A 113,136-nucleotide genomic window follows, 5' to 3' on the forward strand; every position below is an offset into this window, starting at 1 on the left:
AGCGGATTCACGTTTGAATTCAGGACTAAAATTTCTTCGTTTCATTGGTGCACCTGTATTGTTCTGAGGTGAGCATATCACCTCTGTTCAGGTGGCCAAATTCAGTAAACCACTTCATACTCAATTATCCGGCGATAAGGATCAGGTAGTTACCAAATCCTATACCTTCACACCTGCTGATGTAGTTGCCCGTGTAATGACAATGGCTGCACTTCTTCCTGTCTATCAGGGGGATTACGGCGTAGGTGCTAACACTACTGGTATACCACAGTACGCACCAGTCACACCAACGGGTAACAGCTTTATCAAAGTACCGTCAACACAACAGGGTAATCCTGCTGGGGCCGACATGATGGGCATAGGGCTTGTTGATGGTTCGAGCGTTGCTGAATTTGCGATGACAAAAACAGGCACACTAAGTCTATTCGCAAAAAACGCTACTACGGCATGGACTCGTATCTACACGGCTACACAGATGGACGCACGTTATGTTCCTCTCACGCGAACCGTCAACGGTAAAGCACTAACGGCAGACATTACATTAACCAGTACTGATACAGGTTCTGTACCCGTAGAGCGTACCGTAAATGGTCATGAGCTATCCGACGATGTAGTACTGACAAGTTCAGATACAGGAAGCGTACCGGACACCAGAACGATTAACGGGCAAGTACTCAGCCATGATGTAGTACTTTCTAAAGATGATATTGGTCTTGGTTCCGTTACCGACGATGCACAGTTAGCGATCAGTAATAACCTTTCTGACCTTGCTGATAATGAAATTGCTCGTACTAATCTGAATGTGTATTCGAAAGAACAAATAGATAGCGATATTGATGAGGTTAATAATTCAATTAATACATTAACTACTCATGTTAATACAGATTTTGTTCCTAAAACAATTACAGTAAACGGTCATGCATTATCATCCAATGTGACAGTAACTAAAGCCGATGTTGGTTTAGGTAACGTTACTAATGACGCACAGCTAAAGATCGCAAGTAATCTTGCAGACCTTAATAATATTGTCACTTCCCGTACTAATCTCGGTTTAGGTTCCCTTGCAGTACAGAACGCTAACGCTGTCGCAATCACAGGCGGCCAGGCGACGTTATCGACCTTAACCCTTTCTACTGCATTACCCCTAACGAGTGGCGGCACTGGTGCGGCTACAGCAGCGGCGGCAAGAGCAAATCTTGGACTAGGCACTGCTGCGACTGCAAATGTTGGCACATCTGGCGGTACAGTACCTTTGCTTAACGCTACCAATACATGGGATGGTGCTCAAACTTTCACAAATACAATTCAGGGCAATGTCTCGGGGACCGCAAGTAACGTTACTGGAATTGTATCGATAGACAATGGCGGTACTGGCGGTGCAGATATACAATCTGCACGAACTAATTTAGGACTAGGTGAAACACAATTAGTTAGTTTTGGACGCGTTACTACCAATGTACTAAGTGATAGTACTGCTTCTGGTGGGCAGCTAGTTTCAAATCTTTCTAACACATCGGGTCAACTAAGAGGTCAAGGTCGGTTTTATTTTGAAGCGTATGCAAATGATCGATCTGCCTCTGTTTTGCATACTTCAGGTACTGATGGTTCGAACAAATACTGGCAGTTCTTTAATGACGGTTCAACAAATTTCCCTGGCGATATTTACACCAGTAACATTAATATATCAAACGCAATAACATCGGGTGGAACCGTACAGAGTTATAACTTCGTTTCGAAGCGGTCAGCGGGTGATTTCATTCGTCATGATAGTACAGGGAAAGGGGGTAGTTATATTCTCAGTACAGATGATGGGATAAATCAGTGGTATTTGGGCCGCGGATCGAATGGCCTGGATGATGTAACCTGGTCATCATATATTTACGGGACAGCTGTCCAATTAAAAACAGATCGTTTCGTTTCTAACAAATTTATGAGTGCTCCGGCATTTACACCGACTTCGGATGCACGAATTAAAACTGAACGAGTGGTAATGGAACATGCACTAAGTAAATTAATAAAATTGCAGGGATATGAATCATATACACTTACTTTCGATGCTAATAATACCTTTGTCACAGGAGGATTACTTGCACAGGATGTTCAGAAGGTTATGCCCAGCGTAGTACGTGATGGCGGTGGTACGGGGATGGATGCAGAAGGTAATATAGTAGATAATCTTCTTACATTAGATTATAACGCTCTTTCCGCATTATTCGTAGAGGCCATTAAAGAGCTTAACTTAAATATGCAGGTTCAACAATCACAAATTGATGATCTTAAAGTATTGGTACAATCACTAATCGATAATAAATAAATATAAAAGGGTGACAGGACGTTGCCCGATTAAACTTATATAAGGATATAAAAACTATGGCTATGGATATTTTTTCTGGTGCTAATATTACTGTAGAGGTAGGTTCTGCGGGTTCTACCGTTGCTACTGATTTTGCAGAAGTACCAGAGGTGAATACCTTCACTACTTCTGGTTTTGAAAGTACTGTAATTAGTGTTAAAACATTTAACTCAGCATATGACCGTAAACTATTGGGTACTAAATCTATCCCTGATATTTCACTTGCGGTTAACTATCTTGCAGATAACACAGTACACCAAAAATTAGAACAACTGGCAGATGATCAAAAACGTTGCCAAATCAAACTAAGTTATTTTGAAGATGCTACTAAAGAGAATGGCTTCTATGTGATTTATACATGCTTTGTCTCAAGTACTACCATCGGTGGTGACAAAGACGAAGTAGTGACTAAGACATTTACAATTGCTGTAGATGGGGCTGCTATCGATTCAGGTCTAATCACTACTGATACTGGTGAATAAAAAATAAATAAAGGGAAGGTATTGTACTTTCCCTTTTTTATTGGAGAAACAAATGAACTTAAACCAGCTTATGAAGAAACTACAGCCAGTACTACAACCATACGAAATAGCCGGTGAAACTATCTATATTCATCGTCCAAATGGTAGAGACTTTGCAAAATGTACTGATGTCGCACAAACACTAATCCTATGTGCGAAAGATGAAAATGGTGATCCTATCTTTTCAGACGAAGATATTGATGGACGCATTAATGTAAACAGTATTGATTTTGTCATTCAAAATGAAATCTATGCAGCAATTATCAAACTTGTAAATGATTCAAATCCTACGGATGAAGTAGAAAAAAAGTAAGAGGTGATATCGAATTAAAGTACTTTTGTAAGATGGTTAACAAAAGAGGCTTATCACCAGAAGAGTACTTTAGCTTAGATCCTGAAGTACTCAATATGCTAATGATCTACGATACTTTTATTGAACCGTCCGGTATTCAGATCGAAATGATGAAACATGCGTACCAGTGTTATTACACTACTATCAGTAATGGTAACTTAACACCAGCAGCAAGAAAAAGTATAAAAATAGCTGATTTCGATTTTCTGGATGTACTCGGTGACAGTACTAAAACTACTGCTGAAAAAGAACAGGAACGGAAAGAGAAATCAAAAGATAAACAATCCAGTGATATTAAATCAATAGGAGAGTTAATTAAGACTCAAGTTTTAGGGAAGAAACAGAATGGCAAAGAATAATGTAATCCGTGTAGAAATTGACGGTGATTCCGGTGGCTTACAGCGTGCTTTACAGCAAGGTACTGAAGCAGTAGAAGAATTTGGTGGTAAGGCTGGCGGTGTAGTTGAAGAGTTCACAGGCCGCTTTAGTGGGATGGCTGGCGGGTTCAGTACTGCTATGACTGGCCTTGCAGGTGCTGCGGCTATTGGTATTGGTGGACTTGCTGCACTGGTACAGTCTTCACGTGAGTATGTTCGCGAGATGAATGAAATCAGTAAAAGTACAGGTCTATCAGTAGTACAGCTACAACAGCTATCATCGGCGTTTAGTGGTCTTGGTCTTGAAATGGATAAGTTTGGAGACTTTAACAAGGATACTTTAGATAAACTCGGTGATGCCTTTCGTGCTGGCGGTGGCGTGTCTGATGATTTAAAAGAGTTTGGCCTGAATCTACAGGACTATAACAAGTACTTGAAACAAACTGATGGCGGTATGAAAGCCGTTATTCATACGTTTTATGCTATGCGTGACGCGGGTAAATCTCAGGGTGAAATTGTCAACGTAATGGAAACATTAGCAAGTGATTCATCTCATATGATTAGTACTTTACAGCAGTTCAATAATGAAGCAGATGCAACTGCATATATCCAGCAACAGAATGCCGATGTTACTAATGAGGCAGCCGAAAAGTACGCCGAATTTGATAAGAATCTAACTAAGCTAACCACTAATATCAAAGGTACTATCGCCGATGGTCTTTCACCTTTAGTTGATGCAATGAACGGTGTATATGATGCCGCCAATCAAAAGCCACATGAGGCGGGATTATTTGAGGATCTTAACCAACGTATAAAGGAATCCAAAGGTAGTCTACAGGATATGTTAGATATCTGGGAGAAGCTACGCATGGCGGGGGCGTTAAACTATCAAGGTGCAGCCCTTCATACTGGCTCTATGGATAACGGCAAGGGGAACCAGTACGCCGACGCTAAAAAGAATCTTGAAGGTCTGGTGAACAACTTTCAGAATGATATTGCTACAGTGACAGCCCCTAAAGGTGGTTGGGTAGATCAGGGCAAACAGCGTGAAGATGCACAGAAGAAAGCCGATCAGCTACGTAAGCAAGCAGAACAAGCCCAAAAGCAGGCCGATGCAAAACGCCTACAGGCTCAACGTAATTTAGAAACTGCTCTTGCTCAGGTTGGGGAAGATGGTTTTAAAATACGCCTACAGCAGTTTGACAGACAGCAAAAGGCACTTCTTAAAACGATTGCTGATTCAGCTAAGGTACTCGGTATTAATCCTGATGAAATGCTAAAGAATGCTAATACTTCCGGTGCTAAACAACGTACTGATCTAATTAATTCTATGGTTGGCTATTCAGATCCAAATCAAGGTCTTAAAGATACTAATTCTCTAATTGGTTCTGGATTGCTAAATGATCAGCAGAAGGTGTACTTATCACAACAGCAAAATCAGCGTATCAATGGTGGTAATCCATTTGCTTATGATGATACGGATCAACGCTTGAATGATAATCAGGACGCGATGAATGCTGAATTAGCACAGAATGATTTACTGTTGAAAGGTCATGAAGACTACGAAAAGCGTAAGGCTCAGATAACAGCAAAGTACAATGCTCAGGCCATTGATATCAGTAACCAGAACGCACAGCAACAGCTCACAATCTTCTCAGATACTGCACAAAACCTTAGTGGGGCGATGGTGGCTGCATTTGGTGAATCGTCGGGTGCAGCCGAAGCGGCATTCATGGTTTCACGTGGGATCACGATAGCTCAGACAGTACTAAGCATTCAATCCGCACTTGCACAGGCACTTGCTACGCCGTGGCCTCAAAACCTTGCGAACTATGCACAGGTAGCCTCTCTTGGATTGAGCATTATCAGTACTGCAAAAGGTGCTGATGCGGGGCAGTTCCACGGTGGCGTAGATGAGCTACCAGCCGGGTATGATAATAAATCATTCGTACTGAAAGCCGGTGAGCGTGTCGTACAGCCAGAAGCCAACAAGAAACTGACTAAATTCCTTGATACTCAGGACAAAGGCGGTAGTACTGCTGGTGACATCACCGTTAACGCTCCCTTAATCATTCAGGGTGACGTTGCAGGTGATGACAAGAAATTCAATGAGATGTTGAAGAAACACGCCAACAGCGTGACACAGGCAGTAAGAAGCAGTCAGAGACGTAATACTTAAAATCTATCTTCTCAAGGGCTTTTAGTCTCATTTTCAAACTTAGATGAAAGAGCAATAAGAGAGTTATAAAGATTGTTGTACTCACTTCGTAGAATTTTAACTTTATTATTAGGTAGTGGTTTAATAAATGTCAATTCCAAAGAAAGTGTTCTTAATCGTGTGAGGGAATGATAACTTTTTACTACAGAGTTTAATTCATCTTTTGGCAAGAACGATAACTTATCTAATTGTGAATAATAAACTTCATCGTGAAGATTAGTCGCGACGAATGTCATTTTATCAACTGCTTCTTTGTCATCTTCAGGAAGAGGAATACAAATATCTACTGTACCAAGAGCATAAGATTCATCGCCACCTGTTGACAGAGCTAAGAGGTTATTATTGATCTCACTCAGAAATATAACTCTCAGTTTAAAGGTCTGATCAGAGCTATCTCGTATTTTGTCATAAGCGTTGCAACCTAATTGGGCGATGAACAATAGCATTGCCATTATTACAGATGCAGCCTGCCAGTTTAAATTGCAAAAAAATCTAACTACGGGTGGTTTAATATAAATACGATAATAAGATCTTAGAGGTATCAAAATGGCATCCTTTTCAAATCAAATAAAAATAACAAACTTCCAGATTAAAAGTACTGAACCTGTCTATTCAAATCAGACATGGACGGGCCAACGTATCATGAGAAGTACGGGTATTCAATACTATGAGATTCAGTTTCAGTTAAGTTTCAATCCTGTCAGTGTTGGCGAGGTTCAAAACTTCCTTGCTCAGTACTCACAGGGTAAGCCTTTTACTTTTTCTCTTGGATTGTTGAGTACGTACAGAGGCACACAAACGGGATCGTTAACCAGTACTGCACTTGTTAACAAAGGCAACAGGGTAATCAATACCAGTAATAATTCTCTAGCGGTAGGTGAATGGATTCAATTTACTAACCACAATAAAATCTATCGCATTATAGAACGCACCAGTACATCAATTACTATTTTTCCTGTCTTACAAAATACAGTACAGGCAAGCGAGATTATTAAATATAACAATCTGATGATCGAAGCAGTACTGGACCCTGATAATGAATATACATTACCAGTCGGTAACATAATGAATATAACATTTAAGGCAACGGAGAATATTACATAATGAATGATGCAGTTTTTACTAATGCCAATCTATTGAAGTACTGGAAGTTAGTTAAAGGTACGACGAAAACACGATTAACATTAATGGATGTAATGAGCTTGGGTGTACAGGTAACTTGCTTTGATGTACTGCCAAAAGGCACAAATGGATTTCACTGGACTGATTCACTTATAGATATCAATTTGGATGGTTATCAATATATTAGTTTCCCCGATATTATCAGTGGTTCACATCCTTCCTATTCAGAACAAAAGGGCATCACGAATGATGCTATCAACTTCAAAGTAAGTAATGTGATTCAATCAGTACGTGCTCTTGCATTAGGTGGATTTCTTAAAGATGCTCAGATGAATATCAAATTAGTAATCTTGAATCCATATGACAGTACTGTAATCGATTCAATGCTTATGTTCTCAGGATTCATTGATTACGTTCAGGCAGTAGCAGACCCAAATCAGAAAACTAACGAAATGACGATATACGTTAACAGTGTATATAAAAAGCTAGACCGGCAGCCAGCCTTAATTGCTGCTAACTCAGTATATCAATCTTACTACAAAGGTGATGAGTACTTTAGTCTGTTAGGGCAAGTTAATCAAAATCAAAACTGGAAATACAAATAATGAAAAACCTACACAATGAAATTATGAATGTCATTCAGTACGCCATTGATAACCCGTATCGATTCGGTGATAACGATTGCAATATTATTGTATTACGTATTATTGATTTAATTAATGGTACAACGCAATTAGCAAATCGTGAATATACAAGCGTACAGGAAGGTATAGCAGGTCTAAAGGCTGAAGGATGGAATCATACAGGGGAGATAGTTGAACAGTACTGTAACCCCGTACAGGTCGTTATAGACGGTGATATATGGCTAGATCCTGATAACCCTTTAATTATGGCAGTGGTTGTATCAGGTCGAGTACTTGGAGTGAATGAAAACCATGATGGTTTTGAACTTCATCCGAAACCAACGAAGGGAACATTTTATAGAGTAAGGAAACACAATGGGTAAGAGTTTAGGGGGCTTCTTTGGAGCTATCATAACTGCGGTAATTGTCGCGGCAGCCGTTTACTTTACTGGCGGTACAGCACTGGCTGCTATCGGTTGGGGTGCTGCTGCGGGAGCTGCTTCACTGGTGGCTACATCAATGTTGGGGCAAATAGGCGTAAGTGGTTATGGGGATGTGTCGGACTCACTAAGCCGTAGTACTTCTCCGACGACGGGATTACCTGTTATCTATGGTGGTGAGTTACCGCATAAAAACGGGGTATCAGGCGGTTCATACGTACTGACAGGTTCAATTGTGTCATGGTACAACGTACCGAATAGTGATTCTCAATATCTCTTTTCAGAACAGGCTGTAGCATATGCGGGTACTGAAAAGAATATTCTCCAGATTTATATCGATAACGAACCAGTCTTAGCCGTACCAGTTACACAAGATGGCATAGTACCGAAAGCCAGTATTGCGGCAAAGTATCAGGAATTTCTGCAATTAGAAGTACGCTTTGGTGGTGATTATACCAGTACTAAAACGTTAGCTACTGGATATGCAGGGCCAAAATGGACTGATAAATTTCTTGGTAAAGGCATTGTTAGTATCAGTACGGTTATCAAGAAAACACAGAAATCATTAGAAAATAACATTCTCGTTAATGATCAGTTTGCTTTGACCGTTGAAATGAAAGGGCAACGTATTTTTGATTTGGTGGATGGCAGTATTAAAGCAAGTAGTAATCCACCGTCAATTATTTATGATTACTTAACAAATATGACGTATGGGATGGGTATTGATCCCGCATTAGTTAATCTTGATACCTTCAAAGAAACGGCAGCCTATTGTGATGCTTTCGAGTACTACGCGAATGGTGCTATCAGTTATCAATCAAGCTATAAAGAAAACATAGAAAATATCTGTCAATCATTTGGCGGTATTATGTATGTTCACGCCGGACAGATTTGTATTACGACAGACCGTAAAACAGTGTCAGTAGCGTCATTTAATGAATCTAACATGGTCGGTGCGGTACAGATTTCAACCAGTGGCGGGACTGACTACTTCAATGTGGTTGATTGCAAATTCACTAACCCTGAATCAATGTACACCACGGATGTAGTACGTATACCTTCAGATATCACCGTTGATGAAGCCGTTCGGCAAGACGGGCAGGTAATCGCACTCAGTCGTGATTACAGTTGGTCATATGATCCTGATGTCATCGCTAAGATGGCAAACATTGATGTACTCAAGGCAAAGTATGCTTTACGTACTATCAGCTTTACCACGTCCGAAGGATGGGATCTCAAGGTATGGGATGCTATCAATGTCAGTAATGCCGAATTGAATATCTCAGATAAATTTAAAGTACTGAACAAGGACATAGCCACCGATCAAGAGAACGTAGGCTATGTAACGCTAACCTGTGTGGAAGCCCCTGACCAGATGTATGACGGTGTAGATCCGGGCATATGGTCGCCGGGTGGTGTGATTAACTTCCCTGAACTTACTGTTAAGGCACCAACGAATCTACAGGCAGTACGTAAGGGCAACACTACCAGCGGTTCTATCATTGATTTGACCTGGACGGCTTCAGAAGATCCGTACCTACGGGGCTATTATGTTTACTACAAACTTCACAGTGCCAGTACATGGACATATGCGGGGCAAACGGGCGTACAGAAACTTGATTATGAATTGTTCGGATTGTCTGACACTGCAAGCTATGACTTTGGGGTAGAGGCGTATAACAATCTTGGTCTTGTTTCACAGCGTGTAACCCTTAACGGGATAGTACCGACTTATAACTTTGCTTTACCTTCCGTAACTGGCGTAGTACTGGCAAATCGTACTGAATCAGCTTTAGTGACCGATGCACCTGATTTTAATATTGCATGGGATTCACAGAAGAACTTAATCGTTAATGGTCGCTCATTTTCTGATTACTTTAAGTACTACATCATTAAAATCTATAACGGTACAACCCTTGTAGATACTTTCTATACGCAAAGTAATAGTTTCAATTTCGCTCTTGCGATGAATCGTTTAAAAGTACGTAAACCAACTATTGGTATTATCGCACAGGGATTTAATGATGGAACGTATTCACAGGAAGTGAAAATTACAGTAGAAAACAAACAATGTGGATTAGTACAAGGCGTATCATTCACTGGTGGTTTTGGTAATTTATTTGCTTCATGGACACAATCAACTGAACGTGATTATGCTGGTGCTGTTATCAGTATTGTTAACGGGAATACCAGCCGATTGTTTACCAGTTATGCACCTGAATTCGATTCAGTACCAAACATCGTTGATGGTGAATATAAGGTTAAGATGGGATTCTTTGATGTATTCGGCACGGACAATATTCAGTACTGTCCAGAGCAGACGATTAGTATTAACAGCAAATACCAGTTCACTGAAGAGGATGCAGATGCGATAAACGGTATTCTTGATCTCGATGACCGACTAACAGAGACGTTAGAAAACTCCGTCAATGAATCGAACGAGTACACCAATACCCGTGTTGATACATTGAAAAACACCGTAGACGGGAACACGGCAAGTATCGGTACGCTTACACAGACAGTAGCAACTAACAACACAGCACAATCACAGGCCGTCACACAGCTACGTAGTGATGTGAACGGGCAGATAGCTACCGTTAACCAACAGATGAGCACAAAGGCAACTGCAAGCACAGTAAACAGCCAGTACTCTCTATCCGTAAATGCCAATGGTACAGTTGCAGGCATCCGGCTAGTTGCTTCTCAGGGAACAAGTAACAACAGTGCTATCTATTTTGCTGCGGATAAATTTATCGTTAGTGGAAGCAGTGCGGCGACCGTGGGCGGTACTGCACCGTTTGCTATCGTGAATGGTACTACTTATCTGAAAACCGCAATGATTCAGGCGGCGAGTATCGGTACTGGTTATATTGCTGATGCCGCGATTACAAACGCGAAGATAGCTAACTTAAGCGTGAATACGGCTAAAATCGCTGATGCAACCATTACTACGGCGAAGATAGCCAGTACTATTCAATCAACTAACTATGTTGCTAACTCTACAGGCTGGCAAATCAATAAAGCCGGAACCATTTTGATTAATGGTAGTGGCGGTACTGGTCGTATGGTTATCAGTAATAACATCATTCAAATCTATGATAATAATAATGTGTTACGTGTACGTATGGGCTTGTGGTAATAAACAATAAGGGGATAACTTCCCCTATAACTTAAAGGATTTAAAATGGCACAAGGATTACAATGCTGGAATAGTGCAGGGGTATTAGTAGTAGATCTCGGTGATTATAATATGCGGTACATGGGTACTTACTCAATTACTGCTACTACTGCATCAAGTTATACTGTTACCGTACCCGGAATGAAAACAACAGGGTGGATTGCCTATTACGCACCATCTACGGATGTTTTTAATGAGTGGTCTGTTATTTGTAATAATGGTTCAATGACTATCATTTATCTACCAACGGGATCACCGTTTGCTGGTACGTATAGTTTCAACGTATATAAGTGGACGGTGTAATATGTCAGGTTTTGAAGTTTATAATTCTGCGGGTGCTCTGACGATTGACAGTACTAACAAGTCAATTCTCACAGGTGCTGTTAAGGCAATGGGTACACTGACTGATCAGGGGTACTACACTGGCTTTACGTGTGCTTTTGGTAATGGTGGTGCTCTTGGTTTCTTGCCACTTGCAACTATCGTGAACAGGAACACTACGCAGTACTGGTTTCAGATACAGAAAGATGGTGGCTGGTGTTTTCCCGGTGCTGAGTTGTTTCAGCCGGGGATAGGGCGATTTATGACGAGTACGCACACTGCAACGCCTACGTCTGGTTATCTCGATGTGTTTAATGCTTCTGGTACTTTGATATGGTCTGCTGCATCGGCGGCTACCATGCCCCGTATACAAGGTTTCTTAACTGTACCTGCTGCTACGGATTTGAGTACTGCAATCACAGTAACAAGCCCTGTTGCTAATCCCTGGTTTTGCTGGTCACAATGTCCGGGTAACTTAAGTGATGACGGGGAAACAATCGGTTATTCGGGAATAGTTATTCGACGTAATAGCAGTACTTTATTCAGCTTGCAGTACGTTTCAAAGAACCAGAAAACATATCGTCAGGCAATGGGTAACAATGGCTTTCAAATCGCTTTAGCTACTTTCACCGGATATTAACAATAAATATCATTATAAGAATAATAATAAGCGAGACAATATGGACATCGGTACAATCTTAGCTCTTATTATTTCTGGTTGTGTTCTGCTATACACAATATTCCGCGACAATACAAAAGATACTGATGGACTACTTACACGTGTTTCAGAACTTGAAACGAAACAGGCAGTACAGGAAAGTAGTATGGTGCGTATCGAAGCTGATCAGAATAAGATGCGTGATGCTTTAACTAAACTTGAAAACCAGATTCATGATCTGGATGTGAAAATTGAAAAAATCATTACCATTCTTGAACAGAAACAATAAGAAGAAAGGCGATAGTACATAATGCTATCGCCTTTTTGTTATTTGTTGGTTAGTACTGCAATCATTGCATCAACACGATTAGGTGTTTGTTTATACCATAATGAATCTTTGGCCTGTCTGATGGCTTCAGGATAATCTTTGATTTTAAGGGCTGCTAACATCTTTTTGAATTTATGTACCCCGCTTAAACCTAACTGGAACATCATAATAACCATGAAGTCACGCCAGTCTGATGGAAGCCATATATCTAAAGTATCAAGGTTATGCTGTGCGATCATAATGTCATGATCCAGTAGTTCATCTGCTTCAGCTTCAGTAATGCCATTTGGGTATGACTCACCATGTGTTAGTAATCTTCCATATCCAATAGTTGGGAAGCCCAAACTATCTTTATATGTCCAAAATTTGCCATCTTTGAAAGTGCCTATTTTGGTTTGATAAGCGATAGTACCTTCATATTCTTTTAATCTGTCTTTTAAATTACTCATTAATAAATACCTATAATAAATCTATATAGGGATATTTATTGTGAGAATTAATAAAGCATGGGAGATGTTCGATACTGATATGTGGAATATGTCAGAAGTCACTGATGGGGATTACGTTTCATTCATCTACATTATTCAGTTTCCAGATACTGGCGAGTACTATTTCGGTAAGAAGCAAATCTATAAAAAAGTACGCGACATAAAGTACTTAATGTCTACTTCAGTTGAATCGAACTGGCCTGATTATACGGGTAGTAGTAAGTGCGTTAATGAAATGATTGATGCCGGAATGCCATACACTAAAAAGATTTTGTACTGTGTTAAATCTGACGCAGAAGCAACGATTTTAGAAACAGCATTGATTAGCTATTTTGGTTTACATCCCGACTGTTTGAATAAAGCAATTATGTGTAAAGCACGATTACCAAAGAACCGTCTAGATTTATTTAAAGTACTGCAAGATCTAATTGATATGTTGAGTGTGAGGTAAATACATGACAAGAATAACGGGTATAGATAACGCCACGAACTATATACAAACAACAGGAACGAAGTTAGGTAAACAGTTCCAAGATGAAATCATTAAGCGTTCAAGAGTATTATCTATGAAAGTACAGGCAGATATGAACAATGCCGTAGACAAAGGTGCAGTACCTTTCACTCAACGATCAATTCTATTCTTTTATAAAAAACGGGGTAGTGGGGTTACAGCTACAATCATGGTCAAAGATGTTCAGGCACAGTACTTATATGGTGTATTGGCTGAACAAAAAGCCATTGATAAATTTGTACCGACTTCAAAAGCAAGACTAACGAAGCAGGGTAACATTAGTGGTCTGAAAAAGAATTTATCAAGTGGGCGATACAAGATTGTCAAAGGTAAGAACGGAAAAGAACGATTAATAGATACTACTCAAAAGAAAAAACAAAAGCGTGTAATCGGTCTACGGGAAAGCAAACGCCGTAAACTAATTTATGATTTCTATCAGGAAGTGAATGATGGTGTGATTTTAGTAATGAGTGGTATACAAGGAACATTCAAGGTAACAAGATGAATTTTGATGAACATTATGGTGAACTAACCAGTGAAATTAAACTTGATGGTAATACACCAGAGGCTAATAGTAAGCCTATTCATAAATGCTTTCTTGGTAATAAGTTCAAGAAGATACTAAAGAGTAAACAGATTAATATCGAGCATTTTATGAATGTTTGCTATGAGAAAAAACAAAATATAACGGACGATTCAGTACTTACATGGTCACTACAAGGTGACCAGATGGATGTGTACGTAATCGAACATAAAAAACTATTCGTTAAGGGAAAACACTTTTGGGTGTATTGCGTGGGGATCATTGAATGATTGGAATGATAATTGATTTAATCAAAACTGGAGTAGGTTTCTTCCAGAAGAAAGAACAAAGTAAGCAAGAGCTGGACGCACAGAACAGCCATGAACAGAACCAGATCACACTTGAAGAAACGCGTAAGGGCTTCACTTGGCGACAGGGCTTAGGATGGGTACTGACGTTCATCATTCTATGGAACTATGTCATTGTGCCAGTACTGGCCCTGTGTGGTGTAGTACTCCCCATTGTTCCACTTGATGAGATATGGAAAGTACTGATAATATTGATTGGTGGGAGTTAAATACTTAAGAAGATTTTTATGATAATTAAACCGAAGGCTGAGCTGCATCATATTGAAAGAAGTCTGTATCCAAGTACAATATTTCATTTTACAGACGAAATTGACTCACTCCAAAATATTTTAAGTTCAGGGTATTTTAGAGCATCTTATGCTAAAGAGGTTATTATTGGCCCAAAATCCCGACGTCGATTTGGCATCCCGATGGTTTCTTTTTGCGATATAAGGTTATCACATTTGTATGAACACACTCGTAAGTATGGATACTTTGGGCTAGGTTTAAAAAAACGTTGGGCTATTGAGAAGGGTCTAAATCCAGTAAGCTATTTGAATAGTAATTGTACTATGTTTACATATTTTAACGAACAGCTTAAAGGTATGAGTAGAGAGCTAAGAGAAATTGATTTATATGATGATCATAAAGTAGCAAAATTAAGGTATAGAAATTTCTTGAATGTTATGCGATACATGAAAAATTACGAAGGGGAACTTGAAAGAAAAGGAGAGGTGACTAAAAATTATAGGTTTGCTAATGAAAATGAATGGCGATATGTTCCCGATATCAAAGAAAAAATAATTCCAGCAAAAGTAATTGATGATGTTGATATTGAATGGAAAATTAAAGCTAATGAAAAATTGTGGAAATCAGATAGTTCACGCCTTTATTTCTCCTTGAAAGATATTAATTATTTGTTAGTGCCTAGCGAAAGTGCAGTGGCAGAGTTAATTGATTATCTAGGTGAGATTATTGAAGGGGATGATTTTACATATTTGATATCAAAGATATTCATTTCCAAACATATTTTTAGCGATCTCTGATTTTATGCTGATTTTTATAAATACCTGCATATTAACGTATGCGGGTATTTTTTATGGCAAGAATTACAAAAAAGGAATCAGGATTACACATACAGGTGATGGATCTAGTCTACTCAGATAAACAACTGACTCAAGATGATAAAGAATTCATCTTCAATAACTACAAAGGTGACGGTATCGGTGCTACCGGTGCTTTCTTCACTCCCGAAATGCTAGCGTGGGATTTCATTCTTGATGCTGGGTGTAGTGGTGACTGTATCGAACTATGTGCCGGGATTGGTCGCCTTAGCTACTACCAGTACTTAAGGAATAAGCCAACGCATATTACATGTGTTGAACTGAATCCAGAGTACGTAATGATTGGGAAGAAGGTACTTCCAGAAGCTGAATGGATATGTGGTGACGCTCTTCAGTACTCACCAGATCGATTCTATCGTGTTGCCTATGGCAATCCACCATTCGGTAAGATCAACACGTCAGAGGCGTATACAGGCCGTTATAAGGGCAGTGAATTTGAGTACAAGGTGATTGAACATGCCAGTACATTTTCATCCTATGGCGTATGGATAGTACCGCAAGGTTCAGCAGGGTTTCAGTACAGCGGCGTACATTGCTATGAGCGTAGAGAGTCACAGAAGTACAAAAAATTTGTTGATAGTACTGGATGGTCGTTTGAACCGGGTTGTGGGGTTGATACGTCGATTTACCGTGACGAATGGAATGGTACGAACGTCGTGTGTGAGGTGGTTACGGTTGATTATGACGGTGCAAATATTTGATAATTAGTATTATTTTCTCAAGAAAAAGAAACTCTAAAAAAAGGAAAACTAGATTTTTCACGAATTTTTGAATGTTCCCATTGATTGAGATATGCGTCCTTTCGTTTTTAGCACAGGTTAGAGAGCCGAAGGTAATAGTAATGGGGGCTCCCGGAAGACGTATTCTGAGTACAGCAACCCTTATGCCAACTTCTCTGTCGTGGTGCTCACGGGACTGTCGTCAGAGGAATTCACCTTCTTCAATAAAGCGTAGATGGCATTTGCAAAACTTGCATACGGTCACTGCCCAATTTCAATGACATATCAATAACTCATCCAAATAAATCTGCGCGGTGGCTAAGCGCTTTCATACGGACGTCACAAAACTGACAACCTGTCGTCATGCTCGTCCGTGATGGTATGTTGTTTGAATGTTAACTAAGGTCGGTAAAAAATTTTGGATACGCAGCGGGGGCGGTTACACTGCCAGCGCTGATTATTTGGTTAAAGGACTTAATGGATTGTGAGCAAATTCAAAATTCTGGCATTAGGGGCTTTAATTGCCTCATCTTTTCCGGCAGCCCATGCCGAAGGCCCGTGGTCACTCGGTGCGGCCGTTCTGGTCACCCCAAACCCCTATAAAGGCGATCAGGACCGTGTTTACCCGGTACCGATGATTGGTTATGAAGGGGAAGACTTCTATCTGCGCGGTTTTAACGCGGGCTACTACCTGTGGAATGACAAAACCGACAAACTCTCTGCGGTTATCTACTACGACCCGCTGCACTTCAGACCGAAAGACAGTAACTATCGTAACCTGCGCGCGCTGGATAGTCGTAAAGCGACGATGATGGCCGGTCTGTCCTACGTACATAATACCGAATACGGTTTTCTGCGTACCGTACTGGCCGGGGACGTGCTGGATAACAGCAACGGGATCAACTGGGATACCGCATGGCTGTACCGCTACAACGCCGATCGCCTGACGCTTACGCCGGGCATCGGTGTGCAGTGGAGCAGCGAAAACCAGAACGAGTATTACTATGGCGTCAGTAAGAAGGAATCCAGCCGTAGCGGCGTAAGCTCTTACGACCCGGGTAACGGCTGGTCGCCGTACGTCGAGCTGTCGGTGAACTATAAGCTGACCGACGACTGGAACGTGTTCGGTATGGGCCGCTATATCCGTCTGTCTGACGAAGTTAACGACAGCCCGATTATCGACAGGCAGTGGACCGGCGTATTGCTGACCGGAATAACCTACAGTTTTTGATGGTGCAATTTGTGCATCATACCGGGGCGCTTGCGCCCCGTTTGCATTATGGTGGGGCAACCGCATTAAGGAGGCGTCATGACAAAGCAAATTCAATTCTCACACGCTCAGGCACTACCCGCTATCGGGCAGGGCACGTGGTATATGGGCGAAAGCTCGGAAAAGCGTGCGGCTGAAGTCCGCGCACTGCAAACGGGCATTGACCTGGGCCTGCGGCTTATCGACACGGCGGAGATGTATGCTGATGGCGGCGCCGAGCTTGTGGTGGGCGAAGCCATCGCTAATCGTCGCGACGAGGTTTTTCTGGTATCAAAAGTCTATCCCTGGAACGCGGGTGGACAGCGGGCGATTGCAGCTTGCGAGGCAAGCCTTAAACGCCTGAAGACTGACTTCCTCGATCTCTATCTGCTCCACTGGCGCGGCGATATTCCGTTTGCAGAAACCATAGCCGTAATGGAAACGCTGAAGCAGCAGGGCAAAATTCGCCGCTGGGGCGTTTCAAATCTGGACGCTGACGATATGCAGGAATTGCTGAGCATTGAGGGCGGGGAGGAGTGCGCGACTAATCAGCTGCTCTATCATCTGGCTTCACGCGGTATCGAGCATGATTTACTGCCGTGGTGTCAGCAGCACGCAATTCCGGTTATGGCCTATTGCCCGCTGGCTCAGGCTGGACGCCTGCGTAACGGCTTATTTAATCACCCTCAGCTCAACGAGCTGGCGGCGGAGAAGGGCGTGAGTGTGGCACAGCTATTGTTAGCCTGGGTGATTAGCCATCAAGGTGTCATGGCGATTCCGAAAGCGGGTAGCGTGAGTCACGTGCAGGAAAATGCCGCGGCGCTGGCCGTTGAGCTTAGCAAAGATGACATAGCCGTGATGGAAAAGGCGTTCCCGGCGCCTGGCCGTAAAACGCCTTTAGAGATGGTTTAGCTCTTTTTCGTGACGCGTAAAGTTGCCGCCAGACGCGAAGGTTTGTCGGCAGACGCTTTTTGTGACGTTGTCACACATGCAGTCTCCACGCAAACAAAGGTCTTATAACCTTCATCAGGCATATCGCCCATGGACGCAGACAGCGCAGGGCCTGGATTCCAGCCAACCACGTCGCTTTGATGGTGATGAATCACTTCGATGGTGCGCTTCAGGCTACCGTCGTGGATCACGCTGCAATCGTCAGCCGCAGCATAGAGGCGATCGGTACGGTCAGGGAAGGTCTGGACGCCGTCGGTTAGCTCACCCTTCGCACCATCCAGCACTTTATCGATATAAGGTTTGCCAAGGCCGCTGACTTTCACATCAGCGATATCGCCGACGGTGAAATAGGTGTGCAGTGCGGCGGTCGTTTCGAACTCGCCGTGTGCTTCCAGCTCCATCTCGCAGGTTTTGCCCAGCTTGAAGCGCGCATACAGCGTGAAGTCGTGTGGCCACAGCTTGCGGCTCTCTTCGCTGTTTTGCAGCTCAAAGGTCAGCGACACGCCGCTTTCATCTTCGTTATGGGCGCTCAGCGTCCACGGCAGGTTTCGAGCAAAGCCGTGAGCAGGCAGATCTTTCTGAGCGGCCGGGCCAAACCACGGCCAGCAAATCGGCACGCCGCCGCGCAGGGCCTTACCGTGTTTAAACGGGGTAATATCGCTCAGCCACAGCACTTCTTCTTCGCCAGCAGGTTGCCAGGAGAGCAGGTGTGCTCCCTGCAAAGCCACGGATGCGCGAACCTGTGGATGGTCGACAACAATCACGTCCAGCTCGTCCTGCTTGCGAAGGGAGAGAACCGGTGTGATTTGTTCAATAACCGGAAGGGCAAAAATTTTAGTAATCATTGACTCAACCTATATATCGAAAGCGAAAAAAAAGGCGACCGTGATGGTCGCCCTTATGGAATCAACTGCTCATCTCAATTATTTAGAGATGTGGGCAATCAGGTCCAGTACTTTGTTTGAGTAGCCAGTTTCGTTGTCGTACCAGGAAACCAGTTTCACGAAGTTGTCGTTCAGTGCGATACCAGCTTTAGCATCGAACACGGAAGTACAGATTTCGCCGTTGAAATCAGTGGATACAACGTCGTCTTCGGTATAACCCAGAACGCCTTTCATTGGGCCTTCAGAAGCCGCTTTGATTGCTTTCTTGATTTCTTCGTAAGACGCGCCTTTTTCCAGACGAACGGTCAGGTCAACAACAGACACGTTTGGAGTAGGAACGCGGAACGCCATACCAGTGATTTTACCGTTCAGCTCTGGCAGTACAACGCCTACAGCTTTAGCAGCACCGGTAGAAGAAGGGATGATGTTCTGAGCCGCGCCACGGCCGCCACGCCAGTCTTTGTGAGACGGGCCATCAACAGTTTTCTGCGTTGCGGTAGTTGCGTGAACGGTGGTCATCAGGCCTTCAACGATACCGAAGTTGTCGTTGATAACTTTAGCCAGTGGAGCCAGGCAGTTAGTGGTGCAAGATGCGTTAGAAACGATGTCCTGACCTTCGTATTTATCGAAGTTAGCGCCTTTAACGAACATTGGCGTTTTGTCTTTAGAAGGACCAGTCAGAACAACTTTCTTAGCGCCAGCAGTGATGTGCTTACGAGCAGTTTCGTCAGTCAGGAACAGACCAGTTGCTTCTGCAACAACGTCAACGTTGACTTCGTTCCACTTCAGGTTAGCCGGGTCACGCTCTGCGGTAACACGGATAGTTTTGCCGTTAACAACCAGGTGGCCGTCTTTCACTTCTACAGTACCGTTGAAACGACCGTGAGTGGAGTCGTACTTCAGCATGTAAGCCATGTAGTCTGCGTCTAACAGGTCGTTGATTGCAACGATTTCGATGTCAGAACGTTCCTGAGCAGCACGGAAAACAATACGGCCGATACGGCCAAAACCGTTGATACCTACTTTGATAGTCATATATTCCACCAGCTATTTGTTAGTGAATAAAAGGTTGGCTGTAAAATTACAAAAACCTTACGCAGCGTCAAGCGGAATCGTGTCAATCATTGCGACAAATCAATCCTGACAGCAGCAATTGTACGATAATTCCACTCCACATTTCCCTTTGAGCTGATAAGCACGTGGGGGCGGTTTGATCAATTTTAAAGGACACCAGGAACAAAAGTGTGACTGCGATCACATCTGGTGCCGGGCCATAAATTCAGGGCTAAGTTTAGATCAAAAAACCGCGCGATGTTGTTAATTTTTTGTTAGAATCAGGATGTTATCAGTAACAGCACCCACCGCACGAGACGTACGCATATGGCTAACCACTTACCTCCTGATTCAGCAAAAGAAAATCTTAATGAGATGCAGTTCTACGTCACTCAGAAACACGGTACTGAACCCCCGTTTTCCGGGAGGCTGCTGCACAATAAGCGCAATGGCGTCTATCATTGCCTGGTCTGCGATGTCCCGCTGTTCATGTCAGAGTCCAAATATGACTCGGGCTGCGGCTGGCCAAGCTTCTATGAACCAGTGAGCGATACGGCCATCAGCTATATCAAAGATTTTTCCCACGGTATGGAGCGCATCGAGATTCGCTGCGGCAGCTGTGAAGCACACCTGGGCCACGTTTTCCCTGATGGTCCGCAGCCTGCGGGCGAGCGTTACTGCGTAAATTCCGCTTCTTTGAGCTTTACTGATGATGAAAACGGTGAGCAAACGAAAGGTTGAAAAATCGATTCAGCAAATTATTCCACAGGAAATGTAAGCAATGATGAATCTGGACGAAATGTTGGCCACAATGACCCCGGAAGTTTATCAGCGGCTGATGACCGCCGTTGAAACGGGCAAATGGCCGGACGGCGTGGCGCTGACGCCGGAGCAAAAAGAGAACAGCATGCAGCTGGTGATGCTGTGGCAGACTCGCCATAACAGCGAACCGCAGCATATGACGATCGGCACCGATGGCAATATCGTAACGAAAAGCAAGCAGCAGCTGAAGGCGGATTTCGGCATTGAGCCTGCGCCAATTGTGACGGTAAAGCTGTAGCGTTGCGCTAGTGGAAAACGCCCGCGCTTTTCCACCCAACGTTTGACCCCTCTCCCGAACGAGAGAGGGGAGAAATTGTCCTCAGTGTTTCGTCTTGATCCCCAGCGTTTCAGCAAGCTGCTTCGCCAGCTGGTTGTTATCGTCTGCACCGTATTCCCAGAACATCGCGCCGCCTAACCCTTTACTCTTGATGTACTCGCCTTTGATAGCCACCGACTTCGGATTCTCATAGGAGATGGCAAACAGATCTTTGCCATCGGCAGACTTCATCGTCAGGTAGGGGACTTTTGCGTCGTCATCCCAGCGTTCGGTAAACCTTTTCTGCGGATCGTTGAGCAATTTACTGACGATATCGTTGTACTTAAAGTAGCTGTCCTTAGTGAGATCCAGCCCGAATGAAGAGAAGACGGCTCTTTCTGGCGCGCCGAAGTAAGGCTGGGTGACCGGATGTTTCGCCGCATCTGCTTTATCCCAGTCGATGCCAGGCTCAGTCGCTCGTTTAGGTACGCGACCATAGAAGCCAATGCCCAGGTTCATCTGCGATGGCTTCAGACCCGCCGCCAGGTAATTATTGACGACGAAGTCCGCGCTGTATTTATCCGCCGCAGCGACGGTCGGCCAGGTTTTGGAATCATACAGATTGGCGTTGAAATACTGTGTGCCGTACGCCATGTCGTAGGTCATCAGGTTGATGTAGTCCAGCGCGGGTGCAATGGCTTTGACGTCGACCCACTCTTTCGGGCTTTGTACGTTTGCCCCGACCGCAATGGTCAGCAGCTTCTCTTTGCCCAACGCCTGACGCAGCTCGTTGAGCAGGGCGGTGAAGTTATCCCGGTCAGCTTTTGTCGCATCCACCAGTCCCCATGCGCCGTTAATCGGGTATTCCCAGTCAAGGTCGATACCATCAAGGCCATACTGCTGAATAACGTCCTGTGCCGATTTGATAAACACCGCACGGCTCTCAGGGCTTGCGGCCGTACCGGAGAAACCACGCGCGCCCCAGCCGCCGACGGAAAGCAAAACCTTCAGCTGTGGATTCTGTTGACGAAGCTGCGGCACTTTTTGCAGATCGGACATGACTTTGGGCGATAGCCAAATCTGATGGAGTTTAGCGGCGTCTTTTAAGGCGGCGTTAGTTTCGCCTTTTTCGTCGTTATAGATCAGGCCAAACGAATAGTTAAGATGCGTAATCTGGCGGACATCAAGCTTGTCGATGTCGCCCCCTGGGCCTGCGGTGACGTCGCCACCGCCGTTAAAATACCCGACGGACAGATAGTTTTCTGCCAGCGCAGAACTGGACCAGACGAGTTGCATCACTGCCAGCAGCGGCAGCAATCTGCGGGTAAATTTCATAGTTAAACCTCTTTGACGGACAATACTGGAAAACCTGCCCGCGCCCGACCGGGCGAATGAGCAGGTTGAAAATCAGCTTAAGCGCTGAATAAGTAAGCAGGTTTATTATGAGAGCGCTCTCATTGGAGGACCAGAAATTTAAATCCAAAATGAGAGCAATGTCGAAAAGTCGTTGGGCGCGAAAGCGCCCTGAGGCTTAGTGGCAGAAGAAGTCGGAGAGGGTGACCAGCGTAGCGCCGGCGGCAGACATCTCCTGGAAGGCGTACAGGCTGTCCTGGGGCGAAACATTAACCCCACGGCAGCCGTCAGTAATCACCGTAACCTCGTAACCAAGATCCAGCGCGTCCAGCACGGTAAATTTGACGCAGTAGTCCGTTGCCAGACCAAGCACAATCAGCGAGGCAATATCGCGTTCACGCAGCCAGCTATCCAGGTCTGTCTTCTGGCGGCGACCATTGTCAAAAAAGGCGCTGTAGCTGTCGATAAGTGGATTTTCACCTTTGTGAAAGAGGGCGTCGATACCGTCCTGATTCAGCAGCGGGTGCAGGGCAGCACCTTCACTGTTCTGGATACAGTGATCGGGCCACCATGTTTGCGGATAACCGTTCAGTTCACCCTGGGTGTAGGGTTCGGTGCCGTGTACGCTGGCAAAGCTGCCATGTTTTTCCGGGTGCCAGTCCTGCGACGCCACGATAATTTCACCGCGTGCTTTGCTATACCCAATCATGGCGTTTGCTACGTCAATTGCACTGTCTCCATCAGGTACGGCAAGTGCGCCGCCGGCGCAGAAATCATTCTGCAAATCTACCAGTAACAGTGCGCGCTTTTTCATTCGTTTTCCTTACTCGTCCGGCGTCAGCTCGCCACGCAGATTGGATGACATTGCTTTACGGATGGCCTGCACATCAAGCCCCTGGCTCAGCAGGTAGTGTAACTTGGTCAACGTGGCTTCCACCGTCATATCATAGCCGCCGATCACGCCCGCCTGGGCCAGCGCATTCCCTGTGGCATACCCGCCCATATTCACTTTGCCGGACATGCACTGGGTAAGGTTAACCACCACGATACCCCGTGAGCAAGCCTCCTGAAGCTCTTTCAGAAACGCGCCGTGCTGTGGGGCATTGCCGACGCCGTAAGAGCGAAGTATCAGCGCTTTCACCGGCTGGCGCAGGAAATTACCGACAACGTCAGCAGAAATACCCGGGTAAATTGTTACCACCCCAATTGGCTGCGGCGTAATCGGGTGGACGATAAGCTCACCTTCACCGTGCGGAGCCGCTGGGGTATTGAGCCGGCGAATATGGATACCCGCCTCAAGCAGCGGAGCCAGGTTAGGCGAGGCGAAGGCATCGAAGCCGTCCGCATGCGCTTTAGTCGTACGATTCCCGCGGTAGAGGCGGTTGTTGAAGAACAGCGTCACTTCGTTTATTGGGAAGTTGGCCGCGATGTACAGGGAATTAAGCAGATTGATTTGTCCGTCAGAACGCAGCTCCGCCAGGGGAATTTGAGAACCCGTGACGATGACGGGTTTGCTGAGATTTTCCAGCATGAATGACAGCGCGGAGGCGGTGAACGCCATGGTGTCCGTGCCGTGCAGGATCACAAAACCATCGTACTCGTCGTAATGGGCTTTTATATCATCGGCGATGTGCTGCCAGTCTTCCGGCGTCATATCCGAAGAGTCCATCAGCGGCTGGTACTCGTGGATGGTGAAGTCAGGCATCTCCTGACGATGGAACTCTGGCATCAGTGCCAGCTGGCGTTGCAGGTGACCGGAAACCGGAATGTAGCCGTGTTCGGAGCGCTGCATACCGATGGTACCGCCGGTATAGGCAACGTAGATGGATTTCTTTTGCATGAGTGGACTCAGGGCTTTGACGTTATGGGGCGCAGTATAAGGGGCTGGCGGGAAAAAATCAGCCCGGCGATTGCCGGGCTTCCGTTTTGATTTACCTTACATCTCCGCAGGTGAGGCAGAAGGCGTAACGGTTTTGCGGATCGTTCATGGTGCCGAACTTATCGTTCTGCGCTTTCACCGCCAGCGCGGCATCTGCCAGCGGGGCAGGCAGATAAGCCTGAATCGCCTCCGGCAGCATGGCGCGGACTGAGCCGCTCATGCTGTTAAACACCATATCCACGAAGCTCGGATCGTCCTGCCAGAAGTCCAGGTGCCAGCTTTTCAGCTTCGCAAGCTCAGCCGCTTTGGCAACCGCGTCGTCGAAGTCACCCAGGCTGTCCACCAGGCCGTTGGCTTTCGCATCCTGACCGGTCCAGACGTGGCCCTGGGCAATCTGATCGATCTGCTCCGGGGTTTTCTGACGGGAAGCGGCAACCAGGCCGATAAAGCGCTTATAGCCGTTCTCAATAGTCAGCTGCATCATTTGCCCGACTTCAGGCGGCAGGGCTTTGGTGACGGCAACGTCCGCCAGCGGCGAAGTGGAGACGCCATCCGTATGGACGCCAATGCTATCAAGGGAGTGCTCAACGGTGTTGATGACGCCAAAGATACCGATTGAACCGGTCAGCGTGCTTGGGCTTGCCACAATGTAGTTTGCAGGCGTCGAGATCCAGTAGCCGCCGGAGGCCGCCATGCCCCCCATCGACACAACGACGGGTTTACCCGCTTCACGTGCCGCCGCAAGCTCTTCGCGGATCACCTCAGAGGCGGATACGCTGCCGCCTGGGCTGTTCACGCGCAGGACGATGGCTTTCACTTTCGGATCCAGCCGCGCCTCACGAATTTGCATCGCCGTGGTGTCGCCGCCGACTTGTCCCGGCGTTTCTTCACCGTCCATGATGGCACCGTTAGCGAAGATCACCGCGATGGAGCCGCCCTGGTCAGGCGCTTTCTTCACCTGATAGTCGTACATGCTGGTGTAGCTGAAGTCTTTGTTCTCTTTGCTCCAGCCGAACTGCTTGATCAGCGCTTTATCAACGGTAGCGCTGGACGCCAGCTCATCAACCAGTTTGTTTTCCAGGGCGTATTTTGCCGTATCGCCACCCAGCTTGCTCAGGTTATCCAGCAGGCCTTGCGCCCCCGGGAACACCTGTTGAGCGGTGAGCTGGCGGTTTGCCGCGATGGTGCCGATATAGTTCTGCCACAGTTCGCCAATCCAGCGGCTGTCCGCTTCACGGGCGGCAGGGGACATATCGTCACGAATATAAGGCTCAACGGCGGATTTATAAGTCCCGACGCGGAAGATATGCGTGGAAACTTTCAGCGTATCCAGCAGGGATTTGTAATAGAGCGAGTTAGTAGCAAACCCGTGCAGATCGACCATACCCTGCGGCGAAAGCCAGATTTTATTGGCGAAGCTCGCGAGATAATACTGTCCCTGGCTGTAGCTATCGCCCGTGGCGTAGATAGGTTTACCGCTGTCACGGAATTCACGCAGCGCTTTGCCGATATACTGCATGGAAGGCTGGTCGGCTCCGGCGAACTCTTTGAGATCCAGCACGATGCCGGTGATATTACGGTCGTTTTTCGCCTGGCGAATCACATCAACGATATCAAACAGGGAGTTTTCCTGCAGGCGGTCAGAGTTTGCGCCAAGCAGCTGACGGCCAATAACGCCGAGTTTATTACTGACCGAAGGTTTGTCTACGACAACGCCAGTGATATCCAGCAGCAGCGCGCCGCGGGAAGGCTCAGCAGAGCTGCTGCTGACCTGAAGCCAGATCCCCACGCCAACCAGCACCAGCAGGATCAGGAACATATTGAGAATGAATTCTCGAATAAAATTGAGCAGACGCCAGGTCCACTTAAAGAAGCCGGCAATAATTCGCCCTATGGTACGCATGTCATCTCCGTAACCGTCAAAATCCAGTATGTTGCGCTAAATCGCAACCAAAGTGATCGCTATCCTAAATAGCCGTCAGGGAAAAGTCAGCAGGAATTCGGCCCGACGCTGTAACAAAAGACATGAGCGTGTTAATTTTGTGAACGAAAATCATTACAGGGGTTACCTAATGGATGCACTCGAACTACTGTTAAATCGTCGCAGCGCCTCGCGCCTCAGCGAGCCAGCCCCGGCGGGTGAAACGCTGGAAAACATTTTCCGCGCCGGTATGCGTGCGCCCGATCACGGCACGTTACAGCCGTGGCGCTTCATCGTGATTGAAGGCGAGGGCCGCGAACGGTTCAGCAAAGTGCTGGAAGCCGCCGCCGTTGCCGAAGAGATGGACGAGAAAGGTATTGAGAAAGCGCGCACCGCGCCGTTTCGTGCGCCAATGATTATCGCTGTGGTCGCTCATTGCGATGACGAACACAAAGTTCCGGTTTGGGAGCAGGTAGTTTCAGCAGGCTGTGCCGTGATGGCAATGCAGATGGCCGCAGTGGCCCAGGGCTTTAATGGCATCTGGCGCACGGGGCTGTGGACGGAAAGCGAAGCTGTTCGCCATGCGCTTCAGTGCCGCGAGCAGGACGAGGTTGTCGGTTTCCTTTACCTGGGCACGCCGCAGCTAAAAGCGTCCACCTCAATTTCCATTCCTGATACCACACCGTTCGTGCGGCATTTCTGAACAAATAGCGCAAAGCTGTCTGGATTGTGAGCGAAAGCAGCGCAATTCAGACACCCACACTTACTACTCCTGCATTTGAGCGCTAACATAGAGCGATTGCCAATGACAGGAGTAGTCCATGAGTGAGCAAACCGTTCGTTTAACGCAGTACAGCCACGGAGCCGGCTGCGGCTGTAAGATTTCCCCAAAAGTCCTGCAAACCATACTGCAATCGGAGCAGGCGAAGTTTGTCGACCCGAATCTGCTGGTGGGGAATGAAACCAGCGACGACGCGGCGGTTTACGATCTGGGCAACGGCACCTGCGTCATCAGTACCACCGACTTCTTCATGCCCATTGTTGATGACCCGTTTGATTTCGGGCGCATCGCTGCAACCAATGCCATCAGCGATATCTACGCCATGGGCGGCAAACCGATTATGGCGATTGCCATTCTGGGCTGGCCAGTCAACACGCTGGCGCCAGAAATTGCCCGTAAAGTTATCGAAGGTGGACGCTTTGTCTGCCAGCAGGCGGGGATTTCCCTGGCGGGTGGTCACTCCATCGACGCACCAGAACCTATTTTTGGCCTTGCTGTTACCGGCATCGTGCCGACAGAGCGCGTGAAGAAAAACAGCTCGGCGCAAGTCGGCTGCAAACTCTATCTCACCAAGCCGCTGGGCATTGGCGTGCTGACCACCGCCGAGAAAAAATCCCTGCTCAAACCCGAACATTATGGCCTTGCCGCCGAAGTGATGTGCCAGCTCAACAAGCCCGGCGCGGAGTTTGCCGACATTGAAGGCGTGACCGCCATGACGGACGTGACCGGCTTCGGCCTGCTGGGCCACCTCAGCGAAATGTGCCAGGGCGCTGGCGTTCAGGCAGAAGTATGGTTCGATCATGTGCCAAAACTGCCGGATGTCGAAGAGTACATCGCCAAAGGCTGCGTGCCGGGCGGCACCGGACGCAACTTTGCCAGCTACGGTCATCTGATGGGCGAAATGTCCGACGCGTATCGCGATCTGCTTTGCGATCCCCAGACCTCCGGCGGGCTGCTGCTGGCCGTTCGTGCAGATGCGGAACAGGCCGTTGCCGCAGTGGCAGAAAAAAATGGCATCAAGCTCACTGCGATTGGCGAGCTGAAAACCGCCCGCGCAGGACGACCGATGATCGAGATCCTGTAATCTCATGCGGCTGTTTATTGCGGAAAAACCGAGCCTGGCACGTGCGATTGCGGACGTGCTGCCCAAACCCCATCGTCGCGGTGACGGCTTTATCGAATGCGGCAACGGACAGGTGGTTACCTGGTGTATCGGGCACCTGCTGGAGCAGGCGCAGCCGGATGCCTACGACGGGCGCTATGCGCGCTGGAACCTTGCCGATTTGCCCATCGTGCCGGAAAAGTGGCAGCTCCAGCCCCGCCCCTCGGTCACCAAACAGCTCAACGCGATTCGTAAACTGCTGGAGCAGGCCACTGAAGTGGTTCACGCAGGTGACCCGGATCGCGAAGGGCAGCTGCTGGTGGACGAAGTGCTGGATTATCTCCAGCTGGCGCCTGAAAAGCGTCAGCAGGTACAGCGCTGCCTGATTAACGACCTCAACCCGCAGGCCGTGGAGCGCGCCATTTCCCGCCTGCGCGCTAACAGTGAATTCATCCCGCTTTGCGTCTCCGCGCTGGCCCGCGCCCGCGCAGACTGGCTTTACGGCATCAATATGACCCGCGCTTATACCATCCTTGGGCGCAATGCGGGCTACCAGGGGGTCCTTTCCGTGGGGCGTGTGCAGACGCCTGTGCTGGGAATGGTGGTGCGCCGCGATGAAGAGATTGAAAACTTCGTCCCGAAGGACTTCTTCGAGGTCAAAGCCCACATTGTTACCCCGGCAGAGGAACGTTTTGTGGCGACCTGGATCCCCAGTGAATCCTGCGAGCCTTACCAGGACGAAGAGGGGCGGCTGCTGCATCGCCCGCTTGCCGAACACGTCGTTAACCGCATTGGCGGGCAGCCCGCCATCGTTACGGCCTATAACGACAAGCGTGAATCAGAAGTCGCGCCGCTGCCGTTTTCCCTCTCCAGCCTGCAAATTGAAGCGGCGAAGCGCTTTGGCCTGAGCGCGCAGAACGTGCTTGATATTTGCCAGAAGCTGTACGAAACCCACAAGCTGATTACCTATCCGCGTTCCGACTGCCGCTATCTGCCGGAAGAGCACTACGCCGGGCGACACTCGGTACTGAATGCCATCAGCGTTCATCAGCCGGATTTGCTGCCGCAGCCCGCGGTTGATACAGACATCCGCAACCGCTGCTGGGATGATAAAAAAGTCGACGCCCACCATGCCATTATTCCGACGGCGCGCAGCTCTCATGTCTCATTGTCGGAAAACGAAAGTAAAGTTTATAACCTGGTTGCCCGACAATACTTAATGCAGTTCTGTGCCGATGCGGTGTTTCGTAAATGCACCATTGACCTGGACATCGCGGGCGGTAAATTCAACGCCAAAGCGAGATTCCTGGCCGAGGCGGGCTGGCGGACGCTGCTGGGTAACAAAGAGCGCGACGAAGAAAACGATGGCACACCGCTGCCGGTGGTGGCCAAAGGTGACGAGCTGCTGTGCGAAAAGGGCGAGGTCATAGAGCGACAAACCCAGCCGCCGCGGCATTTCACCGATGCGACGCTGCTTTCTGCGATGACGGGGATTGCCCGTTTTGTGCAGGATAAAGATCTCAAAAAGATCCTGCGCGCCACGGACGGTCTGGGAACGGAAGCGACGCGAGCGGGGATTATCGAACTGCTGTTCAAGCGCACCTTCCTGGTGAAGAAAGGACGCTATATTATCTCTACCCCTCCGGGACGCGCGCTGATCCACTCCCTGCCGGAGCTGGCGGCAAGACCGGACATGACCGCCCACTGGGAATCCACGCTGACGCAAATCAGCGAAAAGCAGTGCCGTTATCAGGACTTCATGCAGCCGCTGGTGAATACGCTCTATGAGCTTATCCATCAGGCCCGAACGACGCCGGTTCGTCATGCTTTCAAGGGCATCAAAGCACCGGAAGACAATAAAAAGCCCCGCAAAAGTGCGGCAAAAAAAGAGGGAAGTGAAGATGCAAACAAAAAGCCTGCTCGTCGGCGCCGTAGCGCTGGTGGTGAGTCTGCCGGGGATGGCGCAGCGTCTTGACAGGCAGCTGGATATCAACGTGCCGCCGGAAGTTTTCAGTAATCAGACTCAGCGGGCGCAGCCTTGCAACCAGTGCTGTATCTATCAGGATCAGAACTATTCCGAAGGTGCGGTGGTGAAGGCAGATGGCGGCGTGCTGCTGCAGTGCCAGCGTGATGAAAAAACGCTAAGTACCAACCCGTTGGTCTGGCGTCGCGTTAAGCCATGAGGCTTGTTGAATCATGATAAAAAAATCCCCGTGGGTGGCACCGCTCAAAAAGCTGCCTGCGAGCCTGCGTCCGATTGTGACCATGCAGGAAAAGCATTTTGGTGCCGTGCTTAATCCAACCCGCTGGTGGGGACGCTACCCTTATCTCTTCTGGCTGATTGCGCTGTTCGTGGGGTTTCTGGAGCGCAAGCGGGCGAAAATCGATGCGGTCACCCGCTCGCTGGTGATGACCCGAGTTTCACAGCTGTGCTGCTGCGAGTTCTGTATTGATGCCAACAGCCTGCGGCTGGCGGAGCGCAGCGGATCGATGGATAAAGTGCTGGCGGTGGCAAACTGGCCGCAGGAGACGTTGTTTAGCGAGCGCGAGCGTGCTGCGCTGGCCTATGCGGACGCCATGACCGCCACGCCTCCCATCGTCGATGACGAGCTTAAGGCCACGCTAAAAACGCACTTCGACGAAAAGACGATTACCGAGCTGACGGCTTTGATTGCTTTTCAGAATCTCTCCGCACGGTTTAACGCGGCGCTGGATATCCCGGCGCAGGGACTGTGCGTGCCGAAGAGCGGGAAGAAGCCCAGTGTTTGACAGCTATCTACACCCGCGAATAAAACCCGCGCTTAACCACCTGGTGGGCGTGCTGGATAAACCCGCGGTCACCCCTGATGGTCTGACACTGTTCGGTTTTGCCATTGGCGTGCTGGCGCTGCCGTTTCTGGCCCTTCAGTGGTATGGCGCAGCGCTGGTTGCCATCCTGCTCAATCGCTTGTTTGACGGTCTGGACGGGGCGCTGGCCAGAAGACGAGGGCTGACGGATGCGGGAGGCTTCCTGGATATCGCGTTAGATTTCTTGTTCTACGCGCTGGTGCCGTTCGGCTTTATTCTCGCCGATCCTGCACAGAACGCCGTGGCGGGGGGCTGGCTGCTATTTGCTTTTATCGGCACCGGCAGCAGCTTCCTTGCTTTTGCCGCGGTTGCGCAAAAGCACAAACTGGATAACCCCGGCTACGCGCACAAGTCGTTCTATTATCTGGGCGGGCTAACCGAAGGGACAGAAACCATCGCGCTGTTTGTGCTGGCGTGTCTGCTGCCCGATGCGTTTGTCTGGCTGGCGTGGATATTCGGTGGGTTGTGCTGGATGACTACGCTGACGAGGGTATGGAGCGGGTATCAGACGCTGAAAAAAGCTGCCGGCCAGGCAGGGACAGCGGGGAGAGAACCCAGACCAGAGTATTTTAATTACCGTCTCCTCCTGGAAAGGAAGACAACCAGAAGAGAAAGGAACCTTAAGCGTGATAAATAAATTTTCTGTGAAATCGTTTCTGGCAATCTGCGTCGTGGCTGTCAGCCTGACAGGCTGTGACAAGGAGGGAACAATGGAGCAAAAAGTCGCCTTTATTAATATGGAAGAAGTCTTAACGCAATCGCCAATTGGCCAGCAGGAAATTGATCATAATGCGAAGGTGAAAACGGTATTGCTGCAGGCGGAAAACCAGGCAAAAGAGACGTATCAGGCAATGCCTGAAGAGCAGCAGCAGAAGAGTCGTGCAGCGGACGCAACCATTCTGAATCGCCAGTGGGTGGCGGAACAAAATCATGCGCGCGCTGAGAGCCTGAAAGCAATAACGACCGTGGTGGAAACGTATCGTAAAAGCCATAATATTGCTCTGGTGGTGGACAGCCGCAGCCTGATTGCCGCTGACAAAGAGAATGACATCAGCAAAGACATTATCAGCCAGCTAAAAGACGTGAAGGTGGATTACGGCAAGCTGCCTGAAATCAGCGTTAAACAAGCGGTGGAAGCAGCTAAGTAGTTTGGCAGGGGATAAGCGTAAGCGCCATCCACCATTGACGGGCATGTTGTCGTAAGACGCTCAGCCTTACTGAAGCCGCTTCTTTCAGCAATCTTAAGCCCCTGCATAACAGGGGCTTAGTGCATTACTCAAGACCTATTCAGGCTTGCGATCTCCACGTTCTACAGGATTTTTCGGGTTCGCACTCCACTCGTACCAGCCACCGTCGTATACCCCGACGTTTTTCCAGCCCATCGCTCTTGCGTACATAAAGGTTTCAGAGGCGCGCCAGCCCGTGCCGCAATAAAATGCAACCTGCTGATCCGGCGTGATATGCCAGTTTTTCCACATTGCCGCTATGTCATCAGCGGCACGCATGGTGCCGTCCGGATTATGGAAATCTTCCATATGGGTTGAGTCTGAACCTGCGTGACCCCAGCGAGCGCCTGCGATTTCACCTTTAGGCTTAATATAGCTGTAGCCGCTGGTGGTGCCGATAAATTCGGGCCAGGAGCGAATACTCACCAGCGAGGCGTCTTTGCGATGCAGCAGCGCTCGGGCCTGAACTGTATTCAGCATCAGCTGCGGCTGCCCCGGAATGGTCGCGCCGAAATCAGGTGCAGGCTGCACTTTTCCGGGTAAACCGCGCTCAACGGGCAGGCCGGAATCGCTCCAGGTCTGCCAGCCACCGTCCAGAATGCGCACATCCTTCACGCCGGCGTACAGCATGATTTGCGCCACGCGTGCTGCCGCGTAAACGTCACGGCCGTAGAGCACCACAGTGGTGTCGTGGCGGATACCGTGTTTTGCCAGCATGGCTTTCAGCTGTGCGTCGGAAACCTTGTTCCACAGCGGTTCGCTCTCCACCTCATTGGTGTCGATATAGTCTGCGCCAGGAATATGGCTCAGCAGATATTTTTTCGGTGCGCCCCAGCCGGCTTCAATCACTTTCCACTCACCGGCAGGTGCGGCGGTAACAGGTTTCTTCTGCTGAAGATCGTGGATCCACTGGGGATAAACGAGCTGTTCAAAATGGGCCATTCTTTGCAGCCGCGCTGCGTTTTGCAGGCCGTCCGTCAGCAGGGCAACGTGGCTGAAACCGAGCTTTTCCAGGCGAGATTTCACGGCCTGCGTATCTTCTTTACTGCCGTAAAGCGCGATCACACCGGAATCGGTGAGCTGATGCTGCTTTGCCCACTCGCTTATCTGCTCGTCGCTCATCAGGGTGAGCCAGGAGGCCGAGAGATTGAGCGCCGCAGGTTCATGGCCGCCCGTACCGTTTAAGGTCTGCGGCCAGCCGTTATAAAACGCGCTCGGACGGGTATCGATTAATGTCCCTTTTTGCGCCTGTAGCTGAGCAAAATTCATAGGCTGAGTCTGGGTCGCGGCAAAGGTGGAACAGGACAGCCCGGCAAGCAGCAGGGCGGTGGTTAGCTGAGAAACACGTTTCATCTAATAACCTGAAGAATAATCAAAGAGCCGGGATTGTGCGCCTGGAAGACGCTGAGTTCTTTGCGTTATCTCATAGAGTGATAATTTTGCCACCCGGAGGAATATCCTGCGCATCGTGCGTGACCAGTACGACAGGCAGCGCTTGCCCGGCAATATTGTCGCTGATGAACTGGCGAAACTGGGCGCGTAAATCCCGATCGAGACGGGAAAAAGGTTCATCGAGCAGCAGGGCTTCCGGGCGGGCGAGCAGGGCTCGCAGCACGCTTACCCGCGCTCGTTCACCTCCAGAAAGCGTGGCGGGATCCCGGCTGGCGTATCCCGCAAGGCCAGCGCTTTCCAGCGCCTGTTCGGCAAGCTGTCTGCCTTTAAGATCTTTCGGGATCGCCATCTGCAAATTTTGACCGACGCTAAGATGCGGAAACAGCAGTGCATCCTGGAACAGAATGCCGATGCGCCTGCGTTCAACAGGCAGCGTGTCGCGACGGCTATCGTTCAGCCACAGCTCGCCGCTCGCGGTAAACGAAGGGGGCAGTGCCCCGATCATCCAGTTCAGGAAGGTTGATTTACCCACGCCCGACGGCCCCATCAGCGTCACAATCTCGCCGGGGGCGACATCAAAGCTGAGACTGTCCAGCAGCGGACGCGAGCCGTAAAAAAGAGAACAATCACGAACGCTGAGCATTAGCGTAATCCTTGTCGGTAATGGCCCACCAGGCGGGCTGCCTGAAGCGTAAGAATAAACATCCCGGCAGGCAGGATTATCTGCAACAGCGCCTGTATCGCCAGCTGCTGCGGATCGCCTCCGCTGCTGAGCGCGACGGCTTCGGTGGTCACGGTAGCGAAACGTCCCGCTCCGGCGTAAAGCGTGGGCAGATACTGCGCGATGCTGACGGAGAAGCCAACCGCTAACGCCCCGAGCAGCGGGCGCAGCAGGAGTGGCACCTTGAGCAGCCAGAGCACTTTCCAGCTCGACCAGCCCAACGTGCGCGCGGTGACTGAATGGCGAGGATCAAGCTGTAGCCACGCTGGTCGCAGAACCAATAACGTGTAGGGGATCACCCACAGCAGATGGCTCCAGACCAATGCCTGCCACGTTGCTTCCTGCGAAATATGCAGCAGCAGCTGATACTGCCCGGCGGCTAGCGGCAAAGCGGGGAGCACCAGCGGCAGTAAAAGCAGCACGTCAAAGCGGCGTGAACAGCCTTCCAGCCAGAGTAAAACGCAAAACGTGGCCAGCACGCAGCTTGCCAGCGCCAGCCAAAGCGCCGTCCACAGCGTGTCATAACGGGCTGTCTGCCAGCCTGCAAAGCTGAAAGTATCCGGTAATAATGCCGGATAAAACCAGCTTTCCGCCAGCGACCAACCGATCAAAATAGCCATTGCGGCGATGCCGATGCCGAAGAGGATGACCGTCAGCGTTGTGGAAAAAGCCCGAATATCATATCCAGAGCGATGGCCGGAAAACGTAGCCAGATGGCGGCGCAAACCGCGCCAGAGCAGCCTGCCGGTGATGCTAAACCCTGCCAGTAGCACGAGCAGCATGAGTGAAACCGCCATGCCCATGGCCTGCTGCTGCGGATCGTAGTCGCTCATCCAGAGCCATGCCAGCACGGCGAGCGTAGGGGGATTGCCCGGCCCGAGAATTATCGACACGTCCACCACCGACAGGCTGTAGGCTATGACGGCAACTAACGCCCAGCCCAGACGGGGCAGAAGCTGCGGCACCACGACAAGGAGTCGGCTATGCAGAGGCCCGTAGCCGAGAGACCGGCAGACGACGAGCTGCTGTTCAAGTTCGCTCTGGCTGAGCTGCGTGCCGGCAAACCACAGTAAAAACCAGGCTTCTTTCAGCGCCAGCATCAGGCCCAGCCCCACGCCAACGTTGTCGACAGGGAAGGCGAGATGAAGCAGGCGCGCCAGCCAGCCGTGTTCGCTGAACAGGAACAGCAGACCGCTGGCGAATGCAACGTGGGGAAAGGCGAGCAGCAGCGGCAGGCGACGGACGTAGCCCTGCCAGCGTGGCCCCGGCCATAATCCACAGACAACCGTTAACGTCAGAATTAGCGCGCCGCTGACGCTTATCACGACGGAGACGAGCGTGGCGAGCATCGCCTCGGGGAACTGATTATCCTGTAAAGCATGCAGCCAGACCCCTCTGTTCGCCAGCGGGGCGGCCATAAACGCTAAGCCGGGCAGCATGGGCAAAAACACCAGGCCCGCCGCCAGCGCTGCCAGCCCCTGAGAGAGGGAGATCTTTGGCTTCATCGGGAACCGTAGCGGGTAAGCCAGGCCTTTTCGATGGCCGCAACCCAGGCGGCATGCGGTTCCGCCAGGAACGGCACCGGCTCGAGGCTATCAGGCACATGTTCAGCCAGCTGGTGATTTAGCGGCGCGGGCAGTAATTTAGCGTCGAGGATTGTCGGGTCGCCCCAGACGGCAGGATCGGCCTTACGGATCTGCGCCGCAGGTGACATCAGGAAGTTGGCAACAACCATGGCTGCCGCTTTAGATTTTGCATTCGCGGGAATCGCCACGAAATGCACATTGCCGAGCATGCCCCGTTCAAAACCAAAGGAGCGAGCCGTGGTGGGCAGCTGATGGCGGGCAATCAGATTGTCCACATGAGCGGGGTTAAAAGTGACGGACAGCAACAGCTCGCTGTCTGCCAGCATGCGGTCCATTCTGGCAGACGTCGGCGGAAAAGCTTTTCCAGCGCGCCACAGATACGGGTGCAGCCGGTCGAGGTAACGCCACAGCGGGGCGGTAACTTTATCGAACGTCGCCGGGTCTGGCGGCTGGCGCAGAGCCTGGGGATCGTCAGTGAGGACAATCAGCAGCTGTTCGATAAAGGCGGTGCCGGTAAAGTCCGGCGGGCGAGGGTAGCTGACCTTGCCGGGATGCTCTTTCGCAAAAGTAAGCAGCGCTTCGGCGCTACGTGGAAAAGAAGCGCTGCGCTGCTTGTCGCCGATCAGCATCAGCTGAGCGCTGCCCCACGGCGCTTCAGCGCCGTCAACGGGTTGCGAAAAATCTTCCCTGACGGGCTTTTGCACATCGACGTAGCGCCAGTTTGGCAATGTTTCTGCCCAGTCCTCGGCGAGCAGTCCGGCGCGCTTAAGCGCGTGGAAGTTTTCACCGTTCACCCAGAGCAAATCGACAGAGCCAGACGTTTTTCTTCCGGCTGCGCTCTCGCTCTGAATGCGTTTTACCGCTTCAGCAGCGTCCGCCAGACGCACCATCTTTAACGTTATGCCGTAATGCTCTTTTACCTGCACGCCTGCCCAGTCCAGATAGCTATTTACCGCCGGGTCGCCACCCCAGGCGTTGAAATAAACCGTCTGGCCGTTTGCCTGCTGGCGGAGATCGTTCCAGTTCGCAGGCTGCGCGAAAACGTTAGCGCTCAGCGTAATAAGGGAAAGAAACAGAGAGCATAAACGCATAGAGATATCCTCAGTTTTAAACGGGGTGGCGCTGGTACATCCCCATCCGACGGGAATCGGTAATACGAAAATCAGCGGCAGGAAGATGAGGAGCAGCGCGACGAAAAGCAAATGATGCATTCCCGTCCCGCTCCTTGCTCAGGGAGTTAAAGCTTGAACTGGGCCCAGACCGGCGCATGGTCAGACGGTTTTTCCATGCTGCGAATATCGTAATCGATGCCGGTTGCCACGCAGCGTTCCGCCAGCGGCTGGCTGGCCAGCAGCAGATCGATACGCAGGCCGCGGTTGTCGTCAAAGCCTTTCGAGCGATAGTCGAACCAGGAGAATTTGTCCTGAGTTTCCGGGTTGGCGTGGCGGAAGGTATCCACCAGGCCCCAGCTGATCAGGCGGTCCATCCACTCGCGCTCTTCCGGCAGGAAGGAGCACTTGCCGGTGCGCAGCCAGCGCTTACGGTTATCTTCACCGATGCCGATATCCAGATCCGTCGGGCTGATGTTAACGTCACCCATGATCAGCACAGGATTGTCTTTGTTCAGTTCATTGGTGAGGTAGTCCTGTAGATCCTGGTAGAACTTCGCTTTTGCCGGGAATTTGGTCGGATGGTCGCGGCTTTCACCCTGCGGGAAGTAACCGTTGATCACCGTCAGGTTGCCGAGCGGGGAAGGAATTTCCGCCATGATAATGCGGCGCTGGGCCTCTTCATCATCGCCAGGGAAGCCGCGGCGCACGGCAACGGGCGTCTCTTTGGTCAACAGCGCCACGCCGTAATGGCCCTTCTGACCGTGATAAAAGACGTTGTATCCCAGCTTCGCGACCTCTTCCAGCGGGAACATATCATCATGAACTTTCGTTTCCTGCAGGCCGATGACGTCCGGCTGATGCTGTTCGACGATTGCCGCAAGCTGATGTGGACGGGCACGCAGGCCATTGATATTAAAAGAGACAAATTTCATAAATAGCAGCCAGGATAGCAAGTTAAGGTTGCTGGATGGTAGCAGAAGATCGCTGTGAATGCTGCGCTGTGTACCCGCATATTGCCGGATGGCGCTAACGCTTATTCGACCTACAAGAGAGGGGGGATAAGCGCAGCGTCATTACCGGGCAACATCTGCACCAAAATGACCCGTCTCGCCCCGAACTGGTGCACAAACGGCGAGCAAATCCCGCCAGCGATCACAATTCCAGCATTATATTTTACACTTGCATAATATTTCTTGTTTTCCTACGGCAAAGCCGCCCCGCTCGTAAAACTATGCACTTAATATTCATATAAACTGCATAAATTAATGTTGTAACTCCTTGATTTTCCTTTCTGGCGCTCTCGTTATGCAGTTTTATCGCTGGCTGGCACGAACGGTGCAATCTACATTCACAGTGCAAACACCCAATCATTTAACATTTAATTTACTAATTCTTTACCAGAAGAGGTCGCTATGTCGCAATCAATTACCCGCCAGAACTTCGACGAATGGATGATGCCCGTTTACGCCCCTGCGGCTTTTATTCCGGTGCGCGGTGAAGGTTCGACTTTGTGGGATCAGCAGGGTAAGGATTACCTCGATTTTGCGGGCGGGATTGCGGTTAACGCGCTGGGGCACGCCAACCCGGACCTGTGTGCGGCCCTCGTTGCCCAGGCCGAAAAGTTCTGGCATACCGGCAACGGCTATACCAACGAGCCGATTTTGCGTCTGGCAAAGCAGCTTATCGACGCGACTTTCGCCGACAAAGTATTCTTCTGTAATTCGGGGGCGGAAGCCAACGAGGCGGCACTCAAGCTGGCCCGCAAATATGCTCACGATAATTTTGGTCCGCAAAAGAGCGGCATCGTCGCGTTCAAAAACGCCTTCCATGGCCGAACCCTGTTTACCGTTTCCGCAGGCGGACAGCCCGCCTATTCAAAAGACTTTGCGCCGCTGCCGGCGGATATCAGCCACGCCGTTTATAACGACCTGCAGTCCGCCAGCGAGCTTATCGACGAAAACACCTGCGCGGTGATCGTTGAGCCAATGCAGGGCGAGGGCGGCGTGGTGCCTGCGGACCCAACGTTCCTGCAGGGCCTGCGCGAACTTTGCGACCGCCATAACGCCGTGCTGATTTTCGACGAGGTGCAGACCGGCGTCGGGCGTACCGGCTCCCTGTACGCCTATATGCACTACGGCATCACGCCGGACGTACTCTCTACCGCAAAAGCGCTGGGCGGCGGCTTCCCGATTGGCGCGATGCTGACCACTGATAAATTCTCGCAGGTGATGGTTGTCGGCACCCACGGGACGACCTATGGCGGCAACCCGCTGGCGGGCGCGGTCGCGGGACGCGTGATGGAGATTATCAATACTCCACAAGTGCTGGACGGCGTGAAGCAGCGTCACGAGTGGTTTGTCGAGCGCCTTAACAAGATCAATCAGAAGCATCAGCTGTTCAGCGAAGTCCGCGGGCTGGGTCTGCTAATTGGCTGCGTGCTGCAACAGGAACACGCGGGCAAAGCTAAACTTATTCTACAGGCCGCCGTTCAGGAAGGGCTGATGATCCTGATAGCGGGTGCCAACGTGGTGCGCTTCGCCCCGTCGCTGATTATCAGCGAGGCGGATGTGCGCAAAGGACTCGACCGCTTTGAGCGCGCCTGTGAACGCTTCACTGCGGGAGAAACATCATGATGGTCATCCGTCCTGTTGAGCGCGGCGATCTGTCCGGGCTGATGGCGCTGGCGGGGAAAACGGGGGGCGGGCTGACCTCGCTGCCCGTCGATGAAAAAACGCTGTCAGAGCGCATTGAACGCTCCATTAATACCTGGCAGGGCGGCCTGTCGAAGGGTGACAAGGGCTACGTTTTTGTCCTTGAGGAGACGGCCAGCCGCAGAGTGGTGGGCATCTGCGCCATCGAAGTGGCGGTGGGGTTGAACGACCCCTGGTATAACTATCGCTTCGGCACGCTGGTCCACGCCTCGAAAGAGCTGAATATCTATAACGCGCTGCCGACGCTGTTCCTGAGCAACGACCACACCGGCAGCAGCGAGCTGTGCACGCTTTTCCTCGATGCCGACTGGCGCAAAGAGGGCAACGGCTACCTGCTGTCAAAATCCCGCTTTCTGTTTATGGCGGCCTTCCGCGAACGCTTCAACGACAAGGTTGTGGCGGAGATGCGCGGCGTCATTGATGAACACGGCCATTCGCCGTTCTGGGAAAGCCTGGGCAACCGCTTTTTCTCGATGGAGTTCAGCCGCGCGGACTACCTGTGCGGCACCGGGCAAAAAGCATTTATCGCCGAGCTGATGCCAAAGCACCCTATCTATACGGATTTCCTCTCGCCTGAAGCGCAGGCGGTGATTGGCGAGGTGCATCCGCAGACCGCTCCCGCCCGCGCTGTGCTGGAGGCGGAAGGTTTCCGCTACCGTAATTACGTCGATATTTTCGACGGCGGCCCGACGCTTGAGTGCGACATCGACCGCGTGCGGGCCATCCGCAAGAGCCGCATGGCGGAGGTGGTCATCGGCCAGCCCGCCACGGACGATCTGCCCGTCTGCCTGGTGGCCAACGAAAACTATCACAACTTCCGCGCGATGCTGATTAAAGCCAATCCGAAAGGTGACCGGCTGATCATCGACGCCGCCACGGCGGAAGCCCTGAACTGCTCTACCGGCGACAAGGTTCGCCTGGTACGCCTGTGCCCCGAGGAGAAAAAAGTATGACCCAGTGGATCAATGGACAATGGACCCCCGGCCACGGTGAGGCAATGCAAAAACATAATCCGGTTAACGGCGAGCTGCTCTGGGAGGGCGTCTCCGCCAGCGGCGAACAGGTTGCGAAGGCCTGCGCAGCGGCGCGTGCAGCATTCCCTGCGTGGGCTAAAAAACCTTTCGCCGAGCGACAGGCGATAGTTGAGCAATTCGCCCGCCTGCTGGAAGAAAACAAAAACGAGCTGACCACGACCATCGCACAGGAAACGGGGAAACCGCGCTGGGAAGCGGCAACGGAAGCGACGGCGATGATCAATAAAATCGCCATCTCTGTTAAGGCTTACCACACGCGGACCGGCGAAACGCACACGCCAATGGCCGATGGGGCGGCAACGCTGCGCCATCGCCCGCACGGCGTGCTGGCGGTATTCGGGCCGTATAACCTGCCGGGGCATCTGCCTAACGGGCATATCGTGCCGGGGCTGCTGGCTGGCAACACGCTAATCTTCAAGCCCAGCGAACTGACGCCGCGCATTGGCGAGCTGGTCATGAAGCTGTGGGAACAGGCTGGCGTGCCGGAGGGCGTACTAAACCTGGTGCAGGGTGGACGTGAAACCGGACAGGCGCTGGCGCAGCAGGGCGATCTCGATGGGCTGCTGTTTACCGGCAGCGCCAGTACCGGCTACCAGCTGCATCGTCAGTTTGCGGGGCAGCCCGAAAAAATCCTCGCCCTTGAGATGGGGGGCAACAACCCGCTGATCGTTGAAAATCCGGAAGATCTCGACGGCGCGGTGCACGTGGCAATTCAGTCTGCATTTATTACGGCCGGGCAACGTTGTACCTGCGCCCGCCGCCTGCTGGTGAAGAAGGGCGCACAGGGCGACAAATTTATAGCGCGGCTGGTTGAGGTGGCTTCCCGTATCCAGCCGGGTGAGTGGGATGCAATGCCGCAGCCGTTTATCGGCGGTCTGATTTCGGCGCAGGCGGCCGAACGCGTGCTGAGCGCCTGGCAGGAACATCTGGCGCGCGGCGGCAAACCGCTGCTGGAGCCGAAGCTGGTGAAGGCGGGGAGCTCACTGCTGACGCCGGGCATCGTTGAATTATCCGACGTGCGGGACGTGCCGGACGAAGAGGTCTTCGGGCCGCTGCTGGCGGTTTACCGCTATGACAGCTTCGACGACGCTATCCGCATGGCGAATAACACCCGCTTCGGGCTGGCAAGCGGGCTGATTTCCCCAGACCGTGAGCAGTTCGATCGGCTGCTGCTGGAAGCACGTGCGGGTATTGTTAACTGGAACAAACCGCTGACCGGTGCGGCCAGTACCGCCCCGTTCGGCGGCGTGGGGGCTTCCGGCAACCATCGCGCCAGCGCCTGGTACGCGGCAGATTACTGCGCGTGGCCGATGGCGACGCTGGAAAGCCCGGCGTTCCCGCTGCCGGAATCATTAAGCCCCGGGCTGGATTTCAGCCGTAAGGAGCAGCCATGAAGGCCCACGAAGCCAACTTTGACGGCCTGGTGGGCCTGACCCACCACTATGCCGGACTGTCGTTCGGGAACGAGGCCTCGACGAAACACCAGTTCCGCGTATCCAACCCGAAGCTGGCGGCGAAGCAGGGGCTGCTGAAGATGAAGGCACTGGCGGATGCGGGCTTCCCGCAGGGCGTTATTCCGCCGCAGGAGCGTCCAAACGTGCCCGTATTGCGCCAGCTGGGCTTTACCGGAACCGACGCGCAGATTGTTGAGCGGGTGGCTAAGCAGGCTCCCCAGCTGCTTTCCGCCGCCAGTTCCGCCTCGTCGATGTGGGTGGCAAACGCCGCTACAGTCTCGCCGTCTGCCGACAGCCTGGACGGTAAGGTGCATCTGACGGTCGCTAACCTGAACAATAAATTTCACCGGGCAAGCGAAGCGCCGACCACCGAAAGCCTGCTGCACGCCATTTTCCGCGATGAGCGCCACTTTGCGGTCCACGGCGCGCTGCCGCAGGTTGGTATGTTCGGCGACGAGGGGGCGGCGAACCATAACCGCCTCGGCGGGGATTACGGCGATCCGTCCGTCCAGCTGTTTGTCTACGGGCGGGAAGAGGCGAAGGCCGGACTGATCCCGGCCCGCTACCCCGCCCGGCAAACGCTGGAGGCAAGCCAGGCTATAGCCCGCCTGAACCAGGTGGATGCGAAGCTGGTGGTTTATGCCCAGCAAAACCCGGCGGTGATCGACCAGGGCGTCTTTCATAATGACGTGATTGCGGTATCGAACCGCCAGGTGCTGTTCTGCCATGAGCAGGCTTTTTTACACCAGCAGGTGCTTTACGCCACGTTGCGTCAGAAAGTGCCGGGCTTTACGGCGCTGGAGGTCCCGGCCAGCCGGGTATCGGTGGCGGATGCCGTGTCGACCTATCTGTTTAACAGCCAGCTGCTGAGTCGCGACGACGGTAGCATGCTGCTGGTGCTGCCGGAAGAGGCGCGTCAGCATGAGGGCGTGTGGGGCTATCTGAACGAGCTGCTGAACGCCGATAACCCCATCGGCGAGCTGAAAGTTTTCGACCTGCGTGAAAGCATGGCGAACGGCGGCGGCCCGGCGTGCCTGCGCCTGCGGGTCGTCCTTACCGCCGAAGAGCAGGGCGCGGTGAATCCGGCGGTGATGATGAACGACAGGCTGTTCGTCACGCTGAACGGCTGGGTGGACCGCTGGTATCGCGACCGTCTTACCCAGGCTGATTTGGCCGACCCGCTGCTGCTGCGCGAGGGCCGGGAAGCGCTGGACGAGCTGACGCGAATTCTGGACTTGGGGTCGGTTTACCCTTTCCAGATATAAAACAGATAATTTAGCCGGATGACGCAACCGATTTTCCACCTGCCGTGACCAGTGCCCAGGTTGGATAACAGGCAGCGTCATCCGTTGTTTTGGTTTCAATAGCTTACCCTGAGCCGTACTCTCCGGTAGGCTTATTCCCTCATTCGTAAATAACACTACTAAAATCAGGCATATCAGCTTACTGTTTTAAACCTATAATTTACTGAGTGGACAGTTTACCCAACCCATTCGGCCATTCAGGAGGCACAATGCTGGATTTTCTGGCGCAGACCCTGGCAGGGAAAGCGCCATCGCAAACGGAAGGAAAGAATGACCATTTAAGCTGGCAGTGGTGCGATGAGGGGATCCTGACGCTCACGCCGCTGCAGCCGGTGGAGAAAGCGCTGGTTATCTCAGCCGGCGTTCACGGGAACGAAACGGCGCCGGTGGAGATCCTGGCGCAGCTGGTGGACGATCTCGTGGCGGGCAGGCTGGCCCTCCAGTGGCGGCTGCTGGTGATCTTCGGCAATCCTGCGGCGCTGCGCGCAAATAAACGCTATATGCACAGCGATATGAACCGTATGTTCGGTGGGCGCTGGCAGCAGTTCCCGGAAAGCATTGAAACGCAGCGGGCCGGTCGGCTTGAGCATGCGCTGGAGCTGTTCTGGTCACAGGGGGATGAAACCATCCTCTGGCATCTGGATATGCACACGGCAATCCGCAGCTCTTACCACCCTCGTTTTGGTGTGCTCCCGACGCGTCCGCTACCCTATGATGAAGCCTATCTCTCCTGGCTTGGCTGCGCAGGCCTGCAGGCGCTGGTATTTCATAAAGCGCCAGGCGGCACCTTCACCCATTTCAGCAGCGAGCACTTTACGGCGCTGAGCTGCACGCTGGAATTAGGCAAGGCGCAGCCGTTCGGCGAAAACGATCTTAACCAGTTTGCCGTCACGAAAGATGCGCTGACGGCGCTGCTGATTGGCGGTGAAGTCCCGGTTGCCGAGGCGGAGCCCCTTCGTTATGAAGTGGCCCAGCAGATAACCAGGCTCTCTGAATCCTTTGTGTTGCATATGGGGGCACAGACACAGAACTTTACCGCTTTTCCGAAAGACACGCTGCTGGCGGAAGATGGCAACACGCGCTATGTCGTGAAAGAGGATAAAGAGTTTGTTTTATTCCCTAACCCAGATGTTGCGCTCGGGCTGCGGGCGGGATTAATGCTCAAAGAAATATAAAAAGGATGGCTCTCAGGCATGAGAGCCATTAATTTTCTTCCGTTCGACAGAAGGATGCAGATAATTCTTAACCTGCTGCTTTCTTCAGCGCTGCATTTACTATACACTCTCTCCATAATCTCTTGAAAATCAGCCTGTTGTTATATTTTGTCATCATTATCCCCACCTTAATTCTTATTTTCTCCATAATTGATGCATTATTGTTTTTTATCCTTGCAATGCTTTACTCCGGCACTCTACTGCTTGACGATTGACCCCGTAAACTCAATCTCGTCAACACGGCAACCCAGTCGTGAAAAGAACCAAATTAAATGAGAAGGATAATATTATGCGTAAATTAACAGCTCTCTTTGTTGCTTCAACTCTGGCTCTGGGCGCAGCGAACCTGGCGCACGCCGCAGACACCACTTCGACTACCGCGGCAAAAACTGATGCGCCGATGATGCATCACAAAGGTATGCGCGGTGGTCATCACGATATGATGTTTAAAAATCTGAACCTGACCGACGCGCAGAAGCAGCAGGTGCGCGATATCATGAAAGCCCAGCGCGGTAAGATGGAGCGTCCTTCATTAGAAGAACGTCGCGCGGCACACAGCATTATCGCAAGCGATAGCTTCGATAAGGCGAAGGCTGAGGCGCAGATTGATAAAATGGCCGCGCAGAACAAGGCCCGCATGCTGGCTCACATGGAAACTCAGAATAAGATCTACAACATTCTGACCCCTGAGCAGAAAAAGCAATTTAATGCCAATTTTGAGAAGCGTCTGACAGAACGTCATGCGCATGAAGGTAAAATGCCAACCGATCACGAATAACTGATCGACTGACTTAAGACCGCCGGTCTTGTCCACGAGAGCGTTATCGCTGTGGGCAGGACCGGCGGTTTTCTTTTTTATACTTCCAGCCTTCTTCCCCTCTCTCCTCCCGATATCGCTGCCGCACGGCAGGATTTTGTCGCAAGACATAAAAAAAGCTGGCCTGTCTTCCTGCAGAGAATATATCTTTTTCCCCGGCGCAGAATTAACGTTAAATCAATATTTTCGTTTTGCTAAGGAACCCGCTATGCCGTCATTTTATGCTCCGTGTGTGATGCTCCCGCAGGGCTGGGGACACAATGTGCGTATTTCCGTCAACGAGCAGGGGGTGGTAACCCATATCGAAGCCGGGGCCAGCGCGGAAAATGCCACCCTGCTGCCTGGTGTCGTTATCCCCGGCATGGCAAACCTTCATTCCCATGCTTTCCAGCGGGCAATGGCGGGGCTTGCGGAAGTAGCTGGTCATCCGCAGGACAGCTTCTGGACCTGGCGGGAGCTGATGTATCGCATGGTGGAAAAACTGTCCCCGGAGCAGATGGGGGCAATCGCCACCCGGCTGTACATTGACCTGCTGAAAGGTGGATACACCCAGGTTGCGGAATTTCACTATCTGCATCATGACGTTAATGGCAAACACTATCCGGCAGGCGATTTGATGCTACAGCAACTGGTGGTTGCTGCCGATAAGAGTGGTATCGGCCAGACGCTGCTGCCGGTGCTCTACAGCTACGCGGGATTTGGGGCGCAGCCGGCCCAGAGCGGGCAAAAACGCTTTATTCAGGATGTGGACAGGTATCTGCGTCAGCAGCAGGCGCTGGCGAAAGCGCTGCAAAACTATCCTCTCATCAATCAGGGGTTGTGCTTCCACTCGCTGCGGGCGGTAAAGCAGGAGCAGATGGAAGATGTGCTGGAGGCCAGCGGCTTCCGACTGCCGGTGCATATCCACATTGCCGAGCAGGAAAAAGAGGTGGAAGACTGTCTGGCATGGAGCGGGGAGCGCCCGGTCAACTGGCTGTATAACCGTTTTGCGGTTGATGACCGCTGGTGTCTGATTCACGCCACCCACCTGGCGGCGGACGAGGTGACGCAAATTGTTGAAAGTCGGGCGGTCGCGGGGCTTTGCCCGACAACCGAGGCTAATCTCGGCGACGGGATATTCCCGGCCAGCGATTTTATTGCCCAGGGCGGACACTGGGGAATTGGCTCGGACAGCCACGTGTCGGTTAGCGCTCAGGAAGAGCTGCGCTGGCTGGAATACGGTCAGCGTCTGCGGGACCGCCGACGTAACCGCATTGTTTTACCCGAACTGCCGCAGGTAGGCGAGGTGCTCTGGCGTCAGGCAGCCGCGGGCGGTGCGCAGGCCTGCGGCGTGGCACTGGGTGCGATTGCCCCCGGCTACCGGGCCGACTGGCTGGTGCTGGATCAGGATAGCTGGCTTGCAAATATTGAAGATTACACCGTGCTAAACCGCTGGTTATTCGGCGGCACAAGAGAACACATTAAAGACGTGTGGGTCGCTGGAAGGCAGGTGATAACTGACAGGCAGCACCCACTCGATGAACAGAGCAGTAGCCAATTTGCGCAGGTGATGCGCAGCCTTCAGGAGTAGTGATGGAATTTTTCGATATCCGAAAACTGCCGGTCAGCCTATGGCGCAACGGCGCCGGCGAAACCCGTGAGATCTGCTGCTTTCCCCCGGCCACCCGCGATTTTAACTGGCGTGCCAGTATCGCTTCGATTGCCAGCAGCGGCGAGTTTTCGGCTTTTCCGCAGGTCGACAGGGTCATCACCCTGCTTGAGGGAGGCGAAGTCGTCCTTGAGGGGGGAACGGCCTTTCGCCATACGCTCAGGAAGCACCAGCCGTTTGCCTTTGCGGGTGAGCAGACGGTCAGGGCGGAGCTGACGCACGGCATGTCGATGGATTTCAACGTCATGACGCGCCGCGATCGCTGCCGGGCGAAGGTGCGCGTGGCTGACAGAACCTTTACAACCTTCGCGACGCGCGGCGGTATTGTCTATGTGCTTAGCGGGCAGTGGCAGCTGGGAGATAAGCTGCTCTCGCCCGATCAGGGGGCATGGTGGCAGGAAGGTGGCCACACGCTGCGGCTGCTGAAATCAGAAGGGGAGCTATTGTTCAGTGAGATTACCTACCTCTGATTCCCCCATTGTCCATCCGTAGCCCGGCACATTCTGAGGGCTACTCACACCTTTCGCAGACCCATCCTTGCATTGGCCTTTCAGTAGCTAAAATGTGCCGTGCCGCAATGATTTATCCTTGCTCCATGTAAGGTTATGGGCGATCCCGCTCACTGTTCGATAAAAATTCCCTATGACCTACTGGCGGTGGTTTTGGTTTATTAGTTAACTTGTCTATACAAGCCTATACGTTAACCCGAACGAAGCCACAGGAAGTTATTATGTCGATGCAAAAGAAGCGCTGTACCCTCACGCCCGGCCACGTCTCGCTTGCCGCCCTGCGCGATATTTATCACGGCAACGTCACGCTCGAACTGGATAAGCAGGCCATCAGCGCCATTGAGCAGGCCAGACAAACGGTAGAAGACATTGTTCATCATGGCGATGTTGTTTACGGCATCAATACCGGCTTTGGCAAGCTGGCGCAAACCACCATCGCTAATGACCATCTGGCTGAGCTGCAAAGAAACCTGGTGCTTTCCCACAGCGTGGGGCTTGGCGAACCGCTGGCGGACGATGTGGTGCGCCTGGTCGTGGCCAGCAAAATTATCAGCCTGGCCCGCGGTCACTCAGGGGTCCGGCTCCAGGTGATCGACACTCTTCTGACGTTATTTAACGCGGGCGTCATGCCGGTCATCCCTGAAAAAGGCTCCGTAGGGGCATCCGGCGATCTGGCTCCGCTGGCGCATCTTTCGCTGATGCTGCTGGGGGAGGGTAATGTGCGGGTTAACGGGGAAGAGATCCCCGCGCCACAGGGGCTAAAACTCGCAGGCGTGGAGCCGCTGGTGCTGGGGCCGAAAGAGGGCCTTGCGCTGCTCAACGGCACCCAGGTCTCCACGGCGCTTGCGCTGCGCGGTTTGTTTGAAGGAGAGAAGGTCTTTGCCGCAGGCCTGGTCGCCGGAGCGCTGTCCCTGGAGGCTATCAAAGGTTCGGTGAAGCCGTTTGATGCACGTATTCATGAGGCGCGCGGGCAAACGGGGCAGATCGACGTGGCGTCGGCGGTTCGTTCGCTGCTCGAAGGCAGTGAAATCGTCGATTCCCACCAGCAGTGCGGGCGCGTACAGGATCCGTATTCTATTCGCTGTGTGCCACAGGTGATGGGCGCATGCCTTGATAACCTGCGCCACGCCGCGCGCGTTTTACAAATTGAGGCGAATGCCGCCTCCGATAACCCGCTGGTGTTCAGCGAGACGGGTGAAGTCATCTCCGGCGGCAATTTCCACGCCGAACCGGTGGCGTTTGCTGCGGACATTCTTGCCCTGGCCATTGCCGAAATCGGTGCTATCTCCGAGCGTCGCCTTGCCCTGATGCTGGATACCGGGCTTTCCGGTCTGCCACCGTTCCTGGTCAAGGAGGGCGGTATCAACTCCGGCTTTATGATAGCGCAGGTCACGGCGGCCGCACTCGCTTCTGAAAACAAATCTCTCGCCCATCCTGGCAGTGTGGACAGCCTGCCGACCTCTGCTAATCAGGAGGATCACGTGTCGATGGCGACATACGCAGCACGCCGCCTGGGGGCAATGTGCTTTAACACCGCCGCGGTGGTGGGCATTGAGGCGATGGCGGCGGCTCAGGGTATGGAGTTCTCTCGACCCTTACGCAGCTCACCGCTGATGGAAAAGGTGTTTGGCGATATTCGTGAACGAGTGGCCTTCCTCGATAAAGATCGCCTGCTGGCACCGGATATTGAGCAGATGCGCCTGTGGGGCTGTAGCGACAGCTGGCCTGAGGCCATCGTTAACCTTCTGCCTTCTGGTCCGCGGTCATCGTTCAACTCATAACCGCGACGAAGCGGTGGGGTAGCCCAGCTCCACCACTTCGTAGTCGCCGCTCATCACCAGCTTGCACAAAATCTTGTAGCCGTCGTTATCGAAGCCTTTTGGCGGGGCGGCCAGGGTTTTGGCTTCGCTTAAGGCTTCCACCGATCCCAGATAGAACCAGCTATCGATGATGTGGTATTGCGTCAGGCCTTCACCGCTCTCTTTCAGTCCGACCGGGCCGCGCCAGGGCCAGCAGACTACGCGGACTCGCTCCAGCGCCGCCAGAAAGCGGGCGTGGTGCGTGTCGACCGTTTCCCGGCCGCAGCAGGCTCCCGCGCAGCGTTTTAGCCCGGCACGGAAGCAGGCCCGCCCGGCACTTAGCGCTTCAAGCCCCAGTAAGCCGTAACAGAGCTGGTGCTCATCTGCGAGCGTTTGCAGTGTCTGGAGTGCTGCACGACGGTTAGCGTACAGGCCGTACAGATCCGTTTGCTTTGAAAAATCGACATCCCGCGCGTAAACCACCTGCGGCCTGACGCCGGTAAACTGTAGCGAACAGAGCTGGCGGTTGCGGCGCAGGCGCTTATTGAACAGCGGCTGCTGCTCTTTGATCATCTGGGCTTCAAGCAGCAGCGCCCCCAGCTCTCCCGCCGTGCGGGTGAAGGTGATACGCCTGGCCTGACGCAGCAGGGCGGCTTCGTCCGGCGTCCGAAAATGGGACATCACACGGGTGCGGATATTAACGCTTTTACCGATATAGAGCGGCATGACGTCGCTCTCACCGTGAAAGACATACACGCCAGGCTGCTTCGGCAGGAAGTCGAGCCAGGGGCGCAAATGTTCGGGATACTCATAGACCGCCGCCGCTTCAAACTGCAGCCGCGGGGCGCTGATACGTCTGACCACACTTCACTCCTGATACTGTTTACCCGTACAGTGTAGCAGCCAGGCGGCGTGCAAAAAAGCGGCGATTTATCCGTAACGTCTGGTGGCCAGCCAACAGACCAGCGAGCCGCCTGCCACCATGAGCACACCTTGCCAGAAAGACCAGCCGGGATGCAGACCCAGCCAAAGGCTCGCGATAAACGCGGAAAGCACGGGAGTAAAGTAGGAGGCGGTAGCCAACAGCGTCATGTTTCCACGCTGAATGCCGTGATTCCAGGCCGAATAGGCAACGGCGGTTGAGATGCCCATAAACAGCAGCTGAAGCGTAGCCGGAAGGGTGAAATCAAGCGCTGCTTCGCTGACGAAGGCATACTTTACCCACAGCACCAACGCCGTCGCGCAGAAGAACAGCGTGACGCCGCTTTTCCCTTCGCTCCAGCGGCGGGTCAGGTTGCAGTACAGCGCCCAGATCAGCGCGGCGGCGAAGGCCAGCCCATAGGCAACGGGGTTATCGAGAATGTTGTGCCACATCTCAACGGGCGACCAGCTGCCGTCACCCTTCATTACCTGAATAATCCCCACCAGAGAGAGGGCAAGGCCGGGCCACAGCCACGGGCTTGCCCGCTGCTGGTTGATGAAGAGCGCGAATACGATGGTCAGGCTGGGCCACAGGTAGTTGATCATCCCCAGCTCCAGAGACTGACTGCGGCTGTGGGCAAGCCCGATGGCGAGCGCGAGGAATATTTCATAGCTGACGAACAGCGCGCCGCCAGTCCACAGGTAGCGCGGTGGTATTCCACGTAATGTTGGCAGGCCGCGGGCAACGCACAGGCAAAGCGCGCTGACGGTGTAAATCAGCGCGGCGCCGCCGACCGGGCCAAAATGTTCGGAGATGCTGCGCAGCAGACCCACGGAGGCGCTCCACAGAATAATTGCTGTAAGGCCAAAGGCGGTGGCGCGCTGTGCTGAACTGTCCATGCGATCTCAAAGGGGAAAATCTTGTCGGATGGCGCTGCGCTTATCCGATCTACAAAGGGCTGCAAAAGAGCTGCCGGATGACGCTGCGCTAATCCGATCTACAAAAAATACTGCCGGATAAGCGTTAGCGTCATCCACCGTTTTATTTTTTCCAGAAATCATCAAAAACGGTGATTGGCGGACGGCGTTTGTGCTCGGTGCGGGTGTACCAGCCTTCAATGATGCTGCTGATGGCGCTGTCCAGCTTTTTGCCTTCCAGATAATCATCAATGTTTTCGTAGGTCACCCCCAGCGCGACTTCATCCGGCAGGGAGGGGCGATTGTCTTCCAGGTCCGCGGTTGGGGCCTTCAGATAAAGATGTTCAGGACAGCCAAGGGTTTTCAGCAACAGTTTGCCCTGGCGTTTATTGAGACGGAAAAGCGGGTTGATGTCCGTGCCACCATCGCCGTATTTGGTGAAGAATCCGGTGACGGCTTCTGCCGCATGGTCTGTCCCGACCACTACACCTTTCGTCATGCCGGCGATGCTGTACTGGGCCTTCATGCGTTCGCGAGCCTTTTCGTTACCGCGAATGAAATCGCTCAGCTCAATACCAGCTTCGCGCAGGGCTTCTTCACTGGCAAGCACCGCGGATTTGATATTCACCGTCAGCACCTGGTCCGGCTGAATAAAGCCGATGGCATCCTGACAGTCCTGTTCGTCGAACTGTACGCCAAAGGGCAGGCGCACGGCGATGAACTGATAAGCATCGTCGCTCGTTTCTTCCCGCAACTCGCTGATTGCCGTCTGGCAGAGTTTGCCCGCAAGCGTGGAGTCCTGACCGCCGCTGATCCCCAATACCAGGGATTTAATGAACGGGTAAGTTTTCAGATACGCTTTCAGAAAATCGACGCTGACGCGGATTTCGTGGTGCGGGTCAACCTGTGGTTTTACACCTAACGCCTGAATAATCTCTTGTTGCAGAGCCATTTAACCCCCTCCGGATACGGTTCACCTGCAATGCGCAGGCCGCCAAAAAACAGATCTGTTAAAACTAACCCTTTGTGGGTGAAACGACAAGACTCCGGCCCTTAGCCGCCTCATTAACTGGCGTGATTTAGAGCGATTGCGCGCTTAACGTACTGATATAGCCATTTGTCCTAATTTTGATTCTTTTCAGCTAACGAGTTGAAAAATGTTCCTTTATATTCCAGGCTTAGTCTTACACGCGCAAGCAATACGCTGATAATAGAGGACATAAAATGAACAAGAACTTAGCAGGAATTTTAAGTGCAGCGGCTGTAATGACAATGCTGGCAGGTTGTACCGCTTACGATCGTACGAAAGATCAGGTTGCTACTCCGGTCGTAAAAGATGTTAAGAAAGGCATGAGCCGTGAACAGGTTCAGCAGATTGCCGGTAAACCTTCATCAGAAGTCACAATGATCCACGCTCGCGGGACTTGCCAGACCTACATCCTGGGTCAGCGCGATGGTAAAACTGAAACCTACTTCGTCGCGCTGGATGATACTGGACACGTGATTAACTCCGGTTATCAGACCTGTGCGGAATACGATACTGACCCACAGGCAGCTAAGTAATAATTGTCTTTGAGAAAACCGCCTGTCTCAGGCGGTTTTTTTGTTTCTGCGGTTTCGTTATTTTCCGGTCGTTTAAGTAAAGAAGTGTCTTTAATCGGATTATATGCAAATGGGGCTTGCTTAATATTTCGCATCATGCGTTAATAGCCTCCTCGGTTTGTTCATCAGACCTTATGTAAAGCATTTTAGTAAAGCAGTTCTCAGTTCAAGCGTTATCCTTAGATACCTCTTCTCCGTGAGTCTCTCCTAAAGTCCCATAAGTCATCCTGAATCTCAGACCACGTGGCTACATTGTAGCGAAATAATTTTTTGAGGAAGTATCTATGTCTACCCAACTGACTGGTTTAGTAAAATGGTTTAACGCTGATAAAGGCTTCGGCTTTATCACTCCTGACAACGGCGGCAAGGACGTGTTCGTTCACTTCTCTGCTATCCAGAGCGACAGCTTCAAGACGCTCGAAGAAGGTCAGCAAGTGAAATTCAGCGTGGAAGACGGTGCTAAAGGCCCGTCAGCAGCGAACGTTATCGCGCTGTAATTTCCGCCATTATTCGCCGTTTAGCGAATAAAAAAGCGTTGCCGTGTTGCGTTACGATAGCGAAGATGGGCTAGCCCGGAGCAGTTAACGTACACGAAAAGAAAAGCCTGAATACGATGATTATCGTGCTCGGGCTTTTTTTATTTCTTCAATTTAAGCCGACGCTGAAAATACGCCATAGCCATGACGGCTATGGCGTTAATTATTACGCAGGAATATGCGCAACTTTATTACTGCGAGTCCAGATACGGTGTCCGGCAAGTAATTTCAGGAATTCATCCATGAAATTACCGCTGGCGTCGTCCGCTTCAACGATGCCTTCTTCACCCTGATCGTCAATATTCAGTTTTGCCTTAAATTTGCGGGCATCGCCGAGCAGACCGATAACTTTCAGGTGCTTATACGCCTCGAGCAGGTAGTAGGCCGCTTCACCGTCATTGAGGATGCTGCTCAGATCGCCTTCCGGGACAATCACGGCGTCCACGGTGACGGACGGTGAACCCGCAAACGTGGCGGAGATCGGCACGACAGAACCGTCATCGGCGGTGATTTGTCCCATGCGTGAGAAGAGCAGTTTGGCATGAACCCCCTGAGCTTTGAGGCCTTTCACCACGGCCAGTACATCCGCAGCTTTGGCGTTTTCGCTCAGCAGCACGGCAACCACACGACCTTTAATATTGCCCGAGGGTACGGCATAAAGGCTGAGGCTTGGATCCTTCTTCAGTCCGTTGACGTCTTTAGGCGGGGCGACGTGCATCTGCTCTTTCGAAAGTTCAATGCCCAGGTTCTCTGCCACCGGCTGCGCGAGGGAGATGTCGATGTGCGTCAGGTGGTCCAGCACGCGCTCGCGAATATATGGACGCGCCACTTTCGACAGTTCAAAACTGAACGCGCCGATAATGTGCTGCTGCTCAACCGGCGTCTGGCTTTGCCAGAACAGGCGAGGGTGGGAGTAATATTCGCCAAACGACGGGCTGCGTTCGCGAATTTTGTGCCCCTCCACGCGCGCCTGATAGCTTTCAAAACCACCGCGTTTTGGCCCCGGTGGCGTTTCGCGCGGCCAGTTATCATTGATAGAGTTCGGCTCGTAGTTTGCCGGATTGCTGTCGATATCCATGCGGTGCATGCCGTCGCGCTGGAAGTTATGGTACGGGCAAACCGGGCGGTTAATCGGGATCTCATGGAAGTTCGGTCCGCCCAGGCGGCTGATCTGCGTATCCGTATAGGAGAACAGTCGCCCCTGAAGCAGCGGATCGTTACTGAAATCCAGTCCAGGAACGATATGGCCCGGGTGGAAGGCGGCCTGTTCGTTCTCGGCGAAGAAGTTGTCTGGATTACGGTTGAGCGTCATTTTACCGACCAGCTGCACCGGCACCAGCTCCTCCGGGATCAGCTTGGTAGGGTCCAGAAGGTCGAAATCATACTTGAATTCATCCTCTTCCGGGATCAGCTGCAGGCCCAGCTCATATTCCGGGAAGTCTCCCGCTTCGATGGACTCCCATAAATCGCGACGGTGGAAGTCCGGGTCACGCCCGGTAAGCTTCTGGGATTCATCCCACAGCAGCGAGGCTTTGCCCGCGACGGGCTTCCAGTGGAAGCGTACGAAGGTGGCTTTGCCCTCGGCGTTGATCATGCGGAAAGTATGTATGCCGAAACCTTCCATTGTGCGGTAGCTTCGTGGCAGGCCGCGGTCGGACATTGCCCAGATCACGTTGTGCAGCGTTTCCGGCTGCAGGGAAACATAGTCCCAGAAGGTGTCGTGCGCGCTGCCACCCTGCGGAATCGCCCAGTGTGGCTCAGGTTTGACCGCGTGCACAAAGTCAGGGAACTTGTGGGCATCCTGAATAAAGAACACCGGCGTGTTGTTGCCCACTAAATCGAAGATCCCTTCTTCGGTATAGAATTTTGTCGCGAAACCGCGAATATCCCTCACCGTGTCCGCTGAGCCTGCGCCACCCTGTACCGTTGAAAAGCGCACGAACACCGGCGTGATTTTGTCCGGGTCGGAGAGGAAATCTGCTTTCGTCACGTCGCCCAGATTTTTGTAGGGCTGGAAGAAGCCGTGGGCGGCAGATCCACGGGCATGCACGATACGCTCGGGGATACGTTCATGGTCGAAGTGGGTTATTTTTTCCCGCAGGATGAAGTCTTCCAGCAGCGTAGGCCCACGCGTTCCTGCCCGCAGGGAGTTCTGATCGTCGGCTATTCGTACGCCCTGGTTGGTGGTCAGGGGGACGTTTTCGCCATTTTTTCGATGAGGGTCAAGGGATTTCAGTTTTTCGTTAGAGGTATCCGGGCTTTTAAAACTGCCGGGCGCGGTAGGCTGCGCGCCAGGTGCGGTAGGCTCCTGGTCAGGCTGGTGGCTACCATCTGCCGGGGCCAGAGAATCCATGCCGGGCTTAGACTCATCGGCGTCGTGAATCGGTGCGTTATGACTTAAAGGTTTTTTATCGTGCGTCGACATTGAACTCGTCTCCTGTTTTCATTGCTGAAGAACCGGGTTGTTATAAGAAGAAAACCCCTCTAACTATAGAACAACGCACTGACTCTGCTTTCCCGGCTCCGGTTGTGGACTGTACAGGTGAGGTATTTCTTCACGCGACGAAAGGGGGGAGGATCCGCTATCATAGTGACGTTACTCATTAATCCTGCTTCGAATGCCATTGCTTATGAAACCACTGCGTCAACAGAACAACCGTCCCGTCATCACCTATAAGCCGCGAGTTGAACCCGCGCCGCCATCCCATGCCTGGCGGGTTGATGGGTTTAATGATGTCTGGCTGCTGAACAACAAATACGTGGCTTTTGTGCTGGTGGGCGATGCGTTTCGTCAGTCTCCGGCGTTCACGCTGCCGGATGCCGCGCAGCGTTGGGCGACTCAGATTCGTCAGGAAAATGAAATTTCCTGAGCGAGTGAAAGCCCGGCTAAGTCGCTTAACCGGGAGATTTTTCAGATTTCACTTACTCACGATCAGGCTTCTGCTGCCAGCAACCGTTTGTTCTTTCAGAGCCGATAAATTCCAGTCAATGCCAAGTCCGGGCTTATCTGACGGTACGGCTCGTCCCGCTTCAACTTTCATCGTGCTGTCGGTCAGGCTGTCCAGCTGCGGGATATATTCCAGCCAGCGGGCGTTCGGCACGGCGGCACAAAGCGAGACGTGCAGCTCCATCAGGAAGTGAGGACAGACGGCAACGTTGAAACTCTCTGCCAGATGCGCCGTTTTTAGCCACGGCGTAATGCCGCCGATTCGGGCAACATCCACCTGAACGACCGAACAGGCATTCTGCTGTAAATATTCGCGGAACTGCCCGATGCTGTAGATGCTTTCGCCCACGGCTATCGGAATGGTGGTCTGCTGATTGAGTCTGACATGCCCCTGAATATCGTCGGCGGGCAGCGGTTCTTCGAACCAGCCGATGTCTAGTTCTTCGTAATGCCGCGCACGCCGTATGGCGTCATCGACCTGGAAGGCCTGGTTTGCATCGGTGAAAATTTCGAACCCATCCCCCATGGTGTCCCGCACCGCACGGAGGCGGGCAACATCTTCCCGTACCGGACGACCCACTTTGACTTTGACGGCGCCAAAGCCGTTTTCACGGCTCTCAATCGCATTGTCGACCAGCTCTTCCGGGGAGAGATTCAGCCAGCCGCCTTCAGTGTTATAAAGTGGGATGCTGCGCTGAGCGCCACCCGCCGCCAGCCACAGCGGCAGGCCAGTACGTTTACAGCGTAAATCCCACAGGGCGGTATCTATCGCGGCCAGCGCCAGAGACGTTATGGCTCCGACTGCCGTCGCGTGCGTCATAAACAGCAGCTCACGCCAGATTTGCTCAATACAATTGGCTTCTTTGCCAATCAACGCCGGTGCAAGGGTTTTCTCCAGCAGCGAGAGGACCGCCGGGCCGCCTGTGCCGATGGTGTAGCTGTAGCCCAATCCTTCTGCGCCTTCGGAGTCAATAATGCGTACGAAAGGCGTTTCCTGGCAGACAAATGACTGGATGGCATCTTCGCGGACGGTTTTCGGCGCGAGCGCAACCATGAAAATCTCAACGCTGGTGATGACGGCCATTATTTCACTCCCTCTGCGCTGTATGTGCGCTGCTGTTGAATACCCAGTCCCTCAATCCCCAGACGCATAGTCTGGCCTGGACGTAAATAAACCGGTGGCTTTTGTCCCATGCCCACACCGGGTGGGGTGCCAGTTGAGATGATGTCACCTGGATGCAGGCTCATAAACTGTGAGATGTAGGAGACCAGGTAGCTCACGCTATAGATCATGGTGCTGGTCGAGCCGGACTGATAGCGATGACCGTCGACTTCCAGCCACATTGAGAGCTGCTGCGGGTCGGCTACTTCGTCGCGGGTCACCAGCCACGGGCCAATCGGGCCGAAGGTGTCGCAGCTTTTGCCTTTCACCCACTGACCCTGGCGCTCAATCTGAAACTCTCGTTCGGACAGGTCATTAACAACGCAGTAGCCTGCTACGTAGTCCAGCGCTTCATCTTCACTGACGTATTTCGCCGTTTTTCCAATCACCACGCCGAGCTCCACTTCCCAGTCGGTCTTTTGCGAGCCGCGTGGGATCTCCACGTCGTCGTCAGGGCCGACAATGGCGTGGGGCGATTTCATAAAGATGATGGGTTCCGGCGGCACGACGGCGTTAGTTTCAGCGGCGTGGTCAGAGTAATTCAGACCCACACAGATAAATTTCCGGCTTCCGCCCACGCAGGGCCCGAGCCGGGGATTGCCAGCTACGACAGAGAGAGCGTCCTCAGGCAGTGCGGCAAGTTTGGTGAGCAGTTCTGGCGTCAACGTTTTTGCATCCAGGTCATCAATATGCTGTGACAGGTCGCGAATTTTGCCGGTTGAATCCAGCAGGCCGGGGCGTTCGTTCCCCGGTTGACCATAGCGAAGTAAGCGCATTTCAGTGATTCCTTGTTGTCATTCAGGCAGACCAGCCGCCGTCGATGTGGTGCACCTGACCGGTCGTGAAGGTGGCGGTAATCAGGTAATGAACCAGCCCGGCGATCTCTTCCGGCTGTCCGATGCGGCCCATTGGCTGGCGGGAGATGAACGCCGCTCGCGCCGTTTCATAATCTCCCGTATCCCGAAGACGCTGGTGCAGGGAGGGCGTTTCCACCGTGCCTGGGCAGATGGCGTTACAGCGGATACCCTGGGTGATGTAGTCCGCGGCCACTGATTTTGTCAGGCCGATGACCGCCGCTTTGCTGACGCTGTAGGCGCAGCGGTTAGGTACGGCTTTCAGACTGGAGGCGATGGAGGACATATTAATGATGCAGCCGTCCTGCTGCGCGAGCATGCCCGGCAGCACGGCGCGGATCAGGTGATACTGCGCCATCACGTTGAGCTGCCAGGCAAAATTCATCTCGTCGCTCTCGGTATGCAGCACATCCCCGCTGTGGACAATCCCGGCACAGTTGAACAGCACATCGATGACGGGGTGGCGCTCAACGAGTGCGCTGATAGCTTCTGGTTGCAGAACGTTGAGCACTTCGGTTTGGATGCCGGGGATGTCAGAAAGCTCATGGAGCTTCCCTTCGTCTATATCTGTCGCGATGACCTGGAAGCCGGCTTCCGCAAGTCGTCTGGCGGTCGCATAGCCGATGCCCTGGGCTGCGGCGGTGATTAATACGGTCGTCTTTTTTTCACTTTCCATCGCTCGTTCCTCGTTAAGTGACGCTCTGGATGTTAATTCACTGTAAACAAATCTGACTTTAATTCAAATATGAATTTATAATTTATATATGATGATCACGTTTTGTCTGTTGCAGGCAAAGCGGGCAGCGAATGGATTAAGTGGTAATATTCAGAGGGTTGAACTTCCTGCGATGACTGATGAGGGATGTATGGCGCAAAACAAGCTGGATCCGGAGCTTCAGGAGGAGCGCTATCGCGCACCGGCCCTGGATAAGGGATTGGATATTCTGGAAAAACTGGCAGAAATTGAGGAGGGCGTTTCCCAGGCAGAGCTGGCCGCCGCGCTCGAACGTAAGCCAAATGAAATTTATCGTATGCTCGATCGCCTGGTCCGCAGAGGCTATGTGGTGCGCACCAGCGTCGATCAATACCAGCTGTCGCTGAAGCTCTTTGAGCTGGCACACCGCCACTCGCCAATGCGTCGTCTGGCCTCCCAGTCGCTACCCCATCTGCGGGAGTTTTCCCGTAGGGCGCAGCAGGGCTGTCATATCGTTATTTACGAACGGGGAGCGTTAACCTCGATTGCGCAGGTAGATGCTCCCGGCTACTGGGGGCTTGGTATCCGCGTTGGGGCCCGTATCGGGCTGCTGGACACCGGTTCCGGCCACGTCGTGCTGGCATTCGCTTCCCCCGAAGAGCAGCGCTATATGATTCAGGAGAGCGGCGAGCTGGCGGGTGAGCCAGATGAAAAGCTGCGTAACCACCTGCTGCAGGTGCGTGAGCAGGGTTATGAAATTATGCCCAGCCAGCAGGTTGAAGGCGTCTACAACATCGCGGTGCCGCTTCTGGTCAGCGGTGAGAACGCGATTGCCGCGCTTGCCTGCCCGTGGGTTAAGCACCTGGACCACATGAATTCTCCCTCCCCTGAGAGCGTCGTCGAACTGCTTACGGCCACTGCCCGGCACATCCGCAGCGGCATCCCCACCCGATAAATCATTTGTCTTCTGGCGGCCATCCCCAGGTCGCCCCCTCTGTTTTTCCTTTTTTGCGAGCCAGGTCTCTGTTCATTGCTGATGGAGAGGGGATTGCGTGATCTTCATATATAAATTAAACATTCATTTTTGAATGATCTCTTTTCTGTGGTTACATTCCGATCACATTAAACAAACAATTCATTATCTGTCCGCAGAGGGGGAGCATCCGGTGCAGCACTATCGATTAAGTGACGTGCACAGCGCATGTCAGCACGAGCTGGAAAGCCATGGTGTACCAGCAAACTATGCCGCCGCGATGGCGGATGCTCTGGTGTTTGGTGAAGCGACAGGTTCCGCAACCCACGGTCTGTCTCTGCTGACGCCCTATCTGGAGGCGATTGCCAGTGGTGGAATGGCGCTGGAAGGTCACTATGAAGTGCTGAGCGATTTTCACGCCTGTCAGGTCTGGGACGGGCGAAAGCTACCGGGGGCGTGGCTGATGAAGCAGGCTATCGCCTGCGGCATGCAGCGAGCTGCCGCCTACGGGGTGTCGGTGGTAGCGGTTAAAAATAGCCACCATACAGGCTGCCTGGCGGCTTATCTGGAAATGGCGACTTCGAAGGGCTATGTCGCGTCGATAGCGTTAACCGATCCGGCGCACAGCAGCGTCGCCCCATGGGGAGGAACAACCCCTGTAATGACTTCTAATCCTGTTGCATTTGGCGCGCCGGGTGAGGCGACGCCGATCTGGATTGATATGGCGACCTCGAGTGTGACTAACGGCGCCGTACAGCACAGGCTCAACGCCGGGGAGAACTTTAGTTCTGAAGTGTTGCTGGACGGGCATGGTAAAGCCACGGACAACCCCGCGGTGATTAACGATCGGCCTCCGGGGTCAATTTTACCTTTAGGTGGCAAGAGCCACGGCCACAAAGGTTATGCACTGAGCGTCATGGTTGAAATCCTGGCGGGCTGTCTGAGCGGGGGGGGACGAGCAGACCCCCCTTCAGGATGGGGCGCTTCTTTTACGGTCACGCTGTACGCACCGGGTCTTATTTGCGGCGAAAAAGTCTGGAATACACAGCTCAATGCGCTGATTCGCCAGTGCCATGGTGCTGCTCCAGCTCACCCATATTCTTCCGTTCGATTGCCGGGCGAACGGAGCTGGCACAGCTTACAGCATGCGCGTCAGCATGGCCTATGGCTTAACCCGGCGCAGTTTGTCTGGCTGAACAACGCACCTGATCCGCACAACAATACATCGCAGAAACACAATCCTTAACCATAAAAACATTCATCCATAAACACCGGGAGAAGGCTATGCAGCATGCACACACACCAGGACTGAGAAAAGCAGTCACTGCGTCGGTGGTGGGAACGGTTATCGAGTGGTTTGATTACGCACTCTATGGCGCCGCCGCCGGGCTTATTATCAATAAAATATTTTTCCCCGATCTCTCTGCTTTCGCCGGGACGCTTGCCGCATTTGCCACTTTTGCCGTCGGCTTTTTTGTCCGTCCGCTGGGGGGACTTATCATTTCTCATATCGGCGATCGCTACGGTCGAAAACCGGCGTTGGTCTTCTCCATTGCGTTGATGGGGTTTGGCACGGTGGCAATAGGCCTGCTGCCGGACTACCGGCAAATCGGCATTTATGCGCCTTTATTGCTGGTGCTGATGCGTATGGCGCAGGGGTTTGGTGCCGGGGCGGAGTACGCAGGCGCCCTGACGCTGCTGTATGAGTATGCTCCTAAGCGCTTAAGAGGTTTCTATACGGCCCTGCTCCAGTCGGCTACGGTAGTGGGGATTATCCTGGCAAGCGTCGCGTTCTGGGGCGTTTCACAGATGTCGGAAGAGGCGATGACCAGCTGGGGCTGGCGAGTCCCGTTCCTTAGCTCTGCCGTGCTGTTTGTGATTGCGCTGTATATCCGCCGCCATTTAGATGAAACACCGGAATATATAGAAGCCATGAAGCATGCGGCACAGGAGAAGAAAGAGAATCATATCCCGCTGCGCGTGGTGCTGACAAAGTACCCGAAGTCGTTGATATGGGGTTTTCTGGCGATGACCGGGCACAATGCCAATGTTTATATTCTTAGCGCATTTAGCATCAGCTATATGACCAACACACTGCATCTTTCACGTTCAACCGCGCTGACCGCAGTCTTTATCTCTGCATTGTTCGGCGTCTTCAGCGCGCCCTTTATGGGATGGATGGCAGATAAATTTAGTCCGGCAAAAATATATATCGGCGCGGCGCTGTTCACGGCGGTGTTCGCCTGGCCACTGTTTATGTTTATCGATACCGGCAATCTCTTTTTGATTACCCTTGGCATGTCGATAGGCTTCCTGGTGAGCTACGGCGGGATGGCAGGGCCGCAGGGGGTATTGCTGGCCAATCTGTTCCCGACCCGCTATCGCTTCTCGGGGATCAGCGTTTCCCGCGAGCTGAATGGCATGCTGGTGGCCGGGCCGACGCCGCTTATCTGTACGCTGCTGGTTAATCTTGCCGACGGAAAACCTGTATATGTTTCGATGTATCTGGCAGTGTGCTGTTTGCTGACCGCGTTTGCGGTGATGAAACTTTATATGGCAGCAGGGCAGCCAATAAATACTTCGTTAGCGAAGCCGACTGTATCTGACTGATAAGCAAAAAAAAGGCCGCAAATTCTGCGGCCTTAGATTGCTGACAAAGAAGGAAAAAGCGTGGTTTTTCCTTCTTTGTGGTAAGCAGGCGAAAATCAATGAATTGATTTTCCTTGTTATTTATTCGATGAGATCTTTGCGAAACGCATTTGCTTTAGGTTTGTCATCAGTCTGAGGCCGCAAATTCGGCGGCCTTCTATTTTTTACGGAGACTCAGCGGTGAGCGAGTTCAATCTCTTCTTCGCTGTTGAGGATCTCTTTATCGGTCTGCTTCATTAACTGGCTGGTGATTGTCCCGGCAGTCATTGAACCGCTGACGTTCAGCGCGGTACGGCCCATATCGATCAGGGGTTCAACGGAGATCAGCAGGGCAACCAGCGTCACCGGCAAGCCCATTGCTGGCAGCACAATCAGTGCGGCGAAGGTCGCACCGCCGCCCACGCCGGCCACGCCTGCGGAGCTGATGGTCACGATACCGACCAGTGTTGCGATCCACATTGGGTCCAGCGGGTTAATACCCACCGTTGGGGCAACCATCACCGCCAGCATTGCCGGGTAAAGACCTGCACAGCCGTTCTGACCGATAGTCGCGCCGAAAGAGGCTGAGAAGCTGGCGATTGACTCGGGCACACCCAGACGACGAGTTTGCGCTTCCACGTTCAGCGGAATACTTGCCGCGCTGGACCGGCTGGTAAAGGCAAAGGTCAGCACCGGCCAGACTTTACGGAAGTATTTCAGCGGGCTGACGCCATTAAAGGCCAGCAGCACGGCGTGGATCCCAAACATAATCGCAAGGCCCAGATACGACGCGACCACGAAGCTGCCCAGTTTGATGATGTCCTGCAGGTTAGAGCTGGCGACCACTTTGGTCATCAGCGCCAGTACGCCGTAAGGCGTCAGCTGCATAACAAGACGAACCAGTTTCATCACCCAGCTTTGCAGCACGTCGATAGCTGCCAGCACGCGTTCGCCCTTCGGCGCATCGTCTTTCAGCAGCTTCAGCGCAGCCACACCCAGGAATGCAGCGAAGATAACGACGCTGATGATGGACGTTGGGTTGGCACCGGTCAGGTCAGCAAACGGGTTTTTCGGCACGAAGGAGAGGATCAGCTGCGGTACAGACAGATCGGCGACTTTCCCCACGTAGGTCGACTGGATAGCGCTCAGGCGAGCGGTTTCCGCCGTCCCCTGCACCAGACCTTCAGCGGTCAGGCCGAAGAGATTGGTCACCAGAACGCCTACCAGTGCCGCAATGAGCGTGGTGAACAGCAGGGTGCCAATGGTCAGGAAGCTGATTTTACCCAGCGATGAGGCGTTATGCAGTTTGGCTACCGCGCTCAGAATGGAAACAAACACCAGCGGCATGACGATCATCTGCAGCAGCTGCACATAGCCGTTGCCGACGACGTTAAACCACTGGATGGAATCTTTCAGTACCTGGCTGTCTGCGCCATAAATGGTATGCAGCGCAATACCAAACACCACGCCGACCACGAGGCCAACCAGTACTTTTTTCGCCAGACTCCACTGTTTATGACGCGTTTGCGCCAGCAACAGCAGCAGAATAACGAACACGATAACGTTCGCTATAAGTGGAAAATTCATCCCCGTATCTCCTGAAATTATTGTAGGCAGATGGGACTGGCCCATCTTTATGCTGTAAATCGTATCAGATGTGAAACGGGTCACTTATATTCAAAAGGAATTGATTATTACTAAATGGATAGTTTCGTGCATTTATTGTTCTGCGTGGTGATTTAAGAAGCTATTAAAGGTCATTTGCAACGAATTTATCATCTGCGAAGACCAGCGCACTGCGCTGTTGTCGGGCAAACTTTGCGGCATCCACACGGCAAAACCAAACAGCGCCATGCACAGAAAACGTTCCAGCTGGTTGCCTTTTTGCGGCCTGATGACCGGGAAGCGAAAACGCCAGCGGCATGGCCAGAGCAAAGGCACGCCGGCAGGGGTCAGCATGTCGGCCAGGATATGGCTCAGATACCCCAGCACCATACCCTGTAGTGCATCTGCAGGAATGACCCAGTTTTCCGGCACTTTCAGATAGAACAGCGCCAGCCCTGCAAACACGGCAAACAGGCTATGGGTAAAACCCCGGTGACCGCAGGCCCGGGCGATAGGTTTTGAGATCCACGTCAGACGCTGGCCAAGAAACGACTTCGGATGGTCAATATCCGGTAGCAGGCAAGTCAGAATAGCTGAGGGGACAATATGCCACCAGTCGCCCTGAGCCAGCACAGGGGTGAGCTCGGCGTTTTTTGCAAATACTGCGCTGGCTATAGAAAAAAGCAGGTGGCCTTCCGCCGTCATGATAATACCCGGGAGAACTGTCAATTCATCCAGTATAGGGTTTTTATACAGTTGGCGGAAGAGGTGACGCTGTAACATTTTATCACTGCCATGAATACATAATGCGATGTGATTAGCGTGCCAGCCATCCCCCATCGACAGCAATCGTGTAGCCATTGATATAATCTGAGGCGCGTGAGGCCAGGAAGACGGTTGCACCCTGCAAATCTTCTGGCGTTCCCCATCGACCAGCCGGGATCCTGGCAAGAATCTCTTTGTTTCTGGCCTCGTCTTCCCGCAGTTGCTGCGTGTTGTTGGTAGCCATATAGCCAGGCGCGATGGCGTTGACGTTGATGTTGTGCGCTGCCCATTCATTGGCCAGCAGGCGCGTCACGCCCAGCACGGCGCTTTTCGATGCCGTATAAGACGGCACCCGAATCCCGCCCTGAAAAGAGAGCATGGAGGCGATATTGATGATTTTGCCGCCACCCTGCTGTTTGATGAACTGCTTCGCAATGGCCTGGGAGAGGAAAAACAGCGACTTAATATTAAGGTTCATCACGTCGTCCCAGTCCTTTTCACTAAACTCCAGCGCGTCGGCCCGACGGATAGTTCCTGCGTTGTTCACCAGCACGTCGATTTTGCCCATTTTCGCCACGGCCTGCGCGACGACATCGGGAATCACCGATGGCTGGCTCAGGTCAGCCTGAACAGCAGCAAAGCGACGTCCCAATGCGGCCACCTTTTCCGCCGTTTCCTGTGGGGTTTTGCGACCCACGCCAATAATGTCGCAGCCGGCCTCGGCAAGTCCGAGCGCCATGCCCTGGCCAAGCCCTGTGTCACATCCGGTGACCAGAGCAACCTTCCCCTGCAGATTAAAAGCGTCAAGAATCATAATTACCCCGATAAAGTTCAGGCGCACACCGGCGCGTGTCTAAACAGGATAGGTAGGGGGACGCAGAAACACAAATAAATATGAAATGGCGTTTCAAAAATATGACGTGTGCGACATTGCCAAAGGGCGGCCTTCGCCGCCCCGGCTATTTTACCCGCGCAGATGCGACGCGGTAAGGTCAACTAAGGTGTTCAGCTTCACGTCGGCCAGGCACCAGCGTGGGTTGGCCCGATTTTCTTCGGCTGGCACAACTATCGACCTCATACGCGCCGCTTTGGTGGCAATCATGCCATTAACGGAGTCTTCCAGGGTGACGCAGCACAGCGGGTCGATACCCAGCTTTGCCGCTGCATCAAGATAAACCTGAGGGTGAGGTTTGCTGAACGCCAGGTGCTCGGCTGAGGCAATGGCATCAAACTGCTCGCGTAAAGCAAACATTTCAAGCACGCGCTCCAGCATATGTAGCGGGGAAGCGGAGGCCAGCCCAACCTTCAGCCCCTGAGCCTTGCAAAGCGCTATGGCTTTGCGCACGCCGGGCAGCAACGGCTGACGCTCTTCGACCAGACTAATAGCACGCGCAATGACGCGCTGGGTCACGTCTTCTCGTGAAGGGCCATTCCACGGCTGTTGGGCAAACCATAAATCAACAACCAGGTCGATACGCAGGCCAAGCGTATCGGGTAATTCGTTACGGCGGGTGATATCCACCCCAAGGCTCGCCATGACTTCTAATTCAGCCTCATCCCACAATGGTTCAGAATCGATCAGTAAACCATCCATATCAAAAATTGCAGCTAATACCTGGCGCGTGTTGGCCATCTCAGGACTCCTGTCAGCGTTTATTTAAAATATTGGCCCTATGAATAGCGGGAAAAGTCATCGGTTGCCACTGCTTTTATGAAAATCGCTCGCATAGCTCAGGCGCAATGCGCTAAATCCTTGTAGACTTTGTGCCAGTCAGTTGCGTCTTAACAAAGGGGAAAGAATGACGTATCAACAAGCTGGACGCATTGCGGTGCTGAAACGCGTTGCCGGTTGGGTGATTTTCATCCCAGCGGTGATTTCCACGCTAATCTCTGTACTGAAGTTTATGTATGAGCATAGCGAAAAGCAGCCGGGTATCGATGCCGTCATGATGGACTTCGCCCATGTGATGATTGAGATGATGCGTTTTAATACGCCGTTCCTGAATTTCTTCTGGTTCAACTCGCCACAGCCGGAGTTTCATCAGCATACGAACATTCTGTTCTGGGTAATTTTCGCGCTGATTTTTGTGGGGCTTGCCCTGCAGGCTTCTGGGGCGCGGATGAGTCGCCAGGCTACATTCCTGCGTGAGGGTGTCCAGGATCAGCTGATTCTTGAGCAGGCGAAAGGGGCAGAGGGCTTAAACAAAGCGCAGCTGGATGCCAAAATTGTGGTGCCACGCCATACTATCTTCCTGCAATTCTTTCCGCTGTACATCCTGCCGGTGATTGTGATTATCGCAGGCTACTTCTTCTTCTCATTGCTCGGTTTTATCTAAGCAGTAAACCACTCCTGGGTGGGAGTGGTTTCAGACTGATGACAAACTCATACCGATTGAGTTTCGAAAAGATCTCATCGAATAGATAACAAGGAAAATCAAGTCATTGATTTTCGGCTGCTAACCACAGAAGAAGGAAAAACCACGCTTTTTCCTTCTTTGTCAGCAATGTTAAACCACTCCTGAGCGGGAGTGGTTTAACCCGCTGCTAGGCGGCAAGAAGGCGATCCAATGCTTTTTGTGCGGTCACGAGATGCTGTCCGCCAAACAGGATGGCACGGTTAAGCAAAGTATAAAGCTGGTAGACAGGTTGACGGTCTAAAAAGCCGGAAGGAAGCGGGGAGACCGACTGATAGCCGTCATAGATTTGCGGCGGCTGGTCAGGATGCAGTGGCAGCATCGCCAGATCGCACTCTCTGTCACCCCAGTAACAGGCCGGGTCGTAGATAAACGGCCCTTCTGGCCCCAGCGCACAGTTCCCCGACCATAAATCCCCGTGAAGCAAAGAGGGCTGCGGCTGGTGCGAGGCGAGGGATTGATGCACAAAATCGACGATAAGATCGATATCCCCAAGATGGATGCCTTTTTCGGCGGCCATTTCCAGCTGCCAGCCGATGCGCTGTTCAGCAAAAAATGTCGACCAGCGTCGTAGCCAGGCGTTAGGTTGGGGGGTGGTGGAAAGATCGTTATCAAAATCGAGCCCAAACTGCGGCTGATCGCTCCATTCATGCAGCCGCGCAAGCTGCTGCCCGAGAAGAAACGCATTATGGGCATCCAGCGGTTTGGCTGGCAGATACTCCAGCAGCAGGAAGGCGTAATCTCTGTCGCTCCCTAATCCCCAGACCTTCGGCACCCGTACCGTATTGCTGCGTGACAGCAGCTCCAGCTGATCGGCTTCCGCTGTGAAGATCGGCAGCATCTCCCGTTCGTCGCTTTTGACAAAAATCTCATGACCGGCGTAGCGGATTCGCCAGGCCGCGTGGATCTCCCCGCCGGGCAGTTCGGTGCGTTGTTCAACTTCAGCCTCTCCCAACTGCTCACTCAACAGACGACTGATGGCTTGCCACATGATATGTCCTCCCAGTTGCTCTGGTAGATCATTAGCTTGCACTGTTAACCGGGTAAAAACCTGGAACCAACGCACAACCCCGGTCAGGATTTAATTTAAATTACGCTTCGCGACGCTTTTTCCACTCTTCCCATGTTGTCACGGTAACTTCTGGTTCAACGCCCAGGGCAACATGACCCAGTCCTTTGGTCAGCTCTTCCACCTCCTGAACGGACAAAGCACTGACCAGACCGTAAGTGTTGGTCCCTAACTCATGAATTTTTCCGTCATCATCGCTCATCGTGAGGAGAAAACCACCGCGAGTCAGGTGGTTATTGAGCTCATTGATATCGGTAAGGCTTTCTTCTTTATACTTAACGGTGACGACATAGCGCACAATGTCCCCATTACTCATGGTTCACCTCATTGTTATCCCAAAGGTTTTAGCATAGTTCATCTGTATGAAATGGCGAGAATTAGCGCAACGGCCCCCGCACACGGAGGCCTTAAGAGAGATTAACTGCGAAGGTAATCGTAGATTTTCTGTGTATTTTCAAGCGAGCACAGGCGGGTGCCCTGATTGATCGTCGCAGCGCTACCGGCCGCCACACCGAAGCGAACCATATCCAACAGCGACGCGCCTTCTGCCAGCTTCAGCGTCATGGCTCCCACCATGCTGTCACCCGCGCCAACGGTGCTCTGACTTTTAATCGGCGGCGGTACAACCTGGACACATGCTGTGGCATCAACGCCCAGCGCACCTTGTGGGCCGAGGGAGACAATCACGCGGTGCGCCTGCCCACTCTGGACAATTTCCTGCGCGGCCTGGCGGACATCGTCCGGCTGTGTTAAATCACGATTAACCAGCGCGCTTAGCTCTTTCTGGTTGGGCTTGACCAGCTCAATATTACCGATAGCCAGCGTTGCCTTCAGCGCCTCACCCGAGCTGTCCACAATGCAGCGAATACCTTTATGCTGCGCGGCTTTCACCAGCGAACAGAGTTTTGCGACTTCGATACCCGGTGGCAGGCTGCCGCTTATTACCAAAATGGAACCCGCTTCAATCATCAGCACTTTTTCTTCCAGGCGACGGAACTCATCGTCAGTAAGGGCTGCGCCGGGCATGACGAAACGATACTGCTCACCGGTGGATTCGGCGTGAACGTGGAGATTTTGACGGGTCCAGTCCCTTGATTCTACGGTGTCTGTTGCAACCTGTTCATCAAGCAGCAGGGCAGAGAGATGCTCACCGGTAGCACCGCCTGCCGGGAAGATAGCCGTGGCTTTTCCGCCAAGATGGGAGATTGCCCGTGCGACGTTAATCCCACCGCCCCCGGGTTCGAATACGGGGACGGTACATCGTAATTTACCTTCTGGATAAATTTGCGGGGTAAGGGTGGCGCTGTCGAGAGAGGGTGCAAGAGTCAATGTATAGATGCGTGCCATGTGACCTCCTTTTTCATGAATGTAGAGCTTAGCACCATTCCGGAGGGATCAATTTTAATTAATGTCATGATTTTTCAATGTATTGTCAAAAAGCAAGCTCTTGCTATCTATATGAAAATAAAGATGTTTTAAGAGGTCTCTTATTCAAAAAATGAAAGAAGAATTCATTGCTATGTTATTCGGGCTTTTTTATAATTTGTAACCTTTCTGTAGGGCATAAACGTTTGATCCCAACAGAAGATTCCGGAACCTTAGTGGTTTCTTTTTTTGTCGTACGGATTAATAAATGAAGCTTGTTAAGACAGTACCGGCTGCAATCTTGCTGACCGGAAGTGCGCTTTTGAGTCACTTTGCAGTTGCAGATACCACCGTTTTCACTGTCATGGATGACCCCAGTACCGCGAAAAAACCTTTCGAAGGTAACCTTAACGCCGGTTATCTTGCCCAATCCGGCAATACCCAAAGCTCTACGCTGACCGCCAATACCAATATGACCTGGTATAGCGATGCAATGGCATGGTCTATTTGGGGGAATGCTAATAATACCTCCGCGAATGACGAGCGCTCCTCTGAGACTTACGCAGCCGGTGGTCGTAGCCGTTACAATATGACGGATAGCGACTATCTCTTCGGCCAGGCAAGTTGGTTGACCGACAGGTACAACGGCTATCACGCACGTGATGTGCTCACCGCGGGTTATGGTCGGCAGTTCTACAGTGGCCCGGTACATTTCTTCCGTCTTGAATTCGGTCCGGGTGTGCGTTACGACGAATATACAGAAGGCGGCCATGAAACCCAGGCGCTGGGCTACGCGTCAGGCATTTATAACTGGCAGCTTACGGACAATGCGAAGTTTATTCAGGGTGTTTCCGTGTTGGGCAGCGAAGATACAACGGTTAACTCAGAAACCGGGCTGGAAGTCGCTATCAACGAACATTTTGGCCTGAAGGTGGCTTACAACGTGACCTGGAACTCCAATCCACCGGATTCGGCTCCAGACCATACCGACCGAAAGACTGCTATTACTCTCGGCTATAAGATGTAATTGCCCCAGCCAGAGTGCATAAAAAGCCACGGGTTAACGCCGGTGGCTTTTTTGTTTCTGTTATCTGTGGAAAATCCAGGCTTTGCCTACGCCGCCGGTATCCGACATTAAATCCTCGCAGTGGCAAATATGCAGGCGTATAACCTCCAGCAGGTCTAAAAAGTCCTGCTGCCGGGTATCGGCAGCCTTAGTCATGACGATAACATCCATCTGAGGATCTTCCTGCGAGAGGGTGATATCCATTTTTAAGACTGACATCAGTCCTTTGTACCTGTCATAAAGTCCTTTCGGAACAATAAACGATATGTCGGCCATAAGACCTCCTTTATATGGGGGGATAGATTTATCGGTTGCCCCATACAGAACTTTAGTGCAAATCTACCACTGCCCGATGCCGGCTAGCTGGATAAGGTTATTTTCGAGTGCAAAAACAAATTACTAAACCATTTCCGCCGTGGCTGCAAAACATCCCAGGCCCTGGGGAAGTCGACAGAGAAAAGCCATCGGACTTACCCCGGTGGTGCTTTGCTTGTGTTACTTGTGAAAAATCCACACTTTTCCCGCGCCACCAGCCTCGGTGGTTAAGCCTTCTGCACGGCAAATAAACAGGCGCATAGCCTCTACTAAATCGAGAAAATCCTTTACGTCACCCCCCTTTACGCATGACATTTCATGAATGTCCACCGACGGGTCATCCTGAGAAACTGCGATGTCCATCTTTAGCAATGGGATGATTGCTTTGTATTTACCATAAATTCCTTTCGGAAGAATAAACGTTGCGTCGGCCATAAAACATCCTTTTTAAGGGGAAAGATTATTCATCGGCTGTGGTCAATTTAACTTTAGCGTTTATTGCCGGGTAAAATCATCTGTTAGTAATATCCAGAGACACTGCAACGCTCGCGATTGACATTAATACCTTCAGATGAATACAGCGTCAGGCTACTCACTCATTTATACTCGTCTTGTTTTAAAAAATATTGAATTGTCTTTTTGATGTTATGCGATTTCACTTAGTGAAATGCCATGATAGGGTTTTATTGCTACGGGATAACCTGCGAAGGGGGAGTCCCGTCGGTGACATGAACTTTGAGATGTTTTTTCGCCGCCTCTGTGTCTTTGGCGGTTTTTTTTTGTCCTTACCAGACCAAAAAATAACTATCCTCACTGACCCTATCCCAAAAGATCTACCAACCGGTGGTCTTCTTATTTGTGCTAAATCAATGGGTTGACTCAAACGCCTGACGCTCGTCAACAGACAACGATACAGAAGCTAAATGACGGGGATTCCAGGTATCAATACTTGCACCAGAGGGGCTTTGAATAAGGCCTTTCGTCAGAATCACGATAAATCCTAATGTCACCGCGCTGTGGTTTTTTCTTTGATATGGATCAATAAAAGTGGTTTAATTTCTGTGATTGTTAAGAAAATGTGACGAAGGTTGATGAATATGGCTAGCAAGTACTATTGGATTGAGCATAAGGGGAGCAAGGAAATCGCGATGTTTTTACCTGAAGTTGTCGAGGATTTGACAACAGGTGAGTCTGTTTTTGGTATGTGGAGGCTGACATCCAATCCGGATGAGGTCTTATTCATTAATGAAATTCAAGTTCTGTCAGGTCCGTTGATCCCCCCGAACTGATCGCTTGCTATAATTAACACCCTGGTAAACCTCGCTCCGGCGGGGTTTTTCATTTTTACGAATATAAACATTTAATAAGCTTCCCTTAAGGAAGGTAGAATCGGGTGCCTGCCTGAGTACACAGGCGATCTGCCGACATCAGCATTGAAATATTCAGCTAAACGTCTGGTTTTCATCAATCAGATAATGTGGGAGAGAGATTACGGACTATGAAACCGAATACAGGCTACGCCAGTTATAAACGGGTCAAATGCCATCAAATGGAGGCGGTCCTGGCTTGCGTTAAAAAACGGCTTCAGCAGCAAAATACTAAATAACCAATTAAATGAAATGCAGTTTTTTAATAAAAAACATCATGATAAGGTCTGTCGTGTTGATGATATGCTAGGGATGGCTTTAAAAAAGAAGTACATCGTAACTTTGTCACCCGCCGTTACTTATCGCCGGCGGGTTTTTTTTGTCAAATGTTGCTGAAATGGCGGGGCAGGCGTCAAGTATTTGCAGTGGGTACATCCTGTTGCCATCAAGTTCTGCCTTTATCCCTCATTCAATGACGTGTACTATTGCCGGGTCTAATTGGCAGGCGGATGCGGGTACATTAGCGTTTCGTAAACCCAGATGTACACAGTTTGCAGAGTGAAGCATTCAACTCATCCCAACCTTCTGATTTATCTAAACTAAATGAAATTGTATGTGATCTTACGTGCGGGTCACCACTGCAAATAAGGACTTATCATGCCTGTTATTACTCTTCCTGATGGCAGCCAACGCCATTACGACCACGCTGTTAGCCCACTGGATGTTGCTCTTGATATCGGTCCTGGTCTCGCCAAAGCCTGTATCGCAGGCCGCGTAGACGGTGAGCTGGTAGATGCATCCGATGCGATCGAACACGATGCCAAACTGGCTATCATCACCGTAAAAGATGAAGCCGGTCTGGAAATCCTTCGTCACTCCTGTGCCCACCTGCTGGGTCATGCTATCAAGCAGCTGTGGCCAAATACCAAAATGGCGATCGGCCCGGTTATCGACAACGGCTTCTACTATGACGTTGATCTTGACCACACCCTGACCCAGGAAGATCTTGAGCTGCTCGAAAAGCGTATGCATGAGCTGGCTGAGAAAGATTACGATGTTATTAAGAAGAAAGTGAGCTGGCACGAAGCACGCGAAACTTTCGTCAACCGTGGCGAAAGCTACAAGGTTGCCATTCTTGATGAAAACATCAGCCATGATGACCAGCCTGGTCTGTATCATCATGAAGAATACGTTGATATGTGCCGTGGCCCGCACGTCCCGAACATGCGTTTCTGCCATCATTTCAAGCTGCAGAAAACCGCGGGTGCTTACTGGCGTGGCGACAGCAACAATAAAATGCTGCAGCGTATCTACGGCACCGCATGGGCAGATAAAAAGCAGCTCAATGCCTACCTGCAACGTCTGGAAGAAGCGTCCAAGCGCGACCACCGTAAAATTGGCAAGCAGCTCGACCTGTATCATATGCAGGAAGAAGCGCCAGGTATGGTGTTCTGGCACAATGACGGTTGGACTATCTTCCGTGAACTGGAAGTCTTTGTACGCTCCAAGCTCAAAGAGTACCAGTATCAGGAAGTGAAAGGGCCGTTCATGATGGACCGTGTGCTGTGGGAAAAAACCGGCCACTGGGACAACTATAAAGATGCGATGTTTACCACCTCTTCTGAGAACCGTGAATACTGCATCAAACCAATGAACTGTCCGGGGCACGTACAGATTTTCAACCAGGGTCTGAAGTCCTACCGCGATCTGCCATTGCGTATGGCTGAGTTTGGTAGCTGTCACCGTAACGAACCATCAGGTGCGCTTCATGGTTTGATGCGCGTACGTGGTTTTACCCAAGATGATGCGCACGTTTTCTGTACAGAAGACCAGGTTCGTGATGAAGTGAACAGCTGTATTCGCATGGTTTATGACATGTACAGCACCTTCGGTTTTGAAAAAATCGTCGTAAAACTGTCCACTCGTCCAGAAAAACGCATCGGTACCGACGAAATGTGGGATCGTGCGGAAGCTGACCTTGCGGTTGCGCTGCAGGAGAACGAAATCCCGTTTGATTACCAACCGGGTGAGGGCGCATTCTACGGTCCGAAGATTGAATTTACCCTGTATGACTGCCTCGATCGCGCATGGCAGTGCGGTACAGTCCAGTTGGACTTCTCCCTGCCTACGCGTCTAAATGCGTCGTACATCGGCGAAAATAACGAGAAACTGGTGCCGGTTATGATTCACCGTGCCATTCTCGGATCCATGGAAAGGTTTATCGGTATCCTCACCGAAGAGTTCGCTGGGTTCTTCCCAACCTGGCTTGCTCCGGTCCAGGCAGTGGTCATGAATATCACTGATGGACAGTCTGAATACGTTAACGAATTGACCCGTAAACTACAAAATGCTGGCATTCGCGTAAAAGCAGACTTGAGAAATGAGAAGATAGGCTTTAAAATCCGTGAACACACGTTGCGTCGTGTCCCTTATATGTTGGTTTGTGGCGACAAAGAGGTCGAAGCAGGCAAAGTTGCCGTTCGTACTCGTCGTGGCAAAGATTTGGGTAGCATGGACGTAAACGAATTGATTGAAAAGCTGCAGCAAGAGATCCGCAGCCGCAATCTAAATCAACTGGAGGAATAAAGTATTAAAGGCGGAAAAAGAGTTCAACCGGCGCGTCCTAATCGCATTAACAGAGAAATTCGTGCCACTGAGGTTCGTCTAACAGGTATAGACGGCGAGCAGCTAGGTATTGTCAGTCTGAATGAAGCTTTAGAAAAAGCCGAAGAGGCTGGGGTTGATTTAGTCGAAATCAGTCCTAATGCCGAACCGCCTGTTTGCCGCATAATGGACTACGGCAAGTTCCTCTACGAAAAAAGCAAATCTTCTAAGGAACAGAAGAAAAAGCAAAAAGTTATTCAGGTTAAGGAAATCAAATTCCGACCTGGCACTGACGATGGCGACTACCAGGTAAAACTCCGCAGCCTGGTTCGCTTTCTGGAAGAGGGTGATAAAGCTAAGATCACACTGCGTTTCCGCGGTCGTGAGATGGCTCACCAGCAGATTGGTATGGAAGTGCTTAACCGCGTCCGTGACGATCTGAGTGAACTGGCAGTGGTCGAATCCTTCCCATCGAAGATCGAAGGCCGCCAGATGATCATGGTGCTCGCTCCGAAGAAGAAACAGTAAGGCACACAAGTAACAGTTCCGGTGGGGCTCGCCTCGCCGGATTTGTTCGCCTTCTGGTTCGTTTAATTAACAATGCGAAGTGGAAAGTAATCAAATGCCAAAGATTAAAACAGTACGCGGCGCCGCTAAGCGCTTCAAAAAGACCGCCGGTGGTGGTTTTAAGCGTAAGCACGCTAACCTGCGTCACATTCTGACTAAAAAGTCTACTAAGCGTAAACGTCATCTGCGTCCAAAAGGCATGGTCTCCAAAGGGGATCTGGGTCTGGTCGTCGCATGTCTGCCGTACGCATAAGCAACTTTTTAATTTTTTCAGAATATAGAACAGGAGAGCTAATATGGCTCGCGTAAAACGTGGTGTAATCGCACGTGCTCGTCACAAAAAAATCCTCAAACAAGCTAAAGGCTACTATGGTGCGCGTTCACGCGTATACCGCGTTGCCTTCCAGGCTGTTATCAAAGCTGGTCAGTATGCTTACCGTGACCGTCGTCAACGTAAGCGTCAGTTCCGCCAGCTGTGGATTGCACGTATCAACGCTGCAGCTCGTCAGAACGGTATCTCTTACAGCAAATTCATCAACGGCCTGAAAAAAGCCTCTGTTGAAATTGACCGTAAGATCCTGGCTGACATCGCGGTATTTGACAAAGTGGCATTCTCTGCCCTGGTCGAAAAAGCGAAAGCAGCTCTGGCTTAAGCCAGTTATCAGAGGGAGCTTGTCTCCCTCTCTTAATTTCTAACACAATCATTTTATTGACATTTCAGGTGTGAGGCTTTTCAATACACCGAACGAAATCGTTAATTAAGGTAACTGCAAGCATGAATGCTGCTATTTTCCGTTTCTTTTTTTACTTTAGCGCCTGACTCAGGGGGCTTTGCGCGTAAGAGAAGAAACGAAAAACAGCGCTGAAAGCCTCCTTTGTGGAGGCTTTTTTTTTGCATGTCGAATTCACAGAGACAAACTACTCCGGTAAGTTACCGGCACAAGAGGAATACCATGCCACATCTCGCAGAGCTGGTTGCCAGTGCAACGGCCGCCATAAACGAGGCCCAGGATGTTGCCGCGTTAGACACCGTACGCGTCGAATATTTAGGGAAGAAAGGGCACCTGACCCTTCAGATGACCACCCTGCGTGAGCTGCCGGCAGAAGAGCGTCCGGCGGCAGGGGCTGTTATCAACGAAGCGAAAGAGCAGGTGCAGGAAGCGTTAAACGCCCGTAAAGCCGCACTCGAAAGTGCTGCGCTGAACGCTCGTCTGGCACAGGAGACCATCGATGTTTCCCTGCCTGGCCGTCGTATCGAAAATGGCGGTCTGCACCCGGTTACCCGTACTATTGACAGAATCGAGACGTTCTTTGGCGAGCTTGGCTTTACCGTGGCTACCGGGCCTGAGATCGAAGATGACTATCATAACTTCGACGCGCTGAATATTCCGGGTCACCACCCGGCGCGTGCGGATCATGACACCTTCTGGTTCGACGCTAAGCGTCTGCTGCGCACCCAAACCTCTGGCGTGCAGATCCGCACCATGCAGGACAAACAGCCTCCTATTCGTATTATCGCGCCGGGCCGCGTCTATCGTAACGATTACGACCAGACCCACACCCCGATGTTCCATCAGATGGAAGGGCTGATCGTTGATAAAAACATCAGCTTTACCAACCTGAAGGGGACGCTGCACGACTTCCTGAACAATTTCTTCGAAGACGATCTGCAGATCCGCTTCCGCCCTTCCTATTTCCCGTTCACTGAACCGTCCGCGGAAGTCGACGTAATGGGCAAAAATGGCAAATGGCTTGAAGTGTTAGGCTGCGGCATGGTGCACCCGAACGTTCTGCGTAACGTGGGTATCGACCCGGAAGTTTACTCCGGCTTCGCCTTTGGGATGGGGATGGAGCGTCTGACCATGCTGCGCTATGGCGTGACCGACCTGCGTGCCTTCTTCGAAAATGACTTACGTTTCCTCAAACAGTTTAAATAAGGGCGGGATAGCCAATGAAATTCAGTGAACTCTGGTTACGCGAATGGGTAAACCCAGCCAACAGCAGCGAAGCGCTTTCCGATCAAATCACCATGGCAGGCCTGGAAGTTGACGGCGTTGACGCCGTTGCTGGCGCATTCCACGGTGTGGTTGTGGGTGAAGTCGTTGAGTGCGGTCAGCATCCTAACGCTGACAAACTGCGCGTCACAAAAGTTAACGTAGGTGGAGACCGCCTGCTGGACATCGTCTGCGGCGCACCGAACTGCCGTCAGGGGCTGAAGGTTGCGGTTGCCACCGTCGGCGCTGTGCTGCCGGGCGATTTTAAAATCAAAGCGGCCAAGCTTCGCGGTGAACCGTCTGAGGGCATGCTGTGCTCTTTCTCCGAGCTGGGTATTTCCGACGACCATAACGGCATTATTGAGCTGCCTGCAGATGCGCCAGTCGGCACCGATATCCGCGAATTCCTGAAGCTTAACGACAACACCATTGAAATCAGCGTTACGCCAAACCGTGCGGACTGCCTGGGTATCATCGGCGTTGCGCGTGACGTTGCCGTGCTGAACAAGCTGCCGCTGGTAGAGCCGGAGATGGCACCGGTGGCTGCGACAATCAGCGATACTATCGCGATTAAAGTGGATGCACCTGAGGCGTGTCCGCGCTATCTGGGCCGCGTAGTTAAAGGCATCAACGTTAAAGCACCTACACCGCTATGGATGAAAGAAAAGCTGCGCCGCTGCGGCATTCGCTCCATCGACGCAGTGGTTGACGTGACCAACTACGTCCTGCTGGAGCTTGGTCAGCCAATGCACGCTTTTGACCTGGATTGCATCGACGGCGGTATCGTGGTTCGCATGGCGGAAGAGGGCGAAACCCTGACCCTGCTCGACGGCAACGAAGCAAAACTGAAAGCGGACACGCTGGTCATTGCCGACCATAACAAAGCGCTGGCCATGGGCGGTATCTTCGGCGGCGAACATTCTGGCGTGAACGATGAAACCCAGAACGTCCTGCTGGAGTGCGCCTTCTTCAGTCCGCTGTCCATCACCGGGCGTGCGCGTCGTCATGGTTTACACACCGATGCTTCTCACCGTTACGAACGTGGTGTTGACTCTGCGCTGCAGTATAAAGCAATGGAACGTGCAACCCGCCTGCTGATCGACCTGTGCGGTGGCGAAACTGGCCCGGTTATCGACGTCACCAGCGAAGCGCATCTGCCAAAAGCGGCAACTATCACGCTACGCCGCAGTAAACTGGATCGCCTGATTGGCCATCACATCGATGACGCGCAGGTAAGCGACATTCTGCGCCGTCTGGGCTGTGAAGTGACCGAAGGCCAGGATCAATGGACCGCCGTGGCGCCAGGCTGGCGTTTCGACATGCAGATTGAAGAAGATCTGGTGGAAGAAGTGGCCCGCGTCTATGGTTATAACAATATCCCGGACGAGCCGGTGCAGGCTGGTCTGATCATGGGCAGCCACCGTGAAGCGGATCTCTCCCTGAAGCGCGTGAAAACCATGCTGGTGGACAAAGGCTATCAGGAAGTGATCACCTATAGCTTCGTGGATCCCAAAATTCAGCAGCTGCTGCATCCGGGTGAAGAGAACCTGATCCTGCCAAGCCCAATCTCCAGCGAGATGTCGGCGATGCGTCTTTCTCTGCTGACCGGTTTGCTCAATACGGTTGTTTACAACCAGAACCGCCAGCAGAGCCGCGCGCGTATCTTCGAATCAGGCCTGCGCTTTGTTCCTGATACGCAGGCAGACCTTGGCATCCGCCAGGATCTTATGCTGGCAGGGGCCCTCTGCGGCAACCGCTATGAAGAACACTGGGATCTGGCGCGCAATACCGTCGACTTCTATGATTTGAAGGGCGATCTGGAGTCTATTCTTGATCTGACGGGCAAGCTTTCTGATATCGAATTCAGGGTGGCGAGCAACCCGGCCTTGCATCCAGGCCAAAGTGCAGCCATTTATTTATTGGGCGAATACGTTGGTTTCATTGGTGTTGTCCATCCGGAGCTGGAGCGTAAGCTTTCCCTCAACGGCCGTACGCTGGTCTTTGAACTGCTGTGGAACAAGGTCGCAGACCGCGTGGTGCCTGACGCGCAGGAAATTTCTCGCTTCCCGGCGAACCGTCGCGACATCGCTGTGGTGGTCGCTGAAAACGTTCCCGCAGCAGATATTTTGGTCGAGTGTAAGAAAGTTGGCGCAAATCAGGTAGTTGGCGTAAACTTGTTTGATGTGTACCGTGGCAAAGGCGTAGCCGAAGGTTATAAGAGCCTCGCCATCAGCCTTATCCTTCAGGATACCGGCCGTACACTCGAAGAAGAGGAGATTGCCGCTACCGTTGCAAAATGCGTAGAGGCATTAAAAGAGCGATTCCAGGCATCATTGAGGGATTGAACGTATGGCGCTTACAAAAGCTGAAATGTCAGAATATCTGTTTGATAAGCTTGGGCTTAGCAAACGAGACGCTAAAGAGCTGGTAGAGCTGTTTTTTGAAGAGATCCGTCGCGCTCTGGAAAACGGTGAGCAGGTTAAACTATCAGGTTTTGGCAATTTTGACTTACGCGATAAAAACCAACGTCCCGGGCGTAACCCGAAGACTGGTGAAGATATTCCTATCACGGCCCGCCGTGTGGTGACATTCCGACCTGGTCAGAAGTTGAAGAGTCGGGTTGAAAACGCGTCGCCGAAAGACGAGTAACCTGAGTTAACCAAAAAGGCCGCATTAGCGGCCTTTTTCTTTGGTTCCGAGGGAGAAGCTAATAAAAAATCATCGCTTCGTATGGCTCCTCTTTACACGCCTGAAGTCTTGTCGCGAGATCGCCGCAATGCGCTTCCAGCCTGTGCCCATCAGGGTCCAAAAAATAAACAGACTCACCTTCGCTTTTATTGTCCTTCCATTCAATCACCCCGGCTGCACGTAGCTTGTCACGGAAGGCGTGGATATCTTTGCCGGAAAGGGTGAAGGCGTAGTGGGTGTAATCCTGCTTTGCATCGATCTTGTCCAGCGACAGGCACACCCACAGGTCACCCAGCGTCAGGTATGCACCTGTTAACCATTTCGCCCGCGGAGTCAGGCCCAATACGCTGGTATAGAAAACAAGGCTACGTTCCAGATCGCTTACTGCAAGTGTGAGATGGTTTAATCCTGTTAGCATGTGCTTCTTATTCCGTCAGTTCAGGGATATCTGTGAAGATACATTCCTGCAACGGGCTGGCATAGTCCAGCCTCACCCCGTAAAATCAGCGGTTCGATCGCCAATCTATGGATCCGCCAGCCAGATGCTCACTTTTGTCACTCATCAACGTCGCCTTGAACGCCTTTGGCTTATTGCTCTGATACTGATGTTGATCGCCATGAGCGTCCTGAGCCTTTGCGCCGGTGACCAGTGGTTTGCTCCGCAACAATGGCTGAGCGATGAAGCACAGATATTTGTCTGGCAGATACGCTTGCCCCGTACCCTCGCTGTTTTGCTGGTAGGGGCGGCGCTGGCAATCTCCGGCACCATCATGCAGGCGCTGTTTGAAAACCCGCTGGCGGAACCGGGACTGCTCGGCGTCTCTAACGGTGCCGGTGTGGCGCTCATAGCCGGTGTGCTGCTGGGGCAGGGGATGCTCCCGACATGGGGGCTGGGGCTGTGTGCCATCGCCGGCGCACTGTTCATTACGCTAATACTGCTGCGCTTCTCCCGTCGTCATCTGTCTACCAGCCGCCTGCTGCTGGCGGGCGTTGCGCTGGGAATTATTTGCAGCGCGCTGATGACCTGGGCCGTTTACTTCAGCAGCAGCCTCGATTTGCGGCAGCTGATGTACTGGATGATGGGGGGCTTTGGCGGCGTGGACTGGAGCCAGTGGTGGCTGATGGTCACCCTGCTGCCGGTCATGGCCTGGCTGTGCCGCAGCTACGCGCCGTTAAACCTGATGGCTCTGGGAGAGACCTCGGCTCGTCAGCTTGGGCTGTCGGTCTGGATGTGGCGTAATATACTCGTTATCGCTATCGGCTGGCTGGTGGGGGTCAGCGTGGCGCTTGCCGGAGCTATTGGTTTTATTGGCCTGGTGATCCCGCATATGCTGCGTCTGAAAGGGCTGACCGATCACCGGGTTCTGCTGCCCGCCAGTGCGCTTGCGGGAGCCGCCGTGCTGCTGGGGGCGGACATCATCGCCCGTCTTGCCCTGACTTCCGCCGAATTGCCAATAGGCGTAGTGACCGCAACGCTTGGCGCACCCGTATTTATCGGCCTGCTTTTGAAATCCAGCCGGTAGATTGCCATCCAGCCTTTGCCTCTGTCAGCGGTGCATTTCTTTAAACGCCGCCGGGGAGTCAACCAGCACGCCATCGGCCCCTAGTTCTGATGCCTTCTGGAAATCTTCCGGCGTGTTAACGCCGAACAGGATGATGTGCGCGCCGCCTGCGGCCCTGAAACAGTCCATGGCTTCTTTATCCCAGCTCAGAATGGCTCTGGAATGGCCCTCGCCGAGGGTGAATTTCTCAACGACGTCGACCTCGCGTTTCAGCTCAAGGCCATACCAGCGGTCGCTCTTTTCACTCGCGGGAATGCTGCACTGGTGGTTCATCGTAATATTGGCAAGCGCCGTGCGGGTAGTATCCCTGCTGGCGAAGCGGGCGATATTAGCGGGCAGGGCATGAAGATATTTTTCATCTGTGGAATAGACGCGTGTGCGACTGAGGCTACGGGTTTTCTTTAATACGGCCTCAAGCGCTGCGGCCATTTTATCCGCTGCGGCGTCAGGGGATTTTATATCAATAAAGAAAAAGGTTTCCGGCCATTTTTTCAGAACGCTTTCCAGCGTGGGAATGCCGTTCCCTTTGTTGCGGTAAGGAAAATCTGGTTTACCAAAGGAATAACCAGCATCGAGCTTATTCAGCTGTACGGCCGTATATGTGGATACCGGGCCGGTGGCGTTGGTCAAGGCTTTTAAATCTGCCGGACGGTAGAGTACGGGCACGCCATCCTTCGAAAGCTGTACCGTGATCCATATAGCATCTGCTTTGTTTTCCAGAGCCTTACCGATAGCGGCAAGCGTGTTCTCGGGCGCATCCCCCGTGCCGCCGCGGTGGGCGACTATTGCCGGGCTGGCGTGAACCACGGCGGCGGAGCTTAATAACAACAGGCCCATCAGCGGTTTACATTTCATGATATATCCTTATTTTTTGCAATGATAAATAACCTCGTTCCTGCTTATTCGGTAGCGATTCCATTGATAATGGATGCGACTAAGCGTGTCTATATAATTATCGATAAGGCACATTAAATGCCGTTTGGCGGGAATATAAATATTCAGGTGGTGATTGCATTTAATGAAATATATTTATAATAATGATTAATTGGCGGGCCGCCTGAGTCGGCGGCCTGGGAAATTACATTTCGGCGCTGAGATACTGCATTTTGATAGTTGCGCCCGGCATCATACGTTGCAGACCGGCAATAAATGCATCACCTGCCTGTTGCAGGGCTTCCTGCGGCATCGCCGGTAAACTTTCGAGAATAAACCACATATGCTGTGCTTGAGAGTCCAGGCGGGTTCTGATGCCCTGACGCCAGTTCCAGCGGCGGCAGGTGACCCCTTTGTCGTCACGCCAGATGACTTCACCAACATCCGGAGATTCGAGGGTAGGTTCGCCTTCCTTCATGATATCGAAGGCTTCGTTGCCCTCTGCAAAGGTGAGGCGAGGGTTGCCAACGTAGGCCTGTGCATTTTCGCCGCCAACGGGCAGGGCATAGCGAATACTGATGGCGTTATACAGATCCACTACGGGGTCTATGGCGGGCAGAGAGCCATCTTTCAGGACGCGTTTGCGTAGCGCATCGGCAGAGTTTGGCGTGCGCTTTGGTTTGGCGCCGAAGGCTTTGAACACTTCATGCCAGGCATCCAGGTGGGCTGCCGCCCAGGGAACATCATTTTCAACTACGTCTTTGCACGCCTGCTTTAAGGCGGCCTCTGCCACTTCCGGGTGAAGAAGCGGGGCGGCTTCAACGAGGATGCTCAACGCCCTGAAGTCCGGCGCAATGCGGCTAAGGGACGGGTCGATAGAAGGTGAAAAAGAGCTCATGGACTTTTCCTGTCGTTGATGATTGAAGTTATTCACTATTTTACCCCCGACGAGGGCAAAAAAAACAAAAAACCTTTGCCGCTATAGCTATTATTAAAGGCCAGGTGGTAGCCTGGCAGGCTCCCGGTCTGTGACCGGATACCACCTCACCGCGCTAGATACTAAGGGGATGCTATGCAGGATATTCTGAACACCGAGATCAAAACCATTGATGGCGAAACGACGACGCTTGAGCGCTGGAAGGGAAACGTGCTGCTGCTGGTCAACGTCGCCTCGAAGTGCGGCCTGACCGCGCAGTACGAACAGCTGGAAAATATTCATAAGGCCTGGGCAGACAGAGGGTTTACCGTACTCGGATTCCCGTGCAACCAGTTTCTGGGCCAGGAGCCCGGCAGCGAAGAAGAAATTAAAACTTTCTGCAGCACGACCTACGGCGTCACTTTCCCGATGTTCAGCAAGCTGGAGGTAAACGGTGAAAACCGCCATCCGCTGTATCAGAAGCTAATCGACGCGGCGCCGAAAGCGGTCGCACCTGAAGACAGCGGTTTTTACGAACGTCTGAGCAGCAAAGGCCGTGCGCCGCTCTACCCGGACGATATCCTGTGGAACTTTGAAAAGTTTCTGGTGGGTCGCGACGGACAGGTCGTGCAGCGTTTCTCTCCGGACATGACCCCGGAAGATCCTATCGTAATGGAAGCCATCAAAATGGCGCTGGCGAAGTAAATTATGTCGCTTTTGCAGTTAACGGATGTGGGGGTTGTCGGCAGGCTTGGCCCCATTACTGCCTCAGTCAAACCGGGCGAACTCGTCCATCTTGTCGGGCCAAATGGTGCCGGGAAAAGTACCCTGATTACCCGTTTAGCGGGGTTATCTTCAGGGGAAGGTCAGATTGCCTTTAAAGCGCTTCCGCTAACGGAGTGGTCCCCGGTTGCACTTTCGCGCAGTCGAGCTTATCTCACGCAGCAGCAGCTCCCCCCTTTTGCGATGCCCGTCTGGCACTACCTGCAATTACATCAGGCGGCAAAGCAGGCAGAGGAGGTCATGTTACAACTGGTGGATGCTTTCTGGCTGACGGACAAACTTAACCGTCCAGTGAATCAACTTTCCGGAGGTGAATGGCAGAGGGTAAGGCTGGCTGCGGTGATCCTGCAGATTCACCCTCAGGTGAATCCGCAGGGAAGTTTGCTGCTGCTGGATGAGCCAATGAACAGCCTGGATGTGGCGCAGCAGGCTGCGCTTGACCGCCAGCTGCTCGCATTGTGTGAGGCGGGTATTGCGGTGGTCATGAGCAGCCATGACCTGAACCATTCACTGCGCCATGCCCATACAGCCTGGTTGTTACGAGCAGGTAAAATGGTTGCACAAGGCGCGCGAGACGACGTTCTTACTCCGCAACATTTAGCAAAAGCCTACAACATGCATTTCAGACGGTTACAAATTGAGGGGCATAGTATGCTCATTACGCCGCTTTCCGGGGCCTAAAACTTGCATCAATTCATGGGTAAGCGCTAAATTACAGACAATTATAAACGGTTAGGATTAGCCTGAAAAATGCGCGTATGGCTTATAGCAGTGGCATGTCTGATACTCGCAGGGTGTAGTCATCACGCTCCGCCGCCCAATGGGCGCCTTTCAGACTCAATAACGGTAATAGCAAAACTTAACGATCAGCTAAGTGGCTGGCGTGGCACGCCATATCGTTATGGCGGCATGAGTCGTCATGGCGTCGACTGTTCCGGGTTTGTCTTAACGACCTTCCGGGATCAATTTGATCTGCAACTTCCGCGTGAAACCAGTGCGCAGGCCGAGATCGGCACGGAAATCGATAAAAGTGATTTGCTTCCGGGCGATCTGGTGTTCTTTAAAACGGGAGCGGGGGACAGTGGGTTGCATGTTGGCATTTACGATACCGACAACCAGTTTATCCATGCTTCCACCAGCAGAGGCGTCATGCGCTCCTCGCTGGATAACGTCTACTGGCGTAAAAAGTTCTGGCAGGCTCGCCGTATCTGAATCTGTCTGGTCGTTAATTCGATGTGAAGGGGCCTGATGATGACTCTTGAAGATGTCGCCGCAAGCGCCGGGGTTTCTCGCGCGACCGTTTCGCGGGTAGTCAACGGCGATGCTAAAGTGAAGCAGCAGACGCGCGTTAAAGTGGAAGCGGCTATCGCTGAATTAGGTTATTCCCCCCATCCTGCCGCCCGTGCTCTCGCCTCAAGCCAGAGCAACACGCTCGGGCTCGTCACCACCAATTATCGAGGCGGTTTTTTTGGTGCGCTGATGGACACGGTGCAGAGCGAAACCGAGCTTCACGGCAAGCAGCTGCTGGTGACGCAAGGTCGTAGTAGCGCAGAAAATGAGCTAAACGCTATTCAGCGGCTTTATAACCTGCGCTGCGACGGGCTGATTTTGCATATTCGCGCACTCGAAGATGAAACATTACGGAAACTAGCCGGGCAGGGCCGTCAATTTGTGGTGCTGGACCGTCATGTTGCAGGGCTTGAAGAGCGCTGTGTGGTATTCGATCATCGTTACGCAAGCGAGCTGGCAACACAGGTGTTCATTAACGGCGGACATACCAAGATTGCCTGTCTGCATGGGCCAACAAATCGTGCTTCCAGTTTATTACGCAGGCAAGGCTTTCTGGATGCGATGCAGAAAGCGGGGTTAACGCCTGTCGCGCTCCTGGAAGGGGATTACGACATGCCAGGTGGGCATCATCAAACCTCTGTTTTACTGGACAGGGTGCAGCCGTCGGCAATTTATTGTTGTAATGAAGAAATGGCACTTGGTGCAATGCTGGCGATTAATGAACGGGGATTGCGCATTCCGCAGGATATCTCTTTGATATGTTATGACAGCGGCGAACGGGCACCGTTTGTTCGTCCGGCAATAACCAGCGTACATTTTCCAATTAGTGAAATGGCCCGTTACGCGACGCAGAAATTATTGAACGATCAATGTGATAAACAAACATTTCCCCCACAGATAGTGGAACGAGATTCCGTACGTGATTATCACTAAGACTAGCCTTAAAGAGGTATCCAGGATAAGCTAAATATATCCTTAAAGGACTAATCTTAAGTATTCCAGGGAAACAAGTGACCTTAATCCATGTAAAATCAATCCAGTGGATACTGGATGCTCATCGCACGACGGTGCCGTCCGCCTTTTTAGACTCACGGCTGGCAACATGATCGTCTCTCTGGATATTGTTTATCACTCGCAGTTTTATTTCATGCCTCTTCGAACGCCGGAAGGGCTGCTCTATGGCGCTGAGTTAATCACTAACTTCGTGGGTGTTGATACGCCCGTGCGTATTCCAACGGGATTGATTTCGCCTTATATTACGGCGGAACAAGAACTCGCGTTGTTCAAAGAAAAATTATCCCTGCTGGGAAACTATGAAAAAATCTTTCAGTTTCGTGAACTCGTTATCTGGCTAAATATAAGCGAGGAAATCGTTAGTGCTATTCTGTCTACTCCAGAATTAATTGCCCGCCTGAAGCAATTATCGTTCATCGCGTTAACTATTAATGAAAACTTTAGTGATTTAAATCTGGGCAATGACAATTTGCGGCTGCGGGAATTAGGTAGGCACTTCCCCCTGGCGCTGGCCAATTTTGGTGCAGGTATTGCTACCACAAAATCCATCTTTGATGGCGTCTTTACCTCTGTCAGGCTGGATCGGGCATTTATCCAAAAACAGCTGCCTGCAAAATCTTTTGTCCCGTTCATGATGGCCATACGTGCTCAGCTGTCGCCGTTTTGCCGTGACATGCTGGTGGCGGGTATCGATGATGAAGCGGCTCGCAGCAGAGTTGCGCCACTCGGCTTTAGCGCCATGCAGGGTGGGCTTTGGCCGGCTGTGCCAGCAGATTCCCTGAGCAAGCTTATCCCACCGCCTTAATAACCCTGCTGTCAGCCCGTGTTTAATGACTGACGTAACCACTACACTGTCAGTCAGGAGGATCCATGACTGATAACCCCGTATTTAAAAATAGCTGGCACGACGAGCTGGTCGGCTTTTACAGCGAACTCAATCCCACGCCGCTGCGTAATCCGCATTTGCTTTATCATAACCGCCAGCTGGCGAACGAGTTGGGCCTCGCGGCCGATCTTTTCGACGCGGCACACACGGGCATCTGGAGCGGAGAGGCTCTGCTTCCGGGTATGCAGCCTGTGGCTCAGGTATACAGCGGACATCAGTTCGGCGTCTGGGCAGGCCAGCTGGGGGACGGACGAGGGATCCTGCTGGGTGAACAACAGCTCCCCGACGGCCGCAAATTCGACTGGCATCTGAAAGGTGCAGGCCTCACGCCGTATTCCCGCATGGGTGACGGCAGAGCGGTGCTTCGTTCTACGATCCGCGAGTTTCTGGCCAGCGAAGCGATGCATGGCCTGGGGATCCCCACAACCCGAGCGCTGACAATCGTTACCAGCGATACGCCGGTAAGACGCGAAACGACCGAGCAGGGTGCAATGCTGATGCGTATTGCCCAAAGCCACGTTCGCTTTGGCCATTTCGAACATTTCTACTACCGACGCGAACCCCAAAAAGTCCAGCAGCTGGCCGATTACGTTATTGCCCATCACTGGCCTGAACTGGTCGGGCAGGAGGATCGCTATGCGCTGTGGTTCCGGGATGTTGTTGAGCGCACGGCCAGTATGATTGCCCAATGGCAGGCCGTCGGTTTTGCTCATGGCGTGATGAACACCGACAATATGTCGATCCTCGGCCTCACGATGGATTACGGCCCGTATGGCTTCCTGGATGACTACCAGCCAGATTTTATCTGCAACCACTCAGACCACCAGGGCCGTTACGCTTTTGATAACCAGCCCGCCGTTGGCCTGTGGAATCTGCAGCGTCTGGCGCAGTCGCTGTCGCCGTTTATTGATGTGGACGTTCTGAACGAGACGCTCGACCACTATCAGTTTGCCCTGATGCGTATGTTCGGCACCATGATGCGGGCGAAATTAGGTTTTCTCACCGAGGAGAAGGCGGATAACGATTTGCTCACCGAACTCTTCGCCTTGATGACGAAAGAGCACAGCGACTATACGCGAACCTTCCGCATGCTGAGTGACACGGAGCAAAACGTTGCCAGCTCGCCTCTGCGTGATGAGTTTGTCGACCGGGCTGCTTTCGACAGCTGGTTTACCCGTTACCGGGACAGATTGCAGCTTGAGCAAATCAGCGATGCGCAGCGTCAGGCAGTGATGAAAGCCGCGAATCCATCGGTGGTGCTGAGAAACTGGCTGGCGCAGCGGGCAATCAGTGCGGCTGAGGAAGGGGACGTCAGCGAGGTGGCCCGTCTGCATGAGGCGCTGAGCCAGCCGTTTGCAGATCACGCGGATGATTTAGCCCAGCGCCCGCCGGACTGGGGTAAACATCTGGAAGTGAGCTGCTCAAGCTAGAATTGTGTTGGATGACGCTTCGCTTATCCCCCCTACAATACTTCGACGGTCGGCTAAGCGTTGCGTCATTCGATACACATCACGGCTTCAGTAAAACCTGTGGAACAGGGTGTTCAGGGCTGCTGAACACCTTTAGTTCTGCCTGATACCAATGCTGAAGCGTTGCCTCATTTAATACCTCCCGCGGTGTGCCTTCGGCAACCAACCTGCCGCCGTGCAACAAAACGATGCGATCGGCCCACAGGGCTGCCTGATTGAGATCGTGCACCACCACGCAAACCGCTAACGTTCCCATCTGCGCCAGCCTGCGCAGCAGGCGCAGAACATGCTGCTGGTGGTAGAGGTCTAACGCGGAAGTCGGTTCATCCAGAAACAGCCAGCCGCGCGGCTGCCCGCGGTGCCAGAGCTGCGCCAGCGCTCTCGCCAGCTGAACCCGCTGCTGCTCGCCGCCGGAGAGCTGACAGAAGTCCCGGCCCGCAAGGGCATCACAGCCGGTCAGCGCCATCACTTCTTTTACCACCGCGGCGGAATCAGCCGCAGGCCACGGCGCGCGGCCCATCTTGATGACGTCTTCTACCTTCCAGCTAAAGGCCATGCCCCCACGCTGCCGCATCACCGCCCGCCTGCGCGACAAGGCTTCATTGGACCATGCATCCAGGGAATGCCCGGACAGAAGTACCCTTCCTTGATCCGGCGGCTGGTAGCCGGTGAGGACCCGTAATAACGTTGATTTTCCTGCGCCGTTCGGCCCGATTAACGCGACGACTTCACCAGGTGCCAGCTTCAGGCTGACATCATCAAGCAGCTTACGGGTCCCGGCATACAGCGAAATATGCTGCGCCTGAAGAAACTCACCCATCTGTCTCTCTCCGTTGACGGAAAATCAGCGCCAGGAACCACGGGCCGCCCAGCAGGCTGGTCAACAGGCCGACCGGCATTTCCGCCGGTGCAACCAGGGTGCGGGCGAGCGTATCGGCGACCAGCAGCAGTATCGCCCCCGCCAGTACCGAGCCGGGGATCAGCCAGCGGTGATCTGCACCCAGCCACATTCTCACCAGGTGAGGAATGACCAGCCCGACAAAGCCTATAACACCGCTCACCGCGACGGCTGCCGCAACCAGCAGGGCGCTGAGCACCAGCAGTTGCCGCTGGGTACGCTTGACGTCGACTCCCAGATAATGCGCCTCTTCATCACCAAGCTGGAGGAGGTTCAGCCGTGAGCAGAGGTAAGCGATACCCAGAGAGGCGGGAAGCACAAAAGAGGCCGTGGCGAGCAGCGTTGACCACTGCGCCTGCCCAAGGCTGCCCATGCCCCACAGCGACAGCTGACGAAGCTGGGCGTCGTTACTGACCCATGAAAGCACGCCAACCGCCGCACCGCAGAGGGCGTTAATAGCGATGCCAACCAGCAGCAGTCGTGACAGGCTATTACTGCCCTGGCGACTTAAGACAAAAATTGCCAACGTGACGACGAGACTGCCAACAAACGCCGCTAGCATTGGGGCGTATAGCGCCAGTACGGCGGGCAACGCCAGAGGCAAAACGACCGACAGGCCAACGGTAAGCGCGGCACCGCTGCTGATACCTAGCAGCCCAGGATCCGCCAGAGGATTACGGAACAGCCCCTGCATAACACAGCCGGAAAGCGCCAGTGCGCCCCCTATCAGCGCAGCCAGCAGCACGCGCGGCAGACGGATATTCAGCCAGATGTGACGAAACGTTTCATCATGTGCCTGCCATAGCACGGCAATCGACAGACGCATTGCCCCCAGGTTGGTGGCAATCAGCGCCAGCGCCAGCAGCACCAGCCCCATAGCCCAAAGAGCATGGCCGGGGAGAGGGCGTTTAATCACGGCAGCCGCTCCGCTTTTTGACGCAGCGCGACAATAGCGTCCGGCGTTTGCAGGCCGAAGCCGAGCAGCGCCATATCATCCACGACCAGCAGCTGACGGTTTTTCCCCGCCGGAGTTTGCGCCAGACCCGGCAGCGTCCAGACGTTGTTTTCCCCTCCAAGCGTTCTGACCCCGTCAGCCGTGATCAGCACCAGCTGCGGCTGGCTTGCGATGACCCCCTCCTGGGACAGCGGTTGATAGCGCTTAAAGCCCTGCATCGCATTTTGCAGCCCGGCGGCCCGAATGGCGGCGTCGGCAGCCGTTTCCTGCCCGGCAGCCATCGCGCTCATCCCACCGTGACTCATAATGAACAGCACTTTGACGGGCAGCGACCGTGTGGGTACCGAGGCCAGCTTATCGTTGACTTCTTTGCGTAAAGCCGCACCTTCTGGAGATTTACCCAGCGCTTTTGCTACGGCGGCAATTTTGCCGTCAATGCCGCTGAGCGAGTTTTCAGCAGGAATGGTGACCACTTCAACTTTGCTTGTCGCAACCTGCTCCAGCGCCAGCGAAGGCTTTGCCTGCGCGCTCGCCAGCACAAGCGTAGGCCGCATGGCAAGAATGCCCTCTGCATTTAGCTGGCGCATATACCCGACATCCGGCAGCCTCGCAGCTGCCGCCGGATGCAGGCTGGTACTATCGCGGGCAACCAGCTCGCTGCCCGCTCCCAGCGCCCAGGCGATCTCGGTCACATCGCCGCCAATCGTGACCACGCGCGCCTGAGCACCCGCAAGCATCGGCAGCGCGAGCAGGGCGGCTAACCAACGTTTCATGCCGCAAGTCCTTTGTCAGGCAATGCTGCCAGCTGAGCGCGCCACTGCTGCTGCTCCGGCTGGCCCTCGGTACGCTGACCGTAAAGCTGCGCGATCTGCGTACCGTCGGCGGCAAACAGCTCCAGGCTGGTGACGAAACCGTCGCCGCTCGGTTTGCGGGTGATCCAGCTTTCCGCGATGGTGTCCGCCATCAGGTGCAGGGTGAACTGAGGGTTGAAGATGTTGATCCAGTTGTCCATCGGCACCAGTTTTTCCACGACGCCGGTGAAAATCTGTACCGCACCACGGTTGCCGACAAAAATCATAATCTCGTTTTGATCCTGCAACGCCAGTGACAGAAGCTGCTCCAGCGCGCCATTATCAACCTGCTGAGCCAGATCGTCTGCCACCAGATGGAACGCCTGCTGGCGCGTCAGCCGGTGGCGCTTAAGCAGGCCGAAGAACTGGTGAACGTCGTTCATGCTGCGCCATTCTTCCTCAACCAGGCGAGCATCCACCGCCGGAGACATCACGCTTTCTTCTGCCTTCTGCAAAGCCAGCGCCGGGTTATCCGCAAAGATAAACTTCGCCAGTACCTGGCCCCAGGCGCTGAAGTCGGTGTTATCCGTGGTGTAGACCTTCAGCAGCGCATCCCCCTGGTGGTCAAAGAACTGAAGACTCTGACGTTCACCGCGGGCGGTGGCTTCGCGAACGTGAAACGCGCTTGCCCACTGATTCAGAAACAGACGCAGATCCAGCGCACGTGGATTCAGCACCAGGCCCGCATGGCCTTCAAGGTGCTGGTTTTCATAGCGTCCGACCTGTTCGTGTACCGCATATTCATTGCGGCAAATAGATTTGGTTTCCCCCACGCTTTCCAGCGCCGCCAGGATCTCGCGGGCTTCACCTTTCAGGCGCCAGGCGTCATGCCCGACCCGGAAGTGGGTTAACTCGGCTTCACTGATTTTCATCCGTTTTGCGATGTCGCGTGCATATTGCTTAGGGTGCTGCTGTTTAAGCTGCAGCCACTCTTCATAACGTTGCGTCATGCGATACTCCTTACCATTGATAACTAACGAATAACCTACCGTTACGGCCATCCTGAGGAAGGCCCTGTGGCGACCAGTACGCTTTGTCGAAGGCGTTGCCAAACACCAGCGATGTTGTCAGACCCCGCCATGCCTGCTGGCCGCGATAGCTGACGTAAAAATCGTTCACGCCGTAGCCTGGCTGCTCGCTGTAGCTGCTGCTGATATGCGTCGATCGCTCTGCAAAGGTGCCTACCCAGCCAACGGAGAAGCCGCTCTGCGCCACCGGAATATCCAGGATGCTGGTGACGGTGTCCGGGTTGAGGCTGGAGATCCAGTCGCCGGTATCCCTGTCTTTACCACGTGTACGGTTGTAGGCCAGGTCCAGGCTGAACAGATCGCTGGTGTACCTGGCCATCATGTCCCAGCCCCAGATTTTCGCGTCAGGAACGTTGTAGGACATGGTGGTTGCTTTCGCGAAGTCCACGGTGGTTGAAATATAGTCCCTGGCGTTGGTGTCGAAGTAGCTGGCTTTAAACTCAATGCCGTCGTTGGCGAGCATCAGGTCATCAAAGCGCAGGCCGAATCCATACTCCTGCGTCTCATTGGTTTCCGGGCGCAGGTTCGGGTTTGGCACCCAGTAGTTGGTGTAAAACGATCCAATTGAGAAGTGTTTGGCATCGTTGTACATCTCGCCCATGGTAGGCGCACGGAAGGCCTGGGCGTAGGAGCCAAACAGCATTAACCAGTCGGTTGGCGTGATGGATACCGCGCCGCGGGATGACCATTTATCCGCGTCCACGTCGTCGTAACCGTCGCTGCTGCCGCTATAGTTGTCATAACGTGTACCGGCGAGCAGGGAAACAGGGAGGTCGCGCAGGGTGATTTCGTCCTGCAACCAGCCCGAACTAAAGTCGATCTTAGCCTGCGGAAAACCGGTGGTATTGCCAGCAGGGTTCTGCTCCTGGCGGTAGTATTCGCCGCCGTAGGTCAGCAGGTGCGCGGCGAAACTGTCGGTAAACAGGTGGCTGCGGTTTTCAACCTTACCGCCTTTGGTCGTTTGTTTACGGAATTCACCCCCGTCTGTCGGCGTCTGGGCGTTGATGCGCGCTTCGGACCAGTAGGCCGTAGCGTCAGCGTTCAGCCAGTCGTTATCCCGCGGCCCAAGGTGGTATTTAAGCTGGGCGTCACGCTGGATGGTTGAACGGTTCGCCATTGGATTTGAATCGGTTGCGTCTGTCGTTTGCGGATTTTTTGGCTCCAGCGCGTCGTTGTTGTAATAGCGCAGAGAGCCAGAAAGGGACTGGGCCGAGTCAATACGCCAGGTGCCTTTGGTCAGGAAGTTGCTGATATTTTCATCGTTAGGTGCGGTTTCGCCATCGCTCTGCCGGATATCTCCACGATCGCGGCTGGACCAGGCCACTACGCCGTCGAGATCGTCGGTTCGGCCAAAGGCGCTGGCACCCATGCCAATACTATGGTCGCCCGTAGCGCCAGTCCCAAACACGCGGTAGCCGCTGTTCTGCCCGGCAAAGAGCAGATCGCTTGCATCAGCAGTTTCATAAGAAATGACGCCGCCCAGCGCGCCGCTGCCATACAGCAGGGCGCCAGGGCCACGGACGATCTCAACGCGTTTGACAAGCGCGGGATCTAAAAAGGTGCTGTTCAGGTGCCCGGTGTCGGTTCCCTGACGTATACCATCAACCAGTATCAGTACGCCACGGCGATCGTAGCCGCGCATTGAAACATCCTGGCCGTTGGTGCGTCCGCTTCCGGAAAGGGTAATACCGGGGACTTTGCGCAGCATATCGGCTGCCGAAGAAGCGGTCTGTCCTTCCGGCGTGTCCGCGTCGAGCACGCTGACCATCATCGGTGCTTCAAACGTACTGCGTTCGTTCCCGGTAGCAACAACGGTGACCTGATCGTCTGCTGCTAAGGCGGGCAGGGCAGTGAACACCGCAACGGTCAAAAGAGACAGGCGGAATCCGGCTGTGTGTAAAAATGGCATAGCGCAACTCTCCATGAGGAACAATAAGCGCTGGCTGCCTGGGGGACCTGGGTGGCTTGCGAAAAGAAATTTGCTTTTTATTTAGTCAGGATTAATTTCCCGGCCTGGGTCTGGCGCAGCAGATATTGCTGGCCCTGGTGGACAATCACAACTCGACCGTCAGAACCGAGCAGAGCTTTACTGTCGATATGACGAGGTTCTGCCGCAGGCTGCGGGCGGGTAGAAGTGAAAGGTTTGTCCATACGATCCATTCTGTTTGTAAATGACAATTAATGTAACAATGATAATCATTATCAATAAACTTCATTGCAGCAGCAAGCGTTATTTGTAAGAAAAATGTGAATGGATCAATGTTGAGCGAAAAGAGGAAAAAGGCGGATGAGCTTTCGCTAATCCGCGCTGTAAGGAAGCAGTGAGTAGGGTGGATAAGCGTAAGCGTCATCCACCATGAAAATTAAAAACGGCTACCGGCGGCATCCGCCAGCATTGCCAGCAAGGTTTCTGTATCTTCCCAGCTCAGGCAAGGGTCGGTGATGGACTGGCCATATTTAAGCGGCTGTCCGGCAACGATTTTCTGCGTGCCTTCGAGGATAAAACTTTCAGCCATGATCCCCGCAATCGCGCGTGAGCCGTTGCGGATCTGGTTGCAGACGTCTTCACAGACTTCCAGCTGGCGGCGGTGCTGTTTCTGGCAGTTGCCGTGGCTGAAATCGACAACCAGCTGCTCCGGCAGGTCAAACTCCTGCAGGCTGTCGCAGGCGGCGGCGATATCTGCCGCGTGATAATTCGGCTGTTTGCCCCCGCGCATGATCACATGGCCGTACGGGTTGCCGCTGGTCTGGTAAATCGTCATCTGGCCGTGTTTGTCCGGAGACAGGAACATATGGCTGGCACGGGCAGCGCGAATGGCATCTATCGCGATACGGGTATTGCCGTCCGTGCCGTTTTTAAAACCGACCGGGCAGGAGAGCGCCGAGGCCATTTCGCGGTGGATCTGGCTTTCGGTAGTCCGTGCGCCAATGGCGCCCCAGCTGATCAAATCGGCAATAAACTGGCCGATCACCATATCCAGAAACTCCGTCGCGGTAGGAACGCCCAGCTCGTTAACCTGTAACAGCAGACGGCGGGCTTGCTCAATACCGTGATTCACGCGATAGCTGCCGTTCAGCTCCGGGTCGGAGATAAGCCCTTTCCAGCCCACCACGGTACGCGGTTTTTCGAAATAGGTACGCATCACGATTTCGAGGCTGTCACCATGTTTCTGGCGCATAGTTTCGAGACGGCGGGCGTAATCCATAGCCGCGTCCAGATCGTGAATAGAGCATGGCCCCACAATCACCAACAGGCGATTATCTTCACCGTTCAGGATTTTTTCGATGCGGCGGCGGGAGGCGATGACATTTTGTGCCACCTCAGGCGAAACGGGTAAACGATCGGCAAGTTCTGCGGGTGTAATCAAACTGTCGATGCGCGCGGTTCGCAGTTCATCTGTTTTATTCATTGTGTGTCTCAGAAATTTTTGTCTTCTGCACGGCGAGAGTGCCGGGAAGTGATGGCGATCACGATAAACCAATTTATGCCGATTTCAACCGCACAAAGGGAATAACGCCATCGCAATCTGTCTATCCTGACATACAATGTAAATCTTGTGTACTAGTTTCTTAGTACATGCGACGATTCAGGCCCATGATATCCAGAATCTTTGTCGCCATCTCCTCAACGGAAAAGTTCGTGCTGTTGAGGTAGCGGATCTGGTTTTTACGGAAGAGGGCCTCAACCTCGGCCACTTCCATGCGGCACTGGCGCATGGAAGCATAGCGGCTGTTCTCACGGCGTTCCTCACGGATGGCCGCGAGACGTTCAGGATTAATTGTCAGGCCGAACAATTTGTGCTGAAGCGGCTTCAGCTCGGCAGGAAGCTGAATATTGTCCATATCGTCGGCGATAAACGGGTAGTTTGCGGCGCGGATACCAAACTGCATGGCGAGGTACAAACTTGTTGGCGTTTTGCCACAGCGTGACACGCCCAGCAGGATAACCTGAGCCTGATCGAGGTTGCGCATTGAAATGCCGTCATCATGGGCAAGCGTGTAGTCAATGGCGGCGATCCTGGCGTCATATTTAATCAAATTGCCAGGATTCAGGCCGTGGGTACGGTGGGCTATCGGCGTCGGGTCGAGCTTAAGCTCTTGCTGTAAAGGTGCGACCAGCGCCTGAACGATATCCTGACAAAATCCTTCGCTTTGCACGATGATCTTGCGAATCTCAGGCAAAACGATGGAGTAGAACACCAGCGGGCGGATGCCAGTCTGTTGATAAATAGCATCTATTTGTTCTTTCACCGCTTTGGCGCGGCTTTCATTTTCAACAAAAGGGAGCGTAATACTGTTGATAGCGACGGGAAACTGGGACATGACCGCATGGCCAAGGACTTCGGCAGTAATGGCGGTGCCATCAGAAATATAAAAAACCTGTCGATCTACGGCGTTATCCATTTTTGTTCCTATAATTTTTAGGCAGTGGGCTAAAGCATAAATTAAAACAACGCACTCTGGGATAATCCTTATCGCAAATTGAAAAATGAACCAGTGTTTTTATTTTTAATGAAACGGGTAAGTCATTTATTTTGATATTGATTACCCATAGTTAAGATAGGGATTAAATGAATAATCAACAAGTTAGCTAAGGGGCGATATTTCTGAAAAAGCCTGATTTTTATTTTGCTTGAACGATTCACCCGTTTCACTCAACGGATGAATTATGGCAGGCTAATAACGATGTAATACGATTCTGGTACCCCTTCATTTATCACAAAAGGATTGTCTCGATGTCCAATTCGTCACAGCTGGTGCTTTGGTATAACCAACTCGGCATGAATGATGTAGACAGGGTCGGGGGAAAAAATGCCTCCCTGGGTGAAATGATTACCAACCTTTCGGGTATGGGTGTCTCTGTGCCGAATGGGTTCGCCACTACCGCCGAAGCGTTTAATTTGTTCCTCGACCAAAGTGGTGTAAACCAGCGTATATATGAACTGCTTGACCAAACGGATATTGATGATGTCTCCGCGCTGGCTAAAGCAGGGGCGCAAATCCGCCAGTGGATCATCGACACGCCTTTCCAGCCCGAGCTGGAAAAAGCCATTCATGACGCCTACGAACAGCTTTCCGCTGACGATGCTGAAGCCTCCTTTGCCGTGCGCTCTTCCGCAACCGCAGAAGATATGCCGGATGCGTCGTTTGCCGGACAACAAGAGACGTTCCTCAACGTACAAGGGTACGATGCGGTGCTGGTCGCCGTGAAGCATGTGTTTGCTTCGTTGTTTAACGACCGCGCCATTTCCTATCGTGTGCATCAGGGTTACGACCACCGTGGCGTGGCGCTTTCCGCCGGCGTTCAGCGTATGGTGCGCTCAGACCTTGCCTCTTCGGGGGTGATGTTCTCCATTGATACCGAATCCGGCTTCGACCAGGTTGTCTTTATCACTTCTGCCTATGGGCTGGGTGAGATGGTCGTGCAGGGTGCGGTTAACCCGGATGAATTCTACGTCCACAAGCCGACGCTTGCTGCAGGAAAGCCGTCAATTGTGCGCCGTAACATGGGATCGAAAAAGATCCGCATGGTCTATGCCCCAAGCCAGGAGCACGGCAAGCAGGTCCGTATTGAAGACGTCCCGCAGGCTGACCGCGACCTCTTCTCCATCACCCCGGATGAAGTGCAGGAGCTGGCTAAGCAGGCCGTACAAATCGAAAAACACTATGGCCGCCCAATGGATATCGAATGGGCGAAAGATGGCCATACCGGCAAGCTGTTTATTGTCCAGGCCCGTCCGGAAACCGTACGCTCGCAGGGACAGGTCATGGAGCGCTATCAGCTGCATGCGCAGGGCAAAATCGTCGCCGAAGGGCGCGCTATCGGCCATCGCATCGGTGCCGGCCCGGTGAAAATTATTCATAATATCAGCGAAATGCACCTTATCCAGCCGGGGGATGTACTGGTCACCGACATGACCGACCCGGACTGGGAACCGATTATGAAAAAGGCCTCGGCCATTGTGACCAACCGCGGGGGACGTACCTGCCATGCGGCCATCATCGCCCGTGAACTTGGGATCCCGGCGGTCGTGGGCTGTGGTGATGCTACCGAACGCATGAAGGACGATCAGAACGTCACGGTCTCGTGTGCGGAGGGGGATACTGGCTATGTGTATCAGGACCTGCTCGATTTCAGCGTGAAAAGCTCTACCGTTGATACCATGCCGGACCTGCCGCTGAAAATCATGATGAACGTCGGCAACCCTGACCGTGCCTTCGACTTCGCCTGTCTGCCTAATGAGGGCGTTGGCCTCGCGCGTCTGGAGTTCATCATTAACCGCATGATTGGTGTGCATCCACGTGCGCTGCTTGAGTTTGACCAGCAGGAGCCGGGGCTACAGAACGAAATCCGCGAAATGATGAAAGGCTACGACGACCCGATCGAGTTCTACGTGGGTCGTCTGACGGAAGGGATCGCGACGCTGGGCGCTGCCTTCTGGCCTAAGCGCGTCATCGTACGACTGTCCGACTTCAAATCTAACGAATACGCCAACCTGGTGGGCGGCGAGCGTTACGAACCGGAAGAGGAAAACCCAATGCTGGGCTTCCGTGGCGCAGGCCGCTACGTAGCGGACAGCTTCCGTGACTGCTTCGCGCTGGAATGCGCCGCCATGAAGCGCGTTCGTAACGAGATGGGGCTGACCAACGTAGAAGTGATGGTGCCGTTTGTCCGTACCGTCGCTCAGGCGAAAGCCGTGGTGGAAGAGCTGGAGCGTCAGGGGCTGAAACGTGGCGAAAACGGTCTGAAAATCATCATGATGTGTGAGATCCCATCGAACGCCCTGCTGGCGGATGAGTTCCTGCAATACTTTGATGGTTTCTCTATCGGCTCCAACGACATGACGCAGCTGACGCTGGGCCTCGATCGCGACTCCGGCGTGGTTTCTGAACTGTTTGATGAGCGTAACGACGCGGTAAAAGCGCTGTTGTCGATGGCCATTAAAGCCGCGAAGAAGCAGGGTAAATACGTGGGCATCTGCGGTCAGGGGCCATCGGATCACGAAGATTTTGCCGCGTGGCTGATGGAGGAGGGGATCGACAGCCTCTCCCTTAACCCGGACACCGTGGTGCAAACCTGGCTAAGTCTGGCTGAGATTAATAAGTAAAACTCAGGCGGGTGCTTTGTCACCCGCCTAAACGTCTACTGCGATACTGCTTTGGTTAACTCTGTCTGCAGCTGAAATTTCCCTTCACTCAGATCGCCAACAATCTCGTTCATTTTCGTTTCCGTTAACCGATAATAACGAATTGAAAATGCCGTAATCAGATAAAATACGGCCGGTAATACTGTGAATAAAATTAGCACGCCACGTACCGCCTCAGCCGACTGTTGTTCAACACCCGCCTGATAACCAAATGCCGCAAGCCCCCATCCTGTCAGCGCGCCACCAATAGCGACCCCGAGTTTAATAATAAATATATTCGCCGCGACGTTCATGCCGGTGATCCTGCGCTGGGTTTTCCATTCGCCGTAATTATTTGCGTCGGTAATCATAGACCACTGCAAAGGGGCGTTAATACCCTGAAGGATATTGAGGATAATATGTACGGTAAACGCAGGTAGCCAGTAGCTGGTGGGCAAAACCAGGAAGAGTAAGCCAACCAGCGCGCTCAGGATATTAATCCATACTGATGCCCGTATTTTACACATCCACGATCCAACCCATTTGGCGGATAAGCTGCCAATCACCGCTGCTACCGTAGTGGCAAGCATGAACAGAGAAATAATGCTGCTGCCCTGGTTAAGTATATATTGAACGAAGTAAACTAATAAACTTCCGCGGACGACCACACCACACAGCATCGCCAGATTATAAACCGATAAAATACGCCACTGATCGTTTTGCAACAAAATGCGCACGTCGCGATAAATATTCAGGTTCTCTTCCTTTACTGGGGTTATACGTTCGCGGGTGGTGGCAAAGCAGACCAGAAACATCAGACAGCCGACGATGCCGAAAATGCCCATCGCCCACTGCATTCCGCTGGCTCTGTCCCCCGGTGCAATAAAATCGGCCAGCGGCAGGATCAGTGCCGTACCCATTGCGCCGCCAATAGGGGCAATGGCAAATCGCCAGGATTGCAATGACAGATTTTCCTGCGGATCGGCCGTGATGGCCGCGCCGAGTGAGCAGTAAGGGATATTAATTGCCGTATACATTAAGGTCATAAAAATATAAGCAAGAACGGCGTAGATGATTTTTCCAGTTTGTTCAAGATCTGGCGTGGAATAAACCAACACGCAGCTTACCGCAAACGGGATACAGATAATTAATAGCCAGGGACGAAACCTTCCCCAGCGGCTTTTGGTCTGATCGGCAATCGCCCCCATAATCGGATCTGTAATGGCATCAAGCACTCTGACGACTAGAAACAGCGTACCCATAACCGCAGGGGGCAGGCCGTAAATATTGGTATAAAAGTACGCCAGAATAGCCACTGAGGAATCAAAAACGATATGGCTTGCTGCATCTCCTAGTCCAAAACCAAACTTTTCTTTATTGCTGATTCTTCCCGTTATTGTCGACATGGTTGTTACCTATTTTAATAGTCCAGGGTACGGCTTAGAAGGTAATCGGGGAAGGTCAGTGCGGGTATTGAGATTTTTAACTTATAAATTATGTTTCTTATCATTTGTGACGCAGATGGGTAATGCGATGATTTTTATGTAACCGGTTGCATGCATTTTCACTCTCTATTTGAGTCTCATCACATTCGGCGAATAAAACAAAAAATCGTAAACGCGCTGTCTGTTTCGGTAATTGCTACAGGCGCTGTACATCAGCAATATCTTCAGTTGCGAAACTCATGCTGCGTGTCGGCAGTCTCGACGAATTTCTGAGGGGAAAATAATGTCTGCTATTTACAAAGATGCTCATCGCCCGGTTAGCGAACGCGTTGCTGATTTGCTCTCGCGTATGACTGCGGAAGAAAAATTTGCCCAAATGCATGCCTTCTGGCTGATTTTGTCGAGCGACGGCAACCATCGGGAACGAACCGATCTAAGCGATGAATTTGCGGGCGTTACGAAACAGGCGGGCCTTGCCGAACGGTTAAAAACTGGCATTGGGCAAATCACGCGCCCGCTCGGCACGCACATTGTCGATGCGAAAGAGGGCGTCCGGGCGGCAAACTGCCTGCAAAAGACGCTGGTGGAAGAATCGCGGCTGGGCATTCCTGCGCTGTTTCACGAAGAGTGTCTGGTCGGGCTGTTGTGCAAAGATGCAACGCTATTCCCCTCATCGCTAAACTATGGATCCACCTGGGACCCTGAACTGATTGAGCGTGTCGCTGAGGCGATAGGCAACGAAGCCCGATCTACCGGCTGTCATCAGGGACTAGCCCCCGTGCTGGACGTTTCCCGGGATGTTCGTTGGGGTCGCACCGAGGAAACCTTCGGCGAAGACCCCTGGCTGGTTGGCATGATGGCGACCCACTATGTGAAAGGCCTGCAAGGTAAGCAGCGCGATCTGCTGGCAACGCTTAAACACTATGTTGGCCATTCTTTTAGCGAAGGCGCGCGCAATCACGCTCCGGTACACCTGGGTTTCTGCGAGCTGAACGATACCTTCCTGCTGCCCTTTGAGATGGCGGTCAAGCTGGCCAACGCGGGTTCTGTCATGCCTGCTTATCACGATATTGATAACCAACCCGGGCATTCTGATGAGTTTCTGCTGACCACTATCCTGCGTGAGCTATGGGGCTTTAATGGTCTGGTGGTTGCGGACTATGGTGGCGTCAGCCTGCTGCATCAGCACCACGGCATTTCACATGACGCAGCAGAGTCGGCGGCGCTGGCATTTAATGCCGGGCTGGACGTGGAGCTGCCGAAGGATGACTGCGCCCGCCATCTGGCTGAAGCTGTTGATCGAGGTCTTATCACGATGGCGAAGATTGATGAAATCGTGGCGCGCGTGCTGCAAGAGAAGTTTCGACTGGGGCTGTTTGAACAGCCGTACGCCGATGAGAGCCGGGTGGAATTACAAAGTGAATCGACGAAGCTGCTTGCCCGCGAAGTGGCTACCCGCTCCATTACGTTGCTTGAGAATAAGGAGGGGTTGCCGCTGAAGGGCAAGCAGCGCGTCGCTGTCGTTGGGCCAACGGCGGATGACCCGCTGGCGCTGCTCAGTGGGTACAGTTTCCCGGTCCACCTGATCATCAGCGATATGCTCGAGCAGACGTCACAGGTGGTGACCCCGCTCGTGGCGCTACGTGAACAGCTTGGCCGTGAGAACGTTCGCTACGCCAAAGGTTGCCATATCATCGAAAAGCGCATGGCTGGAGCACCGGTATTTCCGGGTGACAGCGGCGGAAAGCCAATGCAACGCTCCCCGGTCTCGCAGGATACCAGCCTCATTCCAGAAGCAGTCAGCGCAGCGCAGCAAAGCGAAGTCGTGGTGCTTTGCATCGGCGACCTTGCCGGGCTGTTCCAGAGCGGAACGGTGGGGGAAGGTTCAGATACCGACAGCCTGGCGCTGCCTGGTGTCCAGCAGCAACTGTTGGATGAACTGGTGGCAACGGGGAAACCTGTGGTGGTGGTAATGACGGGGGGACGTCCTTATAACCTGGGCGGCCAGGAAGATAACGTTGCGGCTTTGCTGATGGCCTGGGCACCGGGACAAGAGGGGGGCTATGCGATTGCCGACGTATTAACCGGGCAGGCTGAACCTGGCGGGCGACTGGTCGTGTCCGTACCGAAAAGCGCCGGGGCCATGCCTTACTATTACAACCACAAACTGAAAAGTGGCGGTACGCCGTTCGCCTTCCACTTTGGTTCGCGATATCCGTTTGGTTACGGCAAGACATGGACAGATTTCAGCTATGGCCCACTTAACCTTGCCGGCAAATCCGTCGTTAGTCAGGGCGGTGAAGTGATTGCAAGCGTGACGGTGACAAACTGCGGTCATCATGCGGGGAGTGAGGTCGTCCAGCTCTACGTTCGAGATAAAGTCGCGTCGATGGTACGCCCCGTGCAGGAGCTTAAAGCGTTCAGACGAGTGCATCTGCAACCGGGTAAAAGTGCGGAGCTTACGTTCATCGTGCCGACAGATATGCTCAACTTCACCCGCCGCGACGGGCAGCGCGTCGTGGAACCCGGCGAGTTTGAAATCATGGTCGGGGCGTCAAGCGGCGATATTCGCAGCCGTGATGTGGTGACTGTCGAGGGTGAAGTTCACGTTCTGCAAGGGCATTGGCGCATGGTCAGCCACTGCGAGGTGAAGCAGTAAGTTCTCGATGGTGCGGCTTGTCGGATGACGCTGCACTTTTCCGATCTACGATTCGGTGTTGTAGAGAGGGAAAGCGATAGCGTCATCCAATAACATCAGTAATCAATCCCGATCTGCGCTTTAACACCGGCATCAAAGGCATGCTTAACGGGGCGCAGTTCGCTGACCGTATCGGCTATCTCCAGAATATCCCTGTGGCATCCACGGCCGGTCACGATGACCGTCTGGCTGGCAGGACGCTGCTGCAAGGCATCCATCACTTCATCAAGCGGCAAATAATCGTAGGCCACCATATAAGTGATTTCGTCCAGGATCACCATATCCAGCGAGGCATCCGCCAGCATGCGCTTTGCATGTTGCCAGACGGCCAGACACGCTTCGGTATCTGTTTCCCTGTTCTGTGTCTCCCAGGTGAAGCCGGTCGCCATGACCTGAAACTCAACGCCATGCGGCTCCAGCAGGTTGCGTTCGCCGTTAGGCCACTGACCTTTAATAAACTGGATGACGCCAACCTTCTTACCGTGGCCGACCGCACGAGTTGCGGTGCCAAACGCTGCCGTTGTTTTGCCTTTGCCGTTGCCGGTAAAGACGATCAGGATGCCGCGCTCTTCCTGGGCCGCTTCTATACGGGCATCAACTTTTTCTTTCTGGCGCTGGGCGCGCTGCTGGTAACGATCGTCGCTCATTCGGAAATTCCTGGTTTGCGGTTAGGTTGCGCATCAAAACTCATGCCGGTTTTACGACGGCTGTCGTCACCCATCAGCCATAAATATAGCGGCATTAAATCCTGCGGCGTTTTCAGCTTCTGCGGATCTTCGGTCGGGAACGCGTTTGCTCGCATAGCGGTGCGGGTGCCGCCTGGATTGATACAGTTCACGCGCAGGTTCTGCTGTTTATACTCCTCTGCCAGCACCTGCATCATGCCCTCGGTGGCAAATTTAGACGCCGCATAAGCCCCCCAGCCCGCACGGCCCTGACGGCCAACGCTTGAGCTGGTAAAGACCAGTGAACCAGCATCGGACTTCAGCAGCAAAGGGAGCAGCGCCTGGGTAAGAAAGAAAGTGGCATTGACGTTGACCTGCATAACCTGCTGCCAGGTCTGCGGATCCTGCTTTTCCATCGGCACCACGTCACCGAGCATTCCCGCATTGTGCAACACGCCATCGAGGCGTGGAACAAGGCCCGCCAGCTTCTGTGCCAGATGCTCGCAATCCTGAGGCGTGGCGATCAGCAGATCCAAAGTGAACCAGTGCGGCGTGGTGCCATATAAATGATGTAGTTCTTGCGCGACGGCGCGCAGTTTCTCTTCGTTACGCCCGAGCAGAATAACGCTGGCACCGTAACGGGCGTAGGTCAGGGCAGCTTCACGGCCAATGCCGTCGCTTGCGCCGGTGATCAGAATAATGCGGTTTTGCAGCAGATCGGTTTTCGGTTGGTAATGCAAAATTAACTCCTCGCGTGATGCTGGCAGGTGCTCACGTCTTATTTCTGAAGGTGTCTTACTCACAGGGCTTTATGCCTGAAAGGAGGGGTTATTTCAATCAGCCATCAGGAGACATTACCGTTGATTAACATTTTGCGAAAATTTCATGGCGATATTTCCATTCAGGAAGCCATCTCGCAGCGTATAAAGTTGCCTGGAGACGTGGATTGCCCCCTGAGGTAAACTCCACGGATGATTAATGCTCTGAAATTAAGGCGGAATGCGTGGATCTTATTGCGAATTATGGACTGTTTCTGGCCAAAATTGTCACTGTTGTCGTCGCTATTGCGGCTGTTGTCCTGATTATCGTCAATGCTGCTGTGCGCAAGAAACACCAGCGGGGTGAGCTGCGCCTCACCAACCTGAGCGAACAGTATCAGGAGATGCGGGAGGAAATGCAGGTTGCGCTTCTTGACGACCATCAGCAAAAACAGTGGCATAAAGCGCAGAAGAAAAAACATAAGCTTGAGGCAAAACAGGCCAAAGCGCGGGCAAAACGGGGTGAAACGGTTAGTTCTGACAAACCCACACTGTATGTGCTGGATTTTAAAGGCAGTATGGATGCCCATGAAGTCACTTCTTTGCGTGAAGAGGTCACCGCGGTATTAGCCTCGATTAAGCCTGAAGATGAAGTGCTACTGCGTCTGGAAAGTCCGGGGGGAGTGGTACATGGTTATGGTCTGGCAGCATCCCAGCTGCAGCGTTTACGCGATCATAAAGTCCGTCTGACGGTGGCCGTGGATAAAGTCGCAGCGAGCGGGGGTTACATGATGGCCTGTGTGGCGGATCGTATCGTTGCGGCACCATTTTCTATTATTGGTTCTATCGGCGTAGTGGCACAGGTTCCTAACTTCAACCGCCTGTTAAAACGCAACGACATCGACATTGAGCTACATACTGCCGGGCAGTACAAACGTACCCTGACGCTGTTGGGTGAAAACACCGAAGAGGGCCGTGAAAAGTTTCGTGAAGACCTGAATGAAACCCACCATCTCTTTAAGTCATTTGTGCATGAAATGCGCCCGAGCCTTGATATTGAAGCCGTAGCCACCGGTGAGCACTGGTATGGCCTGCAGGCGAAAGAGAAAGGGCTAGTGGATGAGGTCAGCACCAGTGACGACTTGCTGATTAACCTGATGTCCAACCACGACGTGATTGGCGTACGCTACTTGCAGCGCAAGAAAGTGATGGATCGTTTTACCGGCAGTGCGGCAAACAGCCTTGACCGATTGTTACTGCGCTGGTGGCAGCGTGGCGAAAAGCCGCTATTGTAAATGAAAGAAAAATTAGCGAGGCCAACGGCCTCGCTTCAGGCTGATGACACATCTGAAACTTTTGAGAAGCGAAGAGCGAACGCTAATAAAATAACAAGGAAAATCAATTCATTGATTTTCGGCTGCTCACCACAAGGAAGGAAAAACCACGCTTTTTCCTTCCTTGTCAGCATCATTTGCGAGGCCAACGGCCTCGCTTTTTACATCAAATGTAGTTAATCCTGCAGATGATATTTTTCAGAAAGCAGGTGGGCCAGATGTTTAAACATATTAAATACCGCGGTGCTTTTTCCGGTCGGTAAGCCTTGCTCATCAAGGAAATATTCACCGCTAAACACCAGCACGCCGTTCTTCTGCTCAACGCCAGTGGCATGCATACCGTGCATAAAGTCTTCGTGTTCACGAATGATTTTGTTGGCCTCGACCAGAAGCGTTTCACGGTCAATAGGCTGGGTTGTAGATTGCATGTTGTCTCCTCCAGAAAACTGGCGCTAGTTTACGTCTTCCCGGAGGGATTGGGCAATATCTCCCTGTAAACATCAGGGCTGTAAAAAAGTTGACCATGCTGGCGAGAAACAGTTTTGCATGCTAATAAAGTTGCGTATCGGATTTTATCAGGTAGAGTGTGACGCTTTCGCAAATCTGGCAAAGGATTTGCTTGACATTCAACCAAACTTCCGTCGTGCTATGTCACCTGCACGAAAGAGCCGTTATCTCAATCACCTGCGTTACGTCAGCTTTCAGGCAGGGTGTTTGAAAAAAGAGTTGATCTCCCCTGAGTCTGCCGCAATATAAAAAAGGCGCGCCGTAAGTGAGAGATTGAGACTGCGTGCGACGTATTCTGGATGAATTAAATTAGGTAAAGGTGAATATGGGTAAAGCTCTCGTCATCGTTGAGTCCCCGGCAAAAGCCAAAACGATCAACAAATATCTCGGTAATGACTATGTGGTTAAGTCCAGCGTAGGTCATATCCGCGATTTGCCGACCAGTGGATCAACCACCAAGAAGAGCGCTGACTCTGCCTCCACCAAAACGACCAAAAAGGTCAAAAAGGATGAACGCGGCGCGCTCGTAAACCGTATGGGTGTCGACCCGTGGCACAGCTGGGAAGCCCGGTATGAAGTGCTGCCGGGCAAAGAAAAGGTGGTTTCAGAACTGAAATCCCTTGCTGAGAAAGCCGACCATATCTATCTCGCAACCGACCTTGACCGCGAAGGGGAGGCCATTGCATGGCACCTGCGGGAAGTGATCGGCGGCGATGAATCGCGCTATAGCCGCGTGGTGTTTAACGAAATCACCAAAAATGCTATCCAGCAGGCTTTTGAAAAGCCGGGCGAACTGAATATTGACCGTGTTAATGCACAGCAGGCGCGTCGCTTTATGGACCGCGTTGTGGGTTACATGGTGTCACCGCTGCTGTGGAAGAAAATTGCCCGTGGCCTGTCCGCCGGTCGCGTACAGTCTGTCGCGGTGCGTCTGGTTGTTGAGCGCGAACGCGAAATCAAAGCGTTCGTGCCGGAAGAGTTCTGGGAAATTGATGCCAACCTGGCAACGCCGAAAGGCGACAATTTACCGGTTCAGGTCAGCCACCACAAAGATAAACCGTTCCGTCCGGTTAATCGTGAACAGACCATGGCGGCGGTCAGCGAGCTTGAAAAAGCGAGCTACAGCGTGCTTGAGCGTGAAGATAAGCCGACCAGCAGCAAACCTGGCGCGCCGTTCATCACCTCCACGTTACAGCAGGCTGCCAGCACCCGTCTTGGTTTTGGCGTGAAGAAAACCATGATGATGGCGCAGCGTCTGTATGAAGCGGGTCATATCACCTACATGCGTACTGACTCCACTAACCTGAGCCAGGATGCGGTTGGCATGGTGCGTGGGTACATTGAGGACAACTTTGGCAAGAAGTACCTGCCAGAGTCGCCGCTCCAGTACTCCAACAAAGAGAATTCTCAGGAAGCGCACGAAGCCATTCGTCCTTCCGACGTCAGCGTTGTTTCTGAATCCCTGAAGGATATGGAAGCGGACGCGCAGAAGCTGTACCAGCTGATCTGGCGCCAGTTTGTTGCCTGTCAGATGACGCCTGCGCAGTACGACTCCACGACCTTAACAGTCGCCGCCGGTGATTACCGCCTGAAAGCGCGCGGTCGTATCTTGCGCTTCGATGGCTGGACAAAAGTGATGCCTGCACTGCGCAAAGGCGATGAAGACAAAACGCTGCCTGCGGTGAACAAGGGTGACGCGATGTCGCTCGTTGAACTGCTGCCGGGCCAGCACTTTACCAAGCCGCCTGCTCGTTTCAGCGAAGCCTCGCTGGTTAAAGAGCTGGAGAAACGTGGTATCGGCCGTCCGTCTACCTATGCGTCAATCATTTCCACCATCCAGGATCGTGGCTATGTGCGTGTGGAAAACCGTCGCTTCTACGCTGAAAAAATGGGTGAGATCGTCACCGACCGCCTGGAAGAGAATTTCCGCGAGTTGATGAACTACGACTTTACCGCGCAGATGGAAAACAACCTCGACCAGGTGGCCAACAATCAGGCCGAATGGAAAGGGGTGCTGGACGAATTCTTCTCTGACTTTAGCGGCCAGCTTGAAAAAGCGGCGCAGGAGCCGGAAGAGGGCGGAATGCGTCCGAATCAGATGGTGCTGACCAGCATCGACTGTCCGACCTGCAGTCGTAAAATGGGTATTCGTACCGCCAGTACGGGCGTGTTCCTGGGCTGTTCTGGGTACGCGCTGCCGCCGAAAGAGCGTTGCAAGACCACCATTAACCTGGTGCCGGAAAACGAAGTGCTCAACGTCCTTGAAGGCGATGACGCGGAAACCAATGCCCTGCGTGCGAAACGTCGCTGTGCCAAATGCGGCACCGCGATGGACAGCTACCTTATCGATCCAAAACGTAAGCTGCATGTTTGTGGTAACAACCCAACCTGTGACGGTTATGAGATCGAAGAAGGTGAGTTCCGCATCAAGGGTTATGACGGCCCAATCGTTGAGTGCGAAAAATGTGGTTCTGAAATGCACCTGAAAATGGGGCGTTTCGGTAAGTACATGTCCTGCACCAACGACGACTGCAAAAATACGCGTAAGATCCTGCGTAACGGCGAAGTCGCACCACCTAAGGAAGATCCGGTTCCGCTACCTGAACTGCCATGCGAAAAATCGGACGCTTATTTTGTTCTGCGCGACGGTGCTGCGGGCGTGTTCCTGGCGGCCAATACCTTCCCTAAATCGCGTGAAACCCGCGCTCCGTTAGTGGAAGAGCTGTACCGCTTCCGTGACCGTTTGCCAGAGAAGCTGCGCTATCTGGCCGATGCGCCACAGCAGGACGCCGATGGCAACAAGTCGGTTGTACGCTTCAGCCGGAAGACCAAACAGCAATACGTTTCCTCAGAGAAAGACGGCAAAGCCACCGGCTGGTCTGCTTTCTTCGTCGACGGGAAATGGGTCGAAGGGAAGAAGTAATCTTCCCCTGATGTGAAAAACCGGAGCCTGGCTCCGGTTTTTTTATATCCTCTTATATAACCTGTTTATTATTTTTTCTTACCATCTATACAGAGTAGATATAACTGATATAGTGATCCCATCGCATATTCTTTCAATCTCATAGCGTCTTACTCCCCGCACCGCCTGCGTCGGGGGCGTGATGACCTGGATGGCAAGTCATGAAACTACAGCAGCTTCGTTATATCGTTGAGGTGGTCAACCATAATCTTAACGTCTCGTCGACGGCAGAAGGGCTCTACACTTCTCAGCCGGGGATCAGTAAGCAAGTGCGCATGCTTGAGGATGAACTGGGGATCCAGATTTTTGCCCGCAGCGGCAAGCATCTTACCCAGGTGACTCCCGCAGGCCAGGAGATTATCCGCATTGCCCGCGAAGTGCTTTCTAAAGTGGATGCCATTAAATCTGTAGCCGGTGAGCATACGTGGCCGGACAAAGGCTCTCTGTACGTTGCAACCACGCACACGCAGGCCCGCTACGCTTTACCTGGGGTAATCAAAGGTTTTATTGAGCGTTACCCGCGCGTGTCCCTTCACATGCACCAGGGTTCACCCACGCAGATTGCCGAGGCGGTCTCTAAAGGCAACGCAGACTTCGCTATCGCGACAGAAGCGCTGCATCTTTATGATGACCTCGTTATGTTGCCTTGCTACCACTGGAACCGTTCCATCGTGGTGACGCCTGACCATCCGCTGGCGTCGAAAGAGACGGTGACCATTGAAGAGCTGGCACAGTATCCGCTAGTGACCTATACGTTTGGCTTTACCGGGCGTTCCGAGCTGGATACCGCGTTTAACCATGCTGGTCTGACCCCGCGCATCGTCTTTACGGCGACCGATGCGGATGTCATCAAGACCTATGTGCGCCTGGGGTTGGGGGTCGGGGTGATTGCGAGTATGGCCGTTGATCCAATAGCCGATCCGGATCTGGTGCGAATCGAGGCGCAAGGCGTGTTCAGCCACAGCACGACTAAAATTGGTTTCCGTCGCAGCACGTTCTTACGCAGTTACATGTACGATTTCATCCAACGCTTTGCACCACATTTGACGCGCGACGTTGTGGATACCGCCGTTGCGCTGCGCTCCAATGAAGACATTGAGGCGATGTTTAAAGATATTAAATTACCTGCTAAATAATTCTGCAAGGTATCTTCTTTTCCCAAAGAAGATACCTTATATATCCTGTAAAATAATACGAATTAGACTCATCCCGATTTATTCCCGCCTTTTATATCCCTGCAAAACAAATGGTTATAATGTCTCTAATTAGCGACAGAGGTAGCTAACAATTACCCACAACGCAAACTCGAGACTTCAATAACTTATTTCATGTCAAAAGATTTAATCTTTTTCTGAAAACAGCGCGCAAATGTGCTGGCTTTTGGGCTAGAGTTTCTTTAGGATTAATCCCAACAACCGATTGTTTATACCGATTGTTAATAAAATTCTGATAAGTGGTGTCGATTGTATGAGGTTAGCAATGCCAGCAGGACGTGAACAACCGCAAAGGGATCCCGAGCTCAAACGCAAAGCCTGGCTGGCGGTCTTTTTGGTATCAGGCCTGTTCTGGCTGGTGGTTGCGCTGGTGGCATGGCACTACTGGAGCTGAATATGGTGACTCGCGGGCAGGCGCGGCAGGCTAAAGCTGTATGTCAACCAGATGACAACGCCGTTCAGACACCGAAAGGAACCAAAAGCGTAAAAATTGCGGCCCCTGAGTCCTGGAAGCTGTCGAAACAGCAGCAGGAATTTATTGATTTGTTCTCAGCGGACGATCACAAAAAACAATAATCATTCATTTCATTTACGTTTAATTAACTTGCTGTCAATCACACTTTTTATATTAGCGGCAGCAAACTGGCGTACTTATTAATCACTACACACAGCAATATTCTTCGCGACTGCTTAATTAGTCAGTCAATGTGCATAGCGTATATAAAAAGAGTAATGCTTATGATTCACTTCGGAAGTCTTAAATACTGGTCATGGGTTGGCGCGTTCGCCGTTTCGGTGTTGTTCTGGGCGCAGCTGATCGCCACGCTGGCTAACTAATTCAAACGCCCTGGCTGCATGCCCGGGCGTTTTCGTCTCCGCAGCCGCCAAAATGGGCCATTTATCATTTTGGGTTGTTATCAAAACGTTACGACATGTTTGTGTTATCTTTAATAGTGACCCTGAATTCACTCAGGACATCGTTAAGGAGGAGCTATGTCGTCAACCCTACGAGAAGCCAG

At 52.4% G+C, this 113,136-nt stretch carries 114 protein-coding genes, 1 pseudogene and 1 other annotated feature (1 of these 116 only partly in view); of the genes and pseudogenes, 71 read left to right on the plus strand and 44 right to left on the minus strand.

Annotated features, from left to right (window positions below):
- Positions 1-202: 202 nt before the first annotated feature.
- The 5 genes from HYQ67_RS09610 to HYQ67_RS09630 are packed head-to-tail and all read left to right on the plus strand — an operon-like array spanning position 203 to position 5,782.
- Positions 203-2,314: a tail fiber domain-containing protein gene (locus tag HYQ67_RS09610; protein WP_202303478.1), complete on the plus strand. Its 2,112-nt coding sequence runs from the start codon at positions 203-205 to the stop codon at positions 2,312-2,314.
- Positions 2,315-2,370: 56 nt separating this feature from the next.
- On the plus strand, positions 2,371-2,835 hold the full coding sequence (locus HYQ67_RS09615) for a phage tail tube protein (RefSeq protein ID WP_202303479.1): 465 nt from the start codon (positions 2,371-2,373) through the stop codon (positions 2,833-2,835).
- Between the two features lie 52 nt (positions 2,836-2,887).
- Positions 2,888-3,187, plus strand: a complete 300-nt coding sequence (locus HYQ67_RS09620; protein ID WP_202303480.1) for a hypothetical protein — start codon at positions 2,888-2,890, stop codon at positions 3,185-3,187.
- Positions 3,188-3,219: 32 nt separating this feature from the next.
- A complete protein-coding gene (locus HYQ67_RS09625; RefSeq protein WP_237391177.1) occupies positions 3,220-3,585 on the plus strand; it encodes a hypothetical protein in 366 nt (121 codons plus the stop codon).
- Positions 3,572-5,782 carry a hypothetical protein gene (locus HYQ67_RS09630; RefSeq protein ID WP_202303481.1) on the plus strand — a complete coding sequence of 737 codons (2,211 nt, stop codon included), beginning with the start codon at positions 3,572-3,574 and terminating at the stop codon, positions 5,780-5,782. The genes HYQ67_RS09625 and HYQ67_RS09630 overlap by 14 nt, the downstream gene beginning before the upstream one ends.
- Positions 5,783-5,793: 11 nt before the next feature.
- Here the strand turns inward: HYQ67_RS09630 and HYQ67_RS09635 are convergent, their stop codons facing one another.
- Entirely contained in the window at positions 5,794-6,273 is a 480-nt protein-coding gene (locus tag HYQ67_RS09635) for a hypothetical protein (protein ID WP_202303482.1), read from the minus strand.
- A gap of 94 nt (positions 6,274-6,367) precedes the next feature.
- On the opposite strand from HYQ67_RS09635, the gene HYQ67_RS09640 reads away from it, so the two are divergent.
- The 7 genes from HYQ67_RS09640 to HYQ67_RS09670 are packed head-to-tail and all read left to right on the plus strand — an operon-like array spanning position 6,368 to position 12,452.
- Positions 6,368-6,925, plus strand: coding sequence for a hypothetical protein (locus HYQ67_RS09640; protein WP_202303483.1), 558 nt, complete (start codon positions 6,368-6,370; stop codon positions 6,923-6,925).
- On the plus strand, positions 6,925-7,548 hold the full coding sequence (locus HYQ67_RS09645; protein WP_202303484.1) for a DUF2163 domain-containing protein: 624 nt from the start codon (positions 6,925-6,927) through the stop codon (positions 7,546-7,548). Before HYQ67_RS09640 ends, HYQ67_RS09645 begins: the two co-directional genes overlap by 1 nt.
- Complete coding sequence (locus tag HYQ67_RS09650) at positions 7,548-7,949, plus strand: DUF6950 family protein (RefSeq protein ID WP_202303485.1); 402 nt, start codon at positions 7,548-7,550, stop codon at positions 7,947-7,949. The genes HYQ67_RS09645 and HYQ67_RS09650 overlap by 1 nt, the downstream gene beginning before the upstream one ends.
- Positions 7,942-11,145, plus strand: a complete 3,204-nt coding sequence (locus tag HYQ67_RS09655; protein WP_237391178.1) for a phage tail tip fiber protein — start codon at positions 7,942-7,944, stop codon at positions 11,143-11,145. The genes HYQ67_RS09650 and HYQ67_RS09655 overlap by 8 nt, the downstream gene beginning before the upstream one ends.
- A gap of 45 nt (positions 11,146-11,190) precedes the next feature.
- Complete coding sequence (locus HYQ67_RS09660; RefSeq protein WP_072134409.1) at positions 11,191-11,487, plus strand: hypothetical protein; 297 nt, start codon at positions 11,191-11,193, stop codon at positions 11,485-11,487.
- 1 nt (position 11,488) lies between these two features.
- Positions 11,489-12,145 (plus strand): hypothetical protein, encoded by a 657-nt coding sequence (locus tag HYQ67_RS09665; RefSeq protein WP_202303486.1) that lies wholly within the window; start codon positions 11,489-11,491, stop codon positions 12,143-12,145.
- Between the two features lie 40 nt (positions 12,146-12,185).
- Positions 12,186-12,452 carry a hypothetical protein gene (locus HYQ67_RS09670; RefSeq protein ID WP_061349461.1) on the plus strand — a complete coding sequence of 89 codons (267 nt, stop codon included), beginning with the start codon at positions 12,186-12,188 and terminating at the stop codon, positions 12,450-12,452.
- A 38-nt stretch (positions 12,453-12,490) separates the two neighbouring features.
- On the opposite strand, the gene HYQ67_RS09675 is transcribed toward HYQ67_RS09670, so the two are convergent.
- Positions 12,491-12,940: a glycoside hydrolase family protein gene (locus tag HYQ67_RS09675; RefSeq protein ID WP_202303487.1), complete on the minus strand. Its 450-nt coding sequence runs from the start codon at positions 12,938-12,940 to the stop codon at positions 12,491-12,493.
- Positions 12,941-12,980: 40 nt separating this feature from the next.
- On the opposite strand from HYQ67_RS09675, the gene HYQ67_RS09680 reads away from it, so the two are divergent.
- The 8 genes from HYQ67_RS09680 to HYQ67_RS09715 all read left to right on the plus strand — a co-directional run bounded on the left by HYQ67_RS09680 (position 12,981) and on the right by HYQ67_RS09715 (position 18,364).
- Positions 12,981-13,430 carry a GIY-YIG nuclease family protein gene (locus HYQ67_RS09680; protein ID WP_202303488.1) on the plus strand — a complete coding sequence of 150 codons (450 nt, stop codon included), beginning with the start codon at positions 12,981-12,983 and terminating at the stop codon, positions 13,428-13,430.
- Between the two features lie 4 nt (positions 13,431-13,434).
- Entirely contained in the window at positions 13,435-13,995 is a 561-nt protein-coding gene (locus HYQ67_RS09685) for a hypothetical protein (protein WP_202303489.1), read from the plus strand.
- Positions 13,992-14,303: a hypothetical protein gene (locus tag HYQ67_RS09690; RefSeq protein ID WP_202303490.1), complete on the plus strand. Its 312-nt coding sequence runs from the start codon at positions 13,992-13,994 to the stop codon at positions 14,301-14,303. Before HYQ67_RS09685 ends, HYQ67_RS09690 begins: the two co-directional genes overlap by 4 nt.
- Positions 14,300-14,590: a hypothetical protein gene (locus HYQ67_RS09695; RefSeq protein ID WP_000579857.1), complete on the plus strand. Its 291-nt coding sequence runs from the start codon at positions 14,300-14,302 to the stop codon at positions 14,588-14,590. The genes HYQ67_RS09690 and HYQ67_RS09695 overlap by 4 nt, the downstream gene beginning before the upstream one ends.
- Positions 14,591-14,608: 18 nt before the next feature.
- A complete protein-coding gene (locus tag HYQ67_RS09700; protein ID WP_202303491.1) occupies positions 14,609-15,406 on the plus strand; it encodes an abortive infection system antitoxin AbiGi family protein in 798 nt (265 codons plus the stop codon).
- 53 nt (positions 15,407-15,459) lie between these two features.
- Positions 15,460-16,185: a class I SAM-dependent methyltransferase gene (locus HYQ67_RS09705; protein ID WP_202303492.1), complete on the plus strand. Its 726-nt coding sequence runs from the start codon at positions 15,460-15,462 to the stop codon at positions 16,183-16,185.
- A gap of 502 nt (positions 16,186-16,687) precedes the next feature.
- Positions 16,688-17,434, plus strand: coding sequence for a MipA/OmpV family protein (locus tag HYQ67_RS09710; RefSeq protein ID WP_202303493.1), 747 nt, complete (start codon positions 16,688-16,690; stop codon positions 17,432-17,434).
- 78 nt (positions 17,435-17,512) lie between these two features.
- Positions 17,513-18,364: an aldo/keto reductase gene (locus HYQ67_RS09715; protein WP_202303494.1), complete on the plus strand. Its 852-nt coding sequence runs from the start codon at positions 17,513-17,515 to the stop codon at positions 18,362-18,364.
- Here the strand turns inward: HYQ67_RS09715 and HYQ67_RS09720 are convergent.
- Both HYQ67_RS09720 and gapA read right to left on the minus strand, forming a co-directional pair.
- A complete protein-coding gene (locus tag HYQ67_RS09720; protein ID WP_202303495.1) occupies positions 18,361-19,248 on the minus strand; it encodes a D-hexose-6-phosphate mutarotase in 888 nt (295 codons plus the stop codon). The genes HYQ67_RS09715 and HYQ67_RS09720 overlap by 4 nt on opposite strands.
- Before the next feature lie 78 nt (positions 19,249-19,326).
- Complete coding sequence (gene gapA, locus HYQ67_RS09725) at positions 19,327-20,322, minus strand: glyceraldehyde-3-phosphate dehydrogenase (protein WP_202303496.1); 996 nt, start codon at positions 20,320-20,322, stop codon at positions 19,327-19,329.
- 345 nt (positions 20,323-20,667) lie between these two features.
- Here gapA and msrB point away from each other — a divergent pair, with 345 nt between their 5' ends.
- Together msrB and HYQ67_RS09735 are read left to right on the plus strand one after the other, a co-directional pair.
- Positions 20,668-21,081 carry a peptide-methionine (R)-S-oxide reductase MsrB gene (msrB, locus tag HYQ67_RS09730; RefSeq protein ID WP_202303497.1) on the plus strand — a complete coding sequence of 138 codons (414 nt, stop codon included), beginning with the start codon at positions 20,668-20,670 and terminating at the stop codon, positions 21,079-21,081.
- A gap of 43 nt (positions 21,082-21,124) precedes the next feature.
- Entirely contained in the window at positions 21,125-21,400 is a 276-nt protein-coding gene (locus tag HYQ67_RS09735; protein WP_202303683.1) for a YeaC family protein, read from the plus strand.
- A gap of 81 nt (positions 21,401-21,481) precedes the next feature.
- Here the strand turns inward: HYQ67_RS09735 and chiD are convergent, their stop codons facing one another.
- From chiD to sppA, 4 genes are all read right to left on the minus strand, one after another.
- Positions 21,482-22,753 carry a chitinase ChiD gene (gene chiD / locus HYQ67_RS09740; RefSeq protein ID WP_202303498.1) on the minus strand — a complete coding sequence of 424 codons (1,272 nt, stop codon included), beginning with the start codon at positions 22,751-22,753 and terminating at the stop codon, positions 21,482-21,484.
- Between the two features lie 196 nt (positions 22,754-22,949).
- Entirely contained in the window at positions 22,950-23,585 is a 636-nt protein-coding gene (gene pncA / locus HYQ67_RS09745) for a bifunctional nicotinamidase/pyrazinamidase (RefSeq protein ID WP_202303499.1), read from the minus strand.
- Positions 23,586-23,594: 9 nt separating this feature from the next.
- Entirely contained in the window at positions 23,595-24,611 is a 1,017-nt protein-coding gene (gene ansA / locus HYQ67_RS09750) for an asparaginase (protein WP_202303500.1), read from the minus strand.
- A 91-nt stretch (positions 24,612-24,702) separates the two neighbouring features.
- Positions 24,703-26,553, minus strand: coding sequence for a signal peptide peptidase SppA (sppA, locus tag HYQ67_RS09755; RefSeq protein ID WP_202303501.1), 1,851 nt, complete (start codon positions 26,551-26,553; stop codon positions 24,703-24,705).
- Positions 26,554-26,722: 169 nt separating this feature from the next.
- Here sppA and HYQ67_RS09760 point away from each other — a divergent pair, with 169 nt between their 5' ends.
- The 7 genes and pseudogenes from HYQ67_RS09760 (at position 26,723) to HYQ67_RS09790 (ending at position 32,449) form a co-directional block, all read left to right on the plus strand.
- A complete protein-coding gene (locus HYQ67_RS09760; RefSeq protein WP_202303502.1) occupies positions 26,723-27,274 on the plus strand; it encodes an NAD(P)H nitroreductase in 552 nt (183 codons plus the stop codon).
- Between the two features lie 118 nt (positions 27,275-27,392).
- Entirely contained in the window at positions 27,393-28,436 is a 1,044-nt protein-coding gene (gene selD, locus HYQ67_RS09765) for a selenide, water dikinase SelD (protein WP_202303503.1), read from the plus strand.
- A gap of 4 nt (positions 28,437-28,440) precedes the next feature.
- The gene (locus tag HYQ67_RS09770; RefSeq protein ID WP_202303504.1) at positions 28,441-30,429 is read left to right on the plus strand and encodes a DNA topoisomerase III; all 1,989 of its coding nucleotides are present in this window, start codon (positions 28,441-28,443) and stop codon (positions 30,427-30,429) included.
- A complete protein-coding gene (locus HYQ67_RS09775) occupies positions 30,413-30,637 on the plus strand; it encodes a DUF1496 domain-containing protein (RefSeq protein ID WP_237391192.1) in 225 nt (74 codons plus the stop codon). The genes HYQ67_RS09770 and HYQ67_RS09775 overlap by 17 nt, the downstream gene beginning before the upstream one ends.
- A gap of 13 nt (positions 30,638-30,650) precedes the next feature.
- Positions 30,651-31,223, plus strand: a complete 573-nt coding sequence (locus tag HYQ67_RS09780; protein WP_202303506.1) for a carboxymuconolactone decarboxylase family protein — start codon at positions 30,651-30,653, stop codon at positions 31,221-31,223.
- Positions 31,216-31,833 (plus strand): annotated as a pseudogene (locus HYQ67_RS09785) (CDP-alcohol phosphatidyltransferase family protein); the annotation flags it as partial. The gene HYQ67_RS09780 and the pseudogene HYQ67_RS09785, both read left to right, overlap by 8 nt.
- A gap of 178 nt (positions 31,834-32,011) precedes the next feature.
- Positions 32,012-32,449 carry an OmpH/Skp family outer membrane protein gene (locus HYQ67_RS09790; protein ID WP_202303508.1) on the plus strand — a complete coding sequence of 146 codons (438 nt, stop codon included), beginning with the start codon at positions 32,012-32,014 and terminating at the stop codon, positions 32,447-32,449.
- 135 nt (positions 32,450-32,584) lie between these two features.
- Here the strand turns inward: HYQ67_RS09790 and HYQ67_RS09795 are convergent, their stop codons facing one another.
- From HYQ67_RS09795 to xthA, 5 genes are all read right to left on the minus strand, one after another.
- Positions 32,585-33,880, minus strand: a complete 1,296-nt coding sequence (locus tag HYQ67_RS09795; protein WP_202303509.1) for a sulfurtransferase — start codon at positions 33,878-33,880, stop codon at positions 32,585-32,587.
- Between the two features lie 70 nt (positions 33,881-33,950).
- Positions 33,951-34,562 carry an ATP-binding cassette domain-containing protein gene (locus HYQ67_RS09800; protein WP_202303510.1) on the minus strand — a complete coding sequence of 204 codons (612 nt, stop codon included), beginning with the start codon at positions 34,560-34,562 and terminating at the stop codon, positions 33,951-33,953.
- Positions 34,562-36,145 (minus strand): ABC transporter permease, encoded by a 1,584-nt coding sequence (locus HYQ67_RS09805; protein ID WP_202303511.1) that lies wholly within the window; start codon positions 36,143-36,145, stop codon positions 34,562-34,564. The genes HYQ67_RS09800 and HYQ67_RS09805 overlap by 1 nt, the downstream gene beginning before the upstream one ends.
- Positions 36,142-37,317, minus strand: a complete 1,176-nt coding sequence (locus tag HYQ67_RS09810) for an ABC transporter substrate-binding protein (protein ID WP_202303684.1) — start codon at positions 37,315-37,317, stop codon at positions 36,142-36,144. The genes HYQ67_RS09805 and HYQ67_RS09810 overlap by 4 nt, the downstream gene beginning before the upstream one ends.
- Before the next feature lie 146 nt (positions 37,318-37,463).
- Positions 37,464-38,270 (minus strand): exodeoxyribonuclease III, encoded by an 807-nt coding sequence (xthA, locus tag HYQ67_RS09815; protein WP_202303512.1) that lies wholly within the window; start codon positions 38,268-38,270, stop codon positions 37,464-37,466.
- A gap of 480 nt (positions 38,271-38,750) precedes the next feature.
- On the opposite strand from xthA, the gene HYQ67_RS09820 reads away from it, so the two are divergent.
- The 9 genes from HYQ67_RS09820 to hutH all read left to right on the plus strand — a co-directional run bounded on the left by HYQ67_RS09820 (position 38,751) and on the right by hutH (position 49,810).
- Positions 38,751-39,971 carry an aspartate aminotransferase family protein gene (locus HYQ67_RS09820; RefSeq protein WP_202303513.1) on the plus strand — a complete coding sequence of 407 codons (1,221 nt, stop codon included), beginning with the start codon at positions 38,751-38,753 and terminating at the stop codon, positions 39,969-39,971.
- Positions 39,968-41,002: an arginine N-succinyltransferase gene (astA, locus tag HYQ67_RS09825; RefSeq protein WP_202303514.1), complete on the plus strand. Its 1,035-nt coding sequence runs from the start codon at positions 39,968-39,970 to the stop codon at positions 41,000-41,002. Before HYQ67_RS09820 ends, astA begins: the two co-directional genes overlap by 4 nt.
- Positions 40,999-42,477, plus strand: a complete 1,479-nt coding sequence (astD, locus tag HYQ67_RS09830) for a succinylglutamate-semialdehyde dehydrogenase (RefSeq protein WP_202303515.1) — start codon at positions 40,999-41,001, stop codon at positions 42,475-42,477. The genes astA and astD overlap by 4 nt, the downstream gene beginning before the upstream one ends.
- On the plus strand, positions 42,474-43,802 hold the full coding sequence (astB, locus tag HYQ67_RS09835) for an N-succinylarginine dihydrolase (protein ID WP_202303516.1): 1,329 nt from the start codon (positions 42,474-42,476) through the stop codon (positions 43,800-43,802). The genes astD and astB overlap by 4 nt, the downstream gene beginning before the upstream one ends.
- Before the next feature lie 248 nt (positions 43,803-44,050).
- Complete coding sequence (gene astE / locus HYQ67_RS09840; protein WP_202303517.1) at positions 44,051-45,016, plus strand: succinylglutamate desuccinylase; 966 nt, start codon at positions 44,051-44,053, stop codon at positions 45,014-45,016.
- Between the two features lie 328 nt (positions 45,017-45,344).
- Positions 45,345-45,833 (plus strand): ATP-independent periplasmic protein-refolding chaperone Spy, encoded by a 489-nt coding sequence (gene spy, locus HYQ67_RS09845; protein ID WP_202303518.1) that lies wholly within the window; start codon positions 45,345-45,347, stop codon positions 45,831-45,833.
- A 247-nt stretch (positions 45,834-46,080) separates the two neighbouring features.
- The gene (locus HYQ67_RS09850) at positions 46,081-47,442 is read left to right on the plus strand and encodes a formimidoylglutamate deiminase (RefSeq protein ID WP_202303519.1); all 1,362 of its coding nucleotides are present in this window, start codon (positions 46,081-46,083) and stop codon (positions 47,440-47,442) included.
- A 2-nt stretch (positions 47,443-47,444) separates the two neighbouring features.
- Positions 47,445-47,990, plus strand: coding sequence for an environmental stress-induced protein Ves (gene ves, locus HYQ67_RS09855; protein WP_202303520.1), 546 nt, complete (start codon positions 47,445-47,447; stop codon positions 47,988-47,990).
- 260 nt (positions 47,991-48,250) lie between these two features.
- Complete coding sequence (hutH, locus tag HYQ67_RS09860) at positions 48,251-49,810, plus strand: histidine ammonia-lyase (RefSeq protein ID WP_202303521.1); 1,560 nt, start codon at positions 48,251-48,253, stop codon at positions 49,808-49,810.
- Here the strand turns inward: hutH and cho are convergent.
- From cho to nadE, 3 genes are all read right to left on the minus strand, one after another.
- The gene (cho, locus tag HYQ67_RS09865) at positions 49,805-50,692 is read right to left on the minus strand and encodes an excinuclease Cho (protein ID WP_202303522.1); all 888 of its coding nucleotides are present in this window, start codon (positions 50,690-50,692) and stop codon (positions 49,805-49,807) included. The genes hutH and cho overlap by 6 nt on opposite strands.
- Before the next feature lie 66 nt (positions 50,693-50,758).
- Positions 50,759-51,649, minus strand: coding sequence for an aromatic amino acid DMT transporter YddG (gene yddG / locus HYQ67_RS09870; RefSeq protein WP_202303523.1), 891 nt, complete (start codon positions 51,647-51,649; stop codon positions 50,759-50,761).
- A 142-nt stretch (positions 51,650-51,791) separates the two neighbouring features.
- Entirely contained in the window at positions 51,792-52,619 is an 828-nt protein-coding gene (nadE, locus tag HYQ67_RS09875) for an NAD(+) synthase (protein WP_202303524.1), read from the minus strand.
- A gap of 272 nt (positions 52,620-52,891) precedes the next feature.
- Here nadE and osmE point away from each other — a divergent pair, with 272 nt between their 5' ends.
- Both osmE and cspE read left to right on the plus strand, forming a co-directional pair.
- Positions 52,892-53,230 carry an osmotically-inducible lipoprotein OsmE gene (osmE, locus tag HYQ67_RS09880; protein ID WP_202303525.1) on the plus strand — a complete coding sequence of 113 codons (339 nt, stop codon included), beginning with the start codon at positions 52,892-52,894 and terminating at the stop codon, positions 53,228-53,230.
- Positions 53,231-53,553: 323 nt separating this feature from the next.
- Positions 53,554-53,766 carry a transcription antiterminator/RNA stability regulator CspE gene (gene cspE / locus HYQ67_RS09885; RefSeq protein ID WP_202303526.1) on the plus strand — a complete coding sequence of 71 codons (213 nt, stop codon included), beginning with the start codon at positions 53,554-53,556 and terminating at the stop codon, positions 53,764-53,766.
- A 205-nt stretch (positions 53,767-53,971) separates the two neighbouring features.
- Here cspE and katE read toward each other — a convergent pair whose 3' ends face one another.
- On the minus strand, positions 53,972-56,230 hold the full coding sequence (gene katE, locus HYQ67_RS09890) for a catalase HPII (protein ID WP_202303527.1): 2,259 nt from the start codon (positions 56,228-56,230) through the stop codon (positions 53,972-53,974).
- A gap of 193 nt (positions 56,231-56,423) precedes the next feature.
- On the opposite strand from katE, the gene cedA reads away from it, so the two are divergent.
- Positions 56,424-56,675: a cell division activator CedA gene (gene cedA, locus HYQ67_RS09895; RefSeq protein WP_202303528.1), complete on the plus strand. Its 252-nt coding sequence runs from the start codon at positions 56,424-56,426 to the stop codon at positions 56,673-56,675.
- A gap of 48 nt (positions 56,676-56,723) precedes the next feature.
- Here the strand turns inward: cedA and HYQ67_RS09900 are convergent, their stop codons facing one another.
- From HYQ67_RS09900 to HYQ67_RS09910, 3 genes are read right to left on the minus strand one after another with little or no spacing between them, the layout of a single operon-like run.
- Positions 56,724-57,836, minus strand: coding sequence for a mandelate racemase/muconate lactonizing enzyme family protein (locus HYQ67_RS09900; protein WP_202303529.1), 1,113 nt, complete (start codon positions 57,834-57,836; stop codon positions 56,724-56,726).
- On the minus strand, positions 57,836-58,690 hold the full coding sequence (locus HYQ67_RS09905) for a fumarylacetoacetate hydrolase family protein (RefSeq protein ID WP_202303530.1): 855 nt from the start codon (positions 58,688-58,690) through the stop codon (positions 57,836-57,838). Before HYQ67_RS09905 ends, HYQ67_RS09900 begins: the two co-directional genes overlap by 1 nt.
- Positions 58,691-58,712: 22 nt before the next feature.
- Positions 58,713-59,444 carry an SDR family oxidoreductase gene (locus tag HYQ67_RS09910; RefSeq protein WP_202303531.1) on the minus strand — a complete coding sequence of 244 codons (732 nt, stop codon included), beginning with the start codon at positions 59,442-59,444 and terminating at the stop codon, positions 58,713-58,715.
- 190 nt (positions 59,445-59,634) lie between these two features.
- Here HYQ67_RS09910 and HYQ67_RS09915 point away from each other — a divergent pair, with 190 nt between their 5' ends.
- The 3 genes from HYQ67_RS09915 to HYQ67_RS09925 all read left to right on the plus strand — a co-directional run bounded on the left by HYQ67_RS09915 (position 59,635) and on the right by HYQ67_RS09925 (position 63,045).
- Complete coding sequence (locus tag HYQ67_RS09915) at positions 59,635-60,417, plus strand: IclR family transcriptional regulator (RefSeq protein ID WP_202303532.1); 783 nt, start codon at positions 59,635-59,637, stop codon at positions 60,415-60,417.
- Positions 60,418-60,628: 211 nt separating this feature from the next.
- Positions 60,629-61,681, plus strand: a complete 1,053-nt coding sequence (locus HYQ67_RS09920; RefSeq protein ID WP_202303533.1) for an Ldh family oxidoreductase — start codon at positions 60,629-60,631, stop codon at positions 61,679-61,681.
- A 38-nt stretch (positions 61,682-61,719) separates the two neighbouring features.
- Complete coding sequence (locus HYQ67_RS09925) at positions 61,720-63,045, plus strand: MFS transporter (RefSeq protein WP_202303534.1); 1,326 nt, start codon at positions 61,720-61,722, stop codon at positions 63,043-63,045.
- A gap of 213 nt (positions 63,046-63,258) precedes the next feature.
- Here the strand turns inward: HYQ67_RS09925 and HYQ67_RS09930 are convergent, their stop codons facing one another.
- The 4 genes from HYQ67_RS09930 to hxpB all read right to left on the minus strand — a co-directional run bounded on the left by HYQ67_RS09930 (position 63,259) and on the right by hxpB (position 67,066).
- Positions 63,259-64,650 carry an L-cystine transporter gene (locus HYQ67_RS09930; RefSeq protein WP_202303535.1) on the minus strand — a complete coding sequence of 464 codons (1,392 nt, stop codon included), beginning with the start codon at positions 64,648-64,650 and terminating at the stop codon, positions 63,259-63,261.
- A gap of 132 nt (positions 64,651-64,782) precedes the next feature.
- Entirely contained in the window at positions 64,783-65,373 is a 591-nt protein-coding gene (locus HYQ67_RS09935) for a metal-dependent hydrolase (RefSeq protein ID WP_202303536.1), read from the minus strand.
- Positions 65,374-65,485: 112 nt separating this feature from the next.
- Positions 65,486-66,247, minus strand: a complete 762-nt coding sequence (gene kduD / locus HYQ67_RS09940) for a 2-dehydro-3-deoxy-D-gluconate 5-dehydrogenase KduD (RefSeq protein ID WP_202303537.1) — start codon at positions 66,245-66,247, stop codon at positions 65,486-65,488.
- A 150-nt stretch (positions 66,248-66,397) separates the two neighbouring features.
- On the minus strand, positions 66,398-67,066 hold the full coding sequence (gene hxpB, locus HYQ67_RS09945; protein ID WP_202303538.1) for a hexitol phosphatase HxpB: 669 nt from the start codon (positions 67,064-67,066) through the stop codon (positions 66,398-66,400).
- A 166-nt stretch (positions 67,067-67,232) separates the two neighbouring features.
- Here hxpB and HYQ67_RS09950 point away from each other — a divergent pair, with 166 nt between their 5' ends.
- Positions 67,233-67,769 carry a YniB family protein gene (locus HYQ67_RS09950; protein WP_202303539.1) on the plus strand — a complete coding sequence of 179 codons (537 nt, stop codon included), beginning with the start codon at positions 67,233-67,235 and terminating at the stop codon, positions 67,767-67,769.
- Positions 67,770-67,977: 208 nt separating this feature from the next.
- Here the strand turns inward: HYQ67_RS09950 and HYQ67_RS09955 are convergent, their stop codons facing one another.
- The 3 genes from HYQ67_RS09955 to pfkB form a co-directional block, all read right to left on the minus strand.
- Positions 67,978-68,838, minus strand: coding sequence for a fructosamine kinase family protein (locus tag HYQ67_RS09955; RefSeq protein ID WP_202303540.1), 861 nt, complete (start codon positions 68,836-68,838; stop codon positions 67,978-67,980).
- A 100-nt stretch (positions 68,839-68,938) separates the two neighbouring features.
- Positions 68,939-69,232 carry a type V toxin-antitoxin system endoribonuclease antitoxin GhoS gene (ghoS, locus tag HYQ67_RS09960; protein ID WP_202303541.1) on the minus strand — a complete coding sequence of 98 codons (294 nt, stop codon included), beginning with the start codon at positions 69,230-69,232 and terminating at the stop codon, positions 68,939-68,941.
- Between the two features lie 101 nt (positions 69,233-69,333).
- Positions 69,334-70,263 (minus strand): 6-phosphofructokinase II, encoded by a 930-nt coding sequence (gene pfkB, locus HYQ67_RS09965; protein WP_202303542.1) that lies wholly within the window; start codon positions 70,261-70,263, stop codon positions 69,334-69,336.
- A gap of 286 nt (positions 70,264-70,549) precedes the next feature.
- On the opposite strand from pfkB, the gene HYQ67_RS09970 reads away from it, so the two are divergent.
- Entirely contained in the window at positions 70,550-71,308 is a 759-nt protein-coding gene (locus HYQ67_RS09970; RefSeq protein ID WP_202303543.1) for a DUF481 domain-containing protein, read from the plus strand.
- Between the two features lie 60 nt (positions 71,309-71,368).
- Here HYQ67_RS09970 and HYQ67_RS09975 read toward each other — a convergent pair whose 3' ends face one another.
- On the minus strand, positions 71,369-71,623 hold the full coding sequence (locus tag HYQ67_RS09975) for a hypothetical protein (RefSeq protein WP_202303544.1): 255 nt from the start codon (positions 71,621-71,623) through the stop codon (positions 71,369-71,371).
- 219 nt (positions 71,624-71,842) lie between these two features.
- Positions 71,843-72,097: a hypothetical protein gene (locus tag HYQ67_RS09980; RefSeq protein WP_202303545.1), complete on the minus strand. Its 255-nt coding sequence runs from the start codon at positions 72,095-72,097 to the stop codon at positions 71,843-71,845.
- Between the two features lie 662 nt (positions 72,098-72,759).
- On the opposite strand from HYQ67_RS09980, the gene HYQ67_RS09985 reads away from it, so the two are divergent.
- The 9 genes from HYQ67_RS09985 (at position 72,760) to ihfA (ending at position 80,843) form a co-directional block, all read left to right on the plus strand.
- Complete coding sequence (locus HYQ67_RS09985) at positions 72,760-72,951, plus strand: hypothetical protein (RefSeq protein WP_202303546.1); 192 nt, start codon at positions 72,760-72,762, stop codon at positions 72,949-72,951.
- A 735-nt stretch (positions 72,952-73,686) separates the two neighbouring features.
- Entirely contained in the window at positions 73,687-75,615 is a 1,929-nt protein-coding gene (gene thrS / locus HYQ67_RS09990; RefSeq protein WP_202303547.1) for a threonine--tRNA ligase, read from the plus strand.
- A 3-nt stretch (positions 75,616-75,618) separates the two neighbouring features.
- Positions 75,619-76,161, plus strand: a complete 543-nt coding sequence (gene infC, locus HYQ67_RS09995; RefSeq protein WP_072009408.1) for a translation initiation factor IF-3 — start codon at positions 75,619-75,621, stop codon at positions 76,159-76,161.
- A gap of 94 nt (positions 76,162-76,255) precedes the next feature.
- The gene (gene rpmI / locus HYQ67_RS10000; protein WP_004263702.1) at positions 76,256-76,453 is read left to right on the plus strand and encodes a 50S ribosomal protein L35; all 198 of its coding nucleotides are present in this window, start codon (positions 76,256-76,258) and stop codon (positions 76,451-76,453) included.
- Between the two features lie 43 nt (positions 76,454-76,496).
- Positions 76,497-76,853, plus strand: a complete 357-nt coding sequence (gene rplT, locus HYQ67_RS10005) for a 50S ribosomal protein L20 (RefSeq protein ID WP_000124849.1) — start codon at positions 76,497-76,499, stop codon at positions 76,851-76,853.
- A 117-nt stretch (positions 76,854-76,970) separates the two neighbouring features.
- Positions 76,971-77,094, plus strand: a sequence feature (Phe leader region).
- Positions 76,976-77,020, plus strand: coding sequence for a pheST operon leader peptide PheM (gene pheM, locus HYQ67_RS10010; protein WP_106120997.1), 45 nt, complete (start codon positions 76,976-76,978; stop codon positions 77,018-77,020). Its footprint overlaps the feature before it by 45 nt.
- Positions 77,095-77,153: 59 nt before the next feature.
- Positions 77,154-78,137: a phenylalanine--tRNA ligase subunit alpha gene (pheS, locus tag HYQ67_RS10015; RefSeq protein ID WP_202303548.1), complete on the plus strand. Its 984-nt coding sequence runs from the start codon at positions 77,154-77,156 to the stop codon at positions 78,135-78,137.
- Between the two features lie 14 nt (positions 78,138-78,151).
- On the plus strand, positions 78,152-80,539 hold the full coding sequence (gene pheT, locus HYQ67_RS10020) for a phenylalanine--tRNA ligase subunit beta (protein WP_202303549.1): 2,388 nt from the start codon (positions 78,152-78,154) through the stop codon (positions 80,537-80,539).
- A 4-nt stretch (positions 80,540-80,543) separates the two neighbouring features.
- Positions 80,544-80,843 (plus strand): integration host factor subunit alpha, encoded by a 300-nt coding sequence (ihfA, locus tag HYQ67_RS10025; RefSeq protein WP_001229265.1) that lies wholly within the window; start codon positions 80,544-80,546, stop codon positions 80,841-80,843.
- A gap of 58 nt (positions 80,844-80,901) precedes the next feature.
- Here the strand turns inward: ihfA and fos are convergent, their stop codons facing one another.
- Positions 80,902-81,300: a fosfomycin resistance glutathione transferase gene (gene fos, locus HYQ67_RS10030; protein WP_202303550.1), complete on the minus strand. Its 399-nt coding sequence runs from the start codon at positions 81,298-81,300 to the stop codon at positions 80,902-80,904.
- Positions 81,301-81,424: 124 nt separating this feature from the next.
- On the opposite strand from fos, the gene btuC reads away from it, so the two are divergent.
- Positions 81,425-82,405, plus strand: coding sequence for a vitamin B12 ABC transporter permease BtuC (gene btuC, locus HYQ67_RS10035; protein WP_202303551.1), 981 nt, complete (start codon positions 81,425-81,427; stop codon positions 82,403-82,405).
- A 24-nt stretch (positions 82,406-82,429) separates the two neighbouring features.
- On the opposite strand, the gene HYQ67_RS10040 is transcribed toward btuC, so the two are convergent.
- Both HYQ67_RS10040 and HYQ67_RS10045 read right to left on the minus strand, forming a co-directional pair.
- The gene (locus HYQ67_RS10040) at positions 82,430-83,299 is read right to left on the minus strand and encodes a glycerophosphodiester phosphodiesterase family protein (protein WP_202303552.1); all 870 of its coding nucleotides are present in this window, start codon (positions 83,297-83,299) and stop codon (positions 82,430-82,432) included.
- Between the two features lie 223 nt (positions 83,300-83,522).
- Positions 83,523-84,215 carry a B3/B4 domain-containing protein gene (locus tag HYQ67_RS10045; protein ID WP_202303553.1) on the minus strand — a complete coding sequence of 231 codons (693 nt, stop codon included), beginning with the start codon at positions 84,213-84,215 and terminating at the stop codon, positions 83,523-83,525.
- 174 nt (positions 84,216-84,389) lie between these two features.
- Between HYQ67_RS10045 and HYQ67_RS10050 the strand changes: the two genes are divergently transcribed.
- The 6 genes from HYQ67_RS10050 (at position 84,390) to selO (ending at position 89,636) form a co-directional block, all read left to right on the plus strand.
- Entirely contained in the window at positions 84,390-84,938 is a 549-nt protein-coding gene (locus HYQ67_RS10050; protein ID WP_202303554.1) for a glutathione peroxidase, read from the plus strand.
- Positions 84,939-84,941: 3 nt separating this feature from the next.
- A complete protein-coding gene (gene btuD, locus HYQ67_RS10055; RefSeq protein ID WP_202303555.1) occupies positions 84,942-85,697 on the plus strand; it encodes a vitamin B12 ABC transporter ATP-binding protein BtuD in 756 nt (251 codons plus the stop codon).
- Between the two features lie 69 nt (positions 85,698-85,766).
- Complete coding sequence (locus tag HYQ67_RS10060; protein WP_202303556.1) at positions 85,767-86,228, plus strand: NlpC/P60 family protein; 462 nt, start codon at positions 85,767-85,769, stop codon at positions 86,226-86,228.
- Positions 86,229-86,264: 36 nt separating this feature from the next.
- Positions 86,265-87,239, plus strand: a complete 975-nt coding sequence (locus HYQ67_RS10065; protein WP_202303557.1) for a LacI family DNA-binding transcriptional regulator — start codon at positions 86,265-86,267, stop codon at positions 87,237-87,239.
- Positions 87,240-87,408: 169 nt separating this feature from the next.
- Positions 87,409-88,125, plus strand: coding sequence for an EAL domain-containing protein (locus HYQ67_RS10070; protein WP_202303558.1), 717 nt, complete (start codon positions 87,409-87,411; stop codon positions 88,123-88,125).
- Between the two features lie 65 nt (positions 88,126-88,190).
- On the plus strand, positions 88,191-89,636 hold the full coding sequence (selO, locus tag HYQ67_RS10075) for a protein adenylyltransferase SelO (RefSeq protein ID WP_202303559.1): 1,446 nt from the start codon (positions 88,191-88,193) through the stop codon (positions 89,634-89,636).
- Positions 89,637-89,715: 79 nt separating this feature from the next.
- On the opposite strand, the gene HYQ67_RS10080 is transcribed toward selO, so the two are convergent.
- The 8 genes from HYQ67_RS10080 to ppsR all read right to left on the minus strand — a co-directional run bounded on the left by HYQ67_RS10080 (position 89,716) and on the right by ppsR (position 97,811).
- Positions 89,716-90,495: a heme ABC transporter ATP-binding protein gene (locus HYQ67_RS10080; protein WP_202303560.1), complete on the minus strand. Its 780-nt coding sequence runs from the start codon at positions 90,493-90,495 to the stop codon at positions 89,716-89,718.
- A complete protein-coding gene (locus tag HYQ67_RS10085) occupies positions 90,488-91,450 on the minus strand; it encodes a FecCD family ABC transporter permease (protein WP_202303685.1) in 963 nt (320 codons plus the stop codon). The genes HYQ67_RS10080 and HYQ67_RS10085 overlap by 8 nt, the downstream gene beginning before the upstream one ends.
- Before the next feature lie 35 nt (positions 91,451-91,485).
- The gene (locus HYQ67_RS10090) at positions 91,486-92,301 is read right to left on the minus strand and encodes a heme/hemin ABC transporter substrate-binding protein (protein ID WP_202303561.1); all 816 of its coding nucleotides are present in this window, start codon (positions 92,299-92,301) and stop codon (positions 91,486-91,488) included.
- Entirely contained in the window at positions 92,298-93,329 is a 1,032-nt protein-coding gene (locus tag HYQ67_RS10095; RefSeq protein WP_202303562.1) for a hemin-degrading factor, read from the minus strand. Before HYQ67_RS10095 ends, HYQ67_RS10090 begins: the two co-directional genes overlap by 4 nt.
- Before the next feature lie 10 nt (positions 93,330-93,339).
- The gene (locus HYQ67_RS10100; protein WP_202303563.1) at positions 93,340-95,316 is read right to left on the minus strand and encodes a TonB-dependent hemoglobin/transferrin/lactoferrin family receptor; all 1,977 of its coding nucleotides are present in this window, start codon (positions 95,314-95,316) and stop codon (positions 93,340-93,342) included.
- Positions 95,317-95,393: 77 nt separating this feature from the next.
- The gene (gene hemP / locus HYQ67_RS10105) at positions 95,394-95,567 is read right to left on the minus strand and encodes a hemin uptake protein HemP (RefSeq protein WP_408626254.1); all 174 of its coding nucleotides are present in this window, start codon (positions 95,565-95,567) and stop codon (positions 95,394-95,396) included.
- Positions 95,568-95,770: 203 nt separating this feature from the next.
- Positions 95,771-96,817 (minus strand): 3-deoxy-7-phosphoheptulonate synthase, encoded by a 1,047-nt coding sequence (locus HYQ67_RS10110; RefSeq protein WP_202303565.1) that lies wholly within the window; start codon positions 96,815-96,817, stop codon positions 95,771-95,773.
- A 160-nt stretch (positions 96,818-96,977) separates the two neighbouring features.
- Positions 96,978-97,811 carry a posphoenolpyruvate synthetase regulatory kinase/phosphorylase PpsR gene (gene ppsR, locus HYQ67_RS10115; protein ID WP_202303566.1) on the minus strand — a complete coding sequence of 278 codons (834 nt, stop codon included), beginning with the start codon at positions 97,809-97,811 and terminating at the stop codon, positions 96,978-96,980.
- Between the two features lie 332 nt (positions 97,812-98,143).
- On the opposite strand from ppsR, the gene ppsA reads away from it, so the two are divergent.
- Positions 98,144-100,516 carry a phosphoenolpyruvate synthase gene (gene ppsA, locus HYQ67_RS10120; protein WP_202303567.1) on the plus strand — a complete coding sequence of 791 codons (2,373 nt, stop codon included), beginning with the start codon at positions 98,144-98,146 and terminating at the stop codon, positions 100,514-100,516.
- Positions 100,517-100,551: 35 nt separating this feature from the next.
- Here ppsA and HYQ67_RS10125 read toward each other — a convergent pair whose 3' ends face one another.
- Complete coding sequence (locus HYQ67_RS10125; protein WP_202303568.1) at positions 100,552-101,940, minus strand: glycoside-pentoside-hexuronide (GPH):cation symporter; 1,389 nt, start codon at positions 101,938-101,940, stop codon at positions 100,552-100,554.
- 322 nt (positions 101,941-102,262) lie between these two features.
- Between HYQ67_RS10125 and HYQ67_RS10130 the strand changes: the two genes are divergently transcribed.
- Complete coding sequence (locus HYQ67_RS10130; protein ID WP_202303569.1) at positions 102,263-104,638, plus strand: glycoside hydrolase family 3 N-terminal domain-containing protein; 2,376 nt, start codon at positions 102,263-102,265, stop codon at positions 104,636-104,638.
- A gap of 95 nt (positions 104,639-104,733) precedes the next feature.
- Here the strand turns inward: HYQ67_RS10130 and cobO are convergent, their stop codons facing one another.
- Together cobO and HYQ67_RS10140 are read right to left on the minus strand one after the other, a co-directional pair.
- Positions 104,734-105,324 (minus strand): cob(I)yrinic acid a,c-diamide adenosyltransferase, encoded by a 591-nt coding sequence (cobO, locus tag HYQ67_RS10135; RefSeq protein WP_202303570.1) that lies wholly within the window; start codon positions 105,322-105,324, stop codon positions 104,734-104,736.
- Positions 105,321-106,082: a YciK family oxidoreductase gene (locus tag HYQ67_RS10140; RefSeq protein ID WP_202303571.1), complete on the minus strand. Its 762-nt coding sequence runs from the start codon at positions 106,080-106,082 to the stop codon at positions 105,321-105,323. Before HYQ67_RS10140 ends, cobO begins: the two co-directional genes overlap by 4 nt.
- A gap of 263 nt (positions 106,083-106,345) precedes the next feature.
- On the opposite strand from HYQ67_RS10140, the gene sohB reads away from it, so the two are divergent.
- Positions 106,346-107,395, plus strand: a complete 1,050-nt coding sequence (gene sohB, locus HYQ67_RS10145; protein WP_202303572.1) for a protease SohB — start codon at positions 106,346-106,348, stop codon at positions 107,393-107,395.
- 215 nt (positions 107,396-107,610) lie between these two features.
- Here sohB and HYQ67_RS10150 read toward each other — a convergent pair whose 3' ends face one another.
- Positions 107,611-107,862, minus strand: a complete 252-nt coding sequence (locus HYQ67_RS10150) for a YciN family protein (RefSeq protein ID WP_202303573.1) — start codon at positions 107,860-107,862, stop codon at positions 107,611-107,613.
- 404 nt (positions 107,863-108,266) lie between these two features.
- Here HYQ67_RS10150 and topA point away from each other — a divergent pair, with 404 nt between their 5' ends.
- The 6 genes from topA to acnA all read left to right on the plus strand — a co-directional run.
- Entirely contained in the window at positions 108,267-110,864 is a 2,598-nt protein-coding gene (gene topA, locus HYQ67_RS10155) for a type I DNA topoisomerase (RefSeq protein ID WP_202303574.1), read from the plus strand.
- Between the two features lie 200 nt (positions 110,865-111,064).
- Positions 111,065-112,039 (plus strand): HTH-type transcriptional regulator CysB, encoded by a 975-nt coding sequence (cysB, locus tag HYQ67_RS10160; protein ID WP_202303575.1) that lies wholly within the window; start codon positions 111,065-111,067, stop codon positions 112,037-112,039.
- Positions 112,040-112,349: 310 nt separating this feature from the next.
- Entirely contained in the window at positions 112,350-112,511 is a 162-nt protein-coding gene (locus HYQ67_RS10165) for a YmiA family putative membrane protein (protein WP_202303686.1), read from the plus strand.
- Positions 112,493-112,693 carry a hypothetical protein gene (locus HYQ67_RS10170; protein WP_237391182.1) on the plus strand — a complete coding sequence of 67 codons (201 nt, stop codon included), beginning with the start codon at positions 112,493-112,495 and terminating at the stop codon, positions 112,691-112,693. The genes HYQ67_RS10165 and HYQ67_RS10170 overlap by 19 nt, the downstream gene beginning before the upstream one ends.
- 162 nt (positions 112,694-112,855) lie before the next feature.
- Positions 112,856-112,954: a small membrane protein YmiC gene (gene ymiC / locus HYQ67_RS23985; RefSeq protein ID WP_237391183.1), complete on the plus strand. Its 99-nt coding sequence runs from the start codon at positions 112,856-112,858 to the stop codon at positions 112,952-112,954.
- A 156-nt stretch (positions 112,955-113,110) separates the two neighbouring features.
- A protein-coding gene (gene acnA / locus HYQ67_RS10175; RefSeq protein ID WP_202303576.1) for an aconitate hydratase AcnA crosses the window boundary here: on the plus strand, positions 113,111-113,136 show its 5' portion. It continues 2,650 nt past the right edge of the window; only the first 26 of its 2,676 coding nucleotides appear in the window; the start codon lies at positions 113,111-113,113; its stop codon lies beyond the right edge, outside the window.

Origin of the sequence: Dryocola clanedunensis subsp. sulfonylureivorans (assembly GCF_016756775.1) — a bacterium.
Taxonomy (GTDB): domain Bacteria; phylum Pseudomonadota; class Gammaproteobacteria; order Enterobacterales; family Enterobacteriaceae; genus Dryocola; species Dryocola clanedunensis.

What these genes read in the sequence shown, in the direction of transcription:
- HYQ67_RS09850 (WP_202303519.1), top strand. Translation starts at nt 46,081, where the DNA reads ATGCCGTCATTTTATGCTCCGTGTGTGATGCTCCCGCAGGGCTGGGGA.
- HYQ67_RS09690 (WP_202303490.1), top strand. Translation starts at nt 13,992, where the DNA reads ATGAATTTTGATGAACATTATGGTGAACTAACCAGTGAAATTAAACTT.
- HYQ67_RS10060 (WP_202303556.1), top strand. Translation starts at nt 85,767, where the DNA reads ATGCGCGTATGGCTTATAGCAGTGGCATGTCTGATACTCGCAGGGTGT.
- pncA (WP_202303499.1), bottom strand. Translation starts at nt 23,585, where the DNA reads ATGAAAAAGCGCGCACTGTTACTGGTAGATTTGCAGAATGATTTCTGC.
- HYQ67_RS10095 (WP_202303562.1), bottom strand. Translation starts at nt 93,329, where the DNA reads ATGACGCAACGTTATGAAGAGTGGCTGCAGCTTAAACAGCAGCACCCT.
- xthA (WP_202303512.1), bottom strand. Translation starts at nt 38,270, where the DNA reads ATGAAATTTGTCTCTTTTAATATCAATGGCCTGCGTGCCCGTCCACAT.
- HYQ67_RS10045 (WP_202303553.1), bottom strand. Translation starts at nt 84,215, where the DNA reads ATGAGCTCTTTTTCACCTTCTATCGACCCGTCCCTTAGCCGCATTGCG.
- HYQ67_RS10100 (WP_202303563.1), bottom strand. Translation starts at nt 95,316, where the DNA reads ATGCCATTTTTACACACAGCCGGATTCCGCCTGTCTCTTTTGACCGTT.
- pheT (WP_202303549.1), top strand. Translation starts at nt 78,152, where the DNA reads ATGAAATTCAGTGAACTCTGGTTACGCGAATGGGTAAACCCAGCCAAC.
- HYQ67_RS09630 (WP_202303481.1), top strand. Translation starts at nt 3,572, where the DNA reads ATGGCAAAGAATAATGTAATCCGTGTAGAAATTGACGGTGATTCCGGT.
- katE (WP_202303527.1), bottom strand. Translation starts at nt 56,230, where the DNA reads ATGTCGACGCACGATAAAAAACCTTTAAGTCATAACGCACCGATTCAC.
- HYQ67_RS10090 (WP_202303561.1), bottom strand. Translation starts at nt 92,301, where the DNA reads ATGAAACGTTGGTTAGCCGCCCTGCTCGCGCTGCCGATGCTTGCGGGT.
- HYQ67_RS09985 (WP_202303546.1), top strand. Translation starts at nt 72,760, where the DNA reads ATGGCTAGCAAGTACTATTGGATTGAGCATAAGGGGAGCAAGGAAATC.
- HYQ67_RS09635 (WP_202303482.1), bottom strand. Translation starts at nt 6,273, where the DNA reads ATGGCAATGCTATTGTTCATCGCCCAATTAGGTTGCAACGCTTATGAC.
- HYQ67_RS09695 (WP_000579857.1), top strand. Translation starts at nt 14,300, where the DNA reads ATGATTGGAATGATAATTGATTTAATCAAAACTGGAGTAGGTTTCTTC.
- HYQ67_RS09805 (WP_202303511.1), bottom strand. Translation starts at nt 36,145, where the DNA reads ATGAAGCCAAAGATCTCCCTCTCTCAGGGGCTGGCAGCGCTGGCGGCG.
- HYQ67_RS09980 (WP_202303545.1), bottom strand. Translation starts at nt 72,097, where the DNA reads ATGGCCGACGCAACGTTTATTCTTCCGAAAGGAATTTATGGTAAATAC.
- HYQ67_RS10040 (WP_202303552.1), bottom strand. Translation starts at nt 83,299, where the DNA reads ATGAAATGTAAACCGCTGATGGGCCTGTTGTTATTAAGCTCCGCCGCC.
- hxpB (WP_202303538.1), bottom strand. Translation starts at nt 67,066, where the DNA reads ATGGCCAACACGCGCCAGGTATTAGCTGCAATTTTTGATATGGATGGT.
- HYQ67_RS09800 (WP_202303510.1), bottom strand. Translation starts at nt 34,562, where the DNA reads ATGCTCAGCGTTCGTGATTGTTCTCTTTTTTACGGCTCGCGTCCGCTG.
- ppsR (WP_202303566.1), bottom strand. Translation starts at nt 97,811, where the DNA reads ATGGATAACGCCGTAGATCGACAGGTTTTTTATATTTCTGATGGCACC.
- HYQ67_RS09640 (WP_202303483.1), top strand. Translation starts at nt 6,368, where the DNA reads ATGGCATCCTTTTCAAATCAAATAAAAATAACAAACTTCCAGATTAAA.
- HYQ67_RS09625 (WP_237391177.1), top strand. Translation starts at nt 3,220, where the DNA reads ATGGTTAACAAAAGAGGCTTATCACCAGAAGAGTACTTTAGCTTAGAT.
- msrB (WP_202303497.1), top strand. Translation starts at nt 20,668, where the DNA reads ATGGCTAACCACTTACCTCCTGATTCAGCAAAAGAAAATCTTAATGAG.
- ves (WP_202303520.1), top strand. Translation starts at nt 47,445, where the DNA reads ATGGAATTTTTCGATATCCGAAAACTGCCGGTCAGCCTATGGCGCAAC.
- HYQ67_RS10110 (WP_202303565.1), bottom strand. Translation starts at nt 96,817, where the DNA reads ATGAATAAAACAGATGAACTGCGAACCGCGCGCATCGACAGTTTGATT.
- HYQ67_RS10070 (WP_202303558.1), top strand. Translation starts at nt 87,409, where the DNA reads ATGATCGTCTCTCTGGATATTGTTTATCACTCGCAGTTTTATTTCATG.
- HYQ67_RS09620 (WP_202303480.1), top strand. Translation starts at nt 2,888, where the DNA reads ATGAACTTAAACCAGCTTATGAAGAAACTACAGCCAGTACTACAACCA.
- cspE (WP_202303526.1), top strand. Translation starts at nt 53,554, where the DNA reads ATGTCTACCCAACTGACTGGTTTAGTAAAATGGTTTAACGCTGATAAA.
- pheS (WP_202303548.1), top strand. Translation starts at nt 77,154, where the DNA reads ATGCCACATCTCGCAGAGCTGGTTGCCAGTGCAACGGCCGCCATAAAC.
- chiD (WP_202303498.1), bottom strand. Translation starts at nt 22,753, where the DNA reads ATGAAATTTACCCGCAGATTGCTGCCGCTGCTGGCAGTGATGCAACTC.
- astE (WP_202303517.1), top strand. Translation starts at nt 44,051, where the DNA reads ATGCTGGATTTTCTGGCGCAGACCCTGGCAGGGAAAGCGCCATCGCAA.
- HYQ67_RS10170 (WP_237391182.1), top strand. Translation starts at nt 112,493, where the DNA reads ATGGCACTACTGGAGCTGAATATGGTGACTCGCGGGCAGGCGCGGCAG.
- hutH (WP_202303521.1), top strand. Translation starts at nt 48,251, where the DNA reads ATGTCGATGCAAAAGAAGCGCTGTACCCTCACGCCCGGCCACGTCTCG.
- HYQ67_RS10050 (WP_202303554.1), top strand. Translation starts at nt 84,390, where the DNA reads ATGCAGGATATTCTGAACACCGAGATCAAAACCATTGATGGCGAAACG.
- fos (WP_202303550.1), bottom strand. Translation starts at nt 81,300, where the DNA reads ATGCTAACAGGATTAAACCATCTCACACTTGCAGTAAGCGATCTGGAA.
- cedA (WP_202303528.1), top strand. Translation starts at nt 56,424, where the DNA reads ATGCCATTGCTTATGAAACCACTGCGTCAACAGAACAACCGTCCCGTC.
- HYQ67_RS09775 (WP_237391192.1), top strand. Translation starts at nt 30,413, where the DNA reads ATGGCGCAGCGTCTTGACAGGCAGCTGGATATCAACGTGCCGCCGGAA.
- ymiC (WP_237391183.1), top strand. Translation starts at nt 112,856, where the DNA reads ATGATTCACTTCGGAAGTCTTAAATACTGGTCATGGGTTGGCGCGTTC.
- HYQ67_RS09735 (WP_202303683.1), top strand. Translation starts at nt 21,125, where the DNA reads ATGAATCTGGACGAAATGTTGGCCACAATGACCCCGGAAGTTTATCAG.
- HYQ67_RS09760 (WP_202303502.1), top strand. Translation starts at nt 26,723, where the DNA reads ATGGATGCACTCGAACTACTGTTAAATCGTCGCAGCGCCTCGCGCCTC.
- HYQ67_RS09930 (WP_202303535.1), bottom strand. Translation starts at nt 64,650, where the DNA reads ATGAATTTTCCACTTATAGCGAACGTTATCGTGTTCGTTATTCTGCTG.
- osmE (WP_202303525.1), top strand. Translation starts at nt 52,892, where the DNA reads ATGAACAAGAACTTAGCAGGAATTTTAAGTGCAGCGGCTGTAATGACA.
- cysB (WP_202303575.1), top strand. Translation starts at nt 111,065, where the DNA reads ATGAAACTACAGCAGCTTCGTTATATCGTTGAGGTGGTCAACCATAAT.
- gapA (WP_202303496.1), bottom strand. Translation starts at nt 20,322, where the DNA reads ATGACTATCAAAGTAGGTATCAACGGTTTTGGCCGTATCGGCCGTATT.
- HYQ67_RS09820 (WP_202303513.1), top strand. Translation starts at nt 38,751, where the DNA reads ATGTCGCAATCAATTACCCGCCAGAACTTCGACGAATGGATGATGCCC.
- sppA (WP_202303501.1), bottom strand. Translation starts at nt 26,553, where the DNA reads ATGCGTACCATAGGGCGAATTATTGCCGGCTTCTTTAAGTGGACCTGG.
- HYQ67_RS09655 (WP_237391178.1), top strand. Translation starts at nt 7,942, where the DNA reads ATGGGTAAGAGTTTAGGGGGCTTCTTTGGAGCTATCATAACTGCGGTA.
- HYQ67_RS09720 (WP_202303495.1), bottom strand. Translation starts at nt 19,248, where the DNA reads ATGATTACTAAAATTTTTGCCCTTCCGGTTATTGAACAAATCACACCG.
- HYQ67_RS09970 (WP_202303543.1), top strand. Translation starts at nt 70,550, where the DNA reads ATGAAGCTTGTTAAGACAGTACCGGCTGCAATCTTGCTGACCGGAAGT.
- HYQ67_RS09955 (WP_202303540.1), bottom strand. Translation starts at nt 68,838, where the DNA reads ATGTGGCAAGCCATCAGTCGTCTGTTGAGTGAGCAGTTGGGAGAGGCT.
- selO (WP_202303559.1), top strand. Translation starts at nt 88,191, where the DNA reads ATGACTGATAACCCCGTATTTAAAAATAGCTGGCACGACGAGCTGGTC.
- rpmI (WP_004263702.1), top strand. Translation starts at nt 76,256, where the DNA reads ATGCCAAAGATTAAAACAGTACGCGGCGCCGCTAAGCGCTTCAAAAAG.
- topA (WP_202303574.1), top strand. Translation starts at nt 108,267, where the DNA reads ATGGGTAAAGCTCTCGTCATCGTTGAGTCCCCGGCAAAAGCCAAAACG.
- HYQ67_RS09645 (WP_202303484.1), top strand. Translation starts at nt 6,925, where the DNA reads ATGAATGATGCAGTTTTTACTAATGCCAATCTATTGAAGTACTGGAAG.
- HYQ67_RS09915 (WP_202303532.1), top strand. Translation starts at nt 59,635, where the DNA reads ATGGCGCAAAACAAGCTGGATCCGGAGCTTCAGGAGGAGCGCTATCGC.
- HYQ67_RS09950 (WP_202303539.1), top strand. Translation starts at nt 67,233, where the DNA reads ATGACGTATCAACAAGCTGGACGCATTGCGGTGCTGAAACGCGTTGCC.
- ansA (WP_202303500.1), bottom strand. Translation starts at nt 24,611, where the DNA reads ATGCAAAAGAAATCCATCTACGTTGCCTATACCGGCGGTACCATCGGT.
- HYQ67_RS10150 (WP_202303573.1), bottom strand. Translation starts at nt 107,862, where the DNA reads ATGCAATCTACAACCCAGCCTATTGACCGTGAAACGCTTCTGGTCGAG.
- kduD (WP_202303537.1), bottom strand. Translation starts at nt 66,247, where the DNA reads ATGATTCTTGACGCTTTTAATCTGCAGGGGAAGGTTGCTCTGGTCACC.
- HYQ67_RS09780 (WP_202303506.1), top strand. Translation starts at nt 30,651, where the DNA reads ATGATAAAAAAATCCCCGTGGGTGGCACCGCTCAAAAAGCTGCCTGCG.
- HYQ67_RS09615 (WP_202303479.1), top strand. Translation starts at nt 2,371, where the DNA reads ATGGCTATGGATATTTTTTCTGGTGCTAATATTACTGTAGAGGTAGGT.
- astA (WP_202303514.1), top strand. Translation starts at nt 39,968, where the DNA reads ATGATGGTCATCCGTCCTGTTGAGCGCGGCGATCTGTCCGGGCTGATG.
- astB (WP_202303516.1), top strand. Translation starts at nt 42,474, where the DNA reads ATGAAGGCCCACGAAGCCAACTTTGACGGCCTGGTGGGCCTGACCCAC.
- HYQ67_RS09925 (WP_202303534.1), top strand. Translation starts at nt 61,720, where the DNA reads ATGCAGCATGCACACACACCAGGACTGAGAAAAGCAGTCACTGCGTCG.
- HYQ67_RS09665 (WP_202303486.1), top strand. Translation starts at nt 11,489, where the DNA reads ATGTCAGGTTTTGAAGTTTATAATTCTGCGGGTGCTCTGACGATTGAC.
- HYQ67_RS10085 (WP_202303685.1), bottom strand. Translation starts at nt 91,450, where the DNA reads ATGGGGCTGGTGCTGCTGGCGCTGGCGCTGATTGCCACCAACCTGGGG.
- HYQ67_RS09610 (WP_202303478.1), top strand. Translation starts at nt 203, where the DNA reads ATGGCTGCACTTCTTCCTGTCTATCAGGGGGATTACGGCGTAGGTGCT.
- HYQ67_RS09935 (WP_202303536.1), bottom strand. Translation starts at nt 65,373, where the DNA reads ATGACGGCGGAAGGCCACCTGCTTTTTTCTATAGCCAGCGCAGTATTT.
- cobO (WP_202303570.1), bottom strand. Translation starts at nt 105,324, where the DNA reads ATGAGCGACGATCGTTACCAGCAGCGCGCCCAGCGCCAGAAAGAAAAA.
- HYQ67_RS09905 (WP_202303530.1), bottom strand. Translation starts at nt 58,690, where the DNA reads ATGCGCTTACTTCGCTATGGTCAACCGGGGAACGAACGCCCCGGCCTG.
- HYQ67_RS10080 (WP_202303560.1), bottom strand. Translation starts at nt 90,495, where the DNA reads ATGGGTGAGTTTCTTCAGGCGCAGCATATTTCGCTGTATGCCGGGACC.
- HYQ67_RS09790 (WP_202303508.1), top strand. Translation starts at nt 32,012, where the DNA reads ATGGAGCAAAAAGTCGCCTTTATTAATATGGAAGAAGTCTTAACGCAA.
- selD (WP_202303503.1), top strand. Translation starts at nt 27,393, where the DNA reads ATGAGTGAGCAAACCGTTCGTTTAACGCAGTACAGCCACGGAGCCGGC.
- HYQ67_RS09650 (WP_202303485.1), top strand. Translation starts at nt 7,548, where the DNA reads ATGAAAAACCTACACAATGAAATTATGAATGTCATTCAGTACGCCATT.
- ppsA (WP_202303567.1), top strand. Translation starts at nt 98,144, where the DNA reads ATGTCCAATTCGTCACAGCTGGTGCTTTGGTATAACCAACTCGGCATG.
- HYQ67_RS09700 (WP_202303491.1), top strand. Translation starts at nt 14,609, where the DNA reads ATGATAATTAAACCGAAGGCTGAGCTGCATCATATTGAAAGAAGTCTG.
- HYQ67_RS09795 (WP_202303509.1), bottom strand. Translation starts at nt 33,880, where the DNA reads ATGAAACGTGTTTCTCAGCTAACCACCGCCCTGCTGCTTGCCGGGCTG.
- yddG (WP_202303523.1), bottom strand. Translation starts at nt 51,649, where the DNA reads ATGGACAGTTCAGCACAGCGCGCCACCGCCTTTGGCCTTACAGCAATT.
- spy (WP_202303518.1), top strand. Translation starts at nt 45,345, where the DNA reads ATGCGTAAATTAACAGCTCTCTTTGTTGCTTCAACTCTGGCTCTGGGC.
- HYQ67_RS09900 (WP_202303529.1), bottom strand. Translation starts at nt 57,836, where the DNA reads ATGGCCGTCATCACCAGCGTTGAGATTTTCATGGTTGCGCTCGCGCCG.
- HYQ67_RS09685 (WP_202303489.1), top strand. Translation starts at nt 13,435, where the DNA reads ATGACAAGAATAACGGGTATAGATAACGCCACGAACTATATACAAACA.
- ihfA (WP_001229265.1), top strand. Translation starts at nt 80,544, where the DNA reads ATGGCGCTTACAAAAGCTGAAATGTCAGAATATCTGTTTGATAAGCTT.
- pfkB (WP_202303542.1), bottom strand. Translation starts at nt 70,263, where the DNA reads ATGGCACGCATCTATACATTGACTCTTGCACCCTCTCTCGACAGCGCC.
- nadE (WP_202303524.1), bottom strand. Translation starts at nt 52,619, where the DNA reads ATGGCTCTGCAACAAGAGATTATTCAGGCGTTAGGTGTAAAACCACAG.
- HYQ67_RS09670 (WP_061349461.1), top strand. Translation starts at nt 12,186, where the DNA reads ATGGACATCGGTACAATCTTAGCTCTTATTATTTCTGGTTGTGTTCTG.
- hemP (WP_408626254.1), bottom strand. Translation starts at nt 95,567, where the DNA reads ATGGATCGTATGGACAAACCTTTCACTTCTACCCGCCCGCAGCCTGCG.
- rplT (WP_000124849.1), top strand. Translation starts at nt 76,497, where the DNA reads ATGGCTCGCGTAAAACGTGGTGTAATCGCACGTGCTCGTCACAAAAAA.
- HYQ67_RS09705 (WP_202303492.1), top strand. Translation starts at nt 15,460, where the DNA reads ATGGCAAGAATTACAAAAAAGGAATCAGGATTACACATACAGGTGATG.
- HYQ67_RS09660 (WP_072134409.1), top strand. Translation starts at nt 11,191, where the DNA reads ATGGCACAAGGATTACAATGCTGGAATAGTGCAGGGGTATTAGTAGTA.
- HYQ67_RS09675 (WP_202303487.1), bottom strand. Translation starts at nt 12,940, where the DNA reads ATGAGTAATTTAAAAGACAGATTAAAAGAATATGAAGGTACTATCGCT.
- thrS (WP_202303547.1), top strand. Translation starts at nt 73,687, where the DNA reads ATGCCTGTTATTACTCTTCCTGATGGCAGCCAACGCCATTACGACCAC.
- HYQ67_RS10065 (WP_202303557.1), top strand. Translation starts at nt 86,265, where the DNA reads ATGATGACTCTTGAAGATGTCGCCGCAAGCGCCGGGGTTTCTCGCGCG.
- HYQ67_RS10125 (WP_202303568.1), bottom strand. Translation starts at nt 101,940, where the DNA reads ATGTCGACAATAACGGGAAGAATCAGCAATAAAGAAAAGTTTGGTTTT.
- astD (WP_202303515.1), top strand. Translation starts at nt 40,999, where the DNA reads ATGACCCAGTGGATCAATGGACAATGGACCCCCGGCCACGGTGAGGCA.
- HYQ67_RS10130 (WP_202303569.1), top strand. Translation starts at nt 102,263, where the DNA reads ATGTCTGCTATTTACAAAGATGCTCATCGCCCGGTTAGCGAACGCGTT.
- HYQ67_RS09810 (WP_202303684.1), bottom strand. Translation starts at nt 37,317, where the DNA reads ATGCGTTTATGCTCTCTGTTTCTTTCCCTTATTACGCTGAGCGCTAAC.
- btuC (WP_202303551.1), top strand. Translation starts at nt 81,425, where the DNA reads ATGCTCACTTTTGTCACTCATCAACGTCGCCTTGAACGCCTTTGGCTT.
- HYQ67_RS09770 (WP_202303504.1), top strand. Translation starts at nt 28,441, where the DNA reads ATGCGGCTGTTTATTGCGGAAAAACCGAGCCTGGCACGTGCGATTGCG.
- HYQ67_RS09910 (WP_202303531.1), bottom strand. Translation starts at nt 59,444, where the DNA reads ATGGAAAGTGAAAAAAAGACGACCGTATTAATCACCGCCGCAGCCCAG.
- HYQ67_RS09975 (WP_202303544.1), bottom strand. Translation starts at nt 71,623, where the DNA reads ATGGCCGACATATCGTTTATTGTTCCGAAAGGACTTTATGACAGGTAC.
- btuD (WP_202303555.1), top strand. Translation starts at nt 84,942, where the DNA reads ATGTCGCTTTTGCAGTTAACGGATGTGGGGGTTGTCGGCAGGCTTGGC.
- HYQ67_RS09715 (WP_202303494.1), top strand. Translation starts at nt 17,513, where the DNA reads ATGACAAAGCAAATTCAATTCTCACACGCTCAGGCACTACCCGCTATC.
- ghoS (WP_202303541.1), bottom strand. Translation starts at nt 69,232, where the DNA reads ATGAGTAATGGGGACATTGTGCGCTATGTCGTCACCGTTAAGTATAAA.